We start from the raw sequence: 115,343 nt of genomic DNA, 5'->3' as shown, positions 1-115,343 counted from the left end.
CGCGTGAGCGTGCCGAGCGCCAGCATCAGCACGATGGTCAGCAGCGAGTAGCGCACCATCCACAGCGTGCGCAAGAAGGTGCCGACGATGGCCACCGGGCTGTACTTCATCAGCAGGGCGCTGAGCACCGCCGCCAGCAGGATGCCGCTGCCGGTGGCCGACAACAGGTTCAGCACGTAGACGGCCGCCTCCTTGTGGGGCGTGGTCACCACGGGCGGCATCTTGTCGATCATGTTGTGCAGGCCCGGCATCGGGAAGCTGGGCGCGAACAGCCCGTTGAGCCAGGTCTTGACCGCCGGCAGGCCCCAGACAAAGACGAACACCGACAGGATCAGCCACGGCATCCAGGCTCGCACCAGCGCGGCGCGGCTGTGCTGGCGCACCGGCTGCGGCGGCTTGGCCTCGGCAGCGCTGGGGTCGTTGCCGCGCATGGAGGGCGAGGTCCAGATGCGCTTGGGCTGCCACACCCGCAGAAAGGCCACCAGGCTCAGCATCGAGACGACGGCCGCGATGATGTCCACCAGCTCCGGGCCGATGAAGTTGGAGACCAGGAACTGCGGCACCGCGAAGCTCACGCCCGTGACCAGGATGGCGGGCCAGATCTCCATCATGGCCTTGCGGCCGGCGAAGGCCCAGATCAGCCAGAAGGGCACCATCAGCGAGAAGAAGGGCAGCTGCCGGCCGATCATGGCCGTCACCTCCATCAGGTCGTAGCCGTGCACCTTGGCCAGCGTGATCACCGGCGTGCCCAGCGCGCCGAAGGCCACCGGCGCCGTGTTGGCGATCAGCGACAGGCCCGAGGCCGCCAGCGGCGAGAAGCCCAGCCCGATCAGGATGGCCGCCGTCACCGCCACCGGCGTGCCGAAGCCGGCCGCGCCCTCGAAGAAGGCGCCGAAGCAGAAGGCGATCAGCAGCAGCTGGATGCGCCGGTCCTCGGTGATGCCCGACAGCGAATCCTGCAGCACCGCGAAGCTGCCGTTCTGCTCGGTCAGCTGGTGAAGGAAGATGATGTTGAGCACGATCCAGCCGATGGGCAGCAGGCCGGTGAAGGCGCCGAAGAGCGCCGCGCGCCCGGCCAGGTCGGCCGGCATGCCGTAGGCGAAAACGGCCACCAGCAGTGCCGCGACGAGGCCCATGCCGGCGGCGATGTGCGCCTTGATGTGGAAGAGGCCAAGGGCGGCCAGCATCACCACCACCGGGATCGCCGCGAGGGCGGTGGAGATGAACATGTTGCCGAAGGGGTCGTAGATCTGCTGCCAGGGCATGGCGTGTGTCTCCTCGCGTGTTGTTGTGGACATGGACTGCGTACGACGGCCGGGCCGGCAACCGTGCAGCGTGGCGCGACTGTAGGAGCGGGGGCTGCCGTGCGATTGAAAACGACGCGCGCCCGGCGTGAATCTTTTTCACGGGGTGCGCCTGCGCAAGGCGGGAGGGCTTCGACGGGCTCAGCCCGAGCGGGGTTGGGCGGCGGGCCTCCGCAGCCGGGCCCGGACGGAGGGGCGAGCCAGCCTGCTCAGTCCCGCATCGCCTGCCGGATCCAGTCGACGAAGGCGGCGCACTCCCAGCGTTCCAGCGTGCCCGGCTTCCAGCACAGGAAGTAGTCGTGCGGCGAGCGCACGCTGCGTCGCGACAGGCGCACCAGCCGGCCGCTGTCCAGCCAGCCCTGGCCGAGCCGCAGGCGCATCAGCGCCACGCCGAAGCCGGCGACGGCGGCGTCCAGCACCAGGCCCAGGTCGTTGAACTGGTTGCCCGAGGCCGGCTCGGGCAGGCCGATGCCGCAGGCGCGGAACCAGGTGCGCCAGGGCTCCAGCGGCGAGCGGATCAGGTGGGCGCGGCCGATCTCGGCCTCGGTGTCGAAGTCGCCCTCGAAGGGCCCGGCCTCGCCCAGGTACTCGGGGCTGCAGACGGGGCAGACCTCGTCGGAGAGCAGGTGCATCGATTCCCGGTCGGGGAAGGGGCCGACGCCGAAGCGCAGCTCGATGTCGGCCTCCTCGGCCGTGACGTTGTGGATGGGAATGGCCACCTGCAGCATCAGCTCGATGTCGGGGTAGGCATGGCGGAACAGCGCCAGCCGCGGCAGCAGCAGCTGGCGGGAGAAGGTGGGCGTGACGGCCACGCGCAGCCGCGTGGAGGCGGGCGCTGCCCGGGCCGGGCGCGGTGCGTCCTGCAATGCGGCCATGGCTTCGCGCACCCGCAGCAGGTAGGCCGCGCCCTCGGCCGAGGGCAGGAACTCGCCGCGCGCCGCGAAGAGCTTGAGCCCCAGCTGCGTCTCCAGCTGACGGATGCGGTGGCTCACCGCGCTGGGCGTGACCGACAGCTCGGCCGCCGCCTGCGTCACGCTGCGCAGGCGCGCGACGGCCTCGAAGGCCAGGAGGGACTGGATGGGCGGGATGCGGACGGCGGTCATGGGGTGGGCATGGGCGGTCGAGGATCGGACGTGGGCGAGAGGCGGGCCGCGAGGTGGTCGATCACGGTGCGGCATTTGGGCGGCAGGTGGCGGTCCGGCGGATAGAGCAGCCAGGCCTGGCCGCTGTAGGGGCCAAGGAATTCCCAGTCGTCCAGCACCGGCTGCAGTTCGCCCGCGGCCAGCGCGGCGCGAACGCTGAAGTCAGGCAGGCAGGCGATGCCCAGGCCACGGCGCGCCGCATCCAGCCGCGCGCCGCTGTGGTTGACGGCGTAGCGGCCATGCACCGCCACCTCTACCTGATCGTCGCCCCGGCGCAGGCGCCAGTGGTGGTCGCGCGGATGCTCGCCCAGCCACAGGCAGCTGTGGCCGGGCAGGTCCTGCGGATGCGCGGGGACGCCGGCCGCCGCCAGGTAGGCGGGTGCGGCACACAGCAGGTGGCGCACCGGCATCAGCGGCCGTCCGGCCAGGCCTTCGGGCGGCTGGCGGGTGATGCGCACGACCAGGTCCACCTCCTCGCGTACCGGGTCGATGTCGCGGTCGTCGGCGACCAGGTGCACCTCCAGGCCGGGTTGCGCGGCCAGCAGCTCCAGCACCAGCGGATGCAGCACGTGGAGGGCCAGGGCCTTGGGTGCGCTCAGCCGCACCACACCAGCCGGCGTCGCTGCGAAGCGCTGGCCCACCTGCAGCGTGGCCTGGGCCGCGGCCACCAGTTCGGCGCAATGGGCGAAGGCCTCGCGGCCGGCCTCGGTCAGCCGCTGCTGGCGGGTGGTGCGGGCCAGCAGGCGCACGCCCAGGGCCTCCTCCAGCCGCGCCACCTGCCGGCTCACGGCCGAGGGCGTCATGCCCAGCGCGCGGGCGGCGGCGGAGAAGCTGCCGCGCTCGGCCACCTGGGCGAACGCCACCATCTCGGACAGCAGGTGCAGCGGCGCATTGATTCCCATGGGGAAGGGATTTTGTTCCGGCGCAGCGGCTGGTCGTCAGAGGGTGGCCACCGAAGAATCGCCGGCATGCCGATCACCTCCCCTTTTCGCCTGCGTGCCCACCGGATGGCGCGCGCCCTGGCCGCGCCCGAACTGCTGCTGCTCGCCGTGGCGGCCGTGTGGGGCGCCAGCTATGCCGTCACCAAGCCGGTGCTGGGCCAGATGCCCGTGGCCGCGTTCCTGGCGCTGCGCTTTGCCCTGACCTTCGTGGTGCTGGCGCCCGCGTTGCGGCCGTTGCTGCGCCCGGGCGGGGCGGCGGGGCTGGCGGTCGGTGGGGTGCTGGGACTGTTGCTGCTGGCCATCTTCGTGTGCGAGACCGAGGGCCTGCGGCGCACGCCAGCCGGTCAGGCCGCTTTCCTGATCAGCCTGTGCGTGGCCTTCACGCCCTGGGTGGAGTGGGCGCTGTCCGGCCGCCGGCCGGCGCTGCGGCTCTTTGCGGCCACCGGCCTGTGCGTGGCGGGCACCGCTTTGCTGGCGCTCGATGGCCAGGCTCCGGCGGGCCATGCCGCGGGCGCGGCGCTGATGCTGGCGGCGGCGTTGCTGCGTGCCTGCATGGTGTGCCTGACGCGGCGCCTGGCCCCGCGCCACGCGTTGCCGGCGCTGTCGCTCACCGCCGTGCAGTGCGGCGTGGTGGCGCTGGGGGCTTCGGTGCTGGCGCTGCGGCCGGGCTCGGGCGGCTGGGTGCTGCCGCCCGCTTCCGTGGGCTTCTGGGCCGCCATGGCCTTCCTGGTGCTGGGCTGCACCGTGTTCGCCTTTTTCGCGCAGAACCATGCGGTGCAGCGCATGCCGCCCAGCCGGGCCGCGCTGCTGATGGGCAGCGAGCCGCTGTTCGGCGCGCTGATCGCCGTCGCCCTGCTGGGCGAGCGGCTGGATGCGGCGGGCTGGCTCGGCGGGTTGCTCATCGCCGGCGCCGCGGCCTGGGCCGGGCTACCGCGCCGCCAACGCGCTCAGCGCCCCCAGGCGCAGCCGCCGTCCACCACCAGCGTGGAGCCGACCACGTAGTCGCCCGCCCGCGAGGCCAGGTAGATGGCGGCGCCGGCCATGTCCTCCGGCGTGCCCACGCGGCGCAGCGGCACGCGGTCGGCCACCTCCTCGGCGTGGTCGCGGGCCTCCTTGTTCATGCTGGAGGCGAAGGGGCCCGGCGCGATGGCGCTGACCACGATGCGCTGCGGTGCCAGGTGCAGCGCCATGCGCTTGGTCAGGTGGATCAGGCCGGCCTTGCTGGCGGCGTAGGAGTAGGTTTCCCACGGGTTGACCGAGATGCCGTCGATGGAGGCGATGTGGATCACCTTCGCCAAGTGGTCGGTGGCCGCCTTCTTGAGCATGGGCGTCAGCGCCTGCGTCAGGAAGAAGGGCGACTTCATGTTGAGGTCCACCACCTTGTCCCAGCCGCTTTCCGGAAACTCCTCGTACGGCGCGCCCCAGGCCGCACCGGCGTTGTTGACCAGGATGTCGAGCGAATCCTCGTGCTTGGCATAGGCGGCGACCAGCGCCTGTACGCCTTCCATCGTCGACACGTCCGCCGGCAGCGAGATGCAATGGCCCAGCGCCGACAGCTCCTTCGCCGTCTGGTCGCAGGCCTCGGCCTTGCGGGCCGAGATGTAGACCCGGGCGCCCTGCGCGAGGTAGCCCTCGGCGATCATGCGGCCGATGCCGCGCGAGCCGCCGGTGATCAGGGCCGTGCGGCCCTTGAGCGAGAAGAGGTTCGAGGTGTCCATGGTGCGTGTCTCCTTCGGTGGCGCAGCTTAAGAGGGCCTGCGGCCCGGGGCCGTCGCCAAGGCGCCAAACGCAACCGGATGCATCGAAGCGGATTTCCGACATGAGGGGAATCCCGGGGCGCGGTATGGTTGCGGCCTTCACAAGAACAACGCCTGCCCCTGCCTATGCTCGACCGACGCTCCTTCGTCTCTTCCGGCGCCGCCGCCTTCGCCCTGGGTCTTCTGGGCCGGCCCGCCTCCGCACAGAACGCCAAGGCCCTGCAGCTGAGCCAGCCGCGGCCCTTCTCGTGGGACGGTCTCGTGGCCGACGCCCAGGCCCTGGCCGGCCGGCCCTATGCACAGGAGAACCGCCTGCCGAAGGACGTGCTGGAGCGCATCGACTACGACGCCCACGGCAAGATCCGCTTCGACACCGACTACGCGCTGTTCAAGGACGGTCCCGGCGCCTTTCCGGTCACCTTCTTCCACCTGGGCCGTTTCTTCCAGGTGCCGGTGCACATGCATGTGCTGGAGAACGCGGGCGGCGACGTGTTCTCGCGCGAGATCGTCTACGACAGCGCCTATTTCAACATGCCGGCCGACAGCCCGGCCAGGCAACTGCCCGACGGTGCGGGCTTCGCCGGTTTCCGCTTCCAGGAAAGCCGCCTGGGCGACCAGACCAAGCTGGACTGGCGCAAGAACGACTGGGTCGCCTTCCTGGGCGCCTCCTACTTCCGCGCCATCGGCGAGCTCTATCAGTATGGCCTGTCGGCCCGCGGCATCGCGCTGGATGTGGCGCTGCCAGACCGGCCGGAGGAATTCCCCAACTTCACCCGCTTCTGGTTCGAGCCGCCGAAGGACGACGCCACGGTGGTCGTCTATGCATTGCTCGAAGGCCCGAGCGTCACCGGCGCCTTCCGCTTCGTCATGCAGCGCAAGGCGGCGGTGATCATGGACATCGAGCAGCGCCTCTTCCTGCGCCGCGACGTGGGCCGCCTGGGCCTGGTGCCGCTGACCTCGATGTACTGGTATTCGGAGACGCTGGGCGCCCGCGGCATCGACTGGCGGCCCGAGGTGCACGACTCCGACGGCCTCGCGCTGTGGACGGGTGGCGGCGAGCGCATCTGGCGCCCGCTCAACAACCCGGCCGTCACCCGCGCCTCGCAGTTCAACGACCGCGCGCCCAAGGGCTTCGGCCTGCTGCAGCGCGACCGCGCCTTCGACCACTACCAGGACGGCGTGATGTACGACAAGCGTCCGAGCCTGTGGGTGGAGCCGCTGGGCGACTGGGGCGACGGGTCGGTGCAGTTGATCGAGATCCCGACCGACGACGAGATCCACGACAACATCGTCGCCTTCTGGGTACCGGCCGCGCCCGCCACCAAGGGCAGCAGCTACAGCCTGCGCTACCGCCTGTACTGGCAGGCCGATGAGCCATTCCCCGGCCCGCTGGCGCGCTGCGTGGCCACGCGCATCGGCCGCGGCGGCCAGCCGGGGCAGCCGCGTCCGCAGGGGGTGCGCAAGTTCATGGTCGAGTTCGTCGGCGGCACGCTCAAGGACATTGCCTTCGGCGTCAAGCCCGAGGCCGTGCTCACGGCATCGAGCGGCAGCTTCTCGTACGTCTTCACCGAGGCCGTGCCCAACGGCGTGCCCGGCCACTGGCGTGCGCAGTTCGACTTCACGCCCGCGGCCGGCAACAACGAGCCGGTGGACATGCGCCTCTACCTGCGCAACGGCGGGGTCACGTTGACGGAAACCTGGCTGTATCAACTGCAGCCGGGCTGATCGCCGCCCAGCGGGCCGTGGCAGCGGCAAGGTCCGCTGCGGTGGGTCGTCGAGCGGCATCTGCGTGCATGCACGCCTGCGCGTACGCCCGGGCCGCCTCGGCTCCAGCGCGGTCTTGCTCGCCTAGACACTCTGCGTGCGCCACCAGTTCGGACAGCAGGACGCCGAAGGCACGCACGTCCATGCGCCGAAGAGCTTCACCCATCTCACCGTCTGGCGCGAACGCCGCAGCGCCGAAATCGCCGAGCAGCGCGGTCGCTTCACCGGCGGGCGCGTCGGGGCGCCACAGCAGGTTGTGGGCATACAGATCGCCATGCACCAGGCCCCGCGCATGCAGGTGGGCCAGCGCCGAGGCCACGTCGGCCGCGATGCGCAGGGCGACGTCGGGGGGGATGCGCAGGTCGGCCGGGTACACGTCGCGGGTGCAGCTGTCGAAGCTGGGCGGGCCGGCCAGCGTGCGGTAGTGCCGCGAGATGCGTGACATCACCAGGCCTTGCGTACCCTCGGGATGACCTTGCAGCCGCCCGAGCACCGGAATGAGCCGGGGATGCGTGCCCGCCGCCAGGCTGGCCGCCATCTCGGTCAGTGGCCAACCGTCGCTGGTGACCTCGCCCTTGAAGAGCTTGACCGCCACGGCCTGCGCCGACGCGCCTTCGCCCAGCATGCCGGCATGGATGCGGCCCGAGGCGCCCTCGCCGAGCAACTCGCCTACCTGCACCGCCGACCAGTCGATGGCGTCCGAGGCGAGGCCATGGCGTGCCGCGTCCTCGACTGCCGCATTGAATGCGTTGCCGCCCACGGCCAGCCACGACAGGGCCGGCAGCTCGGCCAGCCAGCCCGGCAGCGCCTCGAAGCGGTTGGCAGCGAGGCGCAGCAGTTCCAGCGCCTGGCACTGTCGCAGGTCGGGCAGGGCCGCGAGCCGGTTGCCGGCGAGCATCAACTTCTGCAGCCGCGGGCGCCGGCCCAGGTCGGCAGGCAGTTCGACGAGGTCGTTGTCGGTCAGGATCAGCCAGCGCAACCGCGTGGGCAACGCCTCGGCGGGCACATGGGCGATGCGGTTGGCCTTGAAGCCCACCATCTCCAGCTGCGGGCAGCGGCCCAGCGCGGCCGGCAGTTCGGTGAAGCGGTTGGACGAGGCGAAGAAGACGCGCAGCCGGTGCAGCCGGTGCAGGTCGTCGGGCAGCGTGTTCAGGCAGTTGCCGGAGAGGTCCAGCACCTCCAGCGTGTCGGCCAGGTCGAAGATCTCGCGGGGGAAGGTGTCGAGATCGGCCGCGATGCGCAGCCGGCGCGCGCCAGCCATCTCGCCCGCGCGCAGCCGTTGCAGGTCGTCGGTCATCGAGGCAGTTTAGGGGGCTCCCTCGACCCCCGGCCTTCAGGCTAGGCGGAAGCGGTAGACGCCGTCCTCGCCGAGCTCGCGCCGCAGCTGGCCGGCGAACCAGAGGCAGTGCAGGTGGGCGATGGTCTCGCCCAGGGCGAAGGTCATCTGGTGCAGATCGAGTTCGCGCTTGAACAGGATGGGCAGGGCCTCGGCCGCCGTATGCGGCTTCTGTGCGCAGGCGGCCTGCAGTTCGGCCAGACGGTCGCGGTGGTGCTCCTGCAGCTGCTCCACGCGGCGGTGGATGCCGCGGAAGGGCTTGCCGTGGGCCGGCAGGCCCAGTGTCTCGGCGGGCAGGGCGTTGAAGCGTTCGATGCTGTCGAGGAAGAGGCGCAATGAATTGGCTTCGGGCTCGCCCGCATGCACGCTCACGTTGGTGGAGATGCGCGGCAGCATCATGTCGCCGCCCAGCAGCACGCCCGCATGGCGGCCGGCCTCGTCCTGCCACTCCAGCGATTCGCAGAACAGCGAGATGTGCTCGGGCGCGTGGCCGTAGCCGGCGATGCAACGCCAGTCATGGTCGCCGATGCGGACCACATCGCCGTCCATCATGCGCACGAAGCGGTCGGGCACGGCAGGCACCATGCTGCTGTAGTAGCTGGTGCGCGCGCGCAGCTTCGCCAGCGCTTCGGCGTCGTTCATGCCATGCGACGCGAAGAAGGCGGCGGCGGCCTCGCCGCCGGCCAGCGTGTCGCCGGCGGTGCTGAGCACGCGGGCCACGTGGTAGTCGGTGGAGCTGATCCACAGCGGCGCGTTCCAGCGCTCGCACAGCCAGTGCGCCAGGCCGATGTGATCCGGGTGCATGTGGGTGACGATCACGCGCAGGATGGGCAGGCCCTGCAGTTCGGTCTCGAACACCTGCTCCCACTGCTGGCGCGCCTCGTCGCGGGCGATGCAGCAGTCCACCACGCTCCAGCCCTCGCGGCCGTCGATGCAGTCGCGCAGCAGCCACAGGTTGATGTGGTCCAGCGCGAAGGGCAGGCCCATGCGGATCCAGCGCACGCCGGGCGCGACCTCGATCGTCTTGCCGGGCTCGGGCAGGGCGTCGCCCAGGGGGTAGTGGAGTTCGCGTTCGAGGAGGTTCATGCGGCATTGCCGGGGGCAGCCGGCTCGGCTAGGATTGACGTTTACGTCAACGTAAGAGTTGCGGTCATTGTAGGCAGCGCCGCCCGATGGTGCTGTCACCGGTGCGCGACCCTTCGGCGGGCGCGGCGATCCCTCTCGCATGTCCAACACCACTTTCACCATCGGCGAACTGGCCAAGGAATTCGACCTCACGACGCGGGCCATCCGCTTCTACGAGGACATGGGCCTGCTCGCGCCCGAGCGCCAGGGCCGCAACCGCGTCTACACCGCACGCGACCGGGCGCGGCTGCTGCTCACGCTGCGTGCCAAGCGCCTGGGCCTGAGCCTGACCGAGGCGCGCGACGTGCTCGACATGTACGACAGCCCGCGCGACACCGTCCCCCAGCTCGAAGCCTTTCTGCGGGTACTGGGCGCCCACCGCGAGCGGCTGGAGGCGCAGATGGCCGAGCTGCAGGCCAACCTGGCCGAGGTGCGCGCGCAGGAGACGGCCAGCCGTGCCGCGCTGACGCGTGCGCGCAAGGCCGCCACCAGGGCCACCGCGTAGGACGACGCGCCGCCCACTGACACAATGCCCGACATGACCGACCCGATCCAAGAACTGTTCGCCCACAACCGCGCCTGGTCCGCCCAGATGGAGCGCGACCGCCCCGGCTTCTTCACCAGCCTGGTGAAGCAGCAGACGCCCAAGTTCATGTGGATCGGCTGCTCCGACAGCCGCGTGCCCGCGAACCAGATCACCGGCCTGGAGCCGGGCGAGGTGTTCGTGCACCGCAACGTGGCCAACGTGGTGGTCCATTCCGACCTCAACGCGCTGTCCACCATCCAGTTCGCGGTCGACCTGCTGAAGGTGGAGCACATCATGGTGGTCGGCCACTACGGCTGTGCCGGCGTCAAGGCGGCCATGAAGGGCACCCGCGTGGGGCTGGCCGACAACTGGATCCGCCACATCCAGGACGTGCGCGACCGCCATCACGTCATGCTGGAGAGCCTGCCCGAGGATGTGCGCGACGACGCGCTGTGCGAGCTCAATGTGGCCGAGCAGGTGGTCAACGTGGCGGTGAGCACCGTCATGGTCGACGCCTGGAGCCGCGGCCAGAAGGTCACCATCCACGGCTGGGCCTTCGGTGTGCACGATGGCCTGCTGCAGGACCTGGGCATCAGCGTCGACGGTGCCAAGCCGCTCGACGGCATCTACAAGGCGGCGGTTCAGCGAATCCGTGCCAAGTGGAGTGCGCCCGCCGCTGCCACGCCGCAGCCGCGCGCACAGGCGGTCATCCAGGGCCAGTGAAGCCGGGCGCAGGGGCAGGAAGGGCGCGGCCGTCATGTTTCCCCAGCGCCTGGACTCGCCGCTCGCCTACGGCATCGCCAAGGCGCTGATCGACGGCTTCAACCGGCATTACCGGCTGTTCCGCGCCGAGTCGGCCCGCGCCAAGCACCGCTTCGAGACCGCCGACTGGGCCGGCCAGCAGCGCGCCCAGCGCGAGCGCATCGAGTTCTATGCCCTGCGCGTGGCCGAGGCCGTGGCCCGGCTGGAGAAGGAGTTCCGCGCCGGCACGCAGCCCATGGACGTCTGGCAACAGGTCAAGCTGCACTACATCGGCCTGCTGGTGGACCATCACCAGCCCGAGCTGGCCGAGAGCTTCTTCAACTCGGTCACCATCAAGATCCTGCACCGGGCGTACTTCCAGAACGACTTCATCTTCGTGCGGCCGGCCATCAGCACCGAGTACATCGAGCCGCAGGGCGCGCCCACCTACCGCGCCTACTACCCGCGCGACGGCTCGCTGGCCGGCAGCGTGATGCAGTTGGTGAACGGGTTCGGCCTGATCGTGCCCTTCGCCGACCTGGCGGGGGACGCGCAGCAGGTGGCGCAGGCCGTGCTGGGCGCGCTGGGGCCGGTGCGACTGCGGGCCAACTTCCAGCTGCAGGTGCTGTCGGGGCTGTTCTTCCGCAACAAGGGCGCCTACGTGGTGGGCCGTGTGCTCAACGGCTTCACCGAACTGCCCTTCGCCCTGCCCATCCTGCACGGTGCGGACGGGCGCCTGGTGATCGACGCCGCCCTCTTCGGCGAGGACGAGCTGCAGATGCTGTTCTCCTTCGCGCGGGCCTACTTCATGGTCGACATGGAAGTGCCCAGCGCCTGGGTGCGCTTCCTGCGCGCCCTCATGCCGCACAAGCCGCGCGCCGAGCTCTACAGCGCGCTGGGCCTGGCCAAGCAGGGCAAGACGCTGTTCTACCGCGACTTCCTCTCGCACCTGAACTACAGCAGCGACCGCTTCCGCATCGCACCGGGCATCCCCGGCATGGTGATGCTGGTGTTCGACCTGCCGTCGTTTCCGTACGTCTTCAAGGTCATCAAGGACTTCTACCCGCCGCCCAAGGACACCACGCGCGAGCAGGTCAAGCGCAAGTACCAGCTGGTCAAACAGCACGACCGCGTGGGCCGCATGGCCGACACGCTCGAGTACAGCGAGGTGGGCTTTCCGCTCGACCGTTTCGAGCCCGCACTGGTGGATGAGCTGCAACGCTTCGCGCCCAGCCAGGTCGAGATCGGCGACCGCGACGGCAACGGCGAGATGGAACTGGTCATCAGGCATGTCTACATCGAGCGGCGCATGATCCCGCTGAACATCCTGCTGGCCGAATGCCTCGAGCAGATCGCGCAGCCCGAGTCGCCGGCCGCGGCCGAGCGGGCGCAGCAGCAGCTGACGCAGGCGGTGGTCGAGTACGGCCACGCCATCAAGGACATGGTGGCCGCCAACATCTTTCCCGGCGACATGCTGTGGAAGAACTTCGGCCTCACGCGCGGCGGCAAGGTGGTGTTCTACGACTACGACGAGATCGAATACCTCACCGACTGCCAGTTCCGCCGTGTGCCGCCGCCGCGCTGCGAGGAGGACGAGCTCAGCGGCGAGCCCTGGTACAGCGTGGGGCCGCGCGACGTCTTCCCCGAGACCTTCGAGCCCTTCCTGCTGGCCAACGACCATGTGCGCGCTGCCTTCATGGCGCACCATGCCGACCTGCTCGACGCCGCCTTCTGGCAGCGCCACAAGGAACGCATCCTGGCGGGCCACATGCTGGACGTGTTTCCCTACGACGAGCGGCGGCGCTTCAGTCGTGCCCAGCGCGGCGAGAGCGATGCCGACGACGTCGCCGGAATGCCTGCCGACGCAGATCCGGCTCCGGCATCGAATGCCCGCGCTGCCGCCGCCACAACGCCCTGATCCTTTCCACCCCCACTTGCACAAGGAGACTTCCGCCATGTCCGACTCCATCGTCATCCTCGGCGCCGCCCGCACGCCCATGGGCGCCTTCCAGGGCGATTTCGCCTCGCTCGCGGCCCATGACCTGGGCGGCGTCGCCATCAAGGCGGCCGTCGAGCGCGCCGGCATCGCGCCCGATGCCGTGGGCGAGGTGCTGTTCGGCAATTGCCTGATGGCCGGCCAGGGCCAGGCGCCCGCACGCCAGGCGGCCTACAAGGGCGGCCTGCCCGACAGCGCGGGCGCGGTCACGCTCAGCAAGATGTGCGGCTCGGCCATGAAGTCCGCGATGCTGGCGCACGACCTGCTGCTGGCCGGCACGCACGACGTGATGGTGGCCGGCGGCATGGAGAGCATGACCAACGCCCCCTACCTGATGCTCAAGGGCCGCGGCGGCTACCGCATGGGCCACGACCGCATCTTCGACCACATGATGCTCGACGGCCTGGAAGATGCCTACCAGCCCGGCCGCAGCATGGGCACCTTCGGCGAGGACTGCGCCGCCAAGTACCACTTCACCCGCGAGCAGCAGGACGCCTTCGCCATCGCCAGCGTGCAGCGCGCCCAGCATGCGAGCCGCGACGGCCTCTTCACGGCCGAGATTGCGCCGGTCACCGTCAAGGGTCGCGGCGGAGAGACCGTGGTCGCGCTCGATGAAGGCCCGGGCAAGGTCAAGCTGGACAAGATCCCCACGCTCAAGCCTGCCTTCAAGAAGGAGGGCGGCACCATCACCGCCGCCTCCAGCTCGTCCATCAACGACGGCGCCGCTGCGCTGGTGATGAGCACGGAGTCGCATGCAAAGAAGATCGGCGCAAAGCCCATCGCCCGCCTGGTGGCCCATGCCACGCATGCGCAGCAGCCCGAGTGGTTCTCCACCGCACCGGTGGGGGCCGTGCAGAAGCTCTTCGCCAAGACCGGCTGGTCGGTCAAGGACGTGGACCTGTGGGAGGTCAACGAGGCCTTCGCCGTGGTGCCCATGGCGCTGATGCACGATCTGGGCGTGTCGCACGACATCGTCAACGTCCACGGCGGCGCCTGCGCGCTGGGTCACCCCATCGGGGCCAGCGGCGCGCGCATCATGGTCACGCTGATCCATGCGCTGCAGCAGCGCGGCAAGAAGCGTGGTGTGGCCACTTTGTGCATCGGCGGCGGTGAAGGCACCGCGGTCGCCATTGAATTGATGTGACATGAAGGGCGGCCCAGTGCCGCCTTCACCTTCTGCTTTTTCTTTTTGAACGACTACTTCCCGTGACTTCTTCTTCCTTCAAGCTCCGTCCCCTGCTCGCCGGCCTGCTGGCTGCCTCTTTCCTCGCCGCCGCGCCGGCCCATGCCCGCGACGAGGCGCTGCTCAAGGCCGCCACGGCCGAGCAGCCGGCCGTGGTCCAGACGCTGGAAAAGCTGGTCAACATCGAGACCGGCACCGGCAATGCCGACGGCATGGCGGTGGCCGGCGCCTACCTGGAAGAGCGCCTCAAGGCCCTGGGCTTCACGGTGACGCGCAGCGCGGCGGCCGGCCCGGTGGTGGGCGACAACATCGTCGGCACGCTCAAGGGCAAGGGTGGCAAGCGGTTGCTGCTCATCTCGCACATGGACACCGTGTATCCCAAGGGCACGCTGGCCAAGTCGCCCTTCAAGATCGAGGGCGACAAGGCCTATGGCCCCGGCATCGCCGACGACAAGGGCGGCAACGCCGTCATCCTGCATGCGCTGCAACTGCTCAAGGCGCGCGGTTTCCAGGACTTCGGCAGCATCACGGTGCTGTTCAACACCGACGAAGAGAAAGGCTCCTTCGGCTCGCGCGACGTGATCCAGCAGGAGGCGGCCAAGGCCGACTACGTGCTGTCCTTCGAGCCCTCGTCGGCCATCAAGGAAGGCTTTACGCTGGGCACCTCGGGCATCGCCTATGTGCAGGTCAACATCAAGGGCAAGGCCTCGCACGCGGGCGCTGCGCCCGAGCTGGGTGTCAATGCGCTGGTGGAGGCGTCCGATCTGGTGCTGCGCACCATGGACATCGACGACAAGGCCCGCGGCCTGCGCTTCAACTGGACCATCGCCAAGGCGGGCGCCGTGTCCAACATCATTCCCGACAGCGCCACGCTCAATGCCGACGTTCGCTATGCCCGCAACGAGGACTTCGAGGCGGCCATGAAGGAGCTGGAAGCCCGCGCGCAGAAGAAGAAGCTGCCCAATGCCGAGGTGCAGGTGCTGGTCACCCGGGGCCGGCCGGCCTTCAACGCGGGCGAGGCGGGCAAGGCGCTGATCGACAAGGCCGTGGGCTACTACAGCGAGGCCGGCGGCAGCGTGGTGATCGAGGAGCGTTCCGGTGGCGGCACCGATGCGGCCTACGCCGCGCTGGCCGGCAAGCCGGTGATCGAGAGCCTGGGCCTGCCCGGCTTCAACTACCACAGCGACAAGGCCGAGTACGTGCAGATCGATGCGATTCCGCGCCGGCTGTACATGGCCAGCCGCCTGATCATGGACCTGGGCTCGGGCCGTTGAGGAGAGCGCTGCCGTGATCCAGAACGCCGAGCAACTCCGCGCGCTCTATGCCGCGCCCGGTGAGCGCGCGCTGCGCAAACAACTCGACCACCTCGATGTGCACGGCCGGCGCTTCGTGGCCTTGTCGCCCTTCTGTGTGCTGGCCAGCGGCGGCGTGCATGGCGCGTTGCTCGATGTCTCGCCGCGCGGCGGTGCGCCGGGCTTCGTCAAGGCCAGCGAGGACGGCCGCACGCTGCTGCTGCCGGACTCGGGCGGCAACAACCGGCTCGACACCTTCGAGAACCTGCTGGCCGATCCGCGCATCGCGCTGATCTTCCTGGTGCCCGGCGTGGACGAGACGCTGCGCGTCAACGGCCGCGCCAGGCTGCGCGACGAGCCCGAGTTCACCGGCCAGTTCGAGGGCGAGCGCCAGCGGCCCAAACTGGTGGTCGAGGTGCAGGTGCACGAGGCCTACCTGCACTGCCCCAAGGCCTTCATGCGCGCGCAGCTGTGGGATGCATCGACCTGGGGGCCGCGTTCGGCACTGCCCACGCTCAACCAGATGATCCACGACCAGATGGGCAATGCGGCCCAGGCAGAGTCGCAGGACCAGATGCTGGCCCGCTACCGCACCCAGCTCGACGAGGAAGGCCGGCCCGGCCCCTGACGTCGGGCACTCAAGCACCCATACGAGAACGACAGGAGACACGACCCATGCTGCTCACCCCAGACCAGGAAGCCATCCGCGACGCGGTGCGCGAGTTCGCCCAGGCCGAGTTGTGGCCCCACGCGGCGCAGTGGGACCGCGACCACCACTTCCCCAAGGACGTGCACCAGGGCCTGGCCCAACTGGGCGCCTACGGCATCTGCGTGCCCGAGGAGCATGGGGGCGCCGGCCTGGACTACCTGACGCTCGCGCTGGTGCTGGAGGAGATCGCCGCCGGCGACGGCGGCACCAGCACGGCCATCAGCGTCACCAACTGCCCGGTCAACGCCATCCTGATGCGCTACGGCAATGCGCAGCAGAAGAAGCAGTGGCTGGAGCCGCTGGCGCAGGGCCGCATGCTGGGCGCCTTCTGCCTCACCGAGCCGCAGGCGGGCAGCGATGCCAGCAGCCTGCGCACGACGGCCAGGAAAGAGGCCGATGGCTGGGTGATCGACGGCACCAAGCAGTTCATCACCAGCGGCAGGAACGGCCAGGTGGCCATCGTCATCGCCATGACCGACAAGGCCGCCGGCAAGAAGGGCATGAGCGCCTTCCTCGTGCCCACCGATGCGCCGGGCTATACCGTGGCACGCCTGGAGGACAAGCTGGGCCAGCACAGCAGCGACACCGCGCTGATCCAGTTCGACGGCTGCCGCATCCCGGCCGAGAACCTGATCGGCGCCGAGGGCGAGGGCTACAAGATCGCCCTGGGCGCGCTGGAAGGCGGGCGCATCGGCATCGCCGCGCAGAGCGTGGGCATGGCGCGCAGCGCCTTCGAGTTCGCGCTGCAGTACGCCAAGGACCGCACCGCCTTCGGCGGCCCCATCTTCGACCAGCAGGCCGTGGGTTTCCGCCTGGCCGGCTGCGCCACGCAGATCGAGGCCGCGCGCCAGCTCATCTGGCACGCGGCCAGCCTGCGCGATGCCGGACTGCCCTGCCTCAAGGAGGCCGCCATGGCCAAGCTCTTCGCCAGTGAAATGGCCGAGCGCGTGTGCAGCGCGGCCATCCAGACGCTGGGCGGCTATGGCTACGTGAAGGACTTTCCGCTGGAGCGCATCTACCGCGACGTGCGCGTGTGCCAGATCTACGAAGGCACCTCGGACATCCAGAAGCTGCTGATCCAGCGCGCGCTGGCCTGAGCCGTCACGGGCCGCTGCTATCCTGCCCCGATGATGGGCGGCAGGCTTCAACGGCTTCGGCGATGGTGGGGCGATGCGCCCCATGCCGACCCGCGCGTGGACCTCACGCTGGCGCGGGCCTACATCCTCGACACCCGCGACACGCCCTTCGTCGCCGCGGCCACCGCGGCCGCCTTCTGGATCAGCTTTGCCGTGCTCACGCGGCAGGTGGGGGTGTTCGTCTGGGCCGCGATGGTCCACGGCATGCAGTGGCACATGTACCACCACCTGCACGGCGTGGATCCGGCCACCTTCCGCACCGCGGACGCCGCCCGCTGGCGCCGCCGGCTGGAGTGGCACATGCTGCTGCCGGGCCTGGTCTGGGCCGCGGCGCCGTGGCTGTTCTTTCCGCGCGGCGACCTGGCGCTCATCCTGCTGCAGTACTTCTTCATCAGTGGCGTGGCGAGCGTCTCCATCGCCGCGCTGGCGCAGTGGTGGCTGGCCACGCTGTGCTTCGGCGTGCCGCTGTACCTCAGCATCGCCGTGCGGCTGATGACGGCAGGCGAGGGCGGCCCGGCCATGCTGATGGGCGTGCTGGCGCTGTCGCAGCTGCTGGCCACGTTGCACTACGCCCGCAAGCAGAACCTGCTGATCGTCGGCGCCATCGAGTCGGGTCTGGAGAATGCGCGCCTCGCCGAGGCGCTGCAGACCGAGCTCGACCGCGTGGCCCAGCTGGCGGCGCAGCGTGCGCGCATCTTTGCCGCGGCCAACCACGACCTGCGCCAGCCCATGCATGCCCTGGCGGTCTTCATCGATGCGCTCGAGGCCGGACGGCCCGCCACCGCCGCCAGCGTGCGCCACATGCAGGGCAGCATCGAGGCCCTGCGCGGCTCGGTCGATGCGCTGCTGGACATCGCGCAACTGGACCGCGGTGCCGTGGCCGTTCAACGGGCGCCCGTGGACCTGGGCGAACTGTTCGACGCGCTCCACGGGCGCTTCGCGACGGCGGCAGCGGCCAAGGGGCTGCGGCTGCGCGCGCGCCCCACGGCGGCCCGCGTGGATGCGGATGCGCAGATGCTCTCGCGCCTGCTCGCCAACCTGGTGGACAACGCGCTCAAGTACACCGCCCAGGGTAGCGTGATGATGGCGGCGCGCGCCTGCGTGCTGCAGGGCGTGGCCGGCTGGCGCATCGAGGTGCGCGACAGTGGCTTCGGCATCGCGCCGGAGCACCGCGAGCAGGTCTTCGAGGAGTTCTTCCAGGTCGACAACCCGGGCCGCGACCGTTCTCGCGGGCTGGGCCTGGGCCTGGCGCTGGTGGCCAGCATGGCCCGCACGCTGGGCAGCCGCATCGAGCTGCGCAGCGCGCCGGGGCAGGGCAGCACCTTCTCGCTCTGGCTCGCGGCTGCGGCGTCACAGCCCATGGCCCTGCCCGTCGAGGCGCTGCCGCCCTGTGCCCCCGCCCGCATCCTGGTGCTGGACGACGAAGCTCCCGTGCGCGAGGGCATGCGGGCGTTGCTCGAAGGCTGGGGCCACGAGGTGGCCGTGGTGGCCTCGCCCGGCGAGGCGCTCGCGCTGCCCGGCCGCTTCGACCTGCTGTTGAGCGACCTGCGCCTGGGCGAAGGCCTGTCGGGCCTGGCGGCGGCGCGCACGCTCCATGGCCTGGGCAAGGTGCGCGAGGTGGCGGTGGTGACCGGCGAGACGGCGCAGGCCGACCGCGCGCAGGTCGAGGCGGCCGGCTTCCAACTGCTGTACAAGCCCGTGCCATCGGCGGCGCTGCGGGCTGCCATCGTGCGCGCCGTCGGCCCCTGCCTGGAGGCCGGTGGTGCCGCCGCCGCCCCTGTCTATTCCTGATGCATCCGACCATGCCCGCACCCGCGACCCTGCCCACTTCTGCGCAACCCTGCCCCTGCGGCCGCAAGGCGCGAGGCCGTCCAATCACCTTTGCCGACTGCTGTGGCCGCTTCCTTGCCGATGTGCAGACACCGGCCGAGCAGCGGGCCGCGCGCGTGTCCGATGCCGAGACGCTCATGCGCTCGCGCTACACCGCCTATGGCCTGGGCGATGAGGCCTACCTGCTGGCCACTTGGCACCCGCGAACGCGGCCCGCCATGCTGCAGTTGGCCGAGTCGCCTGCGGTGCAATGGCTGGGCCTGGATGTGCGGGCGCACCTGCCGCTGGGCGCAGACCGGGCCGAGGTGGAATTCGTCGCCCGCTCGCGCGATGCCACGGGCCGGGCCTCTCGATTGCACGAGCGCAGCCGCTTCGTGCGCGAGGACGGCCGCTGGTACTACGTGGACGGCGACCTGCGCTGATCTGCCTCGCTTGGCGCGTCCACCCGTGGACCCGCCGCAGCCACCCGCCGCATGGCGATGGCATGGAAAGGACACACCACCGCGCAATCGCTGCAGCCGGTGCAGGCGGGGGCGTCATGCAACACCGCCTGCTTCTTCCAGTCTCGGCTTTCGAGACTGAGCACATGCGGTGGGCAGGTCGCCACGCACCAGCCGCAGCCGGTGCAGCGCGCGGCGTCGACCAGGGGCAGCCAGCCGGGGCGGTGGCGGCTGTCGCGCGGGGAAGCGGGAGGGTCGTCGCTGGCCATGGTGTTCCTGGCCCAGTCTACGTTCGCTCGCCGAGGCAGGGCTGCGCCCTATACTGAAAAAATGAACGAACTCGTCCATTCGCGCGTGCGCCGCAGTGCCGCCGCGAAGCCTGCCGCCAAGGCGGCCGCCAGCCGCACCAACGATCCGGAGCGCACGCGCGCCAACATCCTTGAAGTGGCGGCCGAGGAGTTTGCTGAAAAGGGCTTGGCCGGGGCCCGCATCGACGAGATCGCCGCGCTGACGCAGACGAGCAAGCGGATGATCTACTACTACTTCGGCAGCAAGGAGGGCCTGTACCTTGCCGTGCTGGAAGAGTCGTACCGGCAGGTCCGCGAGATCGAGGCCGACCTGCGCCTGGAGGACCTGGAGCCCGAGACGGCGCTACGCCGCCTGGTCGCCTTCACCTTCGACCATCACCTGCAGCACGAGCGCTTCATCCGCCTGGTGATGAGCGAGAACATCCACCGCGGCCAGTACATTGCCGCCTCGCAGCGCATCCAGGAACTGAACGTGCCGGCCATTGCGGCCATCGAGCGGCTGTATGCGCGGGGCCTGGCCAGTGGCGTCTTCCGCCCCGGGCTCGACGCGGTGGACATCCATGCCTCGATTTCCGCGCTGAGCTTCTTCAACGTCTCGAACCGGCATACATTCGGGGCCCTGTTCAAGCTCGACACCACCTCCGCCGCCTACATGGCGCACCGCCGGGAAAGCGTGATCGACATGGTGGTGCGCTTCGTCAGCGCGCCCTGACCGCCGCCCCCGCCCCCGGGTTTCTCCGGGAGTGCAAAACTAACCAGTTCGTACAAACTCCGCCCTTCTTCAAGGAGCGTGTATGTGGGGGAACTGTCTCGATCGGCTGTGCCGGTTTTTCTCCTTCGCCATGGTCGTCTGCCTGGCGCTGATGGTGGTCATGGTGTTCGGCAACGTCGTGCTGCGCTATGGCTTCAACGACGGCCTGCTGATCTCCGAGGAGCTCTCCCGCTGGCTCTTCGTGTGGATGACCTTCCTGGGCGCGCTGGTGGCGCTGCGCTCGCACCAGCACCTGGGCACTGACACGCTGGTGTCGCGCCTGCCGCGCGTGGGCAAGAAGCTGTGCCTGGGCGCCAGCCACCTGCTCATGCTGATGCTGTGCTTCTTCATGCTGCAGGGCTCGTGGGTGCAGATGCAGATCAACCGCGAATCGACCAGCGCCGTCATGGAGGTCTCCATGGCCTGGTTCTACGGCGCGGGCGTGTTCTTCTCGGCCATCGCCATCGTCTTCATCGCCACCGAGTTCGTGGCCCTGCTGACGGGCCGGCTGGCCGAGTCGCAGCTGATCGGCGTGACCGAATCCGAGGATGCGCCGCACGAGGCCGCCTCCCAACCCGTGCGCTGAAAGGACGGCCATGACCATCGCGATCTTCCTCGGCGCCCTGCTCGGCGCCATGGCCCTGGGCGTGCCCATCGCCTTCTCGCTGCTGGCCTGCGGCGCCGCGCTGATGTGGCACATGGACATGTTCGATCCGCAGATCCTGGCGCAGAACACGCTGGAGGGCGCCAACAGCTTCCCGCTGCTGGCCGTGCCCTTCTTCATGCTGGCCGGCGAGATCATGAACGCCGGCGGCCTGTCGCGGCGCATCGTCAACTTCGCGATGACGCTGGTGGGCCATGTGCGCGGGGGCCTGGGCTACGTGGGCATCATGGCGGCCATCATCATGGCCTCGCTGTCGGGCTCGGCCGTGGCCGATGCCGCAGCGCTGGCGGCGCTGCTGCTGCCCATGATGAACCGCGCTGGCTACGACAAGGCGCGCTCGGCCGGCCTGCTGTCGGCGGCCTCGATCATCGCGCCCATCATTCCGCCCTCCATCGGCTTCGTGGTCTTCGGCGTGGCCGCCAACGTGTCGATCTCCAAGCTCTTCATGGCCGGCATCGCGCCCGGCGTCATGCTGGGCGCGGCGCTGTGGCTCACCTGGTGGTGGCTGGTGCGCAAGGAGAACATCCAGCCCGCCCCTCGTGCCAGCCGCGCCGAGGTGCTCACCGCCCTCAAGGACGCCACCTTTGCGCTGGTGCTGCCAGTGATCGTGATCGTGGGCCTGAAGTTCGGCGTCTTCACGCCCACCGAGGCGGCCGTGGTGGCCGCCGTGTACGCGCTCTTCGTCTCCACCGTCATCTACAAGGAGCTCAAGCTCTCGCAGCTCTATGGCCTGTTCGAGGCCGCGGCGCGCACCACGGCCGTGATCATGTTCCTGGTCGCCGCCGCCATGGTGTCGGCCTGGATGATCACGGTCGCCAACCTGCCGGCCGAACTGGTGGCCGTGCTGCAGCCCTTGCTCGACCGCCCGATCCTGCTGATGTTCGTGATCATGGTCATCACCATGCTGGTGGGCACGGCCATGGACATGACGCCCACCATCCTGATCCTCACGCCGGTGTTCATGCCCATCATCAAGGCCGCCGGCATCGACCCGGTGTACTTCGGCGTGCTGTTCATCATCAACAACGCCATCGGCCTGATCACGCCGCCGGTGGGCACGGTGCTCAGCACGGTGGCGGGCGTGGGCAAAGTCAGCATGGACGAGGTCACCAAGGGCGTGTGGCCCTTCATGGTGGCGCAGTTCGCCGTCATGTTCCTGATGGTGTTCTTCCCCGCCCTGGTGATCGTGCCGGCGCGCTGGTTCCACGGCTGAGCGATCCGCTCCTTACTTCTTTCCCTTTTCTTCCCGCGACCCAGGAGACTCCCCATGAAGCGACTGTTCCTCAAGACCGTGGTGGCCGCCGTGGCCCTCGCCGCCGCCGGCATGGCGCCCGCGCAGACGCGCACCATCAAGTTCGCCAACCAGAACGCCAAGGGCCACCCGATCGTGCTGGGCATGGAGAAGTTCGCGGAGCTGGTGGACAAGAAGTCCGCCGGCCGCCTGAAGGTGCAGGTCTTCCCCGGCGGCGTGCTGGGCAGCGACCAGGCCAACGTGTCGGCCCTGCAGGGCGGCACGCTCGAGATGGCCTCGATGAACTCGGGCATCTTCTCGAGCCTGGTGAAGGACTTCGCGATCTACGACTTCCCCTTCCTCTTCGGCAACGCGCGCGAGGCCGACGCGGTGGTGGACGGCCCCTTCGGCCAGAACCTGCACAAGAAGCTGGAAGACAAGGGCCTGGTCGGCCTGGCCTACTACGAGCTGGGCTTCCGCCAGATCACCAACAGCAAGCGCCCGATCCAGAAGGTGGAAGACATTGCGGGCCTCAAGCTGCGCGTGATCCCCAGCCCGATCAATGTGGACTGGGTCAAGGCGCTGGGTGCCAACCCCACGCCGCTGCCCTTCCCGGAGGTGTACGCCGCGCTGGAGCAGAAGGCCGTGGACGGCCAGGAGAACCCGGTGGCCACCATCAAGGCCGCCAAGCTCTACGAGGTCCAGAAGTACATGACGATCACCAACCACCAGTACAACCCGCAGTCGGTGGTGATCAGCAAGAAGTTCTGGGACCAGCTGCCGCCGGCCGACCAGAAGATCCTGAAGGAAGCCGCGGTCGAGTCGGCCCAGTACGAGCGCACCCAGTCGCGCGCCATTCTGCAGAGCGGCCTGGAAGACCTGAAGAAGGCCGGCATGGAAGTGAACGAGTTGTCCCCCGCCGAGGTGGCCAAGCTGCGCGAAAAGATGAAGCCCGTGATCGACAAGAACTCGGCCAGCGTGGGCGAGGGCACCGTGCAGGCCATGATGGCCGAGCTGGCCAAGCTGCGGAAGTGATGGCGGCGGGGCCGCGCGTGCGGCCCTGTGCATCGGGGCGGCCTGCGGGCCGCCTTTTTCTTTGGGCCGGCGTGGCGGCGTGTCCGTGTTTTCTATGATCCCGCCCATGGCCACTCTCTACGACCTCGCCCTCCACGCCATCCGCAAGCACTGGGCCGAGCACGACAACGCTTACCCGCAGAAGCTGCTGCTCACGCCGGCTCAGTACGACGAACTGATCGAGGCCCGGCGCAACGGCCGTATCGCCATCAACATGGGCGACGAAGGGCTGGACAAGGAACGCTTCATGGGCGTGCCGCTGGCGCAGAGCGACACCACCCTCGGCGTGCTGGTGACGGTGGACGGGCAGGAGTGGCCGCTGGTCGGCAGTTGAGCCGCAGCGCGCGTCACGAACGCGGCTGAGTGCATCAACAACCGTTCGGGCTGAGCTTGTCGAAGCCGATGCGCGCTTCCTTCTGCGCGCCGTCCACCCTTCGACAGGCTCAGGGTGAACGGATGGAGTGGCTCGTGGCGAACGGATGGCGTGACTCGGCGAACACGGATGGCGGAGCTGGCATGCGCCCTTCAGCCCGCCGCCGGCGCCTGCACCATCAGCCGCTCCAACACCTCGATGGGGTGCCGGTGGGGCCGCGTGATGGCGTAGAAGCGCTCCTGCAGCGCCTCCGAGCGGCCCACGATCACCAGCGTGCCGTTGCGCAGCTCGTCCTGCACCACCACCTCGGGCAGCACCGTCAGCCATCCGCTGTCGCGTGCGATCAGGCGCAGCATGGCCATGTCGTCCACCTCGGCGCGCAGGCGTGGTGTCACGCCGGACGAGGCGCACAGGCCGTCGAACTGCCCGCGCAGCGCATGGCGCGGGCCGGGCAGGGCGATCTCCAGCCCGTCCAGGTCTTCCGGAATGCGCAGCGGCCGGCCCTGCCAGCGGCCGGCCGGGCCCACCAGCGAGATCGACTGGCTGCCCAACAGCCGGCAGTGCAGCGGCCGATCGGGGTCGGCGGGCACCGTCTCGGTGGCCAGCACCACGTCGAGCTGGTGCTGCACCAGGCGCTCAACCAGGCCTTCGAGCAGGCCCGACTCCAGCGTCAGCACCACGGCCGGGTCCGCCAGCAGCGGGCGCAGCCAGTTCTCCTGGTAGTTGCGCGACAGCGTGGCCACGGCGCCCACGCGCAGCCGCGTCACGCCCGCGCTGCGGCCCTGCAGCCGGCCCAGCATCTCCTGGCCCAGGCCGAAGATGTTCTCGGCGTAGGCCAGCACCAGCTGGCCGGTGTCGGTCAGCACCAGGCGCCGGCCTTCGCGGGTGAACAGCGCCTCGCCCAGCCGGTCCTCCAACTGGCGGATCTGTGCCGACACGGCCGACTGCGAGGTGTGCAGTTCTTCGGCCGCACGCGTCAGGTGGCCCAGCGTGGCCACTCGCCAGAAATAGAACAGGTGGTGGAAGTTGAGCTGCTCCAGCTGCATCGTTCTGATTTGAAGATTGATTGGTTCTTATCAATGTAATTTACAGAACGAAAGCCGCCAAGCATCATCGCGCCCAGTTTTTCTTCGGAGGGTTCGCGATGGACGTCGCACACATCCCGGGGCCGGCGCTGTCGGTGCTGCCGCCCCTGGCCATGGGGCTAGCCGCGGCGCTCGCCCTGTCGGGCCGGCTGACCGTGGCGGCCAGCTGGCGCGGCTTTCAGGCGCTGTGCGGCCTGGCGCTCGTGGCCGCGGCGCTGGCACTGCTCGCGGGCCCGTTGCGGCTGCAGGGCCTGCCCGGCCTCCGGCCCACGGTGCTCGGCCTGGTGCTGGCGCTGCTGGTGCAGGGCCTGGGCACGGTGATCGCCGGCTTCTCCGCCCGCTACCTCGAAGGCGAAGCCGGCCAGCGCCGCTATGTGGCTGCGCTTGGCGGCGTGCTGGCGGCCGTGCACCTGCTGCTGATGGCCGACCATTGGCTGGTGCTGATCGCGGCCTGGGCGGCGGTGGGCGCGGCGCTTCAGCGGCTGCTGTGCTTCTACCCGGACCGTCCCTTCGCGCTGCTGGCCGCGCACAAGAAGCGCATCGCCGACCGGGTCGCTGACGGGCTGCTGCTGCTGGCGGCGGGCCTGGCCTGGCGCGAGGTGGGCAGCGGCTCGCTGTCGGCGCTGTGGACGCATGTGGCGCAGCAGGGCCTGTCCACGCCGCTGCAGTGGGCCGCGGTGGCGCTGGTCCTGGCGGTCGTGCTGCGCACGGCGTTGCTGCCGGTGCATGGCTGGCTCATCCAGGTGATGGAGGCGCCCACACCCGTCTCGGCCCTGCTGCATGCGGGCGTGGTCAACCTGGGCGGCTTCGTGCTGATCCGCTTCGCGCCGCTGCTGGATGCGGCGGCGCCGGCGCGGTGGCTGCTGCTCGCCTTCGGCCTGGCCACGGCGGTGCTGGCAGGCCTGGTCATGCTCACGCGCATCAGCATCAAGGTGCGGCTGGCCTGGTCCACCGTGGCGCAGATGGGCTTCATGCTGCTGGAGTGCGCGGTGGGCCTGTACACGCTGGCGGCGCTGCACCTCATCGGCCACTCGCTCTACAAGGCCCATGCCTTCCTGTCGGCCTCGGGCGTGGTGCGCGACACGCGGCGGCAGGCGCTGCATGCGCCGGCCGCACCGACATCGCTCAGCCTTCTGATGGCGCCGGTGCTGGGCATCGGCACGGTGCTGGTGGTACTGGCCGCGGTGGGCGGCCCGGCCTGGCCGCTGTGGTGGAGCGCGCTGCTGGGCCTGGCCTGGGCGCCGATGCTGTGGCTGCCGGCCGCGCCGGCGGCGGTCGGCGCCCGCGCGCGGGCCCTGCTCTGGGGCCTGCTGATGGTCGGCGGCCTGGCCCTGGCCGCGCGCCTGATGCATGCGCTGCCCCTGGGGCTGCACGACGCGCCGCATGCCCTGGCCGGTCCTGTGGCGCTGCTGGGGATGGCCCTGCTCTACCTGGGCCTCGCCACGCTGCAGTGGCGGCCCCAGGCCCTGGCCCGTGCGCGGCGCTGGAGCTATGCCGGCTTCTATGTCGATGAGGTCTACACCCGTCTCGCGCTGCGGCTGTGGCCCGCCCCCTGGACGCCCGAGGCGCGCCGCAATGCACAGGCCGGTGAGCTGTCGGTCCCCGTGGCCTGAATACGCCCGACCCCATTCCCGCACGGAGAACACCATGACGGATGTCCTGAACCCTACGCGCCCGGCCTCCGCCTCGGCGCCCACCGAGGCCGCGGCTTGGCCCCATCCCGACGGCCTGCAGGCCGACCGGATCCACGCCGCCTGCCGCCGCGCCTGCGAGGCCATCGCCCCCGCCTGGCCGCTGGACAGTGCCATCGCCGTCAACCCGCACTGGTCGCGCATCGGCATGCCGGTGCGCCGGGTGGCCGCGCGCATGGCCGTGCTGGCCGGCATCCAAGTCTTTCCGCCGCGCGAGCGGCAGGCGCAGGCCTGGGCCGAAGGCCGCATCACGGCCGCCGACCTGCAGCAGGCCCTGCAGCAGTTGCATGAAGCGGAACTCACGCCCGAGGCCTGCGTGGCCGCGCTGGCGCGGCCCCTGCCGGTGCAGCCGCTGCCGCTGCTGATCGACGTGCTCGACAACGACCCGCAGCGGCACACGCGGCTGACCTGGCGGCAGGCCATCACCCACCAGGTCAGCCAGACCTGCGCCGCCTGGTTCGACCAGCACCAGGCCGACTGGCAGCCGGCGCGCAAGCAGGGCCTCTACGCCTTTTGGCGCGAGACGCTGCAGCACGACCACGGCATCGGCCTGCTCATGGGCCTGCCGCACATCGGCCGCAGCATCGACGCCCTGCCGCCGACGGCGCGCGAGGCCGAGCACTGGGTGATCGAGCGCCTGGGCCTGCCGCCGGCCGTGTGGGCCGACTACCTGGAGTCGGTGCTGCTCACCGTCAATGGCTGGGCGTCGTGGTGCGCCTACCTGGGCTGGCAGGCCCGGCTGGCGGGCCGAGAGGACCCGCACCTGCGCGAGTTGCTGGCCATCCGGCTGGCCTGGGGCGCGCTGCTGCTGGACTGCAAGGACGATCTCGCCGCCCGGCAGGCCTTCGCGACCGTGCAGCGCGAGTGGGGCCGTGCGCCGGAGGTACTGGCGCATGCCGAGCAGGCGCTGCGTGTGGACGAGGTCTGGCAGGTGGCCCTGGAGGCCGGTTACCAGCGTGGCCTCGCAGCGTCGCTGGCCGGCCGTGCGTCGTCGCCTGCGGTGCCGACGCCCGAGGTACAGGCCGCCTTCTGCATCGACGTGCGCAGCGAGCCCCTGCGCCGCGCGCTGGAAGCGGCCTGCCCCGGCATGCAGACCCTGGGCGTGGCCGGCTTCTTCGGCCTGCCGCTCGCGTACACGCCGCTGGGCACCGCCGCGCAGCGGCCGCAGTTGCCCGGGCTCCTGGCGCCCGCCGTGACGGTGGGCGATGTCCTGGTACCGGCCGATGCCCGCGACGCTGCCGCAGCGGCGAAGCTGCAGCGGCAGGCCGAACAGGCCCGCCAGCATCGCTTCGCGCTGGGCGACCAGTGGCATGCCGCCAGCCGCTGGCCGGGCGCGGCCTTCTCCTTCGTCGAGGCCGCGGGCCTGGGCTACCTGGGCCGGCTGGGCCGCTGGCTGCGCCCTGGCGTGCAGGACCGCGCGCGCGACGATCTGGACGGCCTGCCCGCGCGCTACCGGTCGGTGTGCCGGCCGCAGTTGCTCGGCCTGGATGACGAGGCGCGCGTGACGCTGGCGGCGCGCGTGCTGCAGTCCATGGGCCTCGTGCGGGGGCTCGCGCCCTTGGTGCTATTGGTCGGCCATGGCAGCCAGTCGGCCAACAACGCGCATGCGGCCGCGCTGGACTGTGGTGCCTGCTGCGGCCAGACGGGCGAAGTCAATGCGCGCAGCCTGGCGGGGCTGCTCAACGATGCAGCCGTGCGCGAAGGCCTGAAGGCGCAGGGCATCGAGGTGCCCGCAGCCACCGTGTTCGTGGCCGCGCTGCACAACACCGCCACCGACGAGATCGAAGGCTTCGACCTCGACCGGCTCTCGCCCGACGCCCGCACCCGGTGGGACCGGCTGCAGCCCGTCGTCGAGGCCGCCGCCGACCAGGTGCGCCGCGAGCGCGCGCCGCGCCTGGGCCTGGACCCGACGGCGCCGGCGGATGTGCTGCATCGTCAGCTGCGCCGCCGCGCCAACGACGGGGCGCAGACGCGTCCGGAATGGGGTCTTGCGGGCAATGCCGCCTTCCTGATCGCGCCACGCCATCGCAGCCAGAACGTGAACCTGGGCGGGCGTGCCTTCCTGCACGACTACGACGCCGCGCAGGACCCGCAAGGCGAGTGGCTGACTCAGCTGATGACCGCGCCCATGCTGGTCACGCACTGGATCAACTGGCAGTACCACGCGTCGACCTGCGATCCCGTGCGGCTGGGCAGTGGCAACAAGCTGCTGCACAACGTGGTGGGTGGCACGCTGGGGGTGTTCGAGGGCAATGGCGGCGACCTGCGCATCGGCCTCGCGCGTCAGTCGCTGCACGATGGCCGGCGCTGGGTGCATGAGCCACTGCGGCTCACCGTGGTCATCGATGCGCCGCAGGCCGCCATCGATGCGGTGATCGCCGGGCATGCCGTGGTGCGCGACCTGCTGGCCAACGGCTGGCTGCATCTGTGGCGCTTCGAAGGCCCCACCCTGCAGCGCCTTGCCGAAGGCCGGTGGCAGGGGCTGGCCTGAAGGCACGGACGCACAAAAGAAAAAGGGCCCGCCGTAAAGCGGGCCCCAAGACAGTCCGGGTGTGGAGGGGAAGCAAGAGTCGGAGAAGATCGGACTGCCGAGAACGAAGTATGTCGGGGTGCCCTGAGTGGCACCTGACGGTCCGCACGCAAAGGTAACGGACCGTTCGACGCTTTCGTTACTTGGGCAGCAGGACCTTGTCGACGACGTGGATCACGCCGTTGGACTGGTAGACGTCGGCGATGGTCACGTCGGCCGAGCCGCCCTTCTCGTCGGTGATCTTCACGGTGCTGCCGCTGCGCGTGGCCTTGAGGCTGCCGCCGGCCACGGTCTTGAGCATGGCCTGGCCCTTGCCGTCGTCGATCATCTTGACCAGCGCGGCCGAGTCGACCTTGCCGGGCACGACGTGGTAGGTCAGGATGGTCGTCAGCTGGCCCTTGTTCTCGGGCTTGAGCAGCGTGTCGACGGTGCCGGCGGGCAGGGCCGCGAAGGCCGCGTTGGTGGGCGCGAAGACGGTGAAGGGGCCCGGGCCCTTGAGCGTGTCGACCAGGCCGGCGGCCTTGACGGCGGCCACCAGCGTGGTGTGGTCCTTGGAGTTGACGGCGTTGTCGATGATGTCCTTGTTGGCGTACATGGGCGCGCCACCCACCATCACCTGGGCCGATGCGCCGATGGCGGCACCGCCGAGTGCGAAGGCGGTGAGGGTGGCGGCGAGGATGCGGGTGGTCTTCTTCGAGAAAGTCATGCAAGGCTCCTTGGGCTGTTGTACCGCCGGATATGCGGCAGGCTCTCCAGATACGGGCCTGTGCAGAGTCTGGATGGCATCGGCCTGCGGGGTGTCGGGGAATGCATCCGGCGCGCGTTCTTTTGCGTAGGAGGGCGGCTCCTTGGCGCATGCTCGTGGGGGTTGTGCTGTGCTGTGCTGTGCTGTGCTGTGCTGTGCTGTGCTGTCGCTCAGCTGAGCTGAGCTGAGCTGAGCTGAGCTGAGCTGAGCTGAGCTGAGCTGAGCTGAGCTGAGCTGAGCTGAGGCGTTGGCTTGCGCTTGCGTCGGTGGATGGGGCACGACGGCCGCGCCGCTAACCGGCGGAGGACGCCGGCATGCGTGCTCCCGGTGCACGCTCGCGCTGACCGGCTTGTTGCACAGCGCGGGTGCTCGCTCTCCATCGACGCGCCTACCGCACTGCACGGCGCCGCGAATGGCACCTCCGCACGCACACCGTCATCCTCCACCTCGACCATGTGCCTGGTCGGCCGGGTTCCGCCCCCCGGCCCCAAAATCCGTTCGCCCTGAGCCTGTCGAAGGGCGAGGCGGCGCGCGGCGTGAAAGCCCGGCCCGACGCGGTGCAACCCTGGGGGCGGGGCTTCGACAGGCTCAGCCCGAACGGACTGGGGTGGATCGGCCTGCGTTGCTCCATGCCCCCCGGGCTCTATGGCTCTATGGCTCTATGGCTTGCGGTGTGGCGGTATGGCCTTGTGGTCTCGTTGTCTCGTTGTAGTGCCCTCGTGGCCCAGGGCCGCAAAGATGGAGGGCTCGCGCGCAGCGTCGAGGCGGAGGGTGCCGGTGTGCGTGCGGAGGTGCCATTCGCGGCGCCGTGCAGTGCGCAAGGCGCGTCGGTGGAGAGCGAGCACCCCTCTCGTGCAACAAGCCGGTCAGCGCGAGCGTGCACCGGGAGCGCGCATGCCGGTGCCCTCTGCCGGTTAGTGGCGCAGCGGTCGCACGGCCAGCACTCGAAATTGCGCGGGCGGTCGGGTGGTGGCATCGACAGCACTCGGAATTGCGCAGTCGTCGGGTGGTCATACGGGCACCACTCGGAGTTGCACGGACATCGCGCGGCCGCACGAGCACCACACAACACCCGCGCAGGCGTCGAGCAGCACACCCGCTCGAAGCAAACCCGCTCAAAGGCGCGTGACAAACCCGATCACAGCGTCTTCTCGATCAGCGCGCCATGGAACAGCACCGGCCCCGTCGGCCCGCGGTCACCTGGCACGCCACCCTTGGGCTCCAGACTCACGGCAAGCGCCGGCGCCTGCTTCAGCACCTGCGCACTGGCCGCCAGGCGCATGCCTTCGGGCGAGTCCACCACCCCCAGCGACTGTGGCGTGCGCCCCGGCGGCAAGGCCCACAGCTGAAGCGAGCGGTCGGGCGCCACGTTGAAGTCGCCCACCCGCTGCAGCGTGAGCTGACGGTGCTTCGCATCGAAGGTCACCAGCATCGATGCGGCCGAACGGTCGTCGTTCAGCACCGCCACGTACTTCACCTGCTGTGCCTCGCGCGCCTGCTGCCAGAACTGCAGGCCGATCACCCCGGCCAGCACCGTGGCCGCCAGGCCAGCGGCCGAGGCGCCGCGCCATATCGCCAGGCTTCCCCACCAGCCCGTCGTTCGCGCCGGCGACGTCGGTGCCGGCGGCGCCGCCCTCTGCTCGGCCAGGCGGGCCTCCTGCAGGTCGGCGTCCACCAGGTTGCGGATGCGCGTCCACACCGCGGCGGGCGGGTTCACCGCGGGCGCGAGTTCGACGAAGCCCGTCAGCCGCTCGCGCCACAGCAGGGCACTGGCGCGCACGGCGGGCTGTTCGCGCGCGATGGCCTCGAAGCGCCGGCGGGCGCCGCCGCGCAGGGTGCCCAGGGCATGGGCGGCCGACAGCAGGGCCAGCAGGCGGGCATTGGCGGCGATGTTCATGCGAGTCTCCTCGGGCCGGTGGCGGTGGAAGGACGGGGCCGCGTCATGCCGCCTGCTCCATGCAGACGCGCAGCTTGTCCAGCCCGCGCCGGATCCAGGTCTTGATGGTGCCCAGCGGCTGCGCCAGGCGCGTGGCCAGTTCGCTGTGGCTCAGGTCGCGCAGGTAGGCCAGCGACAGCGCCTCGCGCTGCGCGTTGGGCAGCTGCTGCAGGCACTGGTGCAGCAGCCAGGCCTGCTCGCTGGCATCGGCCAGCTCCTGCGGGCCGGGCTCGGACGCGGGCAGGGTGTCGGCCAGCGTCTCGCTGAACTCCTGCGTCACGTCGCCGCCCTGGCTCGTCTGGCGGCGCAGCAGGTCGAGGGCGCGGCTGCGCACGATCAGCGACATCCAGGCCATCGGCGGGCTCAGCGTCGCGCGGTAGTCGGGTGCCGAACGCCAGATGGTGAGGAAGGCCTCCTGCAGTACGTCTTCGGCCCATTCGTGCTGCCGAACCACGCGCATCGCGAGGCCGAAGAGCCGGGACGATGTGCGTTCGTACAGCGCCTGGAGGGCGGAGGCGTCGCGGCGGGCGACACGATCGAGCAGACCCAGCAGCTCGTCGTCGGGCGTCGTGGCGGAAGGCATCGGGACATTGTGCGGGAGCGGCGGCCATCTGGTGGGTACGCGCGTTCCCGGCTGCCGGATGCGCGCGGTGGGCGGCGATGAATTCACAAGTCCTTCAACTTTCGCCGGGTATGCATCCGGTTCATGAACGGGGCCGTAAGTCGAACGGGGCAGGCAGCAAGGAGAGGTCGCGGAGGGCGACCGCCGACTGCCACCCCGAACCTCAACCCGTTGTTGCCCATCGAAAGGAGCATTCCATGCGCATGACCGCCCCCCTGGCCACCGTGGCCGCCGCCGTCCTGTTGTCCGCCTGTGCCACCGCGCCCATGCCGGCCCCGTACTCGCAGGCCGGCCTGCCCGCCCCCGTCCAGGTGCCCGCCGGCCAGCGCGTCGCGCTCGAGACCGTGGGCGCCGGCACCATCACCTACGAATGCCGCGCCAAGGCCGACATGGCAGGCCAGTACGAGTGGTTCTTCGTCGGCCCCGATGCGCGCCTGATGGACCGCAGCGGCAAGGCCATCGGCCGCTATTACGGCCCGCCGGCCACCTGGGAGAGCATGGACGGCTCCAAGGTCACCGCCACCCAGGTCGCGGTCGCGCCGGGCGGCGCCGGCAACATCCCGCTGCAGTTGGTCAAGGCCAACCCGGCCATGGGCATGGGCGCCATGCAGGGCGTGAGCTACATCCAGCGCGTGGCCACCAAGGGCGGCGTCGCCCCCATGCTGCCTTGCGGTCAGGCCAGCCTGGGCCAGAAGCAGGTCGTCAACTACCAGGCGGACTACATCTTCTACAGGCCGGCGATGTAAGGCGGCAGGGTCTTGCTCCCTCTCCCCTCGCGGGAGAGGCCCGGGGAGAGGGGGCCGCCGCACTCCAGAGGTGCAACGGGTGCCGGCGGCGGCCGCCCCTCTCTCCAACCCCTTGTATCTTCGAATCTGAGATGACGAAGACCAAAGGTTTGGGAAGTTGTCCACAGCCCGTTGCCCCTTGGGGAGCGAATCCCGTGGGAGAGCTTTTGGCGTGGACGACCGACCTTCTGTTGCGCAACCCGAACAGTTGCTCGAAGGCTGGGTTGGGGCATCTTTGGAAGCAGCACCCACACAGACCCCGTATTTGCAAGGCTGGGAAATGACAGAAGCACTCGAACCCGTATTCATCGGCATCGACGTGGCCAAGGCCACGCTGGAGGTGGCGCTCAGCAGCGAGCCCCGAAGCTCGAGCTGGGCAAACGACGAGGCAGGGCTTGCCTCCCTGCTGGCCTACGTGGAGGGCGTTGGCGAGCGCGTGGCGCTGGTGTTGCTGGAGGCCACCGGTGGCCTGGAGCAGCCTGCCGCGGCGGCGCTGTGCGCGCAGGGCTACGCCGTGATCGTGGTCAACCCGCGCCAGGCGCACGACTTTGCCAAGGCGATGGGCCACTTGGCCAAGACCGACCGCATCGACGCGTACTCCTTGGCGCAGTTTGCCCGCACGCTCAACGCCAGCGACCGGCGCGACAAATTGCTGCTCAAGCCGGCCGAGCCCGAGCAGCAGGAGTTGCTGGCGATCGTGATGCGGCGCAAGCAGTTGGTAGGCATGCACGTGGCCGAGACCAACCGCCTGGCCAGCATGCATGCCTCGCAGCGCAAAAGCATCCGCGCGGTGCTCAAGGCGCTGGAGCAGCAGATCACGCAGTTGGACAAGGACGCGGGGCGCATGCTCAAGGACCACTTCAAGGACAAGCTGGAACTGCTCAAGGGGCTCAAGGGTGTCGGCCCAGGCACGCAGGCCGTGCTGATGGGTGCGCTGCCAGAGCTCGGACGACTGACGCGTCAGGAGATTGCCAAGTTGGTCGGCGTGGCGCCATTGAACCGCGACAGCGGCAACTTCAAGGGCCGGCGCACGACCTGGGGCGGGAGGGCCAACGTGCGATCGGCGCTGTACATGGCCAGTCTGAGTGCGGTACGCCACGAGCCCACGATCCGGGCGTTCTACGAGCGCCTGGTGGCCGCAGGCAAGCCCAAGAAGGTGGCGCTGGTGGCGTGCATGCACAAGCTGCTGACCATCATGAATGCGGTTATCAAATCGGGCGTGCCCTGGCAGCCTGGTTATCCACAGCACGCCACTGCATGAACTAACCATTGACTTTGAACACAGTTGCTCTCCCGCGAGGGAGAGGGGCCCAGGACGGGGCGTGGGTGGGACCATGCCCGTCGCTCGCGAAGGACGTGGGCATCCGTCCGACAAGGCACCGCGGCTTTGCCGTCCGGGCGCCGCCAGGGCGGCGGTGTACAACGTATGTTGCCCATCAAGCCCGCCGGCCCCATGTCCCAACTCCCTGCTCCGTCGCCCCGATTCGGTCCCCTGGATGTGCATCTGCTGCGCGAGGGAAGCCACGCCCGCCTGTATGAACGGCTGGGCGCGCATCTCGACGACGACGGCACCTTCCACTTCGCCGTCTGGGCCCCCAATGCCAGCCGCGTCGCGGTGATCGGCGACTGGAACGGCTGGAACGACGAGGCCGACGCCCTGCAGCCCCGGCCCGACGGCAGCGGCGTGTGGGAGGGCGAGGGCATTCCGGCGCAGCCCGGCCAGGCCTACAAGTACCGCATCTGGGGCCCGGACGGCCGCTACGTCGGCGAGAAGGCCGACCCTTTCGCCTTCAGCGCCGAACTGCCGCCCGCCACGGGTTCGCGCATCTGGGCCGGCACGCACGAATGGGGCGACTCGGCATGGATGGCCAGCCGCGCCGCGCGCAACGCCCTCGATGCCCCCATGAGCACCTACGAGCTGCACATGGGCTCCTGGCGCCGCCGCGACGGGCAATTCATGGGCTACCGCGAACTGGCCCACGCCCTGGCCGAATACATCGGCTGGATGGGCTTCACGCATGTGGAGCTGATGCCGGTCACCGAGCATCCCTTCTATGGCTCCTGGGGCTACCAGACCACCGGCTACTTCGCGCCCACGTCGCGCTACGGCGCGCCGGAAGACTTCATGTACTTCGTCGACCACCTGCACCAGCAGGGCATCGGCGTCATCCTGGACTGGGTGCCCTCGCACTTTCCCACCGACGCGCACGGCCTGGCCGAGTTCGACGGCACACACCTGTACGAGCATGCGGATGCCCGGCAGGGATTCCATCCCGAATGGAACTCGGCCATCTTCAACTACGGCCGCAACGAGGTGCGGGCCTTCCTGATCTCGTCGGCGCTGTTCTGGCTCGACCGCTTCCACATCGACGGCATCCGCGTCGACGCCGTGGCCTCGATGCTCTACCTGGACTACGCGCGCCAGCCCGGCGAGTGGGTGCCCAACGTGCACGGCGGCCGCGAGAACCTGGAGGCGGTCTCCTTCCTGCAGGACCTCAACCGCGCCGTCTACCGCGAGCATCCCGACACCTTCACGGTGGCCGAGGAATCGACCGCCTGGCCGCGCGTGTCCCGGCCCATCGAGATGGGGGGTCTGGGCTTCGGCATGAAGTGGAACATGGGCTGGATGCACGACACGCTCGACTACGTGCATGACGATCCGGTCTACCGCCGCTATCACCACCACCGGCTGACCTTCTCGCTGGTCTATGCCTTCACCGAGAACTTCGTGCTGCCGCTTTCGCACGACGAAGTCGTCTACGGCAAGGGATCGCTGATCGGCAAGATGCCGGGCGACGAGTGGCAGCAGTTCGCCAATCTGCGTGCGCTGTTCGGCTACATGTGGGCCCATCCGGGCAAGAAGCTGCTCTTCATGGGCGGCGAGTTCGGCCAGCGCCGCGAATGGACGCACGAAGGCGAGCTGGAATGGTGGGTCAGCGACCAGTGGGGCCACCGCGGCGTGCAGCGCTTCGTGCGCCAGCTCAACCGGCTGCTGCGCGAGGAGCCGGCGCTGCACCAGATCGACTTCGACCCGGCCGGCTTCCAGTGGCTGGACGCCGACGATGCCGAGCGCAGCCTCTACATCTTCCTGCGCAAGCCCGAGGACGGCGGCGCGCCCGTGCTGGTGGTGTGCAACATGACGCCGGTGCCGCGCCCGGGCCTGCGCGTGGGCGTGCCCGTGGCCGGCACCTGGACCGAGCTGCTCAACAGCGACGCGCAGGAATTCGACGGCAGCGGCTGGGGCAACCTGGGCGGCGTGGACACCGTGCCGGTGCCGGCCCATCGCCAGGCGCAGTCGCTGGTGCTGGCGGTGCCGCCGCTGTCCACGCTCTACCTGCGCGCACCGCTCGCCACCGACACCGATTCCGAGAAAGGTTTCCTCCGATGAGCGCTCCGGCCTCCTTGCTCAGTGCCCAGCCGCTGGTGCGCCCGATCGGCTTGGCCGATGGCCGCCAGCGTGCCGTCATCGATGCCGTGCTGCCCTGCGTGGACAACGGCCGCTTCGCCGCCAAGTGCGTGGCCGGCGAGCCCTTCGCGGTCGAGGCCCACTGCTTCGTCGAGGGCCACGACATGCTGCGCGTCATGCTGCACTGGCAGCGCGAGGGCGAGGCCTCGTGGACCGAGGTCGAGATGGCGCTGAAGTGGAACGACGAATGGCATGCCCAGTTCGTGCCGCCGGTGCCCGGGCGCTATCGCTACAACGTCGAGGCGTGGGTGGATGCCTTCGAGTCCTGGCACCACGAACTGGAGCGCCGCGTGGATGCGGCCGATATCCGCATCGCCGCCCGCGTGGGCGCGGCCGAGATCCTGGCCGCCGCCGACCGGGCGCGCGAGGCCGGGCAGGCCCAGGATGCGACCCGCCTGCAAGGCTGGGCCCTCGCACTGGAGGCCCGCGCCGCCGACGTCGGCGAGGACGCTGCCCTGCTCAAGGGCCAGGCGCTGGACGAGACCCTGGCGTCCATCGTGCGCCGCTATCCCGACCGGCGCCATGCCACGGCGCTCAAGCCCGGCTTTCCGCTGGTGGTCGACCGGCCGCTGGCGCGCTACTCGACCTGGTACGAACTCTTTCCGCGCTCCGCCTCGCCCGAGCCGGGCCGGCACGGCACCTTCGCCGATGTGCAGGCCCTGCTGCCGGGCATCGCGAAGATGGGCTTCGACGTGCTGTACTTCCCGCCTATCCATCCGGTGGGCCGGATGCAGCGCAAGGGTCGCAACAACGCGCTGGTGACGGAGGACGGCGACGTCGGCAGCCCCTGGGCCATCGGCGCGGAGGAGGGCGGCCATGACGCCATCCTGCCCGCGCTGGGCACGCACGAGGACTTCCGCGCGCTGGTCAAGGCCGCGCGTGGGCATGGCCTGGAGATCGCGCTGGACATCGCCTTCCAGTGCGCGCCCGATCATCCCTGGGTCAAGGAACACCCGGCCTGGTTCAAGTGGCGGCCCGACGGCACCGTGCAGTACGCCGAGAACCCGCCCAAGAAGTACCAGGACATCTATCCCTTCAACTTCGAGAGCGAGGATTGGGAAGGCATGTGGCTCGCCCTGAAGGGCGTGCTCGACCACTGGATCGCGCAGGGCGTGACGGTGTTCCGCGTGGACAACCCGCACACCAAGGCCTTTCCCTTCTGGGAGTGGGCCATCGGCGAGGTCAAGCGTGCGCATCCGCAGGTCATCTTCCTGGCAGAGGCCTTCACGCGCCCTAAGGTGATGCATCGGCTCGCCAAGCTCGGCTTCTCGCAGTCGTACACCTACTTCACCTGGCGCAACACCAAGGAAGAGCTCGTGGCGTACTTCACCGAACTGTCCAGCCGGCCGGGGCTGGACTACTTCCGCCCCAACGTGTGGCCCAACACGCCCGACATCCTGCATGCGCAGCTGCAGACGGGCTCGGACGCCATGTTCCGCCTGCGGCTGGTGCTGGCCGCCATGCTCAGCGCCAGCTACGGCATCTATGGCCCGGCCTATGAGCTCAAGGAGCATCTGCCGCGGCACGAGGGCAGCGAGGAATACCTCGACTCCGAAAAGTACCAGCTGCGCCACTGGGACCGCGGCCGCGCCGACAGCCTGGCGCCCTACATCGCGCACCTCAACGCCATCCGCCGCGCCCATCCCGCGCTGCAACGCAACGAGGGCCTCGTCTTCCTGCCCATCGACAACGACCAGCTCATCGCCTGGGTCAAGCAGTCGCCCGACGGGCAGGACGTGATCGTCACCGTGGTCAACCTCGACCCGCACCATGCCCAGTGGGGCTGGCTGCAGTTCGACCCGGCGGCGATGGGCTTCGGCGTGGAACCCGGCCAGTCCTTCCAGATGCACGACCTGCTCGGCGGCGAGCGCTTCATGTGCCAGGGCGCCCGCCACTTCATCCGGCTCGACCCGGCCGTCAGCGTGGCCCATGTCATGCATCTGCTGCGCAAGACGCGCAGCGAGCGCGACTTCGACTACTACCAATAACAGCAACAAGTCACTTCTGAGGAGGCGCGCCGCATGACGCAGACCGCACCCCGCCTGGCCCTGGAGAACGTCGAGATCGACAGCTCCGAGGATCCCACCTGGTACCGCGATGCGGTCATCTACCAGCTCAACGTCAAGGCCTTCAACGACACCAACGGGGACGGCATCGGCGACTTCAAGGGCGTGACCGAACGCCTGGACTATGTGAAGGAGCTGGGCGTCAACACCATCTGGCTGATGCCCTTCTACCCCTCGCCGCTGCGCGACGACGGCTACGACATCAGCGAATACTGCGCGGTCAATCCGCAGTACGGCACGCTGGAGGACTTCAAGGAAATGCTGGACGCGGCGCATGCCCGCGGCCTGCGCGTGATCACCGAGCTGGTGATCAACCACACCTCCGCCGACCATCCCTGGTTCCAGCGCGCCCGCCATGCGCCGGCCGGCTCGCCCGAGCGCAACTTCTACGTCTGGAGCGACACCGACCAGATCTACCAGGGCACGCGCATCATCTTCACCGACACCGAGACCAGCAACTGGGCCTGGGATCCGGTGGCCAAGCAGTACTACTGGCACCGCTTCTTCAGCCACCAGCCCGACCTCAACTTCGACAACCCCGAAGTGCTGGAGGCGGTGTTCGGCATCATGCGCTTCTGGCTCGACATGGGCGTGGACGGCTTCCGGCTGGACGCCATCCCCTATCTGATCGAGCGCGACGGCACCAGCAACGAGAACCTGCCCGAGACGCACGACGTCATCAAGAAGCTGCGTGCGGCCATCGACGCCAACTACACCAACCGCTTCCTGCTGGCCGAGGCCAACATGTGGCCCGAGGATGTGCGCGAGTACTTCGGCACCGGCGACGAGTGCCACATGTGCTATCACTTCCCGCTGATGCCGCGCATGTACATGGCCATCGCGCAGGAAGACCGCGACCCCATCGTCGAGATCCTGCAGCAGACGCCCGACATCCCCGAAGGCTGCCAGTGGGCGATCTTCCTGCGCAACCACGACGAGCTGACGCTGGAGATGGTCACCAACCGCGAACGCGACTACATGTACAGCACGTACGCGGCGGACAAGCAGGCGCGCATCAACCTGGGCATCCGCCGCCGGCTGGCGCCGCTGATGGGCAACGACAAGGACCGCATCAAGCTCATGAACGGCATGCTGCTGTCCATGCCCGGCTCGCCCATCATCTACTACGGTGACGAGATCGGCATGGGCGACAACGTGTTCGTCGGCGATCGCAACGGCGTGCGCACGCCCATGCAGTGGAGCAACGAGCGCAACGCCGGCTTCTCGCGCGCCGACCCGCAGCGGCTGTACCTGCAGCCCATCATGGACCCGATCTACGGCTACGAGGCCGTCAACGTCGAATCGCAGCTGCGCGACCAGAGCTCGCTGCTGCACTGGACGCGCCGCATGCTGGCCGTGCGCAAGACCAGCCGCGCTTTCGGACGCGGCCGCAAGACCTTCCTCAAGCCCGGCAACCGCAAGGTGCTGGCCTACCTGAGCGAGTACGAGGGCGAGGTCATCCTCACCGTCTTCAACCTCTCGCGCGCCGCCCAGCCGGTGGAGCTGGATCTGGGCGCCTTCAAGGGCCGCGTGCCGGTGGAGATGCTGGGCCGCACCACCTTCCCGCCCATCGGCGAGCTGCCGTACATGCTGACGATGCCCTCGTACGGCTTCTTCTGGTTCCGCCTGGCCACCGATGTGGACGTGCCCAGCTGGCACCAGGAAGGCCTGCAGCTGCGCGACCGGCCGGTGCTGGTGCTGTTCGACGGCTGGTCCAGTCTGTTCCGCGAGCGCGTGATGCCCTGGCGCATCGGCATGGCCGACCGGCTGCGCGAGCAGTTCGAGGTCGACGTCATGCCGCGCCACCTGGAGGTGCAGCGCTGGTATGGCGCCAAGGGCGAGCCGATCCAGCGCGTGGGCATCGCCGACCATGCGACCTGGGACCGCGGCGAGCGCGCCTATGTGCTGCCGCTGCTGGATGTGCAGGCGGGCAGCGGCAGCGGCCGCTACTTCATGCCGCTGGGCATCGCCTGGGAAGACCTGGACGAAGAGACCATCAAGCAGTACGCCCCCGCCGTTGTCGCCAAGGTGCGCCAACAGGCCCAGGTGGGCGTGATGGGCGACGCCATGTTCGACCCCGCCTTCGCCCACGCGGTGGCGGTGGCCATGGCACAGGGGCTGGTGCTGCCGGCCACCGGCGGCGAGATCCGCTTCACTGGGAGCCGCGACCTGGCCGGCGTGGACGCCGCGGCCATCGAGGCCCTGGCCGTGAGCCGGCCCAGCGTGGCCAGCAGCAACACCGCACTCACCTTCGGCGACCAGCTCTTCTTCAAGTGCTACCGCCGCGTGCAGCCGGGCATCAACCCCGAGCTGGAGATCGGCCGCTTCCTCACCGAGACGGTGCGCTTCGCCAACTGCGTGCCGGTGGCCGGTGCCATCGAGTACCACGGCAACGACGGCACCGTCATGACGCTCGGCCTGCTGCAGGCCTTCGTGCCCAACCAGGGCGACGCCTGGGAATACACCCTGGCCTACCTGGAGCGGGCCCTGGCCGAGCACCAGGCCGCGCCCGAGGCCGCGCAGGTGGACCACGGCGCCTTCCTCACGCTGATGCGCCTGCTGGGCCAGCGCACGGCCGAGATGCACCTGGCCTTCGCGTCGGCGCCGGCGGACGACCCGGCCTTCGCGCCCGAGCCGCTCACGTCGGAAGACCGCGAGGCCCTGCGCCTGCGCGCCCACGACGATGCGCGTGCCACGATGAGCCTGCTGGCCGAGCGTCTGCCCACGCTGGGCGAGGGCGCGCAGGGCGACGCGCAGCAGCTCATCGAGCGACAGGCGCAGCTGCTGGAGCGCATCGCCGCCTTCGATGGCGTGGGCACCGGCGGCATCAAGACGCGCCTGCATGGCGACTACCACCTGGGCCAGGTGCTGGTCTCGCGCAACGACTTCATCCTCATCGACTTCGAGGGCGAGCCGGCGCGCAGCATCGACGAGCGCCGCGCCAAGGGCCCGGCCCTGCGCGACGTGGCCGGCATGCTGCGCTCCTTCAACTACGCGCGCTGGTCGGCCCTGAAGCGGGTGGCGCAGAACGTGGACGAGCTGGCCCGCCTCAATGCCGTGGCCGCCGACTGGGAGGCCGCCGTGCGCGCCGCCTACCTGGGTGGCTACCGCGACACGCTGGCCCATGCCGGCGCCGGGGCACCGGACGAGGCGCTGATGTCGCTCTTCGAGATCGACAAGGCCCTGTACGAGCTGCGCTACGAACTCAACAACCGCATCGACTGGGCCCAGGTGCCGCTGCAGGGGCTGCTGGCCCTGGCACGCGCGCCGGGGGTGTCCGAGGCATCACGAGGAGGTGAGCATCCATGAACGACTTCAGCATGCAGCTGTTGCCCCTGCGGGCCTTCCTGTACCAGATCGCGGCCTTCCTGCCGCGGCTGCTGTTCGCGGCGCTGGTGCTGGTGGGCGGCTGGCTCATCGCCAAGGTGGTGCGCTTTGCCGTCACCAAGGCGCTGCGGGCCGTCAACTTTCCGGTGCTGACCGAGCGGGCGGGGCTGGACGGCTTCCTGCGCCAGGGCGGGGTGAAGGTGGACACCACCGGCCTCGTGGGCCTGCTGGCCTACTGGGCGGTGATCCTGGCGGCGCTGATCATCGCCTTCAACGGCCTGGGGCTGACCTACATCACCGACCTGCTGGGCCGGGTGATCTGGTTCGTGCCCAACGTGTTCGTCGCGCTGCTGGTGCTGGCCTTCGGCGCCTACTTCGCTCGCTTCGTGGGCGATGCCGTGCGCACCTACGGCCGCAACGTGGGCATGCCCGACGCGACCTTCTTCTCGCGCATTGCGCAGTACGCCATCCTGGTGTTCGTCATCCTGATCGCGCTGGACCACCTGCGCATCGGCGGCGACATCGTGCGCGAGAGTTTCCTGGTGATCCTGGCCGGCTTCGTCTTTGCGCTGGCACTGGCCTTCGGGCTGGCCGGCAAGGACTGGGCGTCGCGCCACATCCAGCAATGGTTGCCGCCGGAGACCGAGGGTGCGCCCCGCACGGGCGGCGCCGCGGGGCCTGCCGTGGCCTCGCCAGCGTCCGCGGCGGCCCAGGCGGCTGCGGCCGACGCCGCTGCCCCCACCACGGTGCTCGACCCGCTGCCCGAGGTGCCGGCCACGGCCACGCCGCCCGCGCCCCAGGTCGACGGCGAGACGCTGCCGCGCCCGGCCTCGGCCCGCGGCGCGGACGATCCGCTGATCCCGCGCCGTCCGGTCGATCCGCCGCCCCCTCTTTGACATGGAAAGCTGAAAGCGAACGATGAGACGTGAGCACAAAATGCCCTTCGGCGCCACGGTGCTGGAGGGCGGGGGCGTTCGTTTTCGCCTGTGGGCGCCCGGCGTGGCCGAGGTGATGGTCGAGCGCCGCGCCCGTGGCACCGGCTGGGCCACGCACCCCATGAAGGCGGTTGGCGACGAGGGCTGGTTCGGCTGCGACGTGCCCATGGCCGCCGCCGGCGACGACTACCGCTTCGTGCTGCCCGACGGCCTGAAGGTGCCCGACCCGGCTTCGCGCCACAACCCCGACGATGTGCACGGCCCGAGCCGCGTGGTGGCCCCGGCCGCCTACGAATGGCACGACGATGACTGGCAGGGCCGCCCCTGGCGCGAAGCGGTGGTCTATGAGCTGCACATCGGCAGCTTCACGCCCGAGGGCACCTTCGACGCCGCCCGCAAGAAGCTGCCCGAGCTGGCCGCCTTGGGCGTGACGGCCATCGAGATGATGCCGGTGGCCGACTTTCCCGGCACCCGCGGCTGGGGCTACGACGGCGTGCTCCAGTTCGCGCCCGAGGCCAGCTACGGCCGGCCCGAGGCGCTCAAGGCCTTCGTGGATGCGGCCCACGGCCTCGGGCTGATGGTGCTGCTGGACGTGGTCTACAACCACTTCGGCCCCGAAGGCAACTACCTGCACGCCTACTGCCCGCAGTTCTTCAATCCCGCGCACCAGACACCCTGGGGCGCCGCCATCAACTACGACGGCGACCATGCGCGGCCGGTGCGCGACTTCTTCGTGCACAACGCGCTGTACTGGATCGAGGAGTTCCGCTTCGACGGCCTGCGCATGGACGCGGTGCATGCCATCCGCGACGACTCCGAGCTGCACATCGTGCGCGAGATCACCGAGGCGCTGCGAAAGGGCCCTGGCCGCGAGCGTGCCATCCACGTGGTGCTGGAGAACGAGCACAACCACGTCCACCTGCTCACCCGCGACGCCGAGGGCCGCCCGCACGACGCCACGGCGCAGTGGAACGACGACTTCCACCATGCCGCGCATGTGCAGGCCACGGGCGAGATCGACGGCTACTACCTCGATTACGCGAGCGAGCCCAAGGCGCTGGTCGGCCGGGCGCTGGCGGGCGGCTTCATCTACACCGGCCAGCCCTCGGTGATGCGCGACGGCGATCCGCGCGGCGAGCCCACTGACACGCTGCCGCCCACGGCCTTCGTCTCCTTCCTGCAGAACCACGACCAGATCGGCAACCGCGCCTTCGGCGAGCGCATCGAGGCACTGGCGCCGGCCCACCGGCTGCGGGCGCTGCGCGCGGCGCTGCTGCTGTCGCCCCATGTGCCGCTGATGTTCATGGGGGAGGAATGGGCGGCCACCGCGCCCTTCCTGTACTTCTGCGACTTCGGGCCTGAGCTGGCCCAGGCGGTGACCGATGGCCGGCGGCGCGAGTTCGGCCGCTTCGAGGGCTTCACCAGCGCCGAGGCGCGGGCCCGCATTCCCGACCCCAATGCCGAAAGCACCTTCACCGCCAGCCGGCTCGACTGGGCCGAGCGCGAGCAGCCCGGCCACCGCGAGCGCGTGCACGAGGTGCGCACGCTGCTGGCGGTGCGCAAGCGCCGTGTGGTGCCGCACCTGCCGGCCAGGCCGGGCAGCGGCCGCTGGCAACTGTCTGGCGACCTCCTCTTCCTGCAGTGGGAAATGGCGCCGTCGCAGCCGGACGGTCTATGCTGGCTGCAGATGGTCATCAACCTGGGCGATACCGAGCAATTGGGCGCCGCACCCACCGGCCGCGTGTTCCACAGCTGGGGCTGCCACCTGGCAGCCGGGCCGAGCCCGCGCCTGCCCCTGCTGGCGCTGTCGCCGGGCGGCGGATGTGCGGCCCTGCTGCAGTTGCCGGTCTTCGACGAGGACGACGACACCCTGTCCGTGTTCGAGGCGCCCTGACGGGGTGTGACCGCCGCCGCCGTGCCTGCCCCGCCGTGCCCCGGCACATCCCCCGGTGCCGCGGTGGCGTGCCCGGCCCCGGGCTGCGCGTTGCGCCGGTGCCGCCCCGGCCCAGGCAATCCCCCCAGCCACGACGGATTGGTCCACACTGGGTGAGCCTTTTCCTTTTCCTCCTGCGACTGTCCCTCCATGTCCGAAGCCCTCTATCGCGCCTGCGCCCGCTGCGGCCTGTCCCCCCGTTACCACGATGTCTGGGGCCGCGAGGTGGCGGTGGAGCCGCGGCACCTGGCCAGCCTGTTGCACGAGCTGGGCCTGGGGCGCCATGACCCGCAGGACGAGGCCGCATGGCAGGCCGAGATCGATCGTATGGACGAGGCCGAATGGCGCACGGCATTGCCGCCGGTGCTGCTGGCCCAGGCCGACAGCCTGCGCGTGCCCCTCAGCCTGCGCTGGCCCGAGGGCGAGTCCGCACCGTCGTGGACCCTGCAGCTGGAGCAGGGCGGCGCCCATGAGGGCCTGATCGACTTCGGTCAGGGCGAGGGCGCGCGCCGGCAGGTCGACGGGCGCATGGTCGTCGAGCGCCATGCCGTGCTGGAGCTGCCCGACGCCCTGCCCATGGGCTACCACCGCCTGCGCGTCGGCACGGCCGAGCTGCTGCTGATCGCCGCGCCGGCCTCGTGCCAGCCGCCACCCGGCGATGCCGAGGGCGTGCGGCACTGGGGCGTGGCCGCGCAGCTCTATGGCCTGCGCTCGGACACGCAATGGGGCATGGGCGACTTCGCCGACCTGGGCCGCCTGGTCGAACAGGCCGCCGGCCTGGGTGCGCAGGCCGTGGGCCTCAATCCCTTGCATGCGCTGTTCCCGGACGATCCCGGCCAGTGCAGCCCGTACAGCCCGTCCTCGCGGCTCTTCCTCAATCCGCTCTACATCGCCGTCGAGGCCCTGCCCGAATATGCCGACTGCCTGGAGGCGCGCCGCCTGGTGGAGTCCGACGAGTTCCAGGCCCGGCTGGGCCACCTGCGCGCCCAGTCGCTGGTGGACCACGAAGGCGTGGCAGCCGCCAAGCTGGAGGTGCTGGCGCTGCTGCACGCGCATGTGCAGGCCCGGCGCCAGGTGCCCGAGCCCGGCCTGGTCGCGCGCCAGCGCGAGGAGGCCTTCCGGGCCTTCTGCCAGCAGCGTGGCGAGGCGCTGCAGCGCCATGCCACCTTCGAGGCCCTGCGCCGTCACCTGCGTGCCCGCGATCCCGACTGCTGGGGCCCGCCCTGCTGGCCCGCGGCCTACCGCGATCCGGGCTCGGCCGAGGTGAAGGCCTTCGCGCAGCAGCATGCGGCGCAGGTCCACTTCCAGGCCTGGCTGCAGTGGCTGGCCGCCAGCCAGCTCGAGGCCGCCGCGCGCCAGTGCCGCAGCCGCGGCATGGCCATCGGCCTGTACCTGGACCTGGCCGTCTCGGTGGACCGGCACGGCGCCGATGCCTGGGCCGGCGGCGACGTCTTCGCGCCCGGCGCCAGCGTGGGTGCGCCGCCCGATGCCCTCAACCAGCTGGGGCAGGACTGGGGCCTGCCGCCCATGCGGCCCGCAGCCCTGCGCGCCAGCGGCTACGGCCTGTTCATCGAGGCCCTGCGCGCCAGCATGCGCAACGCCGGCGCGGTGCGCATCGACCATGTGATGGGCCTGACCCGCCTGTTCTGGATCCCGCCCGGCGAGAAGGCCGCCAGCGGCGCCTACGTGGCCTATCCGGCCGAGGAGATGATGGCCATCGTCGCCCTCGAAAGCCGGCGCCAGCGCTGCGTCGTCATCGGCGAGGACCTGGGCACCGTCACCGACGCCACGCGGGCGCTCATGCAGCGCTACGGCCTGCTGTCGTACCGGCTGATGGTGTTCGAGCGCGAGGGCGCGGCCTTCAAGCGGCCCGCGGCCTACCCGGCCCAGGCGCTGGCGGCGGTGAGCACGCACGACCTGGCCACGCTGGAAGGCTGGTGGTCGGGGGCCGACCTGGGCGAGCGCATCCGCCTGCAGCTCTACCCCAGTGACGAGATGGCGCGCCAGCAGCTGGCGGAGCGCGCGGCCGACCGCGTGCAGCTGGCCTTCGCGCTGGAGGATGCCGGCCGGCTCGATGCCGAGGCGGGCGCGCGCCTGCTGGGCAGCGGCGACTTCGGCACCGAGGCCGCGGCCGCCGTGCACGGCTGGCTGGCCCAGGCGCCGTCGCGGCTGCTGATGGTGCAGGCCGAGGACCTGCTGGGCGAGCGCGGCCAAGCCAACCTGCCGGGCACGGTGAACGAGCATCCCAACTGGCGCCGGCGGCTGGCGCTGCCTGTGGAACAGTGGGCGCAGGCGCCGCGCGTGGCCGCCATCGCCGCCGCCGTGGCCGCCGAACGGCCGGCCGTGGGCGGTGCGGCTGCGGCCGAGGGCCCGGTGCGCCATCCGCTGCGCCTGCCGCGGGCCACCTACCGGCTGCAGTTCCATGCCGGCTTCACCTTCGACGATGCCATCGCCATCCTGCCCTACCTGCAGCGGCTGGGCATCAGCCATGTCTATTGCTCGCCGCTGCAGCGTGCGCGCCCGGGGAGCACCCACGGCTACGACGTGGTGGCGCATGACCAGATCAATCCCGAACTGGGCGGCGAGGCCGGCTTCATGCGCTTCTGCGCCGCGCTGCAGCGCCACGGCATGGGCCAGATCCTGGACCTGGTGCCCAACCACATGGGCGTGCTCGGCGGCGACAACCCCTGGTGGGAAGACGTGCTGGAAAACGGCCCCGCCTCCCTCTACGCCAACCACTTCGACATCGAATGGCAGCCCGCCGACCCGGAGCTGGCCGGCAAGGTGCTGCTGGCCGTGCTCGGCGGCGCCTACGGCCAGGTGCTGGACGACGGCGAGCTGAAGCTGGGCCTGGACGCCACGGGCGGGCGGCTGGCCATCCACTACCACGACCATTGCTTTCCGGTCGCGCCCGAAAGCTACGCGCCCGTGCTGCGCTCGGCCGAGCCGCTGATGGCCGGCCCCGAGGACGCGGCCGCCCTGGCCGGCGTGGCGCAGGCCTTCGAGTCGCTGCCCGCCGGCGCGGAAGACGCCGCGCGGCGCGCCCGCGACAAGACCGCCGCCCAGGCCCGCCTGGCCGCGCTGATCGGCGAATCGGCCGCCTTCGGCAGCGCCGTGCAGGCGGCCGTGGCGCGCTGGAACCATCCGCGCCACCGCGAGGCGCTGCACCAGCTGCTGGAGGCGCAGCACTACCGCCTGGCCTTCTGGCGTGTGGCCTCGGACGAGATCAACTACCGCCGCTTCTTCGACGTCAACGAGTTGGCCGCGCTGCGCATGGAGCGGCCCGAGGTCTTCGAGGCCACGCATGCCCTGCCGCTGGACCTGGCTGCGCGCGGCCTGGTGGACGGCCTGCGCATCGACCATCCCGACGGCCTGCACGACCCGGCCGCGTACTTCGACCGGCTGCAGCAGGGCTTTGCGCGGCGCACCGGCCGGCGCCTGGCGGCCGATGACGGCAGCGGCCGACCCGAGCGGCCGCTCTACGTGGTCGCCGAGAAGATCGCCGCCGGCCATGAGGAGGTGCCCGAGGCCTGGGCCATCCACGGCACCACCGGCTACCGCTTCGCCAACGTGGCCGCGGGCGTACTGGTGCAGACCGAATCCGACGCCGCCTTCGACCGCATCTGGCGCGGCTTCACGGGCGAGGACGCGCCCTTCCACGAGGTCGAGTACCTGGGCAAGCGGGCCGTCACCCGCAATGCGCTGGCCTCGGACCTGACCATGATCGCCACGGCCGCGCTGCGCATCGCCCGCGCCGACCGCCGCACGCGCGACTACACCCTCAACAACCTGCGCCGCGCGCTGGCCGAGGTGGCCACCTGCATGCGCGTCTACCGCAGCTACGTGACCGACCGCGGCCTTTCCGCGCAGGACCAGCGCTACATCGACGATGCCATCGCCGCCGCGCGCGAGCGGGGCGAACTGGCCGACGACAGCATCTACGACTTCGTCGGCCAGGCGCTGCGCGGCGAGCTGCATGCGGGCGACCCGGTGCTGCATCCGCAGGTGCTGCGGCTGGCGGCGCGCTTCCAGCAGTTCAGCGCGCCGGTGGCCGCCAAGGGCGTGGAGGACACGGCCTTCTACCGCTGGTACCCGCTCGCCTCGCTCAACGAGGTGGGGGGCGACCCGGCCACCTTCGGCTTCACGCTGGAGCAGTTCCACGAGGCCAGCGCCGACCGCGCGCGCCGCTGGCCGCACACGCTGCTGGCCACTTCCACCCACGACAACAAGCGCGCAGAGGACGTGCGCATGCGCCTGCATGTGCTCTCGGAGATGCCGGCCACCTGGCGCCTGGCGCTGCGCCGCTGGCATGCGCTGGCCGAGCCGGAGGCGCAGGTTGCGCTGCTCGACCATGGCGTGACGCCGTCGCGCGCCGACGAATACCTGCTCTACCAGACCATGCTGGGCATCTGGCCCGCCGGCGGCGCCGACGAAGAGGCCCGCGAGGAGCTGGCCGAGCGGCTGGTGCGCTACATGCACAAGGCCGCGCGCGAGGGCAAGCGCCACACCAGCTGGGTGATGCCCGACGAGGCCTACGAAGGCGCGCTGGCGCAGTTCGTGCGCGGCGTGGTGGACAGCGAGGAGTTCCGCGCCGACTTCGAGCCGCTGGCCGCGCGGCTGGCCTGGTGGGGCGGCCTCAATTCGCTGGTGTTCACGGCGCTCAAGTTCTGCTCGGCCGGCGTGCCCGACACCTACCAGGGCACCGAGTGCCTGGACTTCAGCCTGGTCGATCCCGACAACCGCCGCCCGGTCGACTATGCGGCGCGCAGCGAGCTGTTGGCCGGCCTGGAGGCCCTGGCAGCCCGCCCGGAGCGCATGGCCGAGGGCCTTGCCGAGCGCATGACGCCCGCGCGCCTGGGCGAGGCCAAGCTGTGGACGGCCTGGCGCCTGCTGCAGATGCGCCGCGAGCATGCCGCCCTGGTGCGCGACGGCGACCACCAGCCCCTGTACGCCAATGGGCCGGCCGACGAGGCCGTGGTCGCCTTCACCCGGCAGGCCGGGGACGATGCGCTCGTCTTCGTCGCGGGCCGCTTCTTTGCCGAACAGGACGACGACCGGCGCGACGCGCCGCCGCCTGAGGGCTGGGACGCGCAGGCCTGGGCGGGGACCACGCTGGCGCTGCCGCAGCGACCGGGCGGCTGGCGCGACGTGCTCAGCGGACGCCATGTCGAGGGCGGCTGGGCGGCGGTCGACGCGCTGCTGCAGACGCTGCCCTGCGCGGTGCTGGTGCCCGCGGAACACGCGGTGTAGGCGGCGTCCTTCAGGGCAGCCGGCCGATGCCTGCTGCCTTGTGAGGCGTCGCGCCTCATCATGGTGCTCTACATCCAGGTCCGACGGAGACAGCCATGACTACCCTGCAAAGTGCCGTGTTCCCCGGCAGCGTGCTCCAGCACCCCGAGCGCATCCACCTCGACTGCCGGGGCGACGTGAGCTATTGGATGGGCGAATTCGGCGTCACCGAATCGCTATTGCGCCTGGCCGTGGAGCGCGTGGGCGATTCGCCCGGCGCCGTGCGCCGCCTCATGCGCGACGGCTGGGGCGCCCGCCCGCCCGCCGCCGCCCCGTGGCCGACGCTCACTGCCTGAAATCACCTACGCGGCCCGCCGGCCGCCTTCGCAGCATCGCTCCATGGCCACCGGACACTGGAGAGCACCGATGCCCCAACTGGATTTCGAGGAGGGCCTCGCCCCTCCGCTGATGCCCGCGCCGGGCACCCCGCCGGGCGAAACCTGGCTCTGGCATGTGCCGGGCCGCGGCTACGACAGCGCCCACGAGCGCGCCGCCCGCACCGACTTCGCCCAACGGCTGGCGGGCCTGAAGGGTTACCGCTTTGCCGGGGACTTCGATCCGCAGCGTCCTGTCGGCGCACCGCAGTACGTGGTGCCCAACGACACCCTCACGACCGCCGACGCCCAGACCGCGGGCATCCATGGCCCGCACGACCTGTTCGGCGGCGTCGTTCCCCATTCCTTCGTCGCCACCAAGGCCATCACCCATCCGCTGGTCGATGCGGATGCGGCGCGGCCCGAAGGCTGGTCGACCGACTTTGCCGCGCAGTCGGCCGATGCGGTGCTGCACGGCTACACCGCCTTCAGCCTGGCCGAGGCGCAGCGAGCGGGCCGGATGATGCTGGCCCGCGGCCCCGTGCGGGTGAAGGCCGTGCGTGGCACGGCCGGTCGGGGCCAGAGCGTGGCCCACGACACCGAGTCGCTGGACCGCCAGCTGGAAGCGCTGGGCGAGCCCGCCATCGCCGCCGACGGCGTGGTGCTGGAAGAGAACCTCCGCCATCCCGACACGGTGAGCGTGGGCCAGGTCATTGTCGGCAGCCTGGTGCTGAGCTACTACGGCCACCAGCGGCTGACCTACGACAACCAGGGCGAGGCGGTGTATGGCGGCTCGCAGCTCACGCTAGTGCGCGGCGGCCTGGACGTGTTGATGGCGGAGCCCTTCCTGCCCGACGCCCTGCGGCTGGCCGTGGCGCAGGCCCGCAGCTACCACGCGGCGGTGGAGCGCTGCTACGAGGGCTTCTTCGCCTCGCGCATCAACTACGACGTGGCCCAGGGCATGGACGTGCACGGCCAGTGGCGATCGGGCGTGCTGGAGCAGTCCTGGCGCCTGGGCGGCGCCACCAGCGCAGAGATCGCCGCACTGGAGCGCTTCCATGCCGACCCCACCCTGCAGCGCCTGCGCGCCGCCAGTGGCGAGTGCTATGGCGCAGAAGAGCCGCCCGCGGGCGCGCAGATCTACTACCGGGATGTGGACCCGAGCGTGGGCCTCATCACCCGCTATGCGCTGATCCTTCCCGATGCAGACCCAGCTTGAGACCCTGCAGATCGCCGTCGACGATCAGAAGATCGACGGCACCCTGGTGGCCGCGGCCAAGGTGCCCGGCGTGCTCCTGGTGCACGGCTGGGACGGCAGTCAGGAGCAGTACCTGGCCCGGGCCCGCGAGATCGCCGCACTCGGCTGCGTGTGCCTCACCTTCGACCTGCGCGGCCACGCCCGCCACGCCGCGCAGCGGCTGGACGTGACGCGCGAGGACAACCTGCGCGACGTGCTGGCGGCCTACGACACGCTGGCCGGCCATCCCGCCGTCGATCCCACCGCCATCGCCATCGTCGGCAGCAGCTACGGCGGCTACCTGGCGGCGCTGGTCACGGCCCTGCGGCCGGTGCGCTGGCTGGCCATGCGCGCGCCCGCGCTCTACCGCGACGAGGACTGGGAAGTGCCCAAGGGCCAGCTCAGCCGCAGCGACCTGGCGGCCTATCGCCTGACCGCCATCGCGCCCGAGGCCAACCGCGCGCTGGGGGCCTGCGAGGCCTTCCGCGGCGACGTGCTGGTGGTCGAGTCCGAGCACGACAGCACCGTGCCACATCCGGTCATTGCCAACTACCTGGGTTCCTTTCGCGCCGTGCGCTCGGTCACCTACCGGGTGATCTCGGGCGCGGACCATGCGCTGTCCAAGGAAGCTTGGCGCAAGGCCTACGGCGCGCTGTTGGTGACGTGGATGACCGAGATGATGCGGGGGCTGCACGTGGCGCCGGACATGGCGGCCTCGCGCGCGCCGGTCAGTCCGCCCTGAGGCAGGCGCCCGCGCGGCGTTCCGTTCAGTGCCGGACGGCCGTATGGGTCCGGACCCGCCTCACTCCTTCGGTGAGAGACGCTTGGCACGTCCGCCGTCGAGTTGTTCGATAGCGCGGAGAAGGTGTTGTGCATTGGTTGGGTTGCGCAAAAGGTGGGCGGTGTCTCCAGTCACGGCCAGCGCAGCCAGGCTGGTGGTAAAGCCGCTCACGTTGCCGCCCAGCGCCGCGGTGGCGTTGCGCGCGGCCTCCAGCACCTGACGACAGGCGCTGCGCATGGTGTCGCCCTGTTCGAGCCGCTGGCGCGGGCCCGAGATGGCCAGCACGCCCTGCAGCGCGCCGCCCACGCCGAACACCGGGGCGGCTGCGGAGGCCGTCTCGGGGTCGCGCTCGCCCCAGGAGGTGGCCCACAGCCGTTCGCGGATCGCGTCGCCTTCCGGCAGTTCGGGCAGATCGGGCTCGTCCTGCAGGCCGAAGGCCATCAGCACCTTGCCCGAGGCGCCCTGGCCGATGGCGTAGCCCTGGCCGACCTGCACCGAGGCACGCACCGAACGCGCGGGCTCCACGCGGAACAGCGCCACCCGCTGCAGACCGTGTCGCACGTAGAAGGAGGCCGTCTCGCCGCTGGCGGCACTCAGCTGCTCCAGCAGCGGCTCGATCACATGCCCCACCTGGAAGGAGCGCTGGTACACCGCTGCCAGCCGCAGCGGCTGCGGCCCAATGGCGTACTGCCCATCGGGCAGGCGGCGCACGAAGCCGCCGTGCTCCAGCGCCCCGAGCAGGCGCAGCACCGTGCTCTTGTACAGGCCCGTGCGGCGCGACAGCTCCGACAGGGTCAGCCGCGGGCTGTCTGCGTCGAAGGCGGCCAGTAGCGCAAAGGCCCGGTCGAGAACGGCCACGCCGCTGGACTCGGGGGCGTCGGCGGAAGAGGAGGCAGCGTCGTCGGTCATGGCGGCAGCGGGGCAGAAGAGGTCGGTTCGCGGGAGCGGCGCGAAGTGTGACATGCCAGCGCTCCGGCTCTTTTGCGCGGGATGTGCCAAGGGTTAACCCGATAGCCCAAGCAGATGAGACGACCTAGAGTTCTGTCTGACAGATTTGAGTTCTGTCTAACAGAACAACCATCGACCCAGGAGACTCCCCTTGAAGACTTTCCATCGTCTGGCGCTCTGCGCCACGCTGGCGCTGCACGGCGCCCTGGCCGCCGCGCAGGCCGGCTTTCCCACCCAGCCCGTCAAGATCGTGGTGCCCTTTCCGCCGGCCGGCGGAACGGACGTGCTCACGCGGCTCGTGGTCAACGAGATCACGGCCAAGGACACGCGCTGGAACTTCGTCATCGACAACAAGCCGGGCGCGGGCGGCAACATCGGCCTGGACGCCGTGGCCAAGGCCCGCAAGGACGGCTACACCTTCGGCGCCGGCCAGACGGCCAACCTGGCGATCAACCCCGCGCTCTACAGCCGCATGCCCTTCGATGCGGCCAAGGACTTCGCGCCCGTGGTGCTGCTGGCCTCGCAGCCGGTGGTGCTGGTGGTGCGCGCCGACTCGGCCATCCACACCCTGGCCGACCTCAAGACCCAATCCAAGAGCCGCCAGCTGACCATGGCCTCGGCCGGCACCGGTACGGTGGGTCATGTGGCCGGCGAGATGTTCGCGCGCCGCGCCGGCATCCAGGTGATGCATGTGCCGTACAAGGGCGCCGGTCCGGCGATCACCGACATGCTGGGCGGCCAGACCGACATCTACTTCGCCACGCCGCCCAGCGTCATCTCGATGGTCAAGGCCGGCAAGCTGCGCGCCGTGGCCGTGACCTCGGGCCAGCGCATCGAGGTGCTGCCCGACGTGCCGACGGTGGCCGAGTCGGGCTACCCCGGCTTCGTCGCCGAGGACTGGAAGGCCCTGGTGGCGCCCGCCGGCACGCCGGCCGAGGCGGTGGAGGCGCTCAACGCCGTGGCCAATGCCGCGCTCAAGCGCCCCGACGTGATCGCCCGCCTGCGCGACGAAGGCAGCGCGGCCCGCGGCGGCACGCCGGCCGAGCTGGGCGCCTTCATGAAGAGCGAGCAGGCGCGCTGGGGCACAGCCGTGCGCGAGTCTGGCGCGCGGGTGGATTGAAGGATGGGTGCTTCGTTGCAGGGCATCCGCGTCCTCGATCTCACCAATGTGCTGGCCGGGCCCTTCGCCTGCCACCAGCTGGCCCACATGGGCGCCGACGTCATCAAGGTGGAAAGCCGCCAGGGCGGCGACCTGGCCCGGCAGCTCGGCGCCGACCCGGAACTCAATCGCCGCCACATGGGCGTCTCCTTCCTGGCGCAGAACCCGGGCAAGCGCTCCATCACCGTCGACTTCAAGAAGCCCGCCGGAAAGGAGGTGCTGCGCCGCCTGGTGCGCAGCGCCGACGTGCTGGTGGAGAACTTCCGCCCCGGCGTGATGCAGCGCCTGGGCCTGGGCTACGAGTCGCTGCTGGCCGAGAACCCGCGCCTCGTCTACTGCGCCATCTCCGGCTTCGGCCAGGACGGCCCGCTGCGCGACCTGCCGGCCTATGACCAGATCATCCAGGGCATGTCGGGCACCATGAGCATCACCGGCGCGCCCGACAACGCGCCCTACCGTGTGGGCTATCCGATGGCCGACACCATCGGCGGCATGACGGCGGCCTTCGCCATCGCTGCGGCCCTGGCCGACCGGCAGCGCACCGGCGGCACCTTCATCGACGTCTCCATGCTCGAGGCGGTGATGGCGACCATGGGCTGGGTGGTCTCCAACCATCTGATCGCCGGCCGCGCGCCGCAGCCCATGGGCAACGACAACTTCACCGCCAGCCCCTCCGGCACCTTCCGCACGGCCGACGGGCTGCTCAACATCGCCGCCAACAAGCAGGAGCAGTTCGAGGCCCTGTGCCGCGTGGTGGAGCGGCCCGACCTGCCGCAGGACCCGCGCTTTTGCGAACGCCAGGGCCGTCTGCAGCACCGCGCCGAACTCAAGACCCAGCTTGAAGCGGCCCTGGCCGCGCGCACCACCGAGGCCTGGTGGCCGCTGCTCAACCAGGCCGGCGTGCCGGCGGGGCCGGTCTACACCGTGGGCGAGGCGCTGGCGCATCCGCAGGTGGCCGGCCGCGGCATGATCGGCCGCTTCGACGACGTGCCGGGCGTGGGCCGCGACATCCGCGTGGTGCGCACCGGCTTCAAGATCGACGGCCAGGCGCCGCGTGTGGACACGCCGCCGCCCACGCTGGGCCAGCATTCCACGGAGATCCTGGCCAGCCTCGGCTACTCGGCCGGGGAGATCGCGCAACTGCAAGACGAACAAGCCATATGACCGATCCCGCATCTCTGCCGGCTGGCGCTTCTGCCCCCGGCGCCAAGCCCGCCCCCGACGCCCGCCGCACCACCGAGGACTGGTGGCGCACCTCCATCATCGACATGTCGCCCGGCGTGATCCGCTACCGCGGCTACCCGATCCAGGACCTGATCCGCGAGCGCGTGAGCCTGGCCCAGATGATCTGGCTGATGACCCGCGGCGACCTGCCCACGCCCGGCCAGGCCGCGCTGCTGGAGGCCGCGCTGATGGCCGCCGTGGACCACGGCCCGCAGGCGCCCAGCATTGCCATCGCGCGCATGGCCGCCACCTGCGGCGTGGGCCTGAACAGCGCCATGGCCTCGGCCGTCAACGTGCTGGGCGACGTGCACGGCGGCGCGGGCGAGCAGGCGGTGGAGCTGTACGAGGACATCGCCGCCCGAATGGACGCCGGCACCGATGAGGACCGCGCCGTGCAGGAGGGCCTGGACGCCTTCATCGCCGCGCGCGGCAAGGTGGTGGCGGGCTTCGGCCACCGCTTCCATCCGGTGGACCCGCGCTCGGCGCCGCTGCTGGCGCTGGTGGACGAGGCCGCGGCGGCCGGCGAGGTCGACGGGCGCTTCGCCCGCATCGGTCGCGCGGTCGAGGCGCGCCTGTCGGCCGCCAAGGGCAAGCCCATTCCCATGAACATCGACGGCGCCACCGCCGTCATCTATGCCGAGCTGGGCTTTCCAGCGCCGCTGGCGCGCGGGCTGTTCTGCCTGTCCCGCTCGGTGGGCGTGCTGGCGCATGCGTGGGAGCAGACCGCACAGGATGTGCGCATCAAGGGCCCGATTCCGCGGCAGTACCAGCCCACTTACGACGGGCCGCCGCAGCGCGAGGTGCCGGCGCAGCGCTGAGGGCCTGAACCGCAGACCGAGGCCCCTGACCCCGAGGCCCAGGCGCACTGCCAGGCAGTTCACCGAAGTCCGTTCGGGCTGAGCTTGTCGAAACCTGACAAAAGCCCTTCGACAAGCTCAGGGCGAACGGGTTGAGTGACTCACAGCCAACATGTCGACTGACGGGAATCGAGCGCCAGGGGCGCTGCAGCGCGTGCATCTGCCCCGTTTCTGGAAGCAAGATCATCTGCGGCCGGCTGCGGCGTAGTTCCTTGCGCCTGCTTTGGCCAGCCCGGATAGTCCGCCCCTGCCATTCCACATCGAGGCAACGGAAGTACCGTTGCGCAGCCGTGTGGACGCGACGCGCCAGGGTCCGGCACCCGCCCAGGCTGGCAGCGCTTAACGGCGGAGCCGAGGAATTCCGCAGGGCCGCCGCGATGCAACGCATCGCGACGCGATATGGAGGATCCACACCAATGAACTTGAATCGACGCCACGTGCTTGCTGCCGCGGGCATTGCCATGGTCGGGCTGTCCGGCTGCATCACTGAGCACATGTACAAGCAAAACACTTACTGGGAACAGATAAACGGTTTCTTTGCTAACCAGGATGGCAGCAGCTTGGTCATCCTTGGCCAGAGCTATCACTACGTGTTCGCGGCTCCTCCCGCACTGAGGGCAATGTTGGCTCCCGCCTTGCACGGCGCTGCGCGCGACGCCGAGTTCGAGGAATTCGAAGTGGAGGGCGGCAGCACGGTGACAGGCAAGATCAATCTCGAGCTAAAGCCAGACCTTGATCCTGCACAGCAGCGACTGGTGGAGAGCTCAGGCTTCGTGCTGACTGGCGGCGGCTGGAAGGCAACTGTGGCAATGAAGGGCACCCGCTATTCAACTGATCAATTTAAGGGTCCGGCCAGCCAGAAATTCAGGCGGGAGTACATCGTGAGCGTGACTGAGAGGTCCTCAGCTGCTGGGACCGCTCTAAAGGTAGCAGCAACGCCAGTGACTGTGTTGGCGGACGGGGCGTTGATCCTCGGAACCGTCGTGTTGTTTCCGGTGCTTCTTTGGTGTGCGATGGCGCAAAATCCGTGCTTGAGGTAACGGCAGCCGGCTAAGCTGGCGGCTCTGTTTCAGCCACCATGCATCCCGTTCGTGCATGCCGTCTCCCGATGTCCGCCACTCTCCCCTCCTTTCCCTTCGACGCCGTGCTTTTCGACTGCGACGGCGTTCTGGTCGATTCCGAGCCGATCACCCACCGCGTGCTGGTGGCCATGCTCCACGAACTGGGCTGGCCCATCACCGAGGAAGAGGCGATGCAGGTCTTTATCGGCAAGGCGGTCAAGGACGAGGCCGAGCTGATCTACCAGCGCACTGGTGTGCGCATCGACCGCGCCTGGCTCGACCGCTTCTGGGCCCGACGCAACGAGGCGCTGGAACGCGAGCTGGTCGCCATTCCCGGCGCGGTTGCGGCGGTGCGCGAGCTGCACCGCCAACTGGACGGGCGCATCGCCTGCGCCTCGGGCGCCGACCGGCGCAAGGTCGAGCTGCAACTGGCCAAGGTCGGCCTGCTGGACCTGTTCGAAGGCCGCATCTTCAGTGGCCACGAGACGCCGCGCAGCAAGCCGCATCCCGACGTGTACTTGGCCGCCGCCGCCGCTCTGGGCGTGCCGGCCGCGCGCTGCGCCGTGGTGGAAGACACCGTCACCGGCGCCACCGCCGGCGTGGCCGCGGGCGCCACGGTCTTCGGCTATAGCCCGGGCGGGCCGGGCCACAGCGGCAGCCAGGCCTTGCTGTCGGTGGGCGCGGCGACCACGTTCGAGGACATGGCTCGGCTGCCCGCTCTGCTGGCCGCCTGGACCGGCCGCTGAGCCCGGCCTCTGCCCCGCGTCCGTCGCGCCGCCGCCCTCGCCGCCTTGCCCCAGCCACCATGGGCGACCCCCGACCCCACCGCGTCATCCACCTGCAGCCCGAAGCGCCGGAGAAGCCGCCCTACGGCGCCCCGTGCAACGGCTGCGGCGTGTGCTGTGCGCATGCGCCCTGTCCGCTGGGCATCGTGGCCAGCCGTCGCACGCAGGGGGCCTGCGCCGCGCTGGTCTGGCAGGGCGGGGCGCAGGTCTACCGCTGCGGCCTGATCGTGGAGCCCGAGCGCTGGTTGCCGCGCCCACTGCGGCGCGCCGCCCCGCTGCTGGCGCGCCTGGCCCGGCGCTACATCGCCGCCGGCAAGGGCTGCGACGCGCACCTGGAGACCGAGAGGGCATGAGCGTTCTTACGGCCGCTGGCATGCGCGTTGCACGCCTGCTCCCATGACCTCGCCACCCCGCGTCAGCACCGTGCAGTCCGGCCATGGCAGCATCGCCGGCATGCCTGCCGCTCCTCGCCCTGGCCAGTCCACCTGGCCCGCCACGCTCGCCCTGGCCGCGGCCATGGTGCTGTACGTGGGCGGCCTGCAGCTGTGGGACCAGCTCACGCCGAGCGCGCGGGCCGTGGCCCAGGGACAGCCGCTCACCATCGGCCCGGCCCGCTTCGTGCCGGCGCCAGGCTGGCAGATGGACGTGGCCCGCTCGCGGCCCGGCCAGTCGCTGGTGCTGGTCAAGAGCGGCCACAGCTTTTCGGTGCAGACCGCCGCCTGGCATGGCGACGCCGACGGCCTGCTGCGGCGCGAGCAGCGGCTGCTGGAGCGCGGCTACCGCCTGCGCGTGGAAGGCGAGCCGTCGGGCTTCTTCACCGACTGGGGCCTGCAGGGCACCACCTTTGCCTACTACGGCGCGCGCATGAGCGGCCGGCTGTGGCTGGTGATGGACGAGGCGCGTGCCACCGTCGTCACCGTCGACTTCTACGGACCCAACCAGGACACCGACGCCGGCGCGCAGGCGCTGACCGAGGCGCAGGACATGCTGGCCTCGATGGACCTGGGCGCCGCATGAGACCGCTTGTCGTGCCGGCCGCGCCTTCACCCCCATCCGCCCATGAGCCGAAGGCCCTGGCGCGCCTGCAGGCCTTCGAGGCCGAGGAGCCCTTCTTCCAGCCGCGGCGCGCCGCCTTCTGGCTGATGGTGGCGCTACTGCTGCTCGGGCTGTGGTCCATGGGCCAGCTCTACCTGTCGGGCCTGCGCGTGGTGCCGGTGGCGGCGCTGCTGGCCACGCTGGCGTGGGCGCTGTATGCCCGGCTCTTCATGGCCGCCTTCGGCGCCATGGACCTGCTGGCGCAGCACCGGCCCGCGGCGTACGGCCTGGCCTTCGCCTGGGGCGGCCTGGCCGCGCCCACGCTGGCGGCGCCGGCCAACCGTGCCATCCAGAGCCTGGCGGCCAAGCAGGTCTCGCCCGAATTCGCCGCCACCTGGGGACCGGCCCTGGCCGGCCCCATCACCGAGGAATTCCTCAAGCTCGCGGGCGTGCTGCTGCTGGTGCAGATGGCGCGCCGGCAGTTCCGCACCGAGCTGTCGGTGCTCATCGTCGGCGCCATGGCCGGGCTGGGTTTCCAGGTGGTCGAGAACCTGGCGTACACCGTGCGCGCGGCCATCAACTTCCCGCTGGAGAACCAGGTCTACCCGGTGCTGTGGAACCTGCTCAGCCGCGGGGTGCTGTCGGGCCCGTGGACCCACGCCGCCTTCAGCGCGGTGGCCGCCTATGGCGTGGCCTGGTACCTGCGGCACACCGAGCGCAGCCGGCCGGTGCGCGTGGGTGTGGCCGTGGCCTGCTTCGGGCTGGCCTGGGCCATGCACTTCGTCTGGAACTCGCCCTGGCTGGAAAGCTGGTTCCCCAACAGCAATCTGGGCGTGAGCCTGCTGATGGTGACCAAGGGCCTGCCCCTGCTGCTGGCCGCGGTCCTGATCTGGCGCGCCGCCACGCGCGAGACCGGCGCCTACCTGCATGCCCAGGCCGAGGCGCTGGTGCCCGAGCGCGACCTGCTGGCCGACGACGAGCGCGAGCGCCTGGGCAACCCGCTGGAGCGCCTGCGCGCCCGGCGTGCCATCGGCCGCGAATACGGCCGCCGCGCGCGGCGGCTGAAGCGCCGGCTGCAGCGCGAGCAGCTGCGGCTGGTGCTCAAGGCGTCCATCTATGGGCGGGGCCGCAGGACGCTGAAGAACGAGCGGCGAATCCGGCGCCTGCGGGAGACGCTCGGCGTGCTGATGGAACCCCGGGTGGGGCGCTTGCCGTGACGCAGCCACGCCCGGCCGTGCGCTGTTGTTGAGCGGGCGCACGCCGCGACCTCAAGGCGCCGCCCGCGCCTCCCGGCTCAGGACCGCCCCCAGCGCCAGTCCCGCAGCGATCACCAGCAGCGCCATCGGAAAGGCCGCCTTCACCGCCGTGGGGCCGGCGCCGTGCGAAGACAGCGCAAAGAACAGGCCGCCGATGATGGCGGTCGACACCGCCGCGCTGATCTGCAGCGTGGCATTGACCATGCCGGCCGCCAGGCCGGCCCAGCGTGCATCCACGTGGTCCACGTTCAGCCGCACCAGCGCGGGCAGCGCCATGCCCTGGCCGAGCCCGATGAGGAACAGCGGCGCCGGCAGCCACGCCGGCGCATCGACCCAGGCCAGACCCGCGGCGGCCAGCACGCCCACCACCTCCAGGCCCATGGCGAATGCCGCCGTGCCGGCGCCCAGCCGTCGTGCCACGGCCGCACTGCTGAGCGGGCCGAGCAGGAAGCCGATGCCCAGCGGCAGCACCGCCAGCCCCGCGGTCAGCGGGTCGTGGCCCAGCCCCCTCTGTTCATAGACGGCGAACACCAGAAAGAAGGGCGCGAGGGTGTAGAAGAAGAACGCAGCCGCCAAGCTGCGCCGCAGGCCCGGCGAGGCCAGCGCGGCGGGCGGCACCAGCGGCGTGCCGCCGTCCCGCTCCTTGCGCTGCTCCCAACGCCAGAAGGCGAGCAGCAGCGGCAGCGCGAGCGCCAGCACGCCGATGCACCATGCGGGCCAGCCTCGCTCGCGCCCCTCGATGAGGGGCGCCACCAGCGCGAGCAGGCCGGCGGCCAGCAGCAGTGCGCCCACGATGTCCAGGCGCGCTGCCTGTTCGGAGCGGCTGTCGCGCACCCAGGCGATAGCCGCTGGAATCGCCAGCGCGATGACCGGCAGGTTGATCAGGAAGACCGTGCGCCACCCCAGCCCGAAGAGGTCGGCCGCCACCAGCAGGCCGCCCAGCAGCTGGCCGGCCACCGAGGCCGCGCCGAAGGTGGCGCCGTACATGCCGAGCGCACGCGACTTCTCCCCGGCCGGGAAGATGGCATGGATGGACGCCAGCGACTGCGGCGCCATCACCGCCGCGCTGATGCCCTGCAGCAGCCGGCCCGCGACCAGCACGCCCGGCGAGGGCGCGAACCCGCACAGCGCCGACGCCACGCCGAAGCCCAGCATCCCAGCGATGAACATGCGCTTGCGCCCATACAGGTCGCCCAGCCGCCCGCCGAGGATCAGCGTCACGGCATAGGCCGCCGCGTACACCGACACGACCAGCTGGGCCAGCGAAGGCGTCGCCTGCAGGTCGGACTGGATGGCGGGCAGCGCCACGTTGACGATGAAGAAGTCCAGCGGCGGCAGCAGCGTGCCGGCCAGCAGCACGCACAGGGCCAGCCATCGGCGGGCATCGGCGCCGTCGCCTTGCCCGGATGTCGAAAGGTTCATGGCCACCTTCATGTGGACCGAGCCTTTGTGACTGTCATGACCCGGCCCTCAGTCTTGCTGCGTGAAGTCGGTCGCGATGGACAGGTCGCGCCATGCGGCGATGTCCGCACGGAAGGCCTTCAGCTTGCGGGCAGCCGTCCGGTGCGCCGCCGGCCCCAGCGGCAGGTGCAGCGGCGGGTTGTCGGCGTCGACGGCCTGCAGCATGACGGCGACGGCCTTGGCCGGATCGCCGGCCTGCCTGCCGTCGTTGCGTTCGCGGTAGTCGCGCCGGGCATGGGCCGTCTGCGCATAGGCGTCGATCCGGCGGGCCGCCGTGGCCATCGAACGTCCCAGGAACTCGGTGCGGAAGGGCCCGGGCTCCACGATGAGCACCTTCACGCCCAGGGGCGCGAGCTCTTCGGCCAGCGCTTCGGAGAGCCCTTCCACCGCGAAATTGGTCGCGTTGTAGAAGCCCGAGCCGGCCGAGCCCGCGATGCCGGCGCCGGACGACAGGTTGACGATGCGCGCCCCTGGGCGCTGGCGCAGCGCCGGCAGCGCGGCGCGGGTGGTCTCGATCAGGCCGAACACATTGATCTCGAAGACCGGCCGGTACTCGTGCGGCTCGCCTTCCTCGATGGCGCCGATGAAGCCGACGCCCGCGTTGTTGACCAGAACGTCCAGGCCGCCGAAGGTGCGCTCGGCCAGCGCGACAGCCTGCGCGGCGTCACCGGGGCGGGTGACGTCGAGCGCGACCACCTGCACGGTCTCCGGGTAGCGCTGGCGCAGGTCGTCCAGCGCGGCGACGGACCGTGCGGTGGCCACCAGCCGGTCGCCGCGTGCGGCCACCGCCTCGGCCAGGGCGCGGCCCAGGCCCGCCGAGCAGCCGGTGATCAACCAGGTCTTCTTCTGCATGCTTTTCCTTTCGATGCGGTGAGCCAGCCGAGGCGCCGGCATGGAAGGAATCTAGCGATCTGAATCTGTTCGACAACTGACATTGCTGTACGCTGCCCGTTCATTTCTGAAAGGGTCGTGCCGTGGAGTGGAGCGATGTGCGCATCTTCCTGGCCGTGGTGCGCGCGGGCACCCTGGGCGGTGCCGCACGCGCATTGCAGCTGAGCCATCCGACCATCGGGCGCCGGCTACGGGCGCTGGAGCAGGCCGTGGGCCATACGCTGTTCCAGCGCACCGCGGACGGCTTCGTGCCCACCGACGAGGGCGCCGGCATCGTGGCGCTGGCCGAGCAGATGGAGGAGGGTGCGCTCGCCATGCAGCGGCGCCTGGCGGGCGGGGAAGAAAAGCTGCAGGGCAGCCTGCGGATCTCGTCGGCCGACTGGTTCGGCGCCTTCGTCCTGCCGCCGATCATTGCGGACTACGCCCGGTCGTACCCGCGCGTCGATCTTGAAGTGCTGACCGGCACGCGCCTGTTCAACCTGGCGCAGCGGGAGGCCGACATCGCGTTCCGGATCGTCCCCTTCAACGCGCCCGACGTGGTGCAGCGCAAGCTGGTGCGCCTGCCCTACGGCGTCTACGTCGCGACGGCCTCAGCCGACCCGGTGTTCGGCGACGGCACCGGCTTTCGGCTCATCACGCACGACACCTCGACCGGCCAGTTCCCGGACATCGCGTGGCTGAAGACCCGCTTTCCCAACGCCCGGCCGCTTCTGGCATCGAACAACCGCAACGTGCAGGCCCGCATGAGCAGCCACGGCATCGGCATCGCCGTGCTGCCGCAGGTGGTGGGCAACCAGGTGGGCGGCCTGCGCCGGCTGCAACTACCGGAAGAGCCGCCCGCCCGGGAGATCTGGATGGGCTACCACCGCGACCTGCGGCGGCTGAACCGGTTGCGGGCGTTCATTGCGATCGTGAATGAGCACGTGGCGGGGCTGCAGGGCTGAGGTGCCGGGCACTGGCCGAGCGGCCGCCGGCGGCGGTACGTTGCGGCTTGTCCTTATCGAGGCGGGCAGATCAGGCCGGTGCCGTCTTCAGGCGTCGTCCTCGGCCGGCGCCTCGCCCTCCGGACCCTTGAGCACCTCCAGCACCGTGTCGCACATGGCGTACATCTGGTCCACGAAGGCCGGGCCCAGGGCCGCTTCGAGTTCCTGGTAGACGGCCTCCATGTCCTCGCTCACGTCCGCGAACATCTGCTGCGCCCGGCGCGAGAGCGACACATGCTGCCGGCGCTGGTCGTCCGGGTGTCGCTCGCGCTGCACCAGTCCCACGCCTTCCATGCGCGCGAGCACGCCGCTCAGGCTGGGGCTGGAGATATGGCAGATGGCGCAAAGCTCCCGGGGCTCCAGCGTGCCGCGCACATGGAGCGCGCGAAGGATGCGGAACTGCTGCTCCGTCAGGCCCGTCTTCTTGAGCACATGGCGGAAGCGGCCCACGATGGCAGCGCGCACCTGCAGCAGCAGCAAGGGAAGGTTGCGCCGCGGCTGCGCACGGGCTGAAGGGGCGGGGGAGGGTCGACGCTGGCTGCTGCGGGCGGCGGGCTTGTTCGTCAAGATGCGGCTTCGGTCGGGCGGCCTCCCGATGGGGCGGCCTGCGGGTCGCCCGGATGGTACTGGAGCCCCCTTGCTCAGCGCCCCTCAGAGCGGCGCGATGCGCGCGTGCAGCAAGGCGCTGCGCCCTTCGTCCAGCGCGCGGATGCAGCGGGCGACGGCCGCCTCGACATCGGCCGGATCGACCAGCCGCTCGCCGTGGGCACCCGCCGCCTCGGCCACGCCGGCGAAGTCCATGCCGGTGGGCAGCACCGACGCGTACTCATCCGTCGCGAAGGCCCGGCCCTTGGGGTACATGCGCAGCGTGGCTTCCTTCACCGCGGACCAGCCGCCGTTGTCGAGCACGACGGTGAAGATCGGCAGGCCGTACTCCCGTGCCACGGCCAGGGTGGAGGTGGCATTGCTGAAGTAGAAGGTGCCGTCGCCCACGAAATGCACCACGCGGGCGTCGGGCCGTGCCAGCTTCACGCCCAGCGCGGTGCCGGCCGAAAAGCCCAGTCCCCCGCCCGGCAGCCCCAGCAGCGTGCCCGGCTCGTTGCGGGGCACCTGGTCGAACACCGTGAGCGTGTTGCGGATGCCTTCGTTGAGCACCGTGTCGCGGCTGTCCAGCGCCCGATGGATGGCGGCGCACAGGTGGGCCGGGTTGATGGCACCGCGCTCGCCGGGCGCCTGCGCCGCGGCGTCGATCCTGCGCTGGCGCTCGGCATGCTCGCGTTCGAGCTTCCTCATCCGCTCGGCCACCCGCGCCTCGAAGGCCGGTGTGGCGAGCGCCTTCACCGCGTCGATCAGCTGGGCCAGCAGCAGTTCGCTGTCGCCCTCGATGCGCGCGTGGGTCGCAAAGCCCCACATCGGCATGTCGCGCTTGATGGCGTCGAGGTCCATCTGCGCCCACCAGGCGTTCGGGTTGACGCGCGTGGTCTTCGGCACCCAGGGCACGTCGACGTCCAGCATCAGGCCGACGTCGGCCTTCTCGGCGAAGGTGCCGGGCAGGTAGCCGGCAAAGCAGGGGCTGTCGCGGCGGATGTTCAGGTGCACGCTGTTGAACTCGCACACGCGCATGCCGACGAGCCGCGCCAGCGCCTCCACCAGGCTGGGCGTGCGCGGATGGCGGCCGGCGTAGGCGGTGACCAGCAGCGGGTCTTCGCTGGCGACGAGCTTTTCCGCGATCTGCTGGATCGGCGCCGGATGCGCGCCACCGGCCTTCACGGGCCGGTGGCTGGCCGCCGGAAAGGGATGCAGCTCCTGCGGCGGGCAGGGCGCGGCCAGCATCTCGCGCGGCAGCATCAGGTACACGGGGCCCGGTGGATCGCTCTGCATCACCGAGTGCGCGCGGGCGATGACTTCGGCCGCCATCGACGGCCAGGGCAGCGTGTATTCCCACTTGACGTAGGGACGCACCACGCTGCCCTGGTCGAAGGGCTCCTGCACGAAGTGCACGTAGGTGTCGCGCCCGCCCTCCACCTGGTTGAAGGTGGTGGCGGGCGCACGGCCGGCCATCAGCAGCACCGGCACGCGGGCGCGGAACAGGTTGTGCATGGCCATGGCCGAGTTGGCCGTGCCGGCATCCACATGCACCAGCACCGCCTGGCCGCGACCGGTGGCGATGGCGTAGCCGCCGGCCATGTGCAGGGCCGTGTTCTCGTGCGGGCAGAGCACCACCTGGGGCAACGCCCGCCCTTGCTCGCGCCACCGCGCCATCTCTTCGATGAGCGGCGCGTGGTCCGTCCCGAGGTTGCAGAACAGGTACTCGACGCCGTGGTCCAGCAGCGCCTGCAACAGATGGTGCGAGGCCGTGTGGGGGGTGGTGTCGTCGTCGGGGGAGCGTTGGAATTCCATGGGGGCGGGGTCAGTTGGTCTGCGCGGCCAGTCCGGCGGCCCGCACCGCCGGCGCGAAGGCGCTCTGCTCGGCCTGGATGCGCTTGCGCACGGCATCGGGCGCGGCGTAGTCGGCCTCGTGGCCCAGGCGCACGAAGGCCTCGCGCGTGGCGGGGTTGGCGAGCACCTTGTTCAACTCGGCGGACAGCTTGTCGACCACGGCGCGCGGCGTCTTGGCGGGCGCGTAGAGCGCGAGCCACACCTCGAACTCGGTGCCGGGGTAGCCGGCCTCGGCCAGGGTCGGCACGTCCGGCAGGAAGGGCGAGCGCTTCTCGGACGCGACGGCCAGCGGGCGCAGCTTGCCGTCCTGGATCTGCGCGTTGAGCGGGGCCAGGTCGGCCATCACCATCACGGTCCGCCCCGTCACCAGATCGGCGATGGCGGGCGTGAAGCCGTTGTAGGGCACGTGGATCATCTTGGCGCCGGCGCGCTGGATCAGCATCTCGGTGCCGATGTGCGCCATCGAGCCGATGCCGTTGCTCGCATAGGCCAGCGCGCCGTCGCGCGCCTTCGGGTCGGCGAGCAGTTCCTTCGCGTTCTTGTAGGGCTGCGTGGCCGAGACCGCCAGGAAGTAGGGCAGGCGCGACACCTGGCCCACCGGCGCGAAATCGTTCAGCGGCACGAAGGGCAGCTTGGCCTGCGTGAGCGGCAGCAGCGTCATGGTGGAGCCGCCCGTCAGCAGCAGCGTGTAGCCGTCCGGTGCCGCGCGCGCCACGGCCTCGGCCGCGATCACGGTGTTGCCGCCGGGCTTGGACTCGACGACGAAGTTCTGGCCCATCACCGTCCCCAGGGACTGGGCCACGAGGCGGGCCGCGGCATCCACGCCGCCGCCGGGCGCGTAGGGAATGAGGATGCGCACCGGCTTGGACGGATAGGCCTCCTGGGCCAGGCTGGCCCCCGCGACCACGGACAGCGCGACCGCGAGGACGCAACGAAATAGCTTCACCATGTCTGTCTCCTGAGTCGTGACTGCCTGGGGCCTCGCTCGGGGGGGCAGATCACTAATATGTGAGCGATTTGGGGATGCTAGGGGGGAGGGCGGGGTGGGGGGTCAGCAGTTACCCGGAGGGCCCTCTGTGGCGGCTAGCCGCGCGGTGGTCCCTGTGCGGCACTTGGCGGTGATACACCGTGGCGGCTCAGTTCGGCGCCGCCCGCCTCGGCTCATCAGGCAGACGCCCTCACCGCCTGCGTCGCCGCGCCGCGCAGGGCGAGTTGTAGGTGGGTGGCACCGGCTGGATCTGCCGGGGGCCGGGGTATCACTGCAGCGTGCCGGGAACTGAGTCGGCCGCTGGCATTCATCGCGATCGGGAACGAGCACCAATAGGCTGCGGAGCGAGGTGCGGGTCACTTTAAAGGAGACGCAAGGGAGGCGCCGTTGTTGGGAGACGTCCGCTTGGGCTAGCGGTCGGCCAAATAGGCCAACATAAATGATCAGCGCCCAGTTCCTGAAGCCTGCCCACATAGGGTTCCGCACGTTGCTTTGCTACAGCTGGTCAGGAAGAGTGGCGCCTGAAGTCAACCATCGGTGAGTTTCCCGACCCAGCCCTAAGGCGAGCTTCAACGCGCTGCGCTGGCTTGCGTAGCCCGCCAAAAATTTCGTGCCATGCCATAGTTGGGGTGCGCTAGAGGTAAGATAAACAATCTAATGCGAGCGCCCGAAAAGGAATTGGAGCATGTACATACGCCGTCTAAGTATCGAGAACGTTCGCGCAATATCTGAGTTCACCCTCCGATTTACCCCTTCCGAGGCTTGTGGATGGCACGTAATTCTCGGGGCGAATGGCGCTGGCAAATCAAGCGTTGTCCGCGCGCTCGCTTTGGCTCTGGCTGGGCCGAAGGAGGCAGTGGCTCTTAGACAGAACTGGACAACTTGGCAACGCCATGGCGCATCCCCCGGTAAAATAACAATACAAATTGAAGCTGGCACAAAAGATGTCTTCACCGGAACCGGTCGGCGAGCATCGCTCATTGACGCAACGCTTGAATTTAATCCGATTGAAACATCAATTGGAGGGCCGCGCCTTGAGTTAAAGGCAACGACAGGGCAGCAAACGGCCGCTAGATCGATCTGGGGAACAAATGCTGGATGGTTCTCTGCTTCGTTTGGACCATTTCGCAGATTCACTGGTGGTGATCAAGCTTTTGACCGACTATTCTTCTCAAATCCTAGGCTTGCGTCCCATTTGTCGGCCTTTGGTGAAGACGTCGCTTTGACGGAAGGCCTAAGATGGCTTAGGGAATTGCGTGTTAAACAGCTCGAGGAGTACGTGGACGACGGCCGACTGTTGGACGGACTAGTCCAGTTTTTGAACAGTTCTGATCTGTTGCCTCATGGCGCACAGGTTTCAGAAGTCAGAAGCGAGGAAGTCGTCATTACTGATGCGGCGGGCATGCGAGTGGTAGTGGAGCAAATGAGCGATGGCTACAGATCATTATTGTCGATGATCTTTGAGATCTTGCGCCAGATGACGAAGGCCTATGGGGTGGCTGAAATGCTTACTGCACTCAACACTGGTGGCGGCGTAGTTAGGTTGCCAGGGATTGTTGTAATTGACGAGGTAGATGCACATCTGCACCCATCTTGGCAGAAGGAAATTGGCCCATGGTTTACGCGCTGCTTTCCTATGGTTCAGTTCCTTGTTACTACACATAGTCCGATCATTTGCAGGAACGCGAACAGTGTGTGGCGTTTGCCAGAGCCAGGCACGGACGAAGTGGCGAAGCGAGTGGAAGGTGTTGACTTGAACAGATTAATTCATGGCTCAATACTGGATGCTTATGGAACGGAGTTTTTCGGCAGAGACGTTGCCCGGTCCGATGAATCCAAAGAGTTACTTTCTGAGCTCGCGCAGCTGAACAGAAGGGCACTGCGTGGCAACCTAGACTCTGCTCAGCAACTGAGGTTAAGTGAACTGAGGTCAATGCTTCCAACGCGCGCCTCAGACGTTGAGCTGTAAACATGCTGAGTATTCGTCACAAGGATCTGGCTGACGAAACGCTAGAAGTGCTTCGTCATCTACAACAGGAGATCGATGGCGAGGCGAACTATGAGGCGCAAGTCACTAAGGCAGATGTTCTTTGGAGGGCACGAAATTCAACGAAACAGAGCCGAGCGGCGTTCAAGGTGGTTCGTGAAACGCTTGCAGAAATGTGCATTGGTCCCGTCCGCTGCGCATACTGCGAAGATTCGCTCGCAGACGAAGTAGAGCACATTCGTCCAAAATCACTGTTCCCCTCCTTGACGTTTGTTTGGACCAATCACTGCTTTGCGTGCGGGCCTTGCAACGGTCCAAAGCGAAATCGGTACGGAACGATTCATGCTGGGCGACTGATTGAATTTTTCCGCAAGAGGAATGCCGCCGTCTTGCCGCCGCCAGCAGGGGTGTCGGCACTTATTGACCCAAGAACGGAAGACCCGACGGAATTTTTGGAATTGGACTTGGGCGGTCAGTTGCCAAATGGCGAGTTGCTTGATGGTACGTTTGAATTCCTGCCAAGGGAATCGATACCTGAAGACAAGCGGCTAAAAGCCGTGTTCACTATTGATGTTCTCGGCTTGAATCGGGAGGTAATTCGAGCATCAAGGGAGAATGCCTTCGGTGGATTTCGTGCGCGGCTGACGGAGTACGCCGTCGCGTTTGAGAGTGGAGCAACGGAAGCTCAATTGGATGCTTTGAAATCTGATCTGTTGAGCACTCCGCACTTGACGGTATTTCATGAAATGAGAAGGCAGCAAGAATACTTGCCGGAAATTCGTGCACTATTCGAGCGAGCTCCAGTTGCGCTTGATTGGCCATTGACGGCTCCATAGTTGCGCATCGAATTCCGATCTATATTACGCGCCGTAAATAGAAGCCTCCGAGATTTTAATACCACCTCCAGCGATTTGCATTGGAGTTGGTTAGCCAAATCCGGCCGGTAGGCATACAAATTTTCATCTCAAGTACTTCCTAGAAACAGGACTTGACGGTGGACACATCGGTCAAAGTCCGGAGTCAGCCTGAAAAAGACTTCGCCTTCAATGTAGTGACCCGATGCGTGTCTGCGCACACCGTTGGCCCACGCGCGCCCTCCCCGCCTAGAATCCCCCCCGCTCCGGGGTGCACGTATGGCGTGCTGAGACGGCGGACCTGACCGCCGGAACCGCGAACTTGATCTGGTTAGTACCAGCGTAAGAAGAGCTGCAGCGCCAAGGCGCGTGTGTCCGTCCATCCGTCCGTCGATCCATCGGCGGGGCCGGGCTCACCCGCATTCCCCTTGGCGCCGATGGCGGGGCATCCATCCACCCATGTGCTTTGGAGAGTCCGCCCCATGAACGCCCCCGACAAGTTCGCCCATCTGCTCGCGCTGACGCGTGAGCCCTTTCCCGCTTCCACCAAAGGCCGCATCGCCGGCAGCCGGCCCGACCTGCAGGTGCCCGTGCGCGACGTGCGCCTGACCAACGGCGAGACGGTGTCGCTCTACGACACCTCCGGCCCCTATACCGACCCCAACGCCGAGATCGACGTGCGCCGCGGCCTGGCCGGCGTGCGCGCGGCCTGGATCGACGAGCGCGGCGACACCGAAAGCTACGAAGGCCGCATCCGCCAGGCGCTGGACGACGGCGCCAAGCATGCCGAGCAGCAGGCCCCACAGGAGCACGAGCGAATCACCCAGCTGCGCGCCGAGGCAGCAGCCCTGCAGCGTCAGCCGCGCCGCGCCAAAAGCGGCATGAACGTCACGCAGATGCACTACGCCCGCCGCGGCATCGTCACGCCCGAGATGGAGTACGTGGCCCTGCGCGAGAACGGCCGCCGTGAATGGATGGCCGAGTACCTGGCCGACGAGGAGCGCGCGCGCCGCGTGGCGGGCAACCCGCTGGGCGCGTCGATTCCCAAGATCATCACGCCCGAGTTCGTGCGTGACGAGGTGGCGCGCGGGCGCGCCATCATCCCGGCCAACATCAACCACCCCGAGGTCGAGCCGATGGCCATCGGCCGCAACTTCAAGGTCAAGATCAACGCCAACATCGGCAACTCGGCCGTCACCTCCAGCATCGAGGAAGAGGTCGAGAAGCTGGTGTGGGCCATCCGCTGGGGCGCGGACAACGTGATGGACCTGAGCACGGGCAAGAACATCCACACCACGCGCGACTGGATCGTGCGCAACTCGCCGGTGCCCATCGGCACGGTGCCGATCTACCAGGCGCTCGAAAAGGTGGGCGGCGTGGCCGAAGACCTGACCTGGGCCATCTTCCGCGACACGCTGATCGAGCAGGCGGAGCAGGGGGTGGACTACTTCACCATCCACGCCGGGCTGCGGTTGCCCTTCATTCCGATGACGGCCAAGCGCATGACGGGCATCGTCTCGCGCGGCGGCTCGATCATGGCCAAGTGGTGCATCGCGCACCACCGCGAGAGCTTCCTCTACGAGCACTTCGAGGAGATCTGCGAAATCATGAAGGCCTACGACGTGAGCTTCTCGCTCGGCGATGGCCTGCGCCCCGGCTGCGGTGCCGACGCCAACGACGAGGCGCAGTTTGCCGAGCTGCGCACGCTGGGCGAGCTGACGCAGATCGCCTGGAAGCACGACGTGCAGACCATGATCGAAGGCCCGGGCCATGTTCCGCTGCACATGATCCAGGCCAACATGGACGAGCAGCTCAAGCATTGCCACGAGGCGCCGTTCTACACGCTGGGCCCGCTGACCATCGACATCGCGCCCGGCTACGACCACATCGCCAGTGCCATCGGCGCGGCCATGATCGGCTGGATGGGCACGGCCATGCTGTGCTACGTGACGCCCAAGGAGCACCTGGGCCTGCCCGACCGTGACGACGTCAAGCAGGGGATCATTGCGTACAAGATCGCGGCCCACGCCGCGGACGTGGCCAAGGGCCACCCGGGCGCGCGTGCGCGGGACGACGCGCTCAGCAAGGCGCGCTTCGAGTTCCGCTGGGAAGACCAGTTCAACCTGGGCCTGGACCCGGACACGGCCCGCGACTTCCACGACGAGACGCTGCCCAAGGATTCGAGCAAGGTGGCGCACTTCTGCTCGATGTGCGGCCCCAAGTTCTGCTCGATGAAGATCACGCAGGAGGTGCGCGAGTACGCGGCGCAGGGCATGGCCGACAAGTCGCGCGAGTTCCGCGAAGGCGGCGGCGAGTTCTACGTGCCGATCCAGCCGGCCAAGGGCTGATACAGGGCGGCGGCGGGCCCAGCCGCCCGCCGCCGGATTTGCTGTGTTGGCCGACAGGCGTGTGGGAAGTGGCTGACAAAACGCGCCCCGCCGCGAGGATCACGGTTTGTGCATGACACACCAACCTCTCAAACTCATCGTGGAGGAGCCGCAACCCGGCGCCTTCGTCTGGAAGCTCCAGCAGACCGACGCCAACGGCCAGCCGATGCGCACCGTACGCGAGGGCGAATCGCCGGCGGACAGCTACGAGGTCGCACTCGCCAGCGGCACGCGCGCGCTGCAGGCGGCCTTGCGCGAAGGCGAGACCTCCCCCGCTTGATGCCGGCGCGGTGCCCGGTTCCCGCACCTCTTTGACCAGAGCCGGCGCGCGCTGACGGATTGATGCCTACCGCACCCCAAGAAAGGGCGCGAGGGGCGGCGGATTGTCCCCATGCGGGAGACAAAGTAATTCCTTTTGCGGGATTTATCTGTGGGTGGCCCTGCGGCACACTTTCGGCTGCCCGCGCGCGACCGGTTCCATGCCGTCTCGTTGCCACCCGAGCGCGAGGCGTCACCCCGGGGCCCGTCCATGCACATCGCTTCCGTTTTCGTCTCCGCCTGCCGTGGCGCCGGCCTGCTGGTCGGTGCCGGGCTGGCCCTGGCGCTTGCTGCGCCGCTGGTGCAGGCGCAGGAGCCCAATGCGCTGACGCCCTTCTCGACCGCCGCCGGTACGGTCCCGCCCGCACCCTGGCACTTCAGCACGCTGCCCAACAAGACGCCCACCCACTTCGACGTCGTCTCGGAAGACGGGCGCCGCGTCCTCAAGGTCGAGGCCAACGATTCCTATGGCCTGCTGTCGCACCGCGTGCAGTTGCCGTTGAACGAGTCGACGGTGCTCAGCTGGCGCTGGCGCGTCGACCAGTTCGTCGATGGCGCCGATCTGCGCACCCGCACGGGTGACGACGGCGCGGCCAAGCTGTGCGTGTTCTTCGACTTCCCGACCGACCGGCTGCCGCTGCTGGAGCGCACGCGCCTGGGCGTGGCGCGCAGCGTCTCGGGCGAGGACGTGCCCAGCGAGGCGCTGTGCTACGTCTGGGACGGCAAGGAGGCCAAGGGTCAGATGCTGGTCAACGCCTTCACCAACCGCATGCACATGGTGGTGCTCGAATCCGGCCCCGCCGCGCAGCCCGGCACCTGGGTGAGCGAACGCCGCAACCTGCTGGCCGACTACCGCCGCGCCTTCGGCAGCGAGGCACAGGGCGCGACGCCCGGTGTGGCGGCGGTGGTGGTCTCGGCCGACGCCGACAACACGCACGGCCACGGCCTGGCGTACTTCTCCGACCTGAGCCTCGTCGGATCGACGACGGTGCGCGCCGAGTCGCGGCCCACGGCCAGCCGCACAGCCGAATAGCGGGGAAGCCATGAACGACCTCATCTCGCTGCTCGCCACCCAGGGCCCCGCCGTGGTCCTGGTGGTGACGCTGGCCGCGCGGCTCGGCGCGCCGGTCCCGGCCGTTCCGTTTCTGGTGGTGGCGGGTGGCCTGGCGATGGGCGGCACGGTGCTGAATGCCGTGGCCATCGTCATCGCCTCGCTGCTGGGCAACATCCTGGGCGACGGCGCCTGGTTTTTGGCCGGGCGGCGCTGGGGCTATGCCGTGATGCGGCTGCTGTGCCGCGTTTCGCTCTCGGCCGACACCTGCGTCTCGCGCAGCGAAGCGATCCTCGGCCGCTGGGGCGGCCTGTCGCTGATCGCGGCCAAGTACGTGCCCGGCGTGTCGGTGGTGGCACCGCCCATGGCGGGCGCGCTGGGCATGTCGAACGCCCGCTTCCTGGCCTTCGAGACGGTCGGCGCCCTGGTCTGGACGCTGGGCTACCTGCTGCTGGGCGCGGTCTTCCACGCCGCCATCCGCGACGTGCTGGCGGTGCTCGCCAACGTGGGGCTGGCCGCCACCGTGCTCGGCGGGGTGCTGCTGGTGGCCTTTCTGCTCTGGCGCTACCAGCAGCGCCGGGTGGCGCGCCGTGCCGACGACATCGTGACCATCAGCGTCGATGCGCTGCGCGCCGCACTGGCACAGGGGAATGCGCCGACGGTGCTCGACATGCGCGGCGAACCGGTGCGGGCGATCGACCCGCGGGCCATTCCGGGTGCGGTCGGCTTCGCGCTGCGAGAGCTTCCGCATGCGCTCGGCCCCCTGGCCGATGGCCGCGAGCTGGTGGTGTTCTGCGACTGTCCGGACGATGCCTCGGCCGTCGCGGCGGCACGCGTGCTGATGGCGGCCGGGCTGCCGCGGGTGCGCGTGCTGGAAGGCGGCCTGTCGGCCTGGACGGCCTCCGACCTGGCCGGTCGGGTGGAGGTGGTCGAGGTGCCCACGCCGGTCGTCCCCGCGTCGCTGGGCGCGAGCGGCGCGGCCTGAACGGGCGGGGTCGCGACCCGCCGTACAGCACGGACGGCGCACGGCGCCGGCCTCGGATGCGCCGCGGGGCCGCGCCGGAAGCGAAGCGTTTTCGTGGCACCCTCGCCCCATGCAAGCGCTTCTCGATGCCATCCATCATCTGCAGCCGGGCGCCGACGCGCACCGTGTCTTCCACGGCCGCGGCGGCCTGTACGCCGGCTGCGAGCACCTGACGCTGGACGCCTACCCGCCGGTCTTCGTGCTCACCAGCTTCAGGCCTCTGGCCGACGACCAACTCGTTCAGGTGGGCGATGCGCTGCAAGCCCGCTGGTCGCAGGTCGCGCCCGGCGAGCCTCTGAACTGGGTCTTCCAGTGCCGGCATGAAGGCCGCAGCGATACGCGCCTCATGGCCGGCGCCGTGCCCGAGCCGCACGTCGTGAGCGAAGAGGGCGCCCGCTACCGCGTGCATGTGCTGCGTGGCCAGAACCACGGCCTCTTCCTCGACATGGCCGAGGGCCGGCGTTGGGTGCGGGCGCATGTTGGGGCCCGGCCTGGCGCCGCGATGCTCAACCTTTTCGCCTACACCTGCGCCTTTTCGGTGGCGGCGCTGCAGGCCGGCGCGGGCCGCGTGGTCAATGTGGACATGAGCGCCGGCGCCATCGCCATCGGCCAGCAGAACCACCGGCTCAACGGCGTCGAAGGCGGCGCCAGCTTTCTGCCGCACGACCTGTTCAAGACCTGGGGCAAGGTCACGCGCGGCGGGCCCTACGACCTGGTGGTGGTCGATCCGCCCAGCTACCAGAAGGGCAGCTTCGTGGCGACCAAGGACTATGCGCGGCTGATGCGCCGCCTGCCCGAGCTGCTGGCACCCGGCGGTCATGCGCTGCTGTGCCTCAACGCGCCGGAGCTGGGCGTGGCCTTCCTGCAGGACCAGATGCGCGAACTGGCGCCTTCGCTGCGCTTCGTCGAGCGGGTGGCCAACCCGGCGGCCTTCGCGGATGTGTCGGCCGACCGGGCGCTGAAGGTGCTGGTGTACGCGGCGCCAGCCGGCGAATAGGGCGCGGGCGTCATTCAGCAATGGGTGGCCCGGTCATGCGCGGGGCGGTCAGGCCAGGGCAGTGATGACAGAGAAGGGGCTGCCCATCAGCCCTGCGGGTTCTGCTGCGCCGCCGCGGCCCGAAAGGCGCCGGGGCTCTGCCCCGTCCATTCGCGGAAGGCGCGCGAAAAGCTCTTCTCGTTGCGAAAGCCCACCGCCAGCGCCACCTGCTTGACCGGCCGCGCGGTGCGCTGCAGCAGCTCGATGGCCTGCTGCTGGCGCACCTCGTCCTTCAGGCCCTGCAGGCTCAGCCCTTCGGCCAGCAGCTGCCGGTGCAGCGTGCGGCTGGAGATGTGCAGCAGCGCCGCCAGCCCCTCCGCGGTCGAGGCCTGGGCGCCATGGGTGCGCAGCGCCTCACGCACGCGCTGGCCCAGCAGCCGGTCGCGCCGGTACTGCAGCACCGTCAGCGGCAGGGCGCGGCGCAGCATGGTGCGCAGGGCGGCCTCGTCGCGCAGCAGCGGCAGCGCCAGGTAGCGCGCGTCGAAGCGAAAGCCCGCCTGCGTCGCGCCGAAGTGGATCCGACCGCTGAACATCAGCCCGTAGGCGTCGGCATGCGGCGGGGCGTCGAAGGGAAAGTGCGCCTCCTGCAGCCACAGCCGCGAGTCGATGGCCCAGCTGGCAAAGCCATGCAGAAAGCGCAGGCTGGAGACCAGGCAGAACTCGCGGAAGCTGCCGAGCGGGCGCCGCTCCTCGATCCATACCGAGGCGACGTCGCCTTCCACCTCCAGCCCCAGCGCGATGTCGTCCACCAGCAGCCGGTGGTGGCGGCACCAGCGCTTGATGGCCACGCCCAGGTCCGGCGCCGTGATCGAGGCGCGGCACAGCATGCCGTGGCTGCCCCAGGGCAGGCGACGGCTGAACCAGCCCAGGGCCTCGTCGTCCAGCTCCTGCATGGCGTGCTCGTTGAGCGCCTCGAACTGCGCCGCGGTGACGCGGGCCTCGGGCCGCCACAGTTCGCGCGGCGTGATCTGTGCCGCGCGCAGGGCCGCGCCGGGGTCCACGCCGTAGCGGGCATAGCCCTGCACGATGGCTCGCACGAAGGCCATGGGCGTGGCCGCACGCTGGGGTTTGAGGAAGCGGGGAGAGGGCATCTAGTGGATAACCCGAGGCGCCGGGCGATGGCGGAATTTGCAACCATTGTGTCGCCAAATGGGAATCCCTCCGGCGTAAGCTGAACCGGCTTTCGCACACTTCCACGGAGACGACGCATGTCCGCACAACGCCTGCCCGGCCTGGACTTCGGCCTGGGCGACACCATCGACGCCCTGCGCGAGGCCATCGCCGATTTCTGCGCCCACGAGATCACGCCGCGTGCCGCGGACATCGACCGCGAGAACCTCTTCCCCCGCGACCTGTGGGCCAAGCTCGGCAGCCTGGGCCTGCACGGCATGACGGTGAAGGAGGAATTCGGCGGCACCGAACTGGGCTACCTGGCCCACATCGTCGCCATGGAAGAGGTGTCGCGGGCCTCGGCCTCGGTGGGCCTGTCGTACGGCGCGCATTCCAACCTGTGCGTCAACCAGATCCACCGCAACGGCAGCGAGGCGCAGAAGAAGAAGTACCTGCCCAAGCTCGTCAGTGGCGAGCACGTGGGCGCGCTGGCCATGAGCGAGCCCAATGCTGGCTCCGACGTGGTGAGCATGAAGCTGCGCGCCGACAAGAAGGACGGCTACTACGTCCTCAACGGCAGCAAGATGTGGATCACCAACGGCGGCGATGCCGACACGCTGGTCATCTACGCCAAGACCGAGCCCGAGATGGGGGCGCGCGGCATGACGGCCTTCCTGGTGGAGAAGGGCTTCAAGGGCTTCAGCGCCGGCACCAAGCTCGACAAGCTGGGCATGCGCGGCAGCAACACCTATCCGCTCTTCTTCGACAACTGCGAGGTGCCCGAGGAGAACATCCTGGGCGGCGAGGGCAACGGCGCCAAGGTGTTGATGAGCGGGCTGGACTACGAGCGCGCCGTGCTCTCCGGCGGGCCGCTGGGCATCATGGCCGCCTGCATGGACGCGGTGATTCCGTATGTGCACGAGCGCCAGCAGTTCGGCCAGGCCATCGGCGAGTTCCAGCTGATGCAGGGCAAGGTCGCCGACATGTACAGCACCTGGCAGGCCTGCCGCGCCTACGTGTATGCCGTGGGCCGCGCCTGCGACACGGCCGACCACGCGCGCACCTTCCGCAAGGACGCGGCCGGCGCCATCCTGTACGCGGCCGAAAAGGCCACCTGGATGGCCGGCGAGGCGATCCAGGCCCTGGGCGGCGTGGGCTACACCAAGGACTTCCCGGTCGAGCGCCTGTGGCGCGACGCCAAGCTCTACGAGATCGGCGCCGGCACCAGCGAGGTCCGCCGCATGCTGATCGGCCGCGAGCTGTTCGCGGAGACGGCATGACCACACCCCCAGGCTTCGCGCTGCGCGCTACGCCAACCCCCTGAAGGGGGCGCACCCGGCGGCCTGGCAAAGCCAGTTCCGCGGGTGCCACTGGCATGGCCTGCTCCGCGGCCACCGGATCGATCCATAAGGAGACGCACATGACCGACAGCTACGCCCGCGGCGCCACCGAGCCCGCCCTGATCGAGCAGACCATCGGCGACTTCTTCGACGCCATGGTCGCGCGCCAGCCCGAGGCGCTGGCGCTGGTGAGCCGGCACGAGGGCGTGCGCCTCTCGTACGGCGAGCTGCAGCAGCAGGCCAACCGCCTGGCCAGCGCACTTCTGCGCGCGGGCTTGCAGCCGGGTGAGCGCATCGGCATCTGGTCGCACAACAACCTGGCCTGGGTGCTGATGCAGATCGCCACCGCCAAGGCCGGGCTGGTGCTGGTCAACATCAACCCGGCCTACCGCACGTCGGAAGTCGAATACGCGCTCAACAAGGTGGGCTGCAAGGCGCTGGTGACCATGCCGCGCTTCAAGACCAGCGAGTACCTGGCCATGCTGCGCGAGCTGGGCTCGGCGCGCCTGCCGGACCTGAAGAACATCTGGTGGATCGACGCCCCCGGCGCTGCCGACGAAGCCGGGCCGGACATTGCCACCGCACGCTTCTCGCAGCTGCTGGCCAGCGGCGACGCGGCCGACCCGCGCGTGGCCCAAGTGCAGGCCACGCTGAAAGCCACCGACCCCATCAACATCCAGTTCACCAGCGGCACCACCGGCTTTCCCAAGGGCGCCACGCTCACGCACCGCAACATCCTCAACAACGGCTACTTCATCGGCGAATGCATGAAGCTGGGCCCCGAGGACCGGCTGTGCATCCCGGTGCCGATGTACCACTGCTTCGGCATGGTGCTGGGCAACCTGGCGTGCCTGACGCACGGCAGCGCCATCGTGTATCCCAACGACGGCTTCGACCCGCTGCTCACGCTCGAAGCGGTGCAGGCCGAGCGATGCACCGGTCTGCATGGCGTGCCCACCATGTTCATCGCCGAGCTGGACCATCCGCGTTTCGGCGAGTTCGACCTGTCGAGCCTGCGCACCGGCATCATGGCCGGCACCGCCTGCCCCATCGAGGTCATGAAGCGCGTGGTGGACCGCATGCACCTGGGCGAAATCACCATTGCCTACGGCATGACCGAGACCAGCCCGGTGAGCTGCCAGAGCAGCACCGACACGCCGCTGGAGCGGCGCGTCTCCACCGTCGGCACGGTGCAGCCGCACCTGGAGGTGAAGATCGTCGACCCCGAGTCCGGCGCCACCGTGCCGCGCGGCCAGCCCGGCGAGCTGTGCACCCGCGGCTATTCGGTGATGCACGGCTACTGGGGCGACGAGGCCAAGACCCGCGAGGCCATCGACACCGAGGGCTGGATGCACACCGGCGACCTGGCCACCATGGACGACGAGGGCTACGTCAACATCGTCGGCCGCATCAAGGACATGGTGATCCGCGGCGGCGAGAACATCTACCCGCGCGAGATCGAGGAGTTCCTGTACCGCCATCCGCAGGTGCAGGACGTGCAGGTGGTGGGCCTGCCCGACCGCAAGTACGGCGAGGAGCTGTGCGCCTGGATCATCCCCAAGCCGGGCCAGCAGCCCACCGAGGCCGACATCCGCGCCTTCTGCCAGGGCCAGATCGCGCACTACAAGGTGCCGAAGTACATCCGCTTCGTCGATGCCTTCCCGATGACGGTGACGGGCAAGATCCAGAAGTTCCGTATCCGCGATCAGATGGCCGAAGAACTGGGCCTTCAGGCCGAGAAGACGGCATGAGCATGCCGGTGGCCGCAGGCATGGCCGGTGCGTCGACCGCGCCCCGTGCGTCAGTCGCGCGAGGCCGGGCCGTGCGGCGCCAGCCCCGCGGCCTGGCGTGCGGCGCGCAGGCGCTTGCGCAGCGCCACCTCGGCCATGTCCAGCTCGCCCACCAGTTCGCGCAGCGAGGCGTCGTTGATGCGATGCGACTGGCGCTCGCCATACAGCGCATGCCGCTCGGCCTGCAGGCAGGCCAGGCGCAGCTCCAGCTCGTGCACGAAGCCCTGCTTGCGGGCGCGCACGGCTTCGGCTTCCTCGGCCCGCGTCTCGGGCGTGGAGGCGGCGGCGCTGTCGTCGTCCAGCAGTTCCAGGCGCACCCGGTACTGCTGGGTGATGCGGCCGACCATCTCCTGCCGCTGGGCGGCGGTGTCGGCATCGACGTCGTTCACCTCCTTCTGGCTGCGCACCAGGCTGGAAATGGCCGCATGGCAGGCGGCGATGCGGGCCTCGCGCTCCTCGCGCACCTCGGCCGCTTCGGCCGGTTGGGGAAGGCGGCGCAGCACCAGTGGCAGGCCGATGCTGCCGACCAGCAGCGTGATGAGGATGGTGCCGGTGGCCAAAAAGACCAGCAGGTCGCGCGAGGGAAAGGGCGTGTCGGCATCGACCATCAGCGGAATCGACAGGGCGCCGGCCAGCGTCACCGCGCCGCGGATGCCCGCCAGCGTGGTGGCGAGCGTCAGGCGCCAGGACGGCTGCTCGGCCATGCGCCCGTCCCGGTGCGCCCGCCGCAGGCTGCCGCGCACGGCCAGCTGCAGCCACACCCAGCGCAGCAGCAGCAGCGCAGCCGAAATGACCAGCACATAGCCCACCAGCGTCCAGGCGCCGTGGTGCTTGCTTTCGTCCACGGTGCGCAGGATGGAGGGCAGCTGCAGCCCCAGCAGCAGGAAGATGGCGCCGTTGAAGGCCGACTCGATCATGGTCCAGGTGCCTTCGGCCTGCATGCGCTCGGCGATGAACTCGCTGCGCTCCAGGTCGGCGAAGTTGGTGGCGATGCCGGCCGCCACCGCGGCCAGGATGCCCGAGACGCCGATGCGTTCGCCCACGATGTAGGCGGCAAAGGGCAGCAGCACGAGCAGCAGCACCATCTGCGTGGCCGCCACGTCGCCCAGCCGGCGGGTGACGGCGGCGCGGGCATGGGCGAAGCCCCAGCCCATCAGCGTGCCGGCGCCCACGCCGCCCAGGGCGATCCACAGGAACTCGCGCGTCACCTGCGCCCACGAGAACAGGCCGGTGAGCGTGGCCGCGACGGCGAATTTGAGCGCCACCAGGCCCGAGGCGTCATTCAGCAGCGATTCGCCCTCCAGCACATGCATTGTCTTGGCCGGCATGCCCAGGCGCCGTGTGATGGCCGAGACGGCCACCGCGTCGGTGGGCGAGACCACCGCGGCCAGCGCGAAGGCGACCGGCAGCGGCATCTCCGGAATCATCCAGTGCACCAGCCAGCCCAGGCCGAACACGGTGAAGGCCACCAGGCCGAAGGCCAGCTTGAGGATCGGCCGATGCAGCGCGAAGAACTCCCGCTTCGGAATGCGCCAGCCGTCCGCGAACAGCAGCGGCGGAATGAACAGCAGCAGGAACAGCTCCGGATCGAAGGCGATGTGCAGGCCCTGCTGGGGCCAGGACAGGGCCGCACCGAGGGCGATCTGGATCAAGGGAAGCGGGATGGCACGCAGGTAGCGGGCGGCAATGCCGGTGAGGGCGCCGAGCATCAGCACCAGCAGGACGGTTTCGACGGTGTGCACGGGTTCTTCTTGTTGGATTTCGTGAAGGGGCGGGCAGGACGGGCTTGGAGTGCCCGGTGCCGCCGAGGGTTCGCATCATCTTCGCGCGGCACGCGGCTGCGCGTCAGGCTCCAAGGACATTCATGAGCAAACTGGTCTCCCAACTCAATCCCAGATCCGAGGCCTTCCAGGCCAACGCCGCGGCCATGCGCGCGCTGGTGGACGACCTGCGTGCCCAGTTCGCGCGGGTGGAGCAGGGCGGCGGCGAGGCCGCACGCGCCAAGCACACGGCCCGCGGCAAGCTGCTGCCGCGCGACCGGGTGCAGCAATTGCTGGACCCGGGCTCGCCCTTTCTGGAGATCGCACCGCTGGCAGCGCACGCCATGTACAACGGCGATGCGCCGGGAGCGGGCCTGATCGCCGGCATCGGCCGCGTCAGCGGCGTGGACTGCATGGTGGTGTGCAACGACGCCACGGTGAAGGGCGGCACCTACTACCCGATGACGGTGAAGAAGCACCTGCGCGCGCAGGAGATCGCGGCGCAGAACCGGCTGCCCTGCATCTACCTGGTCGACTCGGGCGGCGCCAACCTGCCGAACCAGGACGAAGTCTTCCCCGACCGCGACCACTTCGGCCGCATCTTCTTCAACCAGGCCAACATGAGCGCCGACGGCATCGCGCAGATCGCGGTGGTGATGGGCTCGTGCACCGCGGGCGGCGCCTATGTGCCGGCCATGAGCGACGAGTCGATCATCGTCAAGGAGCAGGGCACCATCTTCCTGGGCGGTCCGCCGTTGGTGAAGGCGGCCACCGGCGAGGTGGTGTCGGCCGAGGACCTGGGCGGTGGCGACGTGCACACCCGGCTGTCGGGCGTGGCGGACCATCTGGCGCAGAACGACCTGCATGCGCTGGCGCTGGCGCGGGAGGCGGTGAGGAACCTGAATGTTCCCCAGTCCGTTCGCACTGAGCCTGTCGAAGTGCCGGCCCCGGCTTCGACAGGCTCAGCCCGAACGGGTGGAGGCTCGCCCAGCTTTGAAGAACCCGCCTACCCCCCCGAAGACCTCTACGGCGTCATCCCCACCGACACCCGCAAGCCCTTCGACGTGCGCGAGATCATTGCCCGCATCGTCGACGGCAGCGAGTTCCACGAGTTCAAGGCCCGTTTCGGCACCACCCTGGTCTGCGGCTTCGCGGCCATCGAGGGCATGCCGGTGGGCATCGTGGCCAACAACGGCATCCTGTTCTCGGAGTCGGCGCAGAAGGGCGCGCACTTCATCGAGCTGTGCGGCCAGCGCAAGATTCCGCTCGTCTTCCTGCAGAACATCACCGGCTTCATGGTGGGCCGCAAGTACGAGAACGAGGGCATCGCCCGCCACGGCGCCAAGATGGTGACCGCGGTGGCCACGGTCAACGTGCCCAAGTTCACCATCATCATCGGCGGCAGCTTCGGGGCCGGCAATTACGGCATGTGCGGCCGGGCCTACTCGCCGCGCTTCCTCTGGATGTGGCCCAACGCCCGCATCAGCGTGATGGGCGGCGAGCAGGCCGCCAGCGTGCTGGCCACCGTCAAGCGCGACGGCATCGAGGCCCGCGGCGGCCAGTGGACCAAGGACGAGGAAGAGGCCTTCAAGGCCCCCATCCGCCAGCAGTACGAGGACCAGGGCCATCCCTACTACGCCACGGCGCGCCTGTGGGACGACGGGATCATCGACCCCGCCGACACCCGCCGCGTGCTGGCGCTCGGCTTGGCGGCGGCGCGGCATGCGCCCATTCCGGAGCCCAAGTTCGGTGTGTTCCGCATGTGATCGGCGATGTGTATGATTTTTGATTTTCATACACACGGGGAGTGCCATGCGGACCAACATCGTGATCGACGACGCGCTCATGGAGGCCGCCATGCGGGCGGGCGGCTTCAGCACCAAGAAGGAAGCGGTGGAAGAGGGCCTGCGCCTTCTTGCGCGCCGCAAGGCCTACCAGGATCTGCGCGCCCTGCGCGGCAAGCTCACCTGGGCGGGCGACGACAGCGTGGACTGGACCACGCTCGAAGCCGAACCGATGGCTGTGCAGGAGCAGCCGGCCCGCTACGCTGCCGCCGCGCCCAAACCGACCGCCGCCAGGAAGCGCACAAAGCCATGATCGCCGTCGACTCCAGCGTCTGGATCGACTACTTCCGCGGTCGTGCCACGCCCCATACGCAGACCCTGGATGCATTGTTGGACGACAGCGCCAATGAACTGGTGCTTCTCGACCTGGTGTTGATGGAAGTGCTGCGCGGCTTCGTGCATGACCGGGAACAGCGCCTCGCCCGTCAGCGCTTGCGTGCGCTGCCCATTGCCACGGCGGGCGGTGAGGCCGTGGCCCTGCGCGCCGCCGACATCTATCGCGAGCAGCGCCGGCGCGGCGTCACCGTCCGCAGCCCCATCGACCTGATGGTCGCCGCCTGGTGCGTCGAGCATGGCTGCGCGCTTCTGCATGGCGATCGCGATTTCGACGGCATCGAGGGGCTTCATGCCTGGCCGCACTGAGCTGAAGCGCGCCCGGCGGCAGCAAGCCCGTTTCGATGGCTCGCGCGTGACTACGGGGCGCGGCTTCGTTTGCGCCCCTCCAGCCCTTCGATGCCTTGCCTCTGCCATTGGGCGTCGGATGTTGGGCCTCGGCTGGCTCGCCCTGGCGCTGGTGGCGCCACACGCCCACGCCACGCTGCGCGAAACCCAGCTCGACCTGCCCGTCAGCGTGCAGGACATGCGCGGGCAGCGCGTCAATCAGACCATCCGCGTCACCGTGTTCGACGATGACGCCAACCCGCACCCGGCGCCGGTGCTGGTGCTCAACCATGGCCGCGCCGTCGATGCGGCCGGCCGCGCCGCGCTGGGCCGCGCGCGCTACCACGAGGCCTCACGCTTCTTCGTGCGCCATGGTTTCATCGTGGCCGTACCCACGCGCGTGGGCTATGGCGTGAGCGGCGGGCCGGACGTGGAGGACAGCGGCGCCTGCCAGCGGCGCGACTATCCCGCCGGCTACGGCGCCGCGGCCGACCAGGCGCTCGCGGCCTTGGCCGCCGTGCGCGCGATGCCCGGCGCCGACCCGGCGCGCGCCGTCATCGTCGGCCAGTCCTACGGCGGCGCGACCGCCATTGCCGCCGCCGCCCGCGCCACGCCGGGCGTGGTGGGCGCGATCAACTTCGCCGGCGGCGGCGGTGGCAACCCGCGCACCCATGCCGGCCAGCCTTGCTCGCCGCAGCAGATGGGCGAGCTCTTCGCCAGCTACGGCCGCAGCGTGCACATGCCCACGCTGTGGCTCTATGCCGAGAACGACCAGTACTTCGGCGCCGACTGGCCCCGCCAGTGGTTCTCGGCCTTCCGCGCCGCGGGCGGCAACGGCGAGTTCGTGCAGTTCCCGCCGCAGGGCGAGGACGGCCACAGCACCTTCACCCGCGCACCGCAGGCCTGGCAGCCGGTGGTGTCCGGCTTTCTGCAGCGGCTGGGCTTTCCGGCGCTGCGCGACTGAACCCTTCGAACAACCGAGACACGCCATGACCGACTTCACCACGCTCGAACTGCACCTCGACGGCCCGGTGGCCCGCATCTGGCTCAGCCGGCCCGAGATGCGCAACGCCATCGACGACGTCTTCATCCGTGAGCTGGGCGAGGCCTTCGCGCAGGCCCAGGCCGCCGATGGCGTGCGCGCCGTGGTGCTGGGCGGGCGCGGCCCGGCCTTCTGCGCCGGCGCCAACCTCAACTGGATGAAGCGGGCCGCCAGCTTCACGCCCGAGCAGAACCTGCAGGACGCCGCCGGCCTGCCGCGCATGCTGCGCACGCTGGCCGACAGCCGCCTGCCGGTGATCGCGCGCATCCAGGGCGACGTGTACGCGGGCGGGATGGGCCTGGTGTCGGTGTGCGACGTGGCCATCAGCGCCGACAGCGCGCACTACTGCCTCAGCGAGGTCAAGATCGGCCTCATCCCGGCCACCATCAGCCCCTATGTGATCCGCGCGATGGGCGCACGCGCCGCGCAGCGCTACTTCCTCACGGCCGAGCGCTTCACCGCAGCCGAGGCCCATCGTGTCGGCCTCGTGCACGAGGTGGTGCCGGCCGACGCGCTGGACGCCAAGGTGGACGAGGTGCTCAAGAACATCCTGGCCGCCGCACCCGGCGCGGTGGCCGAGTCCAAGCGCCTGCTGCGCGACGTGACCGGCCGGCCCATCGATGACGAGCTTGCCGCCGAGACGGTGCGCCGCATCGCCGCCCTGCGCGCCAGCGAAGAAGGCCAGGAAGGCCTGCGCGCCTTCCTGGAAAAGCGCAAGCCGGCCTGGACGCAGGCGCGCTGATCGGTCCCCGATGGACGGTCTGGACTTTCCCCAACTGCTCGCCCTGGCCGCCGCCCTCGGCTGGGCCAGCGGCGTGCGGCTGTACCTGGCGGTGCTGCTGGTCGGCCTGGCTGGCTGGCTGGGCTGGGTGCCGTTGCCGGCGGGGCTGCAGGCGCTATCGCACCCGGTGGTGCTGATCGTGAGCGGCTTTCTGGTCTTCGTCGAATTCTTTGCCGACAAGATCCCGGGCCTGGATTCGCTCTGGGACATGGTCCATACCGTGATCCGAATCCCGGCCGGCGCGGCGCTCGCGGCTTCGGTGTTCGGTGCCGACCATGCGGCCATGGCGGTGGTGGCCGCGCTGGTGGGTGGCGGCTTCGCGGCGACGGCCCATGCGGCCAAGGCCACCACGCGCGCGGCCATCAACACTTCGCCCGAGCCCTTCACCAACGTGGGCGCCTCGTTGGCCGAGGACTCGCTGGTGCCGGCCGGCCTGTGGCTGGCGCTGGCGCATCCGCTGGTGTTCCTGGTGGCGCTGGTGCTCGTGCTCGTCCTCAGCGTGTGGCTGATCCGCAAGAGCTGGCGCTTCCTGCGCGCGCTCGTCGGCCGACTCACGCGCATCTTCAGCGGCCGGCCCGACCCGGGTGTCGCGCCGGCCTTCGCCCGCGGTCGCCGCGGCACAACATCGTCCGGAGACCTGCCTCATGTTCAAGAAGATCCTCATCGCTAACCGTGGCGAGATCGCCTGCCGCGTCGCCGCCACCGCGCGCCGCCTGGGCGTGCGCACCGTGGCCGTGTATTCCGACGCCGACGCGCAGGCCAATCATGTCCGCGCCTGCGACGAGGCCGTGGCCCTGGGCGGCAACGCGCCCAAGGAAAGCTACCTGCGCTGGGAGCGCATCCTCGAAGCCGCCCGCGCCACCGGCGCCGAGGCCATCCACCCCGGTTACGGCTTCCTGTCCGAGAACGAGGACTTCGCCCGCGCCTGCGCCGAGGCGGGCCTGGTCTTCATCGGCCCGCCGCCCTCGGCGATCCAGGCCATGGGCCTGAAGGCCGAGTCCAAGCGGCTGATGGAGAAGGCCGGTGTGCCGCTGGTGCCCGGCTACCACGGCGCCGACCAGGACCCGGCCCTGCTGCAGCGCGAGGCCGATCGCATCGGCTACCCGGTACTCATCAAGGCCAGTGCCGGCGGCGGCGGCAAGGGCATGCGCATCGTCGAGAAGAGCCAGGACTTCGCCGCTGCCCTGGCCAGCTGCCAGCGCGAGGCGATCAACAGCTTCGGCGACGACGCGGTGCTGATCGAGAAGTACGTGCAGCGCCCGCGGCACATCGAGATCCAGGTCTTCGGCGACACGCAGGGCCACTATGTGCACCTGTTCGAGCGCGACTGCTCGGTGCAGCGCCGCCATCAGAAGGTGCTGGAAGAGGCACCCGCGCCTGGCATGCCGCCCGCGCTGCGCCAGCGCATGGGCCAGGCCGCGGTGGACGCTGCACGGGCCGTGGACTACGTGGGCGCCGGCACCGTCGAATTCATCGTCGAGCAGACCGGCGGCTACGACGCGCCCGAGGCCATGACCTTCTACTTCATGGAGATGAACACGCGGCTGCAGGTGGAGCATCCCGTCACCGAGGCCATCACGGGCCTCGACCTCGTGGAATGGCAACTGCGCGTGGCCAATGGCGAGCCGCTGCCCCTGGCGCAGGACGACCTGCGCATACACGGCCACGCCATCGAGGCGCGCATCTGCGCCGAGAACCCGGACAAGGGCTTCCTGCCCGCCACCGGCCCGCTGACCGTGTACCGCAAGCCGGCCGCCGCGGCCTTCGCGCGGGCCGACGTGCGCATCGACGACGGCGTGCGTGAGGGCGGCGAGATCTCGCCCTACTACGACTCGATGATCGCCAAGCTGATCGTGCACGGCGACACGCGCGAGCAGGCGCTGGCCCGCCTCGACGCCGCGCTGGCGCAGGTGCAGATCGTGGGCGTGGCGACCAACGTGCAGTTCCTGCGCGGCGTGCTGGCCACCGAATCGTTCTCGAAGGCGCGGCTGGACACGGCGCTGATCGAGCGCGAGCGGGCGCAGCTCTTCGACCGCGATCCCCTGGGCCTGCCGCTGCTGGCGGCGGGCGTCGTGGCCCGCCAACTGGCGGATGAGGCGGCGCAGGCTGCAGGTGGCCCCTTCGGCCGTGCCGACGGCTGGCGCGGCCTGGGCCTGGCCACGCGGACCTTCGCCTTCGACTTCAACGGTCAGGGTGCCACGGCGCTGCTGCGCTACGGCCCGGGTGCCGCGCGGCACCTGAGCGTGGGAGAGGGCGAGTCGCAGGTCGCCGGCGACCTGGCCTGGACCCTGCTGCACGATGGCCGCCTGTCGCTGGATTTCGCCGGCCGCCGCGAGGTGCTGGCCGTGCATCGCCACCAGGACCAGTGGCATGTGTTCGGCCAGGCCGGCGCCGGCCGCATCGATGCCGTCGACCGTCTCGCCCATGCCGGCGACACCCAGGCCGAAGGCGGACGCCTGACGGCACCGATGCCGGGCAAGGTGGTGTCCTTCGCCGTCAAGGCGGGCGACACCGTGAGCAAGGGCCAGCCGCTGGCGGTGATGGAGGCCATGAAGATGGAGCACACCATCGCCGCACCGGCCGACGGCACCGTGGCCGAACTGCTGTTCGCGCCCGGCGACCAGGTCACCGAAGGGGCAGAGCTTCTGCGTCTGGCCGCGTAGCATCGCAGGCTGTCTTCCACAGCCTTCCTGCACGCCCTCATGCGCATCGCCCTCTGCCTGACCGACACCAAATCCGCCCCATGGATCGAGGGCCTGCACGCCGCCCTGCCGGACGCCGAGATCGTCGACTGGACGCCCGGCAGCCCGCAGGCCGACTACGCCGTGGTATGGGCGCCGCCGCAGCAGATGGTGGACGAGCAGCCGGGCCTGAAGGCCATGTTCAACATCGGCGCGGGTGTGGACGCGATCACGAAGCTCGACCTGCCGCCCACCCTGAAGATCGTGCGGCTGGACGATGCCGGCATGTCGGTGCAGATGGCCGAGTACGTGTGCCATGCGCTGATCCGGCACTTCCGCGAATTCGACGTCTACGAGGCCGAGGCGCGGCAGGGCCGCTGGGTCTACCGCAAGCCGCTGTCGCGTGCGGACTTCCCGGTCGGCATCATGGGCCTGGGTGTGCTGGGCGAGCGCGTGGCGCGCGCGGTGCAGCAGTTCGAGTTTCCGGTGCTGGGCTGGAGCCGCACGCCCAAGTCCATCGAGGGCGTGCGCACCTTCGCGGGCGAGGCGCGGCTGGGCGACTTTCTGGTCAACACGCGGGTGCTGGTCAACCTGCTGCCGCTGACCGATGCCACCCGCGGCATCCTCAACCGCACCACGCTGTCGGCGCTCAAGCCCGGCGGCTACCTGATCCACATCGCGCGCGGTGGCCATCTGGTGGAAGAAGACCTGATCCCGCTGCTCGACAGCGGCAAGCTGGCCGGCGCCACGCTGGACGTGTTCCACCAGGAGCCGCTGCCCGCCGACCATGCCTTCTGGCGGCATCCGAAGATCACCGTCACGCCGCACGGCTCGGCCCGCACGCTGCGCAGCGAATCCATCGCGCAGATCGCCGGCAAGATCCGCGCGCTGCAGGCCGGCCAGCCCATTGCGGGCGTGGTCGATCCGCAGCGCGGCTACTGAGCATCGGCGCGCGCGGGCCGCAACCGGCCCGCGGCAGCGCTCTTTCAGCGCACGGTCAGACTCACCGGCTTGGCGACGATCACGTAGCTGTAGGTGCCATCGCCCATCTTGTAGCGGTAGCCGGGCAGCACGACGGCAGTGCCGGCGCCGGTGAAGCGCAGGTCGCCTTCCGCGCTTTGCACGAAGGGAGCGGTGCCGTCGATCACGGCCATCACGTTGCTCTGCGCGGCGATGCTGCCGCCCACCTGCGTGGTCAGCGTCACGGGCAGGGCCACGGGGGTGTTCAGCCCCACGGTGGCCGTGGCGGCCGTGCTGATCTCCACCGGGAAGTCCTTGGCCCAGAAGGCGTAGTCGGTGGTGATGCCGTGCGTGCCGTAGCTGTAGAAGCGATGGAACGCCGCCTGGTCGTTGATGGTCCAGGGCCAGAAGGTGATGCCGCGGTGCTTGCCGGCTTCCATCGTCGCCTGGCTCAGCCCGCCGTAGGCCGGGTTGTAGGTGGACGAGTAGGGCTGCACGGCCGCCAGGATGTTGCGCACCGCCAGCTGCGGATCGCTGGCGTCGGCATTGCTGTTCAGGAAGCCCGTCGAGAGTTCGGGCAGCGTCTGGCCCGCACGGTTGAGCTGGTCGCCCAGGAAGGAGATGGCCACCGCCTGATCGCGCGTGCCGGCCGCGTCGAGCTCGTTCTTGAGTTGCGCCACCAGGCCGGTGTTGCTGCTCTTGAGCTCGATGAAATGCGTGATCGGCCGGCCCTTGAAGGCGCTGAAGTATTCCTGCAGCGTCGGCACCTCGCGGTTGCCCACCTTTGTGCGCAGCTGCTTGACCTGTGCCAGCGTCATCGACTCGATGCGGCCGGTGCCGTTGGTGGTCCGGTCCACCGTGTCGTCATGCATGATGACCAGGTGCTTGTCGCTGGTGAGGTAGATGTCGTTCTCCACCACGTCGGCGCCCGCAGCCACGGCGGCCTGTGCGCTGGCCAGCGTGTTCTCGTCGCCGGTGCCCTGGGGCATGCCGCGGTGGCCGATCACCAGCGGCTTGCGCAGCAGCGTGTTGGCGGGCAGCTTGCGCATCACGCGAGCGAAGACGGCGCCGTCGCTGGCGAGCACGCCGTTCACGCCGGTGGTCAGCACCTGGGCGGCCTCGGTGGGTGTGGTGGCGCTGCTGGCGGCCCAGGCCGTGATCAGCAGGCGCTGCAGCTGGGCCACGGTGGCGCGCTGGGTCATCGCTGGCGGCAGCACGGCGATCTTGGCGCGGGCCTTGTTGGTGGCACTCACCACCTGCATCACGCTCTGCGTGCTGGCGTCGAGCAGGCCGGAACCCGAGAAGTCCACCGCCGCGCGCACCATCGGCATCAGCGTGCGTGCGCGGGCGAGCAGGCTCACCTGGTCGGACAGCAGGGTCACGTCGCTCAGGTCGTTCTCCTGCGCGTAGCGGGCCAGTGCGTCCACCGCGGCGTCGTCGGCCACGCGCAGCACGGGGGCCGTGGCGCGGTTGCGGTCGGCCAGGTACTGGGCCAGGCTGCCCAGGCTTTCGCCGTTGGCGCTGCGCAGGCTCAGCGTGCTGTCGATGCGGAACAGCGCATGGCTGGCACCGGTGGCCGCCAGGTTGGTGCTGGCGGCCATGGGCTGTACCAGGGTCGGCGCCATGGCGGCCGCCGTGCCCGTGTCCTGCAGCGCGGCAGGCGTGGCGATCTCGGGCAGGGGCTTGAGCTGCTCGCTCACCTTGATGCTGTCCACCCGCATCAGCAGGCCGGCCGTCTGCAGGCCGATGCCGCCCTTGGCGGGCGCGGCGGCGTCCAGCGTGACGTCGTGCATCAGCACGTTGTCCAGGTACTGGCGGGCGCGGTTGCCGTGCACGATCACCGTGGCGGTGTAGGTCTTTGCGCTGTCGATGGCCGAGCCGAAGGCCTTGGTGGACTGCACCGTCCACGCGCCCGCCTTGCGCAGCGCGAACTCGGTGCCGTTGCTGGCGGTGGCGTTCTGGCGGATGGCGAACTGGTGGTAGGGCTCGTACGCCGGCGTGGCCGTGGCGGCAGAGCTTCGGTACATCACGCTGCCCCAGCGCGCATTGTTGTTGGCGGCCTCGAAGGTGAAGACCACGTCGATGCGGTAGTCGGACATCTCGGCCAGCGCCGCGGGCAGGGCCACGCCCGTCATCGCGAAGCTGTCGGCCCGGCCGTCGATGTAGAGGCTGCCGTCGCGCACGCTCACCGTGCCCTTGTTGGCCGCGGGGCGAGCCCAGTTGGCGGGCAGGTCGCTCAGGCCGGTGAAGCTTTCCTCCAGCAGCACCTTGGCGGTGGGTTCGGGTTCCGGGGCGGGGCTGGGGGCCGGCGCCGTGCCGGGCGCAGGGGCCGGGGCTGGGGATGTGCCCGGTGCCGGGCTCGGCGCAGGAGCGGGCGACGGGGCGGGGGCGGTGCCCGTGCCGAGGCCCGTTCCGGGCACGAAGGTGGCGCCGCCACCTCCACCCCCGCCACAGGCGGCCAAGGCCAGGCTCATGGCGATCGCGGCTGCGATGCGTGTCTGTTGCATGAAGAAACTCCGACTCTGTTTTTTAATGGAGGCCGCAATCTAGGCAGCCCCCGTGACGTCGGTATGTCGTGCGCGATCCGCGGGTCGCGCGCGAGACCTGGATGCGTGCACTTGCACGCGTTCCCTCTGCCTTTCGATTTCCCTTTTTCGGAGACCCCATGAACCTTCCTTCCCGCGTCCGCATCGTCGACGTCGGCCCGCGCGACGGGCTTCAGAACGAAAAGCAGCCCGTGCCTGCCGAGGTCAAGGTCGAGCTGGTGCACCGCCTGCAGGCCGCCGGCCTGACAGAGATCGAGGTCACCAGCTTCGTCAGTCCCAAGTGGGTGCCGCAGATGGCCGACAACGCGCAGGTGATGCATGGCATCCACCGCCAGCCGGGCGTGCGCTACTCGGTGCTCACGCCCAACATGAAGGGACTGGAAGCCGCCCTGGCCGCGCCGCGCGAGGAATGGCCCGACGAGATCGTCGTCTTCGGCGCCGCCAGCGAGGCCTTCAGCCAGAAGAACATCAACTGCTCCATCGCCGAGAGCATCGAGCGCTTCGCGCCGGTGGTGGCGGCCGCGAAGGCCCAGGGCATCGCGGTGCGCGGTGCCATGAGCTGCACCGTGGGCTGCCCCTACGAAGGCGAGATCGCCCCCGAGAAGGTGGGCTACCTGGCCGGGCTGATGAAGGGCATCGGCGTGGCGCGCGTGGACGTGGCCGACACCATCGGCGTCGGCACGCCGCGCAAGGTGCAGGCGGCGCTGGAGGCGACGCTGGCGCACTTTGCCGTCGATGCCGTGTCGGGCCACTTCCACGACACCTACGGCCAGGCCCTGTCCAACACGCTGGCGGCGCTGCAGCTGGGCGTGTGGAACCACCAGTCCTCCATCGCCGGCCTGGGCGGCTGCCCCTATGCCAAGGGCGCGACGGGCAATGTGGCGACGGAGGACGTCGTTTACATGCTCCACGGCATGGGCATCGACACCGGCATCGACCTCGATGCGCTGATCGACGCCGGCGTGTTCATCAGCCAGGCCCTGGGCCGCGAGCCGAACTCGCGCGTCTCCAAGGCTGTGCGCACCAAGCGGGCCGGCTGATGGCGCTCGGCGACGACCTGCCTGCGCTGCCGGCCATCCGCCTCGGGCGTTACCGGCACTACAAGGGGCTGGAGTACGAGGTGCTTGGCGTGGTGCGCCACAGCGAGACGCTGGCGCCGATGGTGCTCTACAAGCCGCTCTACGACGACCGCGGGCTCTGGGTGCGGCCCTTCGGCATGTTCGAGGAAAGCATCGTGCATGAGGGGCACGCGCAGCCGCGCTTCGCCTTCATCGGCTGAGGCCTTGCGCCCGCGCCGACAATCGCGTCCATCTATGTGCGGTTCCGAACTCCATTCCCTCCCCGACGGCGTGCAGCGTGTGGCACGCCACCTTCTCGACGCGGGCCACCCGCATGGCCCGCGTATGCTCGATGACGCCTGCCGCACGGCCCAGGAAGCGGCCGACGTGCTCGGCGTGGCCGTGGGCCAGATCGCCAAGAGCATCATCTTCCGCCGCAAGGCCGACGACGTGGCGGTGCTGGTCGTCACCTCGGGCGACCGACGCGTGGACGAGAAGAAGGTCGACGCCCTGGTGGGCAAGACCGGCCGAGCCGACGCCGACTTCGTCAAGTCGCGCACGGGCTTTTCCATCGGTGGCGTGTCGCCGGTCGGCCATGTGACCAAGCCGGTGGTGCTGATCGATGCGGAGCTGTTCCGCTTCGAGACCGTGTGGGCGGCGGCCGGCCATCCGCATGCGGTGTTTCCGCTGCGGCCCCAGGACCTGCCCGCGCTCACCGGCGGCGCGCCGGTGGCGGACGTGGTGCAGGCGGTGGCGGCATGAGCGCGCCGGGCCGCTCCCAAGCGCGAGTCCCGGAGCGCTTTGCGCGGAGGGTCGTCCAGTGAGTGCGCCCGACGTCGACACGGCACGCAGCCCGCTGGCCGCCCGCGCCGCGCTGATGCGCGAGGCTGTGCGCCAGGGCCTGGAGCCGGTGCCCTCGCCCTGCGTCAATGTCTGCCGCATGTCGGCGGCCACCGGTCTGTGTGAAGGGTGCTTCCGCACCATCGAGGAGATCCGGCACTGGAGCCGCACGCCCGATGCCGGTCGCCTGGCCGTTTGGGACCAAGTGCTGGCCCGCAGCGCCATGGCACCCGCACCACAGCCCGGCTGAGCACGCTGGGCACCAGGACGAACCATAAGGAGACATCGCCATGAAGCACATCGACTTCTACCTGGACTTCATCTCGCCCTATGCCTACCTGGCCTTCGAGCACCTGCCCGAGGCGCTGGCCGGCCTGAGCTACAGCGTGGCCTACAAACCGGTGCTGCTGGGCGCCATCGTGCGCCACCACGGGCACAAGGCGCCGGCCGAGGTGCCGAGCAAGCGGCAGTGGACCTACCGGCACATCCTGTGGCTGGGCCATTCGCTGGGCGTGCCCATCGACATGCCGGCCACCCATCCCTACAACCCGCTGCCGCACCTGCGCCTGGCGGTGGCGGCCTCGCAGGGCGGCGAGATCAACCGGTATCAGGCCGAGCAACTGTTCCGCGAGGTGTGGCGCGGCGGCCAAGACGCCAGCGATCCGGCGCGATTCGATGCGCTCAAGGCCCGCCTGCAACCTGCGCGCGACGTGGCCGATGCCGCGGTGAAGGCCGAGCTCAAGGGCAACACCGACGCCGCCATCGCGCAGGGCGCCTTCGGCGTGCCGGCCTTCGTGGTGGACGGCCGGCTGTTCTGGGGCTTCGACAGCCTGCCCATGCTGCGTGCCTATCTGGAGGGCGACGCGTGGTTCGCCGGTGCGCAGTGGGCGGGTGCGGACCAGCGGCCCTCCGCGCTGGCGGGCGGCTGAGTGGCGTTTCCGGTGTAGCCGCCCGCTCGGAACCTCAAAAAAGCCCCCGGCGGAAAGCCAGGGGCCATTGAGCTACTTGCCACTGCAGGTGCCGGGTGTCGCCATTCCTAGTTTTGCGACGGCTTCCTTGCCCTTGGCTTCCGGAATCAGTTCGAGATCGGCGCCGCCGGCGAAGACGCCCATCTTGATGTACTGGCGGACGAAATAGTTCTTTCCCGCTTCCGAATAGAGTTTCAGCGTATTGGGCGAAAACTCGGACTCGGTGGAAATGACGTGTTCCTTGTTGCCCTGGACCTCGGTGAAAAAGAAGACGTCGGGTGCCGTCGTCCCCACGCAATTGCCGTCGACGCGCACCTCTTTCTTGAGCGCCCGGCCTATCCCGCTGTCCCGGTAGATGTACAGGCCGGCCTGCCCCTGTGAGGGAGCGACGAACTGCTTTGCGCGGTCGGCGGATTCCTGGCTTTCCATCTTGACGGATGCGCAGCCTGTGAAAAGCAATGAGGCCAGAACGAGAAAGGAAATTTTTTTCATGATCTTTAAATGTAGGAATTTGTTAAACGCTGGCCTCCTCTTGAACCGTGCCAGCGAAACATATGGTAAGGGCGGGTTTTGGTGTCGCCGGCTCGCCCAAAAGGCTCAGTGTTTTCCCTTGTCTTCACGTGCCACCGACTTTTTTTCTTCATCCGAAATGGCTGAACCGGGTTTGCCCTGAAGTTGTCAGAAACGGTTCAGTTTCGCGAAAGGAACCGGTCAGTCGCCCCCCAAAGAATCCGCCCACGGTCCCGATCCGGCGGCCGATTCAACGATTCAGGAGACAGACACATGGCAGCCACACTGGATTCCCGCGGGGTGCACGCGGCACCCCGGCCGATGTCGCAGGAGGAGAAGAAGGTCATCTTCGCCTCGTCCCTCGGCACCGTGTTCGAGTGGTACGACTTCTACCTGTACGGCTCGCTCGCCGCGATCATCGCCAAGCAGTTCTTCAGCGGTCTGGATGCGGGCGCGGCCTTCATCTTCGCGCTGCTGGCCTTCGCGGCCGGCTTCCTGGTGCGGCCCTTCGGCGCCATCGTGTTCGGCCGCCTGGGCGACATGATCGGCCGCAAGTACACCTTCCTGGTCACCATCCTGATCATGGGCCTGTCGACCTTCATCGTCGGCCTGCTGCCCAGCTACGCCACCATCGGCGTCGCGGCGCCGGTGATCCTGATCGCGCTGCGCATGCTTCAGGGCCTGGCCCTGGGCGGCGAGTACGGCGGCGCGGCTACGTATGTGGCCGAGCATGCGCCGCACGGCAAGCGCGGTGCCTACACGGCGTGGATCCAGACCACGGCCACGCTGGGCCTGTTCCTGTCGCTGCTCATCATCCTGGGCGTGCGCACGGCGGTCGGCGAAGAAGCCTTCCAGACCTGGGCCTGGCGCATTCCCTTCCTGGTGTCCATCCTGCTGCTGGGCATTTCGGTGTGGATCCGCCTGTCGCTGAACGAGTCACCCGCCTTCCAGAAGATGAAGGCCGAGGGCAAGACCTCGAAGGCGCCGCTGGCCGAGTCCTTCGGCCAGTGGAAGAACCTGAAGATCGTGATCCTGGCGCTGGTGGGCCTGACGGCCGGCCAGGCGGTGGTCTGGTACACGGGCCAGTTCTATGCGCTGTTCTTCCTGACCGCGCAGCTGAAGGTGGATGCCACCACGGCCAACCTGATGATCGCGGCCGCCCTGCTGATCGGCACGCCCTTCTTCATCGTGTTCGGCTCGCTGTCGGACCGCATCGGCCGCAAGCCCATCATCATGGCCGGCTGCCTGCTGGCGGTGGTCACGTACTTCCCGGTCTTCAAGATGCTGACCGAGGCCGCCAACCCCGACCTGGCCCGCGCGCAGGCGAGCTCGGCCGTCACCGTCACGGCCGATCCGGCAACCTGCTCCTTCCAGGGCAACCCCGTGGCGCGCGAGATCGACTTCAAGAGCTCCTGCGACATCGCCAAGCGCTACCTGGTGCAGAACTCCGTGAGCTATGAGAACGTGTCCGCGCCCGCCGGCTCGCCTGCGGTGGTGAAGATCGGCGACAAGACCATCACGGCACCGGCCGGCAACGTGGTCAATTCCAAGTTCGATGAGGACTCGGCCAAGTCCATCGCCGCCTTCAAGAAGGAAGTGGGCGACGACCTGAAGTCGGCCGGCTACCCCGCCAAGGCCGACCCGGCCAAGATGAACAAGATCATGATGGTGGTGCTGCTGACCTACCTGGTGATCCTGGTCACCATGGTCTATGGACCAATTGCCGCGATGCTGGTGGAACTGTTCCCGACGCGCATCCGCTACACGTCCATGAGCCTGCCCTACCACATCGGCAACGGCTGGTTCGGCGGCCTGCTGCCCACCACGGCCTTCGCCATCGTGGCCTCGACGGGCAACATGTACAACGGCCTGTGGTACCCGATCGTCATTGCGGGCATGACGCTGGTGATCGGCACGCTGTTCATTCGCGAGACGAAGGACGTGGATATTTACGCTGGGGACTAGAAAGCTACACCCCCCATGCCGCTTCGCGGCTCCCCCCTCCCTGGCGCCTTAGGCTTGGAGGGGGGCGCACCCAGAGGCCTGGCAGAGCCAGTTCCTCGGGTGCCCCGGCTTGGCCTGCTCCGCGGCCATCTGATTCATCCTTTAGGAGACCCTTTTCATGTGGAAGATCGCCATCGGCTTCGTCGTGTTTTCCGCCCTCTCGCTGTTCGTCATCTTGCAGGCCGGCGACAAGGTCGACATGAGTGGCGAGAAGCACGGCGGGGATGTGCAGCACGAGCCTGCAAAGTAAGCGCAGAAGAGACGCAGCCTGACCCTTTGGCAGGCACCAACAACAAGGCCCGGCATTGCCGGGCCTTTCTTATGGGCGGGGTGCGCGCTGCACGCTGTGCAGGATGACCTCCGGCCCGACTCATCTCGGCAGGGTGTCGCAACCGATGGAAGCGGATGAATGCCTTCACCCAATAGACGTAGGTTTCCTCGGTACGCAGGCTGTGTTGCATCAACCGCAGGCGTTCTCGCAACTGGTCTAGCACCCGCGTGGCGCGCAGTGGCGGCAGATCCAGATTGGGCCCGCGGGCAGGCACTTCCGAGAGGCCGCAGCGGCTAGCACAACTGGCATCGTGGGTGCTCCCCATGCGGCCTGCCGGCCTCAGCGAGGTGTTGTCTTAAGGCTGCCTTTAGATAGGCAGTTGAGTACTGTAAACGCATATTCAGATGGGAGAATCTCGTGGCGCCTCGACGGCTTACAGTGAGGCAAGCGTGCCGATTTAAGGCGCAGTACGTCTGCATTGGCAGCGTTAGCTGTCTTCCGGGAACACGTTATGCGTCAAAGGCGTCCACCACCAACATCTCCGGGAAATCGAAGCATGACGTTTCAAACCATCGCAATCCTTTCAGGTGATCGTCAAAAGACGATTCCCAACCGATCAGAGGCCGAGGTCTTGTCGGAGATAGTGCTGCCTTTCATCGCAAGTGGTGTCATCACCGCCAAGTGGGGTGCAAAGGTTCAGTCGTACCAAGTACTCGAACTTCGAATCTATGAGACCAAGGAGCCTTGGAACAAGGTCAGAGGTCCAATCTCGGATGTCATCAAAGGCAAGAAGAACGTCTACAAGCGGTTTGGCGACAAAGCGGCTGCACTACTGTCTTCCAACAAGCCCAAAGTGTTCATCATCACGCCGATCCAAGGCGAGAAGCACGGAGACCAAGAGCAACAGCGAGTCTTCAAAGAGTACGACCTGCGTTTTGAGGCGATCGAAGGCGTGATCTCGGAGGCTGGTGCGGTTGCAATTCGCATTGACAAGGAGCACGCACTTGAGGACTTGGTCGGCCGAATTAAGAAGGAAATTCGCGGGGCGCAGTTCGTCGTCGCTGATCTGACGGATGAGCGGCCGTCCTGCTACTTCGAAGCTGGATTCGCTGAGGCGCTTGGAAAGAAGGTCATCTACGTGGCAAGCAAGCAAAGCGTCGCAAAGCCAGGAACCCCAACAAAGATTCACTTTGACATTCACATGAATATGAACTTTTTCTCCAACCATGAGGAATTGAAGGAGAAGCTCTCAAAGGCGATTGAGAAGAATCGGTCAGTGCTCTTTGATTCCGTTGACGCATAACCCCTTGGTCAATCGGACCCGCAACGTGAGGCACCGGCTGGGCGCTCTAGCTAATGAGCTCATGGAAAAAAAGGGCCTCGCAAACAGGCCCTAAGAAAATCAAGAAGCCGGTCAACTCAAAATTGACACTAGTGCTTCCGGGCTCGTTTGAGGCTGGAAAGCGGCGGTAGCGAAATTTCTTCCTTTGGCTCTATCAAAACTTCGCTAGTACTGAAATTGAGTTTACTAGATAAAACTTCTCAGCATCTGCGTGAAAAATAGAACGAATGATTTGCCGACACTAACTACAGTGGAATACAACGGCGATTGGCGGAATTTTAATGTTAAATGAGGGCTAGCTGCCGGTTCAGCGCGGAGGCCCATATTGGCCATATGGCTTCACTATTTATGGACAGTATTGGTGCCCTCCTCCTTAGGCTTCGGCTTCGGGTTCGGCGCCGGTTCACCTGGCCGTGAGGCCAAGTAAACATACGCCGATGATTTCTTCCTACAAAACCGACTGGCCGCTACCGGATGCTTATTTGGTTGAACTTGGCCGCGTCACTGCGCTATGGGCGTCGCTCGGAACGTTCTTAAATGTCTGCATTGGCAAACTTGCCGGTTTGGACTCCACAAAGGACACAACACCGTTCATCCTTGTCAACCACGCTAGCTTTCCTCAAAAGACATGCTCGGGGCACTCGCGAGGAAGCGCTCCTACCGTTTCGACATCTCAACAACGTGCTCCTCTACGACACCATCATCAACTGGTACAAGATCTTTGGGTTGACAACGAGGACTGCCACTGGAGGCGAGTCGTCAAGGATCACCAAGGCTTTAGGTCATTCCTGTTCAATCGTCTCTCGGTCAATCGAGACGGTTTCCTCCGGTACCAGCAGGAGGTCCTGGACTTCCGGAACAAGTGGGTTGTGCACTTCGGCCCTTACTACGAACATGAGGCGGGGCCTGAACTCAAGATCGTCCATGAGTGTGCCGTCGCCCTACATGACTACCTCAGCAGCATCCACTGGAAGGGATGTACTACAACTGGCCAGAGTCGATGCCGGAGTTCGGGCAAGCAGTAGCAATCAAGTTCTTGAGTCAACTGCGAACCACGCCGCACTGACGCCCAACCCCGCGGTCGAGGCGAAGCCCAACGGCAAGCCAGTCTGCCCCGTTTGTCCTTATCATCCGGGCGGCGGGCACGGCTGCCTCGCCGTCGGTCCCGCCATACCTCGAACGTTGGGCCGCGCACGTACCTTCGGCTTCGCGGACACGGCACAATAGCCGCAAATGAAGCTCGACATCCGCCAAGTCTTCCTCTATGCCATTCTGCCTGCCTTGATAGCCGGCATCTTTACCGTGGCACCGAAGGCATATGAGATTTTTTTCGAGACGCAGTCGAGTCTAGAGTACTATTTAACAACAGGACCTCAGATATCTGCGGATGGGGCCGTGCAACAAGTCATCTCAGTTCGAGTAGTCAATTCGGGAAAAAAGGCGTTGAATTCGGTTACTGCTGAACTCTCCGTTCCTGGAGCCACCTTGCTGGCCCATTCCATTGACAACAAGAGTGGCCTTCAAATTGACTCTCACAGAACGGACAACGCGGTTTCGCTTAGGTTGAGTAGAGCATTGCCGACAGAGTCCTTCTCAGTGTCTGCTTTGGTTAAGGGCACTGAACCATTGGGCACTCCGAAGTTCTTCACCAGAAGTGACGAAACCCTTGGAGTGACTGCGAAGGCAACTGCAAGTGTGCTTCCATTGCGCGATTCGATCTTTTCCGCGCTTGCGGCTGGGGCGTCAGTTCTAGCAATGGCACTCATCGCTCTCAGGCGTTTGCCCAATGTTTTCGGCGCCGAGAGGCGCTCCGCCATTGCGTATATCGCTCTGGCCACGCGCGACGACAGGCTTGCGGCTGCTATCGCCGCTGCTGGCGAGAGTTTGTCATATATGCAATTCGCAGACATGCTGCTCGCGTTCGGAAGAGCGTCAAATGACAACGCACTTCTTGCAGCAGCAGCGCTCAGGGGCCTTGTAGCTATTGATGACATGGCAAACCATTCGAAAGCCGTTGCTAAGCGGAACTTGGAGCGGCTGGAAATCGGAGTCGACCAAAGTACTTTGAGGGATCGTCCGACCTTCGCTATCCGGGATAGAGAAGACGCAATTGCGTTTCGAGACTTCGTTGATGAGCAGTTTCGGACTGCGAGAGCCGAGGGCGCGGCCTAACCCCTCGGTCGAGCCGAGGCGCAACGGCAAACCGCCGAGCCCGGCTCCAGGGGCGGTAATCAACCTTCCGCCGGGCTTAGCGCTTTGCTGCCGGTCCCACCTCACCTCGACCGTTGCCCCGCAACAGGGTAATGAGGCCACGCTGACGTACCGCCCGCGCGCCGGCCGCTCAATACGCGGGGGTGCGCAGCCGCCCAGCGCCCAGAAACTCTTCAACGTTCGCCAGCACCAGATCGCCCATCGCGCGCCGGGTCTGCGCCGTGGCGCTACCGATGTGCGGCAGCAGCACGACGTTGTCCATCTCCATCAGCGCGGCCGGGACTTGCGGTTCCTGGTCGAACACATCAAGGGCGGCCCCGCCAAGGCGCCCTTGCTGCAGGGCCAGGACCAGCGCGGCTTCGTCGATGACCGAGCCGCGCGCGATATTGACCACGATGCCCTGCGGGCCCAGCGCATCGAGCACCCGCGCATCGACGAGATGGCGCGTGGCCTCGCCGCCGGCGCAGGCGACGATCAGGAAGTCGGCCCAGCGGGCCAGTTCCACCAGCGAAGGCTCGTGAGTCCATGCCACGCCCTCGCGCGGCGTGCGCGTGTGGTAGCGGATGTCCATGTCGAAGCCGGCGAAGCGGCGGGCGATGGTCTGGCCGATGCGGCCCAGGCCCAGGATGCCCAGCTTCCGGCCGCTCACGCGCGTGCCCAGGGCGCCGGGCCCGATGCGCGGCCAGTCGCCGCGGCGCACCAGGCGTTCGGCGCGGCCCATGCCGCGGGCGGCGTCGATCAGCAGGCCCACGGCCAGGTCGGCCACGCAGTCGTTCAGCACGTCGGGCGTGTAGCTCACGGCCACGGCGCGAGCCTTGGCGGCCTGCAGGTCGAGCGCGTCCAAGCCCACGCCCAGGCTGCAGATGGCGCGCAGCTTGGGCAGGGCCTCGATCAGCGCGGCATCGGCGCCGTCGGTGGCGGTGGTGACGACCATTTCGATGCGGTCGGCATGCGCGCGGGCGGTGGCCAGCATCTGGTCGCGCGTCGGTGCCGCCACGCAGGCATGGCGGTCCTGAAGCACGGCCTTGAGCGGTGGGGGCAACTGTGCCGACAGCAACAGCAGGGGCGCGTCCGGCGATGGGGCGCCGCTGCGTTGTGCTTCGGTGCGAGCGACGTCCGCCGTGGAGGGGCCGCCGCTCATGCCTTGGCTCCGGTCGTCGCGGTCAGTGCGGCGAAGTCCACTTCGCGCAGGATGGCCGTGCTCTGCTGCTGCACATGGTCGTCGGCCAGGCTGCGGCGCTTGTAGGCCAGCCAGCGCGGATCGGCCTCCAGCGCGGCGCGGCGCGCATCGCGGTCGGCAAAGTCGCGGTAGCGCCAGGCGTGGATCACCTGGTTCTGGTCGCCGATGTCGCTGACGGCATAGAGCGCGGGCTCGCCCAGGTGCTCGACCTGGACATCGCGGCCTTCGGCGGCATAGCGCGCGACGAAGTCCCGCGTGGTGGCGATGCGCAGGGTATAGGTACGCAGTTCGATGATCATGGGGCGAAGAAGAAAAAGCGGGTCAGGCCGCGCCGGGCAGGCAGCGTTCGATCAGCTCGTCCAGCGAGGCATCGGCGCGGAAGCCGAGCGAGCGGGCGAGGGCGGTGTCCACGGTCGGCCAGCGGGCGAACTGCGGAATGATGGCCGGGTCGGGCGCGTAGCTCAGGCGCTGCGACACCTCCACGCCAAAGCGCCGCATCAGCGCGGCCACCACCTCGGCCACCGACACATGCAGCGAAGGCAGCGTCCAGGCACGGGTGGCCGGCAGGCGCTCGGAATCGAGGGTGGCGGCGTGGATCAGCGCGTCCACGCAGGCGGGCAGCGACAGCAGCCACAGCGTGCCTTCCGCATCCACCGGCGACTCGTAGCTGCGGCCGGCGGCAAGCTCGCGGATGAGGTCGCTGGCGAATGCCGACAGCGCGCCGTTGGGCAGGCCGGGCCGGGCCACCACGCTGGGCAGGCGCGGCGAGCGGCCGTCGATCCACCCGCGGCGGCTGTAGTCGGCCAGCAGGATCTCCAGCATGCGCTTGTGGGCGCCATAGGACATCGTGGGCACGATGGGGGTGGCGTCGTCGATGTGCGGCGGCAGCGGCAGACCGAAGACGCCGATCGAGCTGGTCTGCACCAGGCGCGCGGCCTTGCCGGTGGCGTCGTGCTGGCGGCGCAGGTCTTCGAAGAGTTCCAGCGTGCCGCGCAGGTTGACGGTGAGGCCCAGCTCGAATTCGCGCTCGGCCTGGCCGCTGGTGATGGCGGCGAGGTGGAAGACCACGTCGGGCGGCTCGGCCAGGGCCTGGGCGCGCACGGCCGCATCGGCGACGGAGCCGCGCAGTTGCGTGAGCTTGGGATGCGCGGGCAGGTCGAGAGCGAGGTCGACGGCGACGAGCTGCGTGAGCGGCAGCGCATCGACGCCGGCCAGCAGCCGTCGCACGAGGGCCTGGCCGACGAAGCCGCCGGCGCCGGTGATGAGGATACGGGTCATGGGGTGGTCCTTGTCCTGGGCGCTCCGATGGCGCGGCTGAAAGGCGGGGCAGGGTTCATCGGATCATTCCCTGTTGGCGCAGCGGGTCTGCCCATATGAGGCCTTCAGCGGCGGTGCTGCGGGGTTTGTATTCGCAGCCCAGCCAGCTGTCGTAGCCTGCGGCGGGCAGGGCGGCGACGGTGGCGAACAGGCCATCGCGCGACAGGTCGGGCTCGTGGCGGTCGGGCGCGCCGGCCAGTTGCACGTGGCCGATGAAGCCGCGGCAGCGCTCCAGCTCCTGCGCCAGGTCCAGCCCTTCCTTCACGCAGTGGTAGAGGTCGAACTGCAGCCGCAGGCGCGGCGAGTCGAAGGCCCGGATGACGTCCAGGGCCTGCTCGGGCAGCCAGTAGAAGTAGCCGGGCATGTCGGCGCGGTTGAGCGGCTCCAGCATCAGCACCAGGTCGTCCGACTCCGCATGCCGCAGGGCCCAGGCCAGGTTCTGGTCCAGGGCTTGGCGGCAGGCGCGTTCATCGTGTCCGCGGCAGTCGCCGGCCATCACATGGATGCGGCGCGAGCCGGTGGCCTCGGCCACGGCGCGGGCGCGGTCGAAGCATTCGCGGAACTCGGCCTGGCCGCCCGGGATGGCGGCCCAGCCCAGCCGGCCCGGGCTGTCCGGCCGGATCGGCGTGTTGTGCAGCACGGCGGTGAGGCCATGGGCCTTCAGCGCGTCGGCATACCAGGCCGGCGGCTGCTCGTAGGGCTGCAGCATCTCCGCGCCGGCAAAGCCATCGGCTGCGGCGGCGGCGAAGCGCTGGTCGAGCGGAAGGTGGCCGTAGAGCCACTCCAGGTTGGCGTTCAGTTGCATGAGGCGTGGGTCAGGCAGGAGGCGTGAGGGGTCGGATGGCCGCGGAGCAGGCCACGCCCGTGCACCCGCGGAACCATCTTTGTCGGAGATGCTTCATTGCTTCCCGGCCTGCGCGAGGAAAGCGTCGAGGCGCTGCGGCGTCATCAGCGCGACCACCGCCGATAGCTCGGCCTCGCCCAGCCCCATGGCATCGGCCATGCGCAGCACCTGCTGCACGGCACCGGTCACCGGCATCGGCGCGCCGCTGTCGCGGGCGACGGCCGCCACGGTGTCGATGTCCTTCAGCATGGTGGCGAGCGCGCCGATGATCTGCGGCTGGGCTTGCGCCATGCGGGGCGCGAAGACCTGCAGCGGCTTGGAGTCTGCCCAGCCACCCGCCAGTGCCGGTGCCAGCCGCTCGATGGCGATGCCGTTGCGCTCGGCGAAGCCGATGGCCTCGGCCAGGGCGACGACGGCGGTGGCCACCAGCGTCTGGTTGCACAGCTTGGTGGCCTGGCCTGCGCCGCTGGACCCCATGTGGGTGATGTTGCCGGCATAGGCGCGCAGGACACCGAAGGCTTCGTCGAGATGGGTGGCCTCGCCGCCGACCATGATGGCCAGCGTGCCCGCCTCCACGCCGCCGATGCCGCCGGAGACCGGCGCGTCCAGCCAGTGCGCGCCGCTGGCGGCCTGCAGCCGGGCGGCGAAGTCGCGGGTGCGCTGCGGATGGATGCTGGAATGGTCGGCCAGCCAGCGCAACCCGCGCACCTGCGCCAGGCCGTCGGTGCCGAAGACCACGGACTCGACCGCGTCGGCGTCGAACAGGCACATCAGCGCGCCGTGGGCACCTTCAGCGGATTCGGCGGGTGTGGCGGCCACCTGTGCACCCAGGGCGGCCAGCGGCGCAGCCTTGGCGGGCGAGCGGTTCCACACGCGCACGGTGTGGCCGGCGGCCAGCAGGCGGCGGACCATGGGCGCGCCCATCAGGCCGAGGCCGCAGAAGGCCAGGGTCAGCGGGCGGGGTGTTGCGGGGGCGCTCATCGCTCAGCCTTTCGGGGCGCGCGGTTCATCGTCAGGTGGCCGGTGCTCATCGCTGTGCGTCCTTGTCGCCCAGGCCTTCGCCGAGCGACGGCACCTGGTCCTCTTCCGGATAGGGCCAATCGACGCAGCCCGAATGCGTGACGGCGCCCAGGTGGGTGGGACCGACCAGCTTGGCGTATTTCTCCAGCGCGCCGGCCAGGCGTTCGCGCTGGAAGGGCTTGGCCGCGGCGCGACGGCGTTCGAGTTCGGTCTCGTCCACGTCCAGCACGATGCTGCCGGCTGCCGCGTCGATGCGGATGCGGTCGCCGTCCTGCACCAGGGCGATGGGCCCACCGGCCGCCGACTCGGGGCTCGCGTAGCCGATGCACATGCCGCGCGTGGCGCCGGAGAAGCGGCCGTCGGTCAGCAGCGCGACCTGCTCGCCGCGACCCTGGCCGTAGATGGCGGCCGTGACGGCCAGCATCTCGCGCATGCCGGGGCCGCCGCGCGGGCCTTCGTTGCGGATCACCAGCACGTCGCCCGGCTCGTAGGCCTGGGCGGCGACGGTCTTCATGCAGTCCTCCTCGGTCTCGAAGACGCGGGCGCGGCCGTCGAACTGCAGCGACTTGAGGCCGGCGATCTTGATGAGGGCGCCGTCGGGGCACAGGTTGCCCTTGAGCACGACCAGCCCGCCCGAGGCATGGATGGGCTTGGCCGATTCGCGCACGATGCGCCCGTCCGGTCCGGGGAAGGCGGCCAGCTCCTCGGCCAGCGTGCGGCCGGTGACGGTCATCGTGTGGCCATGCAGATGGCCGCTCTGCAGCAGCGCATTGAGCACCACCGGCACGCCGCCGATGACGTTCAAGTCCTTGGCCAGGTAGCGGCCGCCGGGCGACAGGTCGGCCACCAGCGGCGTGCGCTGGAACACGCGCGCCACGTCGTCGAAGGTGAAGGCGATGCCGGCCTCGTGCGCGATGGCCGGGATGTGAAGCGCGGCATTGGTGCTGCCGCCGGTGGCGGCCACGGCGGCGCAGGCGTTCTCCAGGCTCTCGCGGGTGATCAGCTCGCGTGGCAGCGGGCCGCCGTTCTCGATGATCTGCATCACGCGCAGCCCGGCGCGGCGCGCCAGCGCCAGACGTTCGCTGTATACGGCCGGGATGGTGGCCGTGCCCAGCAGCGACAGGCCCAGCGCCTCGCCCACCATGGCCATGGTGTTGGCCGTGAACTGGCCGGGGCAGGCGCCCACGGTCATGGCGCAGGTGCGCTCGATCTGGTCCAACTGCTTGAGCGTGATGGCGCCGGTCTGGTGGCGGCCGGTGCCTTCGATGGCGGTGAGCACCGTGCGCTCCTCGCCCTCGGGCGAATAGCCCGGCAGCATCGAGCCGCCATAGACGAAGACCGAAGGCACGTTCAGCCGCACCATGGCCATCATCATCCCGGGCAGCGTCTTGTCGCAACCGCCGAAGGTGACCAAGCCGTCGTAGGCATGGCCACGCACGGCCAGCTCCACGCTGTCGGCGATCAGCTCGCGCGACAGCAGGCTCATGCGCATGCCGTCGTGGCCCATGGAGGTGCCGTCGGAGACCGAGATGGTGGTGAAGCTCACAGGATGGCCGCCGCCCTCGGCCACGCCCAGGCGGGCGTAGTCGGCCTGCGGCCCGAGCGACTTGGAGCAGGGCGTGTTGTCGCCGGCGGTGCTGACGATGCCGACCATCGACTTGGCGAGCGTTTCGTCGTCCATGCCGGTGGCGCGCAGGAAGCCGCGGTGGGCGGCGCGGCCCGGGCCTTCGGTGACGGCGCGGGAACGGTGCTTGTGCAGGGAGCGGGGTTGGTCGGTCATGGTGTGGGGCGGATCTTCAAGGGCGTGGAAGGGGGGTGATCGGGCAGTTCGGGGTCGAGGCGGTCGAAGACCCAGGCGATGTCCTGCTCCATGCAGCGGCGCGCCCCGGCGGCGTCGCCCGCGCGCAGGGCGGCCACGGTCTGTTCGTGCAGATGGTCGGAGGGCTGCTCGTCGGTGTGCAGGTACGCGCGCGTGGCGCGCAGGTAGGCGCCCGATTGCAGCCACAGACTTTCGATCATGGCAATGAGCACCGGCGACTGCGCGGCCTGGTAGATGGTGAAGTGGAAGACCAGGTTCATCTCCAGGCTGGCGGGCAGGCTCTCGGGGGCGTGCCGCGCCCGCGTGATGCGCCGGGCCATGTCGTCCAGTTCGTCCAGCTGGGCGGGCAGGAGCCGCGGCGTGGCCCATTCGGTGGCCTGGCCTTCCACCAGCATCCGCACGCGGCGGATGTCGGCCAGCTTGTCGCGGGTGATCAGGGGCACGCGCGTGGTGCCGTTGGGCAATGGCTCCAGCCCCTGCTGGGCCACCAGCCGCCGCAGCGCCTCCCGCACGGGCATGGTGCTGGTGCCCAGCGCATCGGCCAGGTACTGGATACCCAGCGGCTGGCCGGCGCGGAATTCGCCGTTCATGAGCTTGTTGCGCAGTGCCTGGTACACCGACTCGTTCACGGACGAGCGCGTGATCGGCTTGAGCAGGCCCAGGGTGTCGGTGGCCGACGCGTCGGACGGGGAGGCGAGAGCCATGCGGGTCGGAGTTTTGATGTTTGATCAAATCTTAGTCGCCATGCTGACGTTTGTCATCGGCGTTATCCCGCGCGGCGGTGCCCGCGTCCGGGGCAAGGTACGAGCCGCGACCGGTGCAGCACGCCTGCGCCGACCCCGCTCCGCACGGTGCGGACCTGACTCCGGCGATGGTCGTGGGGCTGGATTCCGGCCAAAGCCTTGCGCCGGTGCGGGTGGGTTCGCGTTCCTAGAATCTCTGCCCCCACCCCCAAGGCACGCATGACACAGGGTTCCATCCGCATCCGCGGCGCTCGCCAGCACAACCTCCGCAACATCGATCTGGACATCCGCACGGGCGAGATGACGGTGGTCACCGGGCCCAGCGGCTCGGGCAAGTCCAGCCTGGTGTTCGACACCCTGTATGCCGAGGGCCAGCGCCGCTATGTGGAGACCTTCTCGGCCTATGCGCGCCAGTTCCTGGACCGCATGGACAAGCCGGCCGTCGACAAGGTGGAGGGTGTGCCGCCCGCCATCGCCATCGACCAGACCAACCCGGTGCGCAGCTCGCGCTCCACGGTCGGCACGATGACGGAGCTGAACGACCATCTGAAGATGCTGTTCGCGCGGGCGAGCCGGCTGTTCGACCGCGAGACCGCGCTGCCGGTACGCCACGACACGCCCGATTCCATCTATGCCGAGCTGCAGGCGCGTGCCGCGGCGGCTGGCGATCCGCGCGTGGTGGTCACCTTCCCGGTCGAACTGCCGGGCGGCACCAGCGAGGCGGAGGTGGAGCAGTGGCTGTCGGCCAGCGGCTTCACCCGCGTGCATGCGCAGCGCGAGGTGGGCACGCCCACCGGCCCGCGCAAGGTGCTGGACGTGGTGGCCGACCGCTTCCGCATCGCGAACACCGAGCGCGCGCGGGTGATCGAGGCGCTGGAGGTGGCGCTCAAGCGCGGCACCGGCCGGGTGACGGTGCATGCGCTGCCGGCGGAAGAGGGCGGCGAGGCCGAGACCTGGAAGTTCTCCACCGGCCTGCACTGCCCCGAGAGCGACATCCGCTATGCGGACCCGATCCCGTCGATGTTCAGCTTCAACTCGGCGGTGGGCGCCTGCGACACCTGCCGCGGCTTCGGCCGGGTGATCGGGGTGGACTTCAACCTGGTCATTCCCAACGACAAGCTCACGCTGCGCGCGGGCGCGATCAAGCCGATCCAGACACCCGCCTGGCAGGAAGCGCAGGACGACCTGATGCGTCATGCCGAATCGGCCGGCATTCCGCGCGACACGCCCTGGAACAAGCTCACGCCCGAGCAGAAGCACTGGGTGATCGAGGGCACGCCCAACTTCAAGGAAGGCAACTGGAACAAGCAGTGGTACGGCATCCGGCGCTTCTTCGGCTACCTGGAGAGCAAGGCGTACAAGATGCACATCCGGGTGCTGCTGTCCAAGTACCGCAGCTACACGCCCTGCCCGGCCTGCGGCGGCGCGCGGCTCAAGCTCGAAAGCCTGCTGTGGCGCGTCGGCGGCAAGGACGATGCGGACGCCGCGCTCGCCCCCGCCAAGCGCTTCATGCCGGTCGGCGTGAAGTGGTCGCGCGAGCAGCTGGAGGCGCTGCCCGGCCTGTGCCTGCACGACCTGATGCTGATGCCCATCGAGCGGCTGCGGCAATTTTTCGACCGGCTGGCGCTGCCCACCGGCGGCGTGGTCGAGGGCGAAGCCCAGGCCCTCAAGCTGCTGCACGAAGAAATCACCACCCGCCTGCGCTACCTGCACGACGTGGGCATCGGCTACCTCACGCTCGACCGGCAGAGCCGCACGCTCTCCGGCGGCGAGGTGCAGCGCATCAACCTGACGACCGCGCTGGGCACCTCGCTGGTCAACACGCTGTTCGTGCTGGACGAGCCCAGCATCGGCCTGCACCCGCGCGACATGGACCGCATCACCCAGGCCATGCAGCGCCTGCGCGATGCGGGCAACACGCTGGTGGTGGTGGAGCATGACCCGGCCGTGATGATCGCGGCCGACCGCGTGATCGACATGGGCCCGGGCCCCGGCGCGCGCGGCGGGCAGATCGTGTTCGACGGCACCGTCGACGAGCTGCGTGGCGCCGACACGCTCACGGGCGAATACATGGGCGGGCGCAAGCACATCGGCATGGGCTTCAAGCGGCTCGTCTCCGAGAACACGCCGCGGCTCATCCTGGAAGGCGCGCGCGAGCACAACCTGCAGGACGTGACGGTGGACATCCCGCTGCAGCGCCTGGTGGCCATCACCGGCGTCAGCGGCTCCGGCAAGTCCACGCTGATCCAGGACGTGCTGGCGCCGGCGCTGATGCGCCACTTCGGCAAGCCCACCGAGACGGCGGGCGCACATGACCGACTGCTGGGTGCCGATCACCTGTCGGACGTCGTCTTCGTCGACCAGTCGCCCATCGGCAAGACGGCGCGCTCCAACCCGGCCAGCTATGTTGGCGCATGGGACGCGGTGCGCGAGATCTTCGCCACCGCGCCGCTGGCGAAGCAGCGCGGCTATACGGCGGCCAAGTTCAGCTTCAACTCCGGGGACGGCCGCTGCCCGACTTGCGGTGGCTCGGGCTTCGAGCATGTGGAGATGCAGTTCCTGTCGGACGTGTACCTGCGCTGCCCCGACTGCGATGGCAAGCGCTACCGGCCGGAGATCCTGGAAGTCACCATCGAACGCCCGAGGACCGTTCGGGCCGAGCAAGCTCCCGCCCACCGGGCTGCGCCCGCCCGCACCGATCAGGCTGAGCACGCCCCCTCCGCGCGGGCTCAGCACGCCCCCACCGTTCGGGCTGAGCCTGTCGAAGCCGGCTCAACCCGCTCGACCTCGCAGCCAACCCCGGACGCACCAAGCGCCGGCCGCATGGGCATGGGCGTCTACAACGTCGCCGACGTCCTAGACCTCACCGTGGCCGAGGCCCTGGCCGTGTTCGCCAACGACAGGGAAGTGCAGCGCGTGCTGCAGCCCATCGTCGATGTGGGCCTGGACTATGTGAAGCTGGGCCAGCCCGTGCCCACGCTGTCGGGCGGCGAGGCGCAGCGCCTCAAGCTCGCCGGCTTCCTGGCCGAGGCGGCCGGCGGCGGCAGCAAGTCGCGCCAGCCGCTGGCGAAGAAGGGCACGCTCTTCCTCTTCGACGAGCCGACCACGGGCCTGCATTTCGACGACATCGCCCGCCTGATGCGAGCCCTGCGCAAGCTGCTCGACGCCGGCCATTCGCTGGTGGTGATCGAGCACAACCTGGACGTGATCCGCGCCAGCGACTGGGTCATCGACCTGGGCCCGGAGGGCGGCGACGGCGGCGGACGCATCGTGGCCCAGGGCACGCCCGAGCAGGTGCGCGAGATGCCGGGCACGCACACCGGGATGGCCCTCGCCGCCTACGAGACGGCGCTCGGGCCCGCGGCGCGCGTCGTGCGGGAATCGGCCGCGCGGTACCGCCCGGTGCCTGCGCCGGGCCGCGACGCCATCGAGATCGTCAACGCGCGCGAGCACAACCTCAAGAACCTGAGCGTGGACATCCCGCGCGGCAAGTTCAGCGTGGTGACGGGCGTGAGCGGTTCGGGCAAGTCGACGCTGGCCTTCGACATCCTGTTCAACGAAGGGCAGCGGCGCTACCTTGAGTCGCTCAATGCCTATGCCCGCAGCATCGTGCAGCCCGCGGGCCGGCCGGAAGTGGACGCGGTCTACGGCATTCCGCCCACGGTGGCCATCGAGCAGCGGCTGTCGCGCGGCGGCCGCAAGAGCACGGTGGGCACCACGACCGAGGTCTGGCACTTCCTGCGGCTGCTGTACGTCAAGCTGGGCATCCAGCACTGCGTGTTCGACGGCGCCGCCGTGCAGCCGCAGACGCCCGACAGCATCGTCGCCCAGGTCATGCGGCAGTTCCGCGGCCAGCACGTCGGCCTGCTGGCGCCGCTGGTGACGAACCGCAAGGGCGTCTACACCGAGCTGGCGGACTGGGCGCGTCCGCGCGGCTACACGCATTTGCGGGTGGATGGCCAGTTCCTGCCGACCGCCGGCTTTCCGCGGCTGGACCGCTTCAAGGAACACAGCATCGAACTGCCCGTGGCCAGCGTGGACGTGCTGCCGGCGGGAGAGTCGCTGCTGCGTCAGGCCGTGACCTCGGCACTGGAGCATGGCAAGGGCGTGGTGCAAGTGCTGTCCAACATCGACGCGTTGCGGGCCGCGATGGAGGGGGGGCAGTCGACGGCCGGCATCGGCCATGCGCATGTGTTCTCCACGCTGCGCGCCTGCCCGGTGTGCGCCACCTCGTATGCGGAACTCGACCCGCGCCTGTTCAGCTACAACAGCAAGCACGGTTGGTGCCCCGACTGCGTGGGCACCGGCGTCAAGCTCACGCGCGAGCAACGCAAGGTCTTCGACGACTCGGTGTTGGCCGACGACCAGCGCGGCCGCGAGCAGACCTTCGCCGAGCCCGAGGCGGAGGATGTGGGCGACACCGTCTGCCCCACCTGTGAAGGCACGCGGCTCAATGCCACGGCGCGGGCGGTCAAGTTCGCGGGCGTCGGCATCGCCGAAATCGCGCGGCTGTCGGTGACGGACGTGCGGCGCTGGGTCGAGTCCCTGGCGCTGGAAGGCCGGCAGGCCGATATCGCACGGGATCTGATTCCCGAGATCGGCAGCCGGCTCGAATTCCTGGAGGAAGTCGGCCTGGGCTACCTGACGCTGGACCGCGGCGCGCCCACGCTCAGCGGGGGCGAGGCGCAGCGCATCCGCCTGGCGGCGCAACTGGGCAGCAACCTGCAGGGCGTGTGCTACGTGCTGGACGAGCCGACCATCGGCCTGCATGCGCGCGACAACCAGATCCTGCTGGATGCGCTGCACAAGCTGGGCGACAAGGGCAACACGCTGGTGGTGGTCGAGCATGACGAGGACACCATCCGCCGCGCCGACCATGTGATCGATATCGGCCCCAGCGCGGGCAAGCGCGGCGGCCGTCTGGTCGCGCAGGGCACCGTGGACGAAGTCCAGCAGTCCGAGGAATCGCTGACCGGCCGGTATCTGCGCGACGCGATCCGCCATCCGCTGCATGCGCGTCGCCTGGTCTCAGAGACGGCCGAGGAAGGCGAGGGCGCCGTGTCCTGGCTCGCCGTGGCGGGCGCGAACCTGCACAACCTGCAGTCGGTCGACGTGAGCATTCCGCTCAACCGCCTGGTGGTGGTCACCGGCGTCAGCGGTTCGGGCAAGTCCACGCTGGCGCGCGACGTGCTGCTGGCCAACGTGCAGGCCATCGTGCAGCAGCGCATGACCAAGGCCGGTCGTGATGCCGACGCGGCGGGCAAGCGCCCCCGGTGGGTCGGCTGTACTGGCGTGGCCGGCTACGAGGAGATCGACCGCGTGCTCGAGGTCGACCAAACCCCCATCGGCAAGACGCCGCGCAGTTGCCCCGCCACCTACATCGGTTTCTGGGACACCATCCGCAAGCTCTTCGCGGACACGCTGGAAGCCAAGGCCCGCGGCTACGGCCCGGGCCGCTTCAGCTTCAACACTGGCGAAGGCCGCTGCCCCGGCTGCGAGGGCGCGGGCGTGCGCACCATCGAGATGAGCTTCCTGCCCGACGTGAAGGTGCCTTGTGAGGTCTGCCACGGTGCGCGTTTCAACCCGGAGACGCTGGCCGTCACCTGGCGCGGCAAGAGCATCGGCGACGTGCTGCAGATGGAGGTGGACGAGGCCGTCGCGTTCTTCGCCAGCATGCCGAACATCAGCCATCCGCTGCAGTTGCTCAAGGATGTGGGGCTGGGTTACCTCACGCTGGGGCAGCCTTCACCGACGCTGTCGGGCGGCGAGGCGCAGCGGATCAAGCTGGTGACCGAGCTGAGCAAGGTGCGCGACGACGTCACGCGCCGCGGCAACAAGGCGCCCCACACCTTGTATGTGCTGGACGAGCCCACGGTCGGCCTGCACATGGCGGATGTCGAGAAGCTGATCCACGTGTTGCATCGGCTGGTCAATGCCAATCACAGCGTCGTCGTCATCGAGCATGACCTCGACCTCATCGCCGAAGCCGACTGGATCGTCGATCTGGGGCCGGAAGGTGGATCCGGCGGCGGACGGGTGGTGGCGTCGGCGCCGCCCGAGGATGTGGTCGCGCAAGGCACACACACGGGCGTCGCGCTGCGTTCAGTTCTGGAGCGCGGGGCTGTTCGGGTGTGACGGGGCTGGAAGTACGGCAGCAAGGGCTGGCTTGTGCGGGTGACTGGCCAGTCGCTTCATCTCGGCTGCGGGGCCGCGCGGAAGACGCGTGAGAAGGTACGTCTGGTGCTGGCCGCTGCTTTTGTGCATCTACTTCTATAAGGGGTGTGTCTCGACTGGCCGATGGCGGATGTGCTCCTGGGCCGTCGAACAGCCGTGGGACATGACATTCCAGAGAAACTCCCTGCCTCGTCGGTCGTCAGTCCCGTTTGCGTGCCCCTTGTTTGTCAGCCCCCGGTGGGCCCGGTCGCCCCCGAGGCGGGCATGCTCCCCGCCGTTTGAAAATTTTTGTAGGACGTCTCTTGCGTCCCTATCGAAAACCCTCGTATACTGGCTGGCTCGCTGACTGACACGCAGTTTTGTAGCTGAGTTTGGCTGGTGAGGGGTTTGAGGTAGTGACGGTGGCTTCTGAGTAAAAA

The 115,343-nt window shown here is 69.2% G+C and carries 93 protein-coding genes, 1 pseudogene and 1 riboswitch (1 of these 95 running past the window's edge); of the genes and pseudogenes, 65 read left to right on the top strand and 29 right to left on the bottom strand.

The genetic code is table 11. The features are described from left to right. The 3 genes from DFR41_RS24540 to DFR41_RS24530 all read right to left on the bottom strand — a co-directional run. A protein-coding gene (locus DFR41_RS24540) for an L-lactate permease (protein ID WP_114804659.1) crosses the window boundary here: on the bottom strand, positions 1–1,265 show its 5' portion. 397 nt of this gene lie to the left of the window's left edge; the window shows 1,265 of its 1,662 coding nt (coding positions 1–1,265); the start codon lies at positions 1,263–1,265; the stop codon falls past the left edge of the window. A gap of 248 nt (positions 1,266–1,513) precedes the next feature. Then, positions 1,514–2,407: a LysR substrate-binding domain-containing protein gene (locus DFR41_RS24535; protein WP_114804658.1), complete on the bottom strand. Its 894-nt coding sequence runs from the start codon at positions 2,405–2,407 to the stop codon at positions 1,514–1,516. Continuing rightward, the gene (locus DFR41_RS24530) at positions 2,404–3,348 is read right to left on the bottom strand and encodes a LysR family transcriptional regulator (protein WP_114804657.1); all 945 of its coding nucleotides are present in this window, start codon (positions 3,346–3,348) and stop codon (positions 2,404–2,406) included. Before DFR41_RS24530 ends, DFR41_RS24535 begins: the two co-directional genes overlap by 4 nt. 66 nt (positions 3,349–3,414) lie before the next feature. On the opposite strand from DFR41_RS24530, the gene DFR41_RS24525 reads away from it, so the two are divergent. Continuing rightward, positions 3,415–4,389, top strand: coding sequence for a DMT family transporter (locus DFR41_RS24525; RefSeq protein ID WP_114804656.1), 975 nt, complete (start codon positions 3,415–3,417; stop codon positions 4,387–4,389). Here the strand turns inward: DFR41_RS24525 and DFR41_RS24520 are convergent. Continuing rightward, complete coding sequence (locus DFR41_RS24520; protein WP_114804655.1) at positions 4,335–5,105, bottom strand: SDR family oxidoreductase; 771 nt, start codon at positions 5,103–5,105, stop codon at positions 4,335–4,337. The genes DFR41_RS24525 and DFR41_RS24520 overlap by 55 nt on opposite strands. A 165-nt stretch (positions 5,106–5,270) precedes the next feature. Here DFR41_RS24520 and DFR41_RS24515 point away from each other — a divergent pair, with 165 nt between their 5' ends. Beyond that, positions 5,271–6,869, top strand: coding sequence for an OpgD/OpgG family glucan biosynthesis protein (locus DFR41_RS24515; RefSeq protein ID WP_114804654.1), 1,599 nt, complete (start codon positions 5,271–5,273; stop codon positions 6,867–6,869). Here the strand turns inward: DFR41_RS24515 and DFR41_RS24510 are convergent. Both DFR41_RS24510 and DFR41_RS24505 read right to left on the bottom strand, forming a co-directional pair. Next, positions 6,826–8,205: a leucine-rich repeat-containing protein kinase family protein gene (locus tag DFR41_RS24510; RefSeq protein ID WP_114804653.1), complete on the bottom strand. Its 1,380-nt coding sequence runs from the start codon at positions 8,203–8,205 to the stop codon at positions 6,826–6,828. The genes DFR41_RS24515 and DFR41_RS24510 overlap by 44 nt on opposite strands. Positions 8,206–8,241: 36 nt before the next feature. Further along, positions 8,242–9,330, bottom strand: a complete 1,089-nt coding sequence (locus tag DFR41_RS24505; protein ID WP_114804652.1) for an MBL fold metallo-hydrolase — start codon at positions 9,328–9,330, stop codon at positions 8,242–8,244. 139 nt (positions 9,331–9,469) lie between these two features. Between DFR41_RS24505 and DFR41_RS24500 the strand changes: the two genes are divergently transcribed. From DFR41_RS24500 to DFR41_RS24460, 9 genes are all read left to right on the top strand, one after another. Then, positions 9,470–9,874 carry a MerR family transcriptional regulator gene (locus DFR41_RS24500; protein WP_017758347.1) on the top strand — a complete coding sequence of 135 codons (405 nt, stop codon included), beginning with the start codon at positions 9,470–9,472 and terminating at the stop codon, positions 9,872–9,874. A 33-nt stretch (positions 9,875–9,907) separates the two neighbouring features. Further along, the gene (can, locus tag DFR41_RS24495) at positions 9,908–10,618 is read left to right on the top strand and encodes a carbonate dehydratase (RefSeq protein WP_043112879.1); all 711 of its coding nucleotides are present in this window, start codon (positions 9,908–9,910) and stop codon (positions 10,616–10,618) included. Positions 10,619–10,652: 34 nt separating this feature from the next. Next, positions 10,653–12,554: a bifunctional isocitrate dehydrogenase kinase/phosphatase gene (aceK, locus tag DFR41_RS24490; RefSeq protein WP_114804651.1), complete on the top strand. Its 1,902-nt coding sequence runs from the start codon at positions 10,653–10,655 to the stop codon at positions 12,552–12,554. Positions 12,555–12,591: 37 nt separating this feature from the next. After that, positions 12,592–13,776, top strand: coding sequence for an acetyl-CoA C-acyltransferase (locus DFR41_RS24485; RefSeq protein ID WP_114804650.1), 1,185 nt, complete (start codon positions 12,592–12,594; stop codon positions 13,774–13,776). A 62-nt stretch (positions 13,777–13,838) separates the two neighbouring features. Continuing rightward, a complete protein-coding gene (locus tag DFR41_RS24480; protein ID WP_244917863.1) occupies positions 13,839–15,089 on the top strand; it encodes a glutamate carboxypeptidase in 1,251 nt (416 codons plus the stop codon). A gap of 13 nt (positions 15,090–15,102) precedes the next feature. Beyond that, positions 15,103–15,735, top strand: a complete 633-nt coding sequence (locus DFR41_RS24475) for a pyridoxamine 5'-phosphate oxidase family protein (RefSeq protein ID WP_017758342.1) — start codon at positions 15,103–15,105, stop codon at positions 15,733–15,735. Between the two features lie 47 nt (positions 15,736–15,782). Further along, positions 15,783–16,913, top strand: coding sequence for an acyl-CoA dehydrogenase family protein (locus DFR41_RS24470; protein WP_114804649.1), 1,131 nt, complete (start codon positions 15,783–15,785; stop codon positions 16,911–16,913). Positions 16,914–16,943: 30 nt separating this feature from the next. Then, positions 16,944–18,743 (top strand): hybrid sensor histidine kinase/response regulator, encoded by a 1,800-nt coding sequence (locus tag DFR41_RS24465; protein ID WP_147284425.1) that lies wholly within the window; start codon positions 16,944–16,946, stop codon positions 18,741–18,743. A gap of 11 nt (positions 18,744–18,754) precedes the next feature. Beyond that, the gene (locus tag DFR41_RS24460; RefSeq protein ID WP_114804680.1) at positions 18,755–19,204 is read left to right on the top strand and encodes a YchJ family protein; all 450 of its coding nucleotides are present in this window, start codon (positions 18,755–18,757) and stop codon (positions 19,202–19,204) included. Here the strand turns inward: DFR41_RS24460 and DFR41_RS24455 are convergent. Next, positions 19,180–19,491, bottom strand: coding sequence for an ATP-binding protein (locus tag DFR41_RS24455; RefSeq protein WP_114804647.1), 312 nt, complete (start codon positions 19,489–19,491; stop codon positions 19,180–19,182). The two genes, DFR41_RS24460 and DFR41_RS24455, sit on opposite strands and share 25 nt — an antisense overlap. A 61-nt stretch (positions 19,492–19,552) precedes the next feature. Between DFR41_RS24455 and DFR41_RS24450 the strand changes: the two genes are divergently transcribed. The 5 genes from DFR41_RS24450 to DFR41_RS24430 all read left to right on the top strand — a co-directional run bounded on the left by DFR41_RS24450 (position 19,553) and on the right by DFR41_RS24430 (position 23,584). After that, positions 19,553–20,242, top strand: a complete 690-nt coding sequence (locus DFR41_RS24450; RefSeq protein WP_017758820.1) for a TetR/AcrR family transcriptional regulator — start codon at positions 19,553–19,555, stop codon at positions 20,240–20,242. An 82-nt stretch (positions 20,243–20,324) separates the two neighbouring features. Next, positions 20,325–20,867: a TRAP transporter small permease gene (locus tag DFR41_RS24445; protein WP_114804646.1), complete on the top strand. Its 543-nt coding sequence runs from the start codon at positions 20,325–20,327 to the stop codon at positions 20,865–20,867. 10 nt (positions 20,868–20,877) lie between these two features. Then, positions 20,878–22,158, top strand: a complete 1,281-nt coding sequence (locus DFR41_RS24440; RefSeq protein ID WP_017758818.1) for a TRAP transporter large permease subunit — start codon at positions 20,878–20,880, stop codon at positions 22,156–22,158. A 54-nt stretch (positions 22,159–22,212) separates the two neighbouring features. Beyond that, on the top strand, positions 22,213–23,211 hold the full coding sequence (locus DFR41_RS24435; RefSeq protein WP_017758817.1) for a TRAP transporter substrate-binding protein: 999 nt from the start codon (positions 22,213–22,215) through the stop codon (positions 23,209–23,211). A gap of 106 nt (positions 23,212–23,317) precedes the next feature. Beyond that, positions 23,318–23,584, top strand: coding sequence for a hypothetical protein (locus DFR41_RS24430; RefSeq protein WP_043112887.1), 267 nt, complete (start codon positions 23,318–23,320; stop codon positions 23,582–23,584). A 191-nt stretch (positions 23,585–23,775) separates the two neighbouring features. Here DFR41_RS24430 and DFR41_RS24425 read toward each other — a convergent pair whose 3' ends face one another. After that, a complete protein-coding gene (locus DFR41_RS24425) occupies positions 23,776–24,669 on the bottom strand; it encodes a LysR family transcriptional regulator (RefSeq protein ID WP_114804644.1) in 894 nt (297 codons plus the stop codon). Between the two features lie 98 nt (positions 24,670–24,767). Between DFR41_RS24425 and DFR41_RS24420 the strand changes: the two genes are divergently transcribed. Then, complete coding sequence (locus tag DFR41_RS24420) at positions 24,768–26,321, top strand: NADH-quinone oxidoreductase subunit L (protein WP_114804643.1); 1,554 nt, start codon at positions 24,768–24,770, stop codon at positions 26,319–26,321. A 34-nt stretch (positions 26,322–26,355) separates the two neighbouring features. Further along, on the top strand, positions 26,356–28,890 hold the full coding sequence (locus tag DFR41_RS24415; RefSeq protein ID WP_114804642.1) for a YbcC family protein: 2,535 nt from the start codon (positions 26,356–26,358) through the stop codon (positions 28,888–28,890). A gap of 178 nt (positions 28,891–29,068) precedes the next feature. Here the strand turns inward: DFR41_RS24415 and DFR41_RS24410 are convergent, their stop codons facing one another. From DFR41_RS24410 to DFR41_RS24395, 3 genes are all read right to left on the bottom strand, one after another. After that, entirely contained in the window at positions 29,069–29,635 is a 567-nt protein-coding gene (locus DFR41_RS24410) for a fasciclin domain-containing protein (RefSeq protein WP_114804679.1), read from the bottom strand. 1,177 nt (positions 29,636–30,812) lie between these two features. Beyond that, positions 30,813–31,571, bottom strand: coding sequence for an anti-sigma factor (locus tag DFR41_RS24400; RefSeq protein WP_114804641.1), 759 nt, complete (start codon positions 31,569–31,571; stop codon positions 30,813–30,815). Between the two features lie 43 nt (positions 31,572–31,614). After that, complete coding sequence (locus tag DFR41_RS24395; protein ID WP_017760814.1) at positions 31,615–32,193, bottom strand: RNA polymerase sigma factor; 579 nt, start codon at positions 32,191–32,193, stop codon at positions 31,615–31,617. A gap of 236 nt (positions 32,194–32,429) precedes the next feature. Here DFR41_RS24395 and DFR41_RS24390 point away from each other — a divergent pair, with 236 nt between their 5' ends. From DFR41_RS24390 to DFR41_RS24340, 11 genes are all read left to right on the top strand, one after another. After that, positions 32,430–32,978, top strand: a complete 549-nt coding sequence (locus DFR41_RS24390; protein ID WP_114804640.1) for a DUF3455 domain-containing protein — start codon at positions 32,430–32,432, stop codon at positions 32,976–32,978. A 319-nt stretch (positions 32,979–33,297) separates the two neighbouring features. Then, a complete protein-coding gene (locus DFR41_RS24385; protein WP_114804639.1) occupies positions 33,298–34,278 on the top strand; it encodes an IS110 family RNA-guided transposase in 981 nt (326 codons plus the stop codon). A 192-nt stretch (positions 34,279–34,470) separates the two neighbouring features. Then, on the top strand, positions 34,471–36,405 hold the full coding sequence (gene glgB / locus DFR41_RS24380; protein ID WP_211322658.1) for a 1,4-alpha-glucan branching protein GlgB: 1,935 nt from the start codon (positions 34,471–34,473) through the stop codon (positions 36,403–36,405). After that, complete coding sequence (locus tag DFR41_RS24375; protein WP_114804637.1) at positions 36,402–38,471, top strand: alpha-1,4-glucan--maltose-1-phosphate maltosyltransferase; 2,070 nt, start codon at positions 36,402–36,404, stop codon at positions 38,469–38,471. The genes glgB and DFR41_RS24375 overlap by 4 nt, the downstream gene beginning before the upstream one ends. Before the next feature lie 33 nt (positions 38,472–38,504). Further along, complete coding sequence (gene treS, locus DFR41_RS24370; RefSeq protein WP_114804636.1) at positions 38,505–41,858, top strand: maltose alpha-D-glucosyltransferase; 3,354 nt, start codon at positions 38,505–38,507, stop codon at positions 41,856–41,858. Next, positions 41,855–42,772 carry a mechanosensitive ion channel family protein gene (locus tag DFR41_RS24365; RefSeq protein ID WP_211322657.1) on the top strand — a complete coding sequence of 306 codons (918 nt, stop codon included), beginning with the start codon at positions 41,855–41,857 and terminating at the stop codon, positions 42,770–42,772. Before treS ends, DFR41_RS24365 begins: the two co-directional genes overlap by 4 nt. Before the next feature lie 40 nt (positions 42,773–42,812). Continuing rightward, positions 42,813–44,705, top strand: a complete 1,893-nt coding sequence (gene treZ, locus DFR41_RS24360) for a malto-oligosyltrehalose trehalohydrolase (RefSeq protein WP_244917862.1) — start codon at positions 42,813–42,815, stop codon at positions 44,703–44,705. 189 nt (positions 44,706–44,894) lie between these two features. Then, entirely contained in the window at positions 44,895–49,994 is a 5,100-nt protein-coding gene (gene treY / locus DFR41_RS24355) for a malto-oligosyltrehalose synthase (RefSeq protein ID WP_114804634.1), read from the top strand. Positions 49,995–50,089: 95 nt separating this feature from the next. Then, positions 50,090–50,329, top strand: coding sequence for a DUF3606 domain-containing protein (locus DFR41_RS24350; RefSeq protein ID WP_114804633.1), 240 nt, complete (start codon positions 50,090–50,092; stop codon positions 50,327–50,329). Positions 50,330–50,399: 70 nt separating this feature from the next. Next, entirely contained in the window at positions 50,400–51,566 is a 1,167-nt protein-coding gene (locus tag DFR41_RS24345; RefSeq protein ID WP_170159460.1) for a DUF3182 family protein, read from the top strand. Continuing rightward, a complete protein-coding gene (locus tag DFR41_RS24340; RefSeq protein ID WP_114804631.1) occupies positions 51,550–52,326 on the top strand; it encodes an alpha/beta hydrolase family protein in 777 nt (258 codons plus the stop codon). Before DFR41_RS24345 ends, DFR41_RS24340 begins: the two co-directional genes overlap by 17 nt. A 60-nt stretch (positions 52,327–52,386) precedes the next feature. Here DFR41_RS24340 and DFR41_RS24335 read toward each other — a convergent pair whose 3' ends face one another. Next, positions 52,387–53,274 carry an IclR family transcriptional regulator domain-containing protein gene (locus DFR41_RS24335; protein ID WP_017759711.1) on the bottom strand — a complete coding sequence of 296 codons (888 nt, stop codon included), beginning with the start codon at positions 53,272–53,274 and terminating at the stop codon, positions 52,387–52,389. 190 nt (positions 53,275–53,464) lie between these two features. Between DFR41_RS24335 and DFR41_RS24330 the strand changes: the two genes are divergently transcribed. From DFR41_RS24330 to DFR41_RS24295, 8 genes are all read left to right on the top strand, one after another. Beyond that, positions 53,465–54,433 (top strand): Bug family tripartite tricarboxylate transporter substrate binding protein, encoded by a 969-nt coding sequence (locus DFR41_RS24330; RefSeq protein ID WP_114804630.1) that lies wholly within the window; start codon positions 53,465–53,467, stop codon positions 54,431–54,433. A gap of 3 nt (positions 54,434–54,436) precedes the next feature. After that, on the top strand, positions 54,437–55,636 hold the full coding sequence (locus DFR41_RS24325; RefSeq protein ID WP_114804629.1) for a CaiB/BaiF CoA transferase family protein: 1,200 nt from the start codon (positions 54,437–54,439) through the stop codon (positions 55,634–55,636). 104 nt (positions 55,637–55,740) lie between these two features. Further along, on the top strand, positions 55,741–56,514 hold the full coding sequence (locus tag DFR41_RS24320) for a citryl-CoA lyase (RefSeq protein ID WP_244917864.1): 774 nt from the start codon (positions 55,741–55,743) through the stop codon (positions 56,512–56,514). A 455-nt stretch (positions 56,515–56,969) separates the two neighbouring features. Next, entirely contained in the window at positions 56,970–57,593 is a 624-nt protein-coding gene (locus DFR41_RS24315; protein ID WP_114804627.1) for a hypothetical protein, read from the top strand. Positions 57,594–57,661: 68 nt separating this feature from the next. Continuing rightward, positions 57,662–58,360 carry an HAD family hydrolase gene (locus DFR41_RS24310; RefSeq protein WP_114804626.1) on the top strand — a complete coding sequence of 233 codons (699 nt, stop codon included), beginning with the start codon at positions 57,662–57,664 and terminating at the stop codon, positions 58,358–58,360. A 59-nt stretch (positions 58,361–58,419) separates the two neighbouring features. Beyond that, complete coding sequence (locus DFR41_RS24305) at positions 58,420–58,752, top strand: hypothetical protein (RefSeq protein WP_114804625.1); 333 nt, start codon at positions 58,420–58,422, stop codon at positions 58,750–58,752. 43 nt (positions 58,753–58,795) lie between these two features. Then, the gene (locus tag DFR41_RS24300; RefSeq protein WP_017761286.1) at positions 58,796–59,416 is read left to right on the top strand and encodes a hypothetical protein; all 621 of its coding nucleotides are present in this window, start codon (positions 58,796–58,798) and stop codon (positions 59,414–59,416) included. Continuing rightward, positions 59,413–60,651 carry a PrsW family intramembrane metalloprotease gene (locus tag DFR41_RS24295; RefSeq protein WP_114804624.1) on the top strand — a complete coding sequence of 413 codons (1,239 nt, stop codon included), beginning with the start codon at positions 59,413–59,415 and terminating at the stop codon, positions 60,649–60,651. The genes DFR41_RS24300 and DFR41_RS24295 overlap by 4 nt, the downstream gene beginning before the upstream one ends. A gap of 51 nt (positions 60,652–60,702) precedes the next feature. On the opposite strand, the gene DFR41_RS24290 is transcribed toward DFR41_RS24295, so the two are convergent. Both DFR41_RS24290 and DFR41_RS24285 read right to left on the bottom strand, forming a co-directional pair. Further along, the gene (locus tag DFR41_RS24290) at positions 60,703–62,112 is read right to left on the bottom strand and encodes an MFS transporter (RefSeq protein WP_114804678.1); all 1,410 of its coding nucleotides are present in this window, start codon (positions 62,110–62,112) and stop codon (positions 60,703–60,705) included. 48 nt (positions 62,113–62,160) lie between these two features. Next, the gene (locus DFR41_RS24285) at positions 62,161–63,003 is read right to left on the bottom strand and encodes an oxidoreductase (RefSeq protein WP_114804623.1); all 843 of its coding nucleotides are present in this window, start codon (positions 63,001–63,003) and stop codon (positions 62,161–62,163) included. Between the two features lie 122 nt (positions 63,004–63,125). On the opposite strand from DFR41_RS24285, the gene DFR41_RS24280 reads away from it, so the two are divergent. Beyond that, positions 63,126–63,986, top strand: coding sequence for a LysR family transcriptional regulator (locus DFR41_RS24280; protein ID WP_114804622.1), 861 nt, complete (start codon positions 63,126–63,128; stop codon positions 63,984–63,986). Between the two features lie 87 nt (positions 63,987–64,073). On the opposite strand, the gene DFR41_RS24275 is transcribed toward DFR41_RS24280, so the two are convergent. The 3 genes from DFR41_RS24275 to DFR41_RS24265 form a co-directional block, all read right to left on the bottom strand. Beyond that, complete coding sequence (locus DFR41_RS24275; protein ID WP_114804621.1) at positions 64,074–64,592, bottom strand: MarR family transcriptional regulator; 519 nt, start codon at positions 64,590–64,592, stop codon at positions 64,074–64,076. Positions 64,593–64,676: 84 nt separating this feature from the next. Continuing rightward, positions 64,677–66,425: a thiamine pyrophosphate-requiring protein gene (locus tag DFR41_RS24270; RefSeq protein WP_114804620.1), complete on the bottom strand. Its 1,749-nt coding sequence runs from the start codon at positions 66,423–66,425 to the stop codon at positions 64,677–64,679. A gap of 10 nt (positions 66,426–66,435) precedes the next feature. Beyond that, entirely contained in the window at positions 66,436–67,413 is a 978-nt protein-coding gene (locus DFR41_RS24265; RefSeq protein ID WP_114804619.1) for a Bug family tripartite tricarboxylate transporter substrate binding protein, read from the bottom strand. A 724-nt stretch (positions 67,414–68,137) separates the two neighbouring features. Here DFR41_RS24265 and DFR41_RS24260 point away from each other — a divergent pair. The 7 genes from DFR41_RS24260 to DFR41_RS24235 all read left to right on the top strand — a co-directional run bounded on the left by DFR41_RS24260 (position 68,138) and on the right by DFR41_RS24235 (position 76,070). Continuing rightward, positions 68,138–69,421: an AAA family ATPase gene (locus DFR41_RS24260; protein ID WP_114804618.1), complete on the top strand. Its 1,284-nt coding sequence runs from the start codon at positions 68,138–68,140 to the stop codon at positions 69,419–69,421. 2 nt (positions 69,422–69,423) lie between these two features. Next, entirely contained in the window at positions 69,424–70,275 is an 852-nt protein-coding gene (locus tag DFR41_RS27535) for an HNH endonuclease family protein (protein ID WP_147284424.1), read from the top strand. A 275-nt stretch (positions 70,276–70,550) separates the two neighbouring features. Next, positions 70,551–70,659, top strand: a riboswitch (TPP riboswitch). Between the two features lie 116 nt (positions 70,660–70,775). After that, positions 70,776–72,641 (top strand): phosphomethylpyrimidine synthase ThiC, encoded by a 1,866-nt coding sequence (thiC, locus tag DFR41_RS24255; protein WP_114804617.1) that lies wholly within the window; start codon positions 70,776–70,778, stop codon positions 72,639–72,641. Positions 72,642–72,753: 112 nt separating this feature from the next. Next, positions 72,754–72,960: a hypothetical protein gene (locus tag DFR41_RS24250; RefSeq protein WP_114804616.1), complete on the top strand. Its 207-nt coding sequence runs from the start codon at positions 72,754–72,756 to the stop codon at positions 72,958–72,960. Between the two features lie 249 nt (positions 72,961–73,209). Next, a complete protein-coding gene (locus DFR41_RS24245) occupies positions 73,210–74,031 on the top strand; it encodes a DUF3047 domain-containing protein (protein ID WP_114804615.1) in 822 nt (273 codons plus the stop codon). A gap of 10 nt (positions 74,032–74,041) precedes the next feature. After that, positions 74,042–75,034, top strand: coding sequence for a VTT domain-containing protein (locus DFR41_RS24240; protein WP_114804614.1), 993 nt, complete (start codon positions 74,042–74,044; stop codon positions 75,032–75,034). A gap of 109 nt (positions 75,035–75,143) precedes the next feature. Then, a complete protein-coding gene (locus tag DFR41_RS24235) occupies positions 75,144–76,070 on the top strand; it encodes a class I SAM-dependent methyltransferase (RefSeq protein WP_114804613.1) in 927 nt (308 codons plus the stop codon). 86 nt (positions 76,071–76,156) lie between these two features. On the opposite strand, the gene DFR41_RS24230 is transcribed toward DFR41_RS24235, so the two are convergent. Beyond that, entirely contained in the window at positions 76,157–77,200 is a 1,044-nt protein-coding gene (locus DFR41_RS24230) for an AraC family transcriptional regulator (RefSeq protein ID WP_114804612.1), read from the bottom strand. A 117-nt stretch (positions 77,201–77,317) separates the two neighbouring features. Here DFR41_RS24230 and DFR41_RS24225 point away from each other — a divergent pair, with 117 nt between their 5' ends. Together DFR41_RS24225 and DFR41_RS24220 are read left to right on the top strand one after the other, a co-directional pair. Next, positions 77,318–78,499 (top strand): isovaleryl-CoA dehydrogenase, encoded by a 1,182-nt coding sequence (locus DFR41_RS24225; RefSeq protein ID WP_114804611.1) that lies wholly within the window; start codon positions 77,318–77,320, stop codon positions 78,497–78,499. Positions 78,500–78,594: 95 nt separating this feature from the next. Further along, entirely contained in the window at positions 78,595–80,310 is a 1,716-nt protein-coding gene (locus DFR41_RS24220) for an AMP-binding protein (RefSeq protein WP_114804610.1), read from the top strand. A 50-nt stretch (positions 80,311–80,360) separates the two neighbouring features. On the opposite strand, the gene DFR41_RS24215 is transcribed toward DFR41_RS24220, so the two are convergent. Further along, positions 80,361–82,091: a Na+/H+ antiporter gene (locus DFR41_RS24215; protein ID WP_114804609.1), complete on the bottom strand. Its 1,731-nt coding sequence runs from the start codon at positions 82,089–82,091 to the stop codon at positions 80,361–80,363. Between the two features lie 122 nt (positions 82,092–82,213). Between DFR41_RS24215 and DFR41_RS24210 the strand changes: the two genes are divergently transcribed. The 8 genes from DFR41_RS24210 (at position 82,214) to DFR41_RS24175 (ending at position 90,059) form a co-directional block, all read left to right on the top strand. After that, positions 82,214–83,875, top strand: a complete 1,662-nt coding sequence (locus DFR41_RS24210; protein WP_017761414.1) for a carboxyl transferase domain-containing protein — start codon at positions 82,214–82,216, stop codon at positions 83,873–83,875. 46 nt (positions 83,876–83,921) lie between these two features. Then, positions 83,922–84,206: a type II toxin-antitoxin system VapB family antitoxin gene (locus DFR41_RS24205; protein WP_017761413.1), complete on the top strand. Its 285-nt coding sequence runs from the start codon at positions 83,922–83,924 to the stop codon at positions 84,204–84,206. Further along, a complete protein-coding gene (gene vapC / locus DFR41_RS24200) occupies positions 84,203–84,595 on the top strand; it encodes a type II toxin-antitoxin system VapC family toxin (protein WP_017761412.1) in 393 nt (130 codons plus the stop codon). Before DFR41_RS24205 ends, vapC begins: the two co-directional genes overlap by 4 nt. 118 nt (positions 84,596–84,713) lie before the next feature. Then, complete coding sequence (locus DFR41_RS24195; protein WP_114804608.1) at positions 84,714–85,577, top strand: alpha/beta hydrolase family protein; 864 nt, start codon at positions 84,714–84,716, stop codon at positions 85,575–85,577. A 25-nt stretch (positions 85,578–85,602) separates the two neighbouring features. Continuing rightward, entirely contained in the window at positions 85,603–86,397 is a 795-nt protein-coding gene (locus DFR41_RS24190; RefSeq protein WP_114804607.1) for an enoyl-CoA hydratase/isomerase family protein, read from the top strand. Between the two features lie 10 nt (positions 86,398–86,407). Continuing rightward, positions 86,408–87,106 carry a DUF4126 domain-containing protein gene (locus DFR41_RS24185; RefSeq protein ID WP_017757272.1) on the top strand — a complete coding sequence of 233 codons (699 nt, stop codon included), beginning with the start codon at positions 86,408–86,410 and terminating at the stop codon, positions 87,104–87,106. Continuing rightward, positions 87,081–89,099 carry an acetyl/propionyl/methylcrotonyl-CoA carboxylase subunit alpha gene (locus tag DFR41_RS24180; protein ID WP_114804606.1) on the top strand — a complete coding sequence of 673 codons (2,019 nt, stop codon included), beginning with the start codon at positions 87,081–87,083 and terminating at the stop codon, positions 89,097–89,099. The genes DFR41_RS24185 and DFR41_RS24180 overlap by 26 nt, the downstream gene beginning before the upstream one ends. Positions 89,100–89,138: 39 nt before the next feature. After that, the gene (locus DFR41_RS24175) at positions 89,139–90,059 is read left to right on the top strand and encodes a 2-hydroxyacid dehydrogenase (protein ID WP_114804605.1); all 921 of its coding nucleotides are present in this window, start codon (positions 89,139–89,141) and stop codon (positions 90,057–90,059) included. A 44-nt stretch (positions 90,060–90,103) separates the two neighbouring features. Here DFR41_RS24175 and DFR41_RS24170 read toward each other — a convergent pair whose 3' ends face one another. After that, entirely contained in the window at positions 90,104–92,584 is a 2,481-nt protein-coding gene (locus DFR41_RS24170) for a glycerophosphodiester phosphodiesterase family protein (protein ID WP_170159459.1), read from the bottom strand. A gap of 158 nt (positions 92,585–92,742) precedes the next feature. On the opposite strand from DFR41_RS24170, the gene DFR41_RS24160 reads away from it, so the two are divergent. The 5 genes from DFR41_RS24160 (at position 92,743) to DFR41_RS24140 (ending at position 95,450) form a co-directional block, all read left to right on the top strand. Continuing rightward, a complete protein-coding gene (locus DFR41_RS24160) occupies positions 92,743–93,663 on the top strand; it encodes a hydroxymethylglutaryl-CoA lyase (RefSeq protein WP_114804602.1) in 921 nt (306 codons plus the stop codon). After that, positions 93,663–93,902, top strand: a complete 240-nt coding sequence (locus tag DFR41_RS24155) for a DUF1653 domain-containing protein (protein ID WP_017758995.1) — start codon at positions 93,663–93,665, stop codon at positions 93,900–93,902. The genes DFR41_RS24160 and DFR41_RS24155 overlap by 1 nt, the downstream gene beginning before the upstream one ends. Before the next feature lie 34 nt (positions 93,903–93,936). Continuing rightward, positions 93,937–94,443: a YbaK/EbsC family protein gene (locus tag DFR41_RS24150; protein ID WP_114804601.1), complete on the top strand. Its 507-nt coding sequence runs from the start codon at positions 93,937–93,939 to the stop codon at positions 94,441–94,443. A gap of 115 nt (positions 94,444–94,558) precedes the next feature. Beyond that, complete coding sequence (locus DFR41_RS24145; protein WP_114804677.1) at positions 94,559–94,771, top strand: DUF1289 domain-containing protein; 213 nt, start codon at positions 94,559–94,561, stop codon at positions 94,769–94,771. A gap of 40 nt (positions 94,772–94,811) precedes the next feature. Further along, on the top strand, positions 94,812–95,450 hold the full coding sequence (locus DFR41_RS24140) for a 2-hydroxychromene-2-carboxylate isomerase (RefSeq protein ID WP_017758992.1): 639 nt from the start codon (positions 94,812–94,814) through the stop codon (positions 95,448–95,450). Between the two features lie 72 nt (positions 95,451–95,522). Here the strand turns inward: DFR41_RS24140 and DFR41_RS24135 are convergent, their stop codons facing one another. Beyond that, the gene (locus tag DFR41_RS24135; RefSeq protein ID WP_043118393.1) at positions 95,523–95,981 is read right to left on the bottom strand and encodes a DUF2846 domain-containing protein; all 459 of its coding nucleotides are present in this window, start codon (positions 95,979–95,981) and stop codon (positions 95,523–95,525) included. A gap of 291 nt (positions 95,982–96,272) precedes the next feature. On the opposite strand from DFR41_RS24135, the gene DFR41_RS24130 reads away from it, so the two are divergent. Continuing rightward, positions 96,273–97,964 carry an MFS transporter gene (locus DFR41_RS24130; RefSeq protein WP_114804600.1) on the top strand — a complete coding sequence of 564 codons (1,692 nt, stop codon included), beginning with the start codon at positions 96,273–96,275 and terminating at the stop codon, positions 97,962–97,964. Between the two features lie 157 nt (positions 97,965–98,121). Continuing rightward, on the top strand, positions 98,122–98,253 hold the full coding sequence (locus DFR41_RS28205) for a hypothetical protein (protein WP_280525170.1): 132 nt from the start codon (positions 98,122–98,124) through the stop codon (positions 98,251–98,253). A gap of 127 nt (positions 98,254–98,380) precedes the next feature. Here DFR41_RS28205 and DFR41_RS28130 read toward each other — a convergent pair. Continuing rightward, positions 98,381–98,599, bottom strand: a pseudogene (locus DFR41_RS28130) (phage integrase N-terminal SAM-like domain-containing protein); the annotation flags it as partial. A gap of 231 nt (positions 98,600–98,830) precedes the next feature. Between DFR41_RS28130 and DFR41_RS27530 the strand changes: the two are divergent. Together DFR41_RS27530 and DFR41_RS27525 are read left to right on the top strand one after the other, a co-directional pair. Beyond that, positions 98,831–99,577 (top strand): TIR domain-containing protein, encoded by a 747-nt coding sequence (locus DFR41_RS27530; RefSeq protein ID WP_147284422.1) that lies wholly within the window; start codon positions 98,831–98,833, stop codon positions 99,575–99,577. Between the two features lie 1,272 nt (positions 99,578–100,849). Further along, complete coding sequence (locus DFR41_RS27525) at positions 100,850–101,788, top strand: hypothetical protein (protein ID WP_147284421.1); 939 nt, start codon at positions 100,850–100,852, stop codon at positions 101,786–101,788. Between the two features lie 169 nt (positions 101,789–101,957). Here DFR41_RS27525 and DFR41_RS24115 read toward each other — a convergent pair whose 3' ends face one another. The 7 genes from DFR41_RS24115 to DFR41_RS24085 form a co-directional block, all read right to left on the bottom strand. Further along, positions 101,958–102,968, bottom strand: a complete 1,011-nt coding sequence (locus DFR41_RS24115) for a 2-hydroxyacid dehydrogenase (protein ID WP_114804597.1) — start codon at positions 102,966–102,968, stop codon at positions 101,958–101,960. Further along, on the bottom strand, positions 102,965–103,306 hold the full coding sequence (locus DFR41_RS24110; protein WP_114804596.1) for an NIPSNAP family protein: 342 nt from the start codon (positions 103,304–103,306) through the stop codon (positions 102,965–102,967). The genes DFR41_RS24115 and DFR41_RS24110 overlap by 4 nt, the downstream gene beginning before the upstream one ends. A 22-nt stretch (positions 103,307–103,328) precedes the next feature. Next, complete coding sequence (locus DFR41_RS24105; protein WP_114804595.1) at positions 103,329–104,285, bottom strand: NAD-dependent epimerase/dehydratase family protein; 957 nt, start codon at positions 104,283–104,285, stop codon at positions 103,329–103,331. A gap of 55 nt (positions 104,286–104,340) precedes the next feature. Further along, positions 104,341–105,129, bottom strand: a complete 789-nt coding sequence (locus DFR41_RS24100) for a hydroxypyruvate isomerase family protein (RefSeq protein WP_114804594.1) — start codon at positions 105,127–105,129, stop codon at positions 104,341–104,343. Positions 105,130–105,222: 93 nt separating this feature from the next. Continuing rightward, positions 105,223–106,149, bottom strand: a complete 927-nt coding sequence (locus DFR41_RS24095; RefSeq protein ID WP_114804593.1) for an NAD(P)-dependent oxidoreductase — start codon at positions 106,147–106,149, stop codon at positions 105,223–105,225. A gap of 46 nt (positions 106,150–106,195) precedes the next feature. Next, positions 106,196–107,968, bottom strand: a complete 1,773-nt coding sequence (ilvD, locus tag DFR41_RS24090; RefSeq protein WP_114804592.1) for a dihydroxy-acid dehydratase — start codon at positions 107,966–107,968, stop codon at positions 106,196–106,198. Beyond that, complete coding sequence (locus tag DFR41_RS24085) at positions 107,965–108,711, bottom strand: GntR family transcriptional regulator (RefSeq protein WP_114804591.1); 747 nt, start codon at positions 108,709–108,711, stop codon at positions 107,965–107,967. Before DFR41_RS24085 ends, ilvD begins: the two co-directional genes overlap by 4 nt. A 258-nt stretch (positions 108,712–108,969) precedes the next feature. On the opposite strand from DFR41_RS24085, the gene uvrA reads away from it, so the two are divergent. Then, on the top strand, positions 108,970–114,885 hold the full coding sequence (gene uvrA / locus DFR41_RS28125) for an excinuclease ABC subunit UvrA (protein WP_244917861.1): 5,916 nt from the start codon (positions 108,970–108,972) through the stop codon (positions 114,883–114,885). Positions 114,886–115,343 lie beyond the last annotated feature (458 nt).

It is taken from the genome of Pseudacidovorax intermedius (assembly GCF_003350475.1).
GTDB lineage: Bacteria > Pseudomonadota > Gammaproteobacteria > Burkholderiales > Burkholderiaceae_C > Xenophilus > Xenophilus intermedius.
This window is presented reverse-complemented; position numbering and strand designations above follow the sequence as displayed.

Coding starts and splice junctions, on each gene's coding strand:
- DFR41_RS24505 (WP_114804652.1), bottom strand. CDS start 9,330: ATGAACCTCCTCGAACGCGAACTCCACTACCCCCTGGGCGACGCCCTG.
- DFR41_RS24375 (WP_114804637.1), top strand. CDS start 36,402: ATGAGCGCTCCGGCCTCCTTGCTCAGTGCCCAGCCGCTGGTGCGCCCG.
- DFR41_RS24210 (WP_017761414.1), top strand. CDS start 82,214: ATGAGCAAACTGGTCTCCCAACTCAATCCCAGATCCGAGGCCTTCCAG.
- DFR41_RS24110 (WP_114804596.1), bottom strand. CDS start 103,306: ATGATCATCGAACTGCGTACCTATACCCTGCGCATCGCCACCACGCGG.
- DFR41_RS24315 (WP_114804627.1), top strand. CDS start 56,970: ATGAACTTGAATCGACGCCACGTGCTTGCTGCCGCGGGCATTGCCATG.
- DFR41_RS24100 (WP_114804594.1), bottom strand. CDS start 105,129: ATGCAACTGAACGCCAACCTGGAGTGGCTCTACGGCCACCTTCCGCTC.
- DFR41_RS24410 (WP_114804679.1), bottom strand. CDS start 29,635: ATGACTTTCTCGAAGAAGACCACCCGCATCCTCGCCGCCACCCTCACC.
- DFR41_RS24460 (WP_114804680.1), top strand. CDS start 18,755: ATGCCCGCACCCGCGACCCTGCCCACTTCTGCGCAACCCTGCCCCTGC.
- DFR41_RS24160 (WP_114804602.1), top strand. CDS start 92,743: ATGAACCTTCCTTCCCGCGTCCGCATCGTCGACGTCGGCCCGCGCGAC.
- DFR41_RS24525 (WP_114804656.1), top strand. CDS start 3,415: ATGCCGATCACCTCCCCTTTTCGCCTGCGTGCCCACCGGATGGCGCGC.
- DFR41_RS24450 (WP_017758820.1), top strand. CDS start 19,553: ATGAACGAACTCGTCCATTCGCGCGTGCGCCGCAGTGCCGCCGCGAAG.
- DFR41_RS24345 (WP_170159460.1), top strand. CDS start 50,400: ATGCCCCAACTGGATTTCGAGGAGGGCCTCGCCCCTCCGCTGATGCCC.
- DFR41_RS24150 (WP_114804601.1), top strand. CDS start 93,937: ATGTGCGGTTCCGAACTCCATTCCCTCCCCGACGGCGTGCAGCGTGTG.
- treS (WP_114804636.1), top strand. CDS start 38,505: ATGACGCAGACCGCACCCCGCCTGGCCCTGGAGAACGTCGAGATCGAC.
- DFR41_RS24105 (WP_114804595.1), bottom strand. CDS start 104,285: ATGACCCGTATCCTCATCACCGGCGCCGGCGGCTTCGTCGGCCAGGCC.
- DFR41_RS24470 (WP_114804649.1), top strand. CDS start 15,783: ATGCTGCTCACCCCAGACCAGGAAGCCATCCGCGACGCGGTGCGCGAG.
- DFR41_RS24415 (WP_114804642.1), top strand. CDS start 26,356: ATGACGGATGTCCTGAACCCTACGCGCCCGGCCTCCGCCTCGGCGCCC.
- DFR41_RS24250 (WP_114804616.1), top strand. CDS start 72,754: ATGACACACCAACCTCTCAAACTCATCGTGGAGGAGCCGCAACCCGGC.
- DFR41_RS24180 (WP_114804606.1), top strand. CDS start 87,081: ATGTTCAAGAAGATCCTCATCGCTAACCGTGGCGAGATCGCCTGCCGC.
- DFR41_RS24270 (WP_114804620.1), bottom strand. CDS start 66,425: ATGGAATTCCAACGCTCCCCCGACGACGACACCACCCCCCACACGGCC.
- aceK (WP_114804651.1), top strand. CDS start 10,653: ATGTTTCCCCAGCGCCTGGACTCGCCGCTCGCCTACGGCATCGCCAAG.
- DFR41_RS24145 (WP_114804677.1), top strand. CDS start 94,559: ATGCGCGAGGCTGTGCGCCAGGGCCTGGAGCCGGTGCCCTCGCCCTGC.
- DFR41_RS24295 (WP_114804624.1), top strand. CDS start 59,413: ATGAGACCGCTTGTCGTGCCGGCCGCGCCTTCACCCCCATCCGCCCAT.
- DFR41_RS24235 (WP_114804613.1), top strand. CDS start 75,144: ATGCAAGCGCTTCTCGATGCCATCCATCATCTGCAGCCGGGCGCCGAC.
- DFR41_RS24265 (WP_114804619.1), bottom strand. CDS start 67,413: ATGGTGAAGCTATTTCGTTGCGTCCTCGCGGTCGCGCTGTCCGTGGTC.
- DFR41_RS24350 (WP_114804633.1), top strand. CDS start 50,090: ATGACTACCCTGCAAAGTGCCGTGTTCCCCGGCAGCGTGCTCCAGCAC.
- DFR41_RS24115 (WP_114804597.1), bottom strand. CDS start 102,968: ATGAGCGGCGGCCCCTCCACGGCGGACGTCGCTCGCACCGAAGCACAA.
- DFR41_RS24530 (WP_114804657.1), bottom strand. CDS start 3,348: ATGGGAATCAATGCGCCGCTGCACCTGCTGTCCGAGATGGTGGCGTTC.
- DFR41_RS24175 (WP_114804605.1), top strand. CDS start 89,139: ATGCGCATCGCCCTCTGCCTGACCGACACCAAATCCGCCCCATGGATC.
- DFR41_RS28205 (WP_280525170.1), top strand. CDS start 98,122: ATGTGGAAGATCGCCATCGGCTTCGTCGTGTTTTCCGCCCTCTCGCTG.
- DFR41_RS24135 (WP_043118393.1), bottom strand. CDS start 95,981: ATGAAAAAAATTTCCTTTCTCGTTCTGGCCTCATTGCTTTTCACAGGC.
- DFR41_RS24400 (WP_114804641.1), bottom strand. CDS start 31,571: ATGAACATCGCCGCCAATGCCCGCCTGCTGGCCCTGCTGTCGGCCGCC.
- DFR41_RS24205 (WP_017761413.1), top strand. CDS start 83,922: ATGCGGACCAACATCGTGATCGACGACGCGCTCATGGAGGCCGCCATG.
- DFR41_RS24430 (WP_043112887.1), top strand. CDS start 23,318: ATGGCCACTCTCTACGACCTCGCCCTCCACGCCATCCGCAAGCACTGG.
- DFR41_RS24140 (WP_017758992.1), top strand. CDS start 94,812: ATGAAGCACATCGACTTCTACCTGGACTTCATCTCGCCCTATGCCTAC.
- DFR41_RS24390 (WP_114804640.1), top strand. CDS start 32,430: ATGCGCATGACCGCCCCCCTGGCCACCGTGGCCGCCGCCGTCCTGTTG.
- treY (WP_114804634.1), top strand. CDS start 44,895: ATGTCCGAAGCCCTCTATCGCGCCTGCGCCCGCTGCGGCCTGTCCCCC.
- DFR41_RS24340 (WP_114804631.1), top strand. CDS start 51,550: ATGCAGACCCAGCTTGAGACCCTGCAGATCGCCGTCGACGATCAGAAG.
- DFR41_RS24325 (WP_114804629.1), top strand. CDS start 54,437: ATGGGTGCTTCGTTGCAGGGCATCCGCGTCCTCGATCTCACCAATGTG.
- DFR41_RS24535 (WP_114804658.1), bottom strand. CDS start 2,407: ATGACCGCCGTCCGCATCCCGCCCATCCAGTCCCTCCTGGCCTTCGAG.
- DFR41_RS27535 (WP_147284424.1), top strand. CDS start 69,424: ATGCTGAGTATTCGTCACAAGGATCTGGCTGACGAAACGCTAGAAGTG.
- DFR41_RS24520 (WP_114804655.1), bottom strand. CDS start 5,105: ATGGACACCTCGAACCTCTTCTCGCTCAAGGGCCGCACGGCCCTGATC.
- DFR41_RS24190 (WP_114804607.1), top strand. CDS start 85,603: ATGACCGACTTCACCACGCTCGAACTGCACCTCGACGGCCCGGTGGCC.
- DFR41_RS24300 (WP_017761286.1), top strand. CDS start 58,796: ATGACCTCGCCACCCCGCGTCAGCACCGTGCAGTCCGGCCATGGCAGC.
- DFR41_RS24385 (WP_114804639.1), top strand. CDS start 33,298: ATGACAGAAGCACTCGAACCCGTATTCATCGGCATCGACGTGGCCAAG.
- vapC (WP_017761412.1), top strand. CDS start 84,203: ATGATCGCCGTCGACTCCAGCGTCTGGATCGACTACTTCCGCGGTCGT.
- DFR41_RS24230 (WP_114804612.1), bottom strand. CDS start 77,200: ATGCCCTCTCCCCGCTTCCTCAAACCCCAGCGTGCGGCCACGCCCATG.
- DFR41_RS24320 (WP_244917864.1), top strand. CDS start 55,741: ATGTCGCCCGGCGTGATCCGCTACCGCGGCTACCCGATCCAGGACCTG.
- DFR41_RS24500 (WP_017758347.1), top strand. CDS start 9,470: ATGTCCAACACCACTTTCACCATCGGCGAACTGGCCAAGGAATTCGAC.
- DFR41_RS24365 (WP_211322657.1), top strand. CDS start 41,855: ATGAACGACTTCAGCATGCAGCTGTTGCCCCTGCGGGCCTTCCTGTAC.
- DFR41_RS24240 (WP_114804614.1), top strand. CDS start 74,042: ATGAACGACCTCATCTCGCTGCTCGCCACCCAGGGCCCCGCCGTGGTC.
- DFR41_RS24085 (WP_114804591.1), bottom strand. CDS start 108,711: ATGGCTCTCGCCTCCCCGTCCGACGCGTCGGCCACCGACACCCTGGGC.
- DFR41_RS24335 (WP_017759711.1), bottom strand. CDS start 53,274: ATGACCGACGACGCTGCCTCCTCTTCCGCCGACGCCCCCGAGTCCAGC.
- DFR41_RS24130 (WP_114804600.1), top strand. CDS start 96,273: ATGGCAGCCACACTGGATTCCCGCGGGGTGCACGCGGCACCCCGGCCG.
- can (WP_043112879.1), top strand. CDS start 9,908: ATGACCGACCCGATCCAAGAACTGTTCGCCCACAACCGCGCCTGGTCC.
- DFR41_RS24290 (WP_114804678.1), bottom strand. CDS start 62,112: ATGAACCTTTCGACATCCGGGCAAGGCGACGGCGCCGATGCCCGCCGA.
- DFR41_RS24095 (WP_114804593.1), bottom strand. CDS start 106,149: ATGAGCGCCCCCGCAACACCCCGCCCGCTGACCCTGGCCTTCTGCGGC.
- DFR41_RS24195 (WP_114804608.1), top strand. CDS start 84,714: ATGTTGGGCCTCGGCTGGCTCGCCCTGGCGCTGGTGGCGCCACACGCC.
- glgB (WP_211322658.1), top strand. CDS start 34,471: ATGTCCCAACTCCCTGCTCCGTCGCCCCGATTCGGTCCCCTGGATGTG.
- DFR41_RS27530 (WP_147284422.1), top strand. CDS start 98,831: ATGACGTTTCAAACCATCGCAATCCTTTCAGGTGATCGTCAAAAGACG.
- DFR41_RS24310 (WP_114804626.1), top strand. CDS start 57,662: ATGTCCGCCACTCTCCCCTCCTTTCCCTTCGACGCCGTGCTTTTCGAC.
- DFR41_RS27525 (WP_147284421.1), top strand. CDS start 100,850: ATGAAGCTCGACATCCGCCAAGTCTTCCTCTATGCCATTCTGCCTGCC.
- treZ (WP_244917862.1), top strand. CDS start 42,813: ATGCCCTTCGGCGCCACGGTGCTGGAGGGCGGGGGCGTTCGTTTTCGC.
- DFR41_RS24305 (WP_114804625.1), top strand. CDS start 58,420: ATGGGCGACCCCCGACCCCACCGCGTCATCCACCTGCAGCCCGAAGCG.
- DFR41_RS24220 (WP_114804610.1), top strand. CDS start 78,595: ATGGCCTGCTCCGCGGCCACCGGATCGATCCATAAGGAGACGCACATG.
- uvrA (WP_244917861.1), top strand. CDS start 108,970: ATGACACAGGGTTCCATCCGCATCCGCGGCGCTCGCCAGCACAACCTC.
- DFR41_RS24510 (WP_114804653.1), bottom strand. CDS start 8,205: ATGACCGACGACCTGCAACGGCTGCGCGCGGGCGAGATGGCTGGCGCG.
- DFR41_RS24445 (WP_114804646.1), top strand. CDS start 20,325: ATGTGGGGGAACTGTCTCGATCGGCTGTGCCGGTTTTTCTCCTTCGCC.
- DFR41_RS24225 (WP_114804611.1), top strand. CDS start 77,318: ATGTCCGCACAACGCCTGCCCGGCCTGGACTTCGGCCTGGGCGACACC.
- DFR41_RS24485 (WP_114804650.1), top strand. CDS start 12,592: ATGTCCGACTCCATCGTCATCCTCGGCGCCGCCCGCACGCCCATGGGC.
- DFR41_RS24515 (WP_114804654.1), top strand. CDS start 5,271: ATGCTCGACCGACGCTCCTTCGTCTCTTCCGGCGCCGCCGCCTTCGCC.
- DFR41_RS24185 (WP_017757272.1), top strand. CDS start 86,408: ATGGACGGTCTGGACTTTCCCCAACTGCTCGCCCTGGCCGCCGCCCTC.
- DFR41_RS24245 (WP_114804615.1), top strand. CDS start 73,210: ATGCACATCGCTTCCGTTTTCGTCTCCGCCTGCCGTGGCGCCGGCCTG.
- DFR41_RS24440 (WP_017758818.1), top strand. CDS start 20,878: ATGACCATCGCGATCTTCCTCGGCGCCCTGCTCGGCGCCATGGCCCTG.
- thiC (WP_114804617.1), top strand. CDS start 70,776: ATGAACGCCCCCGACAAGTTCGCCCATCTGCTCGCGCTGACGCGTGAG.
- DFR41_RS24425 (WP_114804644.1), bottom strand. CDS start 24,669: ATGCAGCTGGAGCAGCTCAACTTCCACCACCTGTTCTATTTCTGGCGA.
- DFR41_RS24435 (WP_017758817.1), top strand. CDS start 22,213: ATGAAGCGACTGTTCCTCAAGACCGTGGTGGCCGCCGTGGCCCTCGCC.
- DFR41_RS24395 (WP_017760814.1), bottom strand. CDS start 32,193: ATGCCTTCCGCCACGACGCCCGACGACGAGCTGCTGGGTCTGCTCGAT.
- DFR41_RS24285 (WP_114804623.1), bottom strand. CDS start 63,003: ATGCAGAAGAAGACCTGGTTGATCACCGGCTGCTCGGCGGGCCTGGGC.
- DFR41_RS24420 (WP_114804643.1), top strand. CDS start 24,768: ATGGACGTCGCACACATCCCGGGGCCGGCGCTGTCGGTGCTGCCGCCC.
- DFR41_RS24455 (WP_114804647.1), bottom strand. CDS start 19,491: ATGGCCAGCGACGACCCTCCCGCTTCCCCGCGCGACAGCCGCCACCGC.
- DFR41_RS24260 (WP_114804618.1), top strand. CDS start 68,138: ATGTACATACGCCGTCTAAGTATCGAGAACGTTCGCGCAATATCTGAG.
- ilvD (WP_114804592.1), bottom strand. CDS start 107,968: ATGACCGACCAACCCCGCTCCCTGCACAAGCACCGTTCCCGCGCCGTC.
- DFR41_RS24465 (WP_147284425.1), top strand. CDS start 16,944: ATGATGGGCGGCAGGCTTCAACGGCTTCGGCGATGGTGGGGCGATGCG.
- DFR41_RS24155 (WP_017758995.1), top strand. CDS start 93,663: ATGGCGCTCGGCGACGACCTGCCTGCGCTGCCGGCCATCCGCCTCGGG.
- DFR41_RS24170 (WP_170159459.1), bottom strand. CDS start 92,584: ATGCAACAGACACGCATCGCAGCCGCGATCGCCATGAGCCTGGCCTTG.